The organism is Chitinophaga filiformis, from assembly GCF_900102545.1.
Taxonomy (GTDB): domain Bacteria; phylum Bacteroidota; class Bacteroidia; order Chitinophagales; family Chitinophagaceae; genus Chitinophaga; species Chitinophaga filiformis.
On the sequence record NZ_FNBN01000012.1, the window covers coordinates 76,629 to 191,971 of the forward strand.

Here is a 115,343-nt window from a genome sequence, read left to right on the forward strand (position 1 = left end):
TTTGTTCCCGGGGCTATCACCCCGCGCTACAAACACTGGGACTCCTGACGGAGTCCTATTGTGTTTTATACCTACGTTTTATTCTTCAGCCTTTTCTTTTTTCTTCTGATAATAACGTTTGGACTTATCCGTGGTGCCGCAGGTCAGCGGACTACACCAACGTTTTTTATTGTTCTTGGTTTGATCCAGGAATATCCATCCGCAGGTTTCACATTCCTTGATCCGGGCATGTTCCTCATTGGTAAGTACATCATAGGCTGATTTCATTACCGTCCATAGGGGCGCCATAAGGTCTGTATCATCCCTTTCCATGGTAGCCTGAACACCTGTTCCCGTTTGTTCGAATTGCAGATGTGTCAAGGCGCCTGCCAGTGCTTTATTGAACTTTTCCAATACAGAGGGCGAAAGGCTAATGCCGTCGTTTTCCGCAATGCCGGAAAAGAAATGATACAGCGTTTCCCGGGTACGCTTTAGTTTCTGCAGCGCTGCCACTGCTGCCGGTTCATTCGCTGTAGCATATTGCAGTAAGGCAGTCCGCTGCGCTTCATCGAGGATCCCTACTTTCCTGCACCAGTCAATCAGCTCGGCATAACTACCAAGGTATTCATGCAGATTGGGTCCCCTCCATGCATTTACCGTATTGATAAAATGAAAACAGAGTGCCCCGCCATCCAGTGGCAATGTTGCTATAGATCTCTCTTTGCTCATCCATACCAAAAGTACAGCAATGTATTATTACTATCAAAAAATATTTTGCTGGTAATAAAAGTTTGCTAATTTTATACCAGCAAATGTAGTTTAACAAGTAAAAGAATAAGGTGATGGCTGAACAGAAAGCGCCGCAATGGCTGGTAGTATTGGCATTTATGGCTGTTTACATCGTATGGGGCACTACCTATCTGGCCGTCATCTACGGACTGAGAGGGTTTCCTCCATTTATGCTTTCTGCATTACGTTACCTGATGGCAGCGCTGTTACTATTGGGATGGTGTTTTATTAAGAAAGAAAAGTGGCCGGGCTGGCAGGCTGTCCGTTCCTGTTCTATCAGCGGATTGTTCATGCTGGTAGGAGGTAGCGGCATGGTTGCCTGGGCCGAGCAATATATTACTTCAGGACAGGCGGCTATTGTCATCGCGGCAGAACCTTTTATTTTCCTGCTGGCCGACCGGAAACGGTGGAAGGAGTATTTTTCCAACTGGTTCATTGTTACAGGATTATTGATTGGTTTTACGGGTATCCTCTTATTCTTTGGTGGCAGCAACGCAGCATCAGCGTCTACAGGAGATGTTACAACACAATGGATGGGATATGGCGCGATATTGATGGGCACCATTTTCTGGGTAGGTGGGGCATTACATGCAGAAGGTCGTATGGAGAAAGGTATTTCCAATATCGTCAGTTCCTGTATCCAGTTATTTGCCGGAGGAATATGCAGCAGCCTTTTAAGCGGTATTTCCGGTGAATGGGGTAAGATCCGTTTCAATGAAGTTCCTGCTGAAGCCTGGGCAGGCTTATTTTACCTGGTTATTTTCGGCTCCCTGATAGCCTATATGGCATTTACCTGGCTCATAACAGTGCGTCCGCCGGCATTGGTCAGCACCCACACCTACGTTAATCCCGTAGTGGCGGTGCTGGTGGGCTGGGTTTTTGTGAACGAGCAGTTGGGCTGGATGCAACTGGTGGCCATGGTGGTGATTCTACTGGGAGTATTGTTAACAAATTTCCCTTCCTATAAACTATCTTTTAATCAGCAACGCGCCTGATTATTTTTTGAATACCTTTGTCCGGAAGTTTAAATCAAGGAAGTAAATCGAGTACAAAACTTTAGGTAAAATGAATTTTAATCTGGACAAAATTCCCAATCGTACACAGCAGCCACGCTCATTCGGTATTACCATGGTGACCGATAAAGGTCTGAGCCTGCAGGATACAAAGGACTTCCTCTCTGTAGCCGCTCCGCATGTCGATATGGTGAAACTGGCTTTTGGGACCGCCTATGTAACGCCTAACCTGGATGAAAAGATCAAGGTATACCAGTCATTTAACATCCCCGTTTATTTCGGTGGACTGCTACTGGAAGCTTTCATCATCCGCAACCAGTTTGATGATTATATAGAAGTCAGTAAAAAGTACGGTATCAACTACTTTGAGGTATCCGATGGTTCTCTTTCCATCCCGCACGCTGAAAAATGCGGTTACATCGAGAAACTAGCTAAACTGGGTACGGTATTGAGTGAAATTGGTTCCAAGGATAAAGATCGTGAGCATATCACCCCTCCCTATAAATGGATAGAACTGATGAAGGCAGAACTTTCTGCTGGTTCCCAATATATTATCGCAGAAGCAAGGGAAAACGGTACCGTAGGTCTGTACCGCGATTCCGGAGAAGTACGTGAGGGCCTGGTGCAGGAGATCCTGACACAGGTACCAGGTGAGAAGATCATCTGGGAAGCGCCAAGGAAAGACCAGCAATTGTACTTCCTGGATCTCATTGGTTGTAACGCGAACCTGGGTAATATCGCGGCCCACGAAGTGATCTCACTGGAGGCAATGCGTGTAGGCTTACGCGGCGACAGCTTCCATTTCTTCCTTGACGGAGGCAAATAGGTTTTTACATATAAGTAAAGCGGGGCTGATCTTTTCGAAAAGATCAGCCCCGCTTTTTATTAGCATTAAATCAGGAATAGACCAGGTATCAGCTATGCTCCTCCTATGGAGATGTATCCGGTATGGATTCAGTACCTATTCGGTACAAATTCGGTGCGACCTATAACCTATAGGCTCCGCACTATAGCGTTATAGGCACTATTCTATAGCCATCGCTATAGAACAGTAGGCCTAATGTAGGACTACAGAGCCTATAGATATAGCACCGCACTATAGTCCCACACTACTCGTACTATACATGTATCAAACGTCATTAACAAACCATAATAGGACTCCGTTAGGAGTCCCATTGTTTGTAGCCCGGGGTTTTCAACCCCGGGTCACGTGTTGTAATTTGTGGTTTAACCCCAAAATAAAATGGGCGATAACCCCGGGGTATTGAAACGGGTTTTCACCCCGGATTCATATAACGGGATCGCTCGCGGCGATAGACCCCGGTAGGGGGCTTTGTGTTTGTAGCCCCGGGGGGCAACCCCGGTGAATCATAAATTCGTCTTGGTCACATTTGAAATAAATTGTATATTTGACGCATAATAGTAAGACCAGATCCTGCAGGTCACTTGCTTTAACCCTTATAACATAACCCGTACACTTAAAAAAATCAGAAAAGACACATTCGAAACCATGAAAAAATCCCTATTCAGTGCAGTAGCACTCACTGTATTATTTGTTGCATGTAAAGACGACAACGATACAATCACCCCGCAAATGCAGATTAAAGCTACCAAACTATTTCTGAACTCGGTCTCAGAATATGACAGTACCGGTGTGACTTATAATGCAGCTAACAACGTAGCTACTTTCTCGTCTTTTGCCCAAAAAGAGAGCTATGCCTTCTATAGTGAACTAGTATATGGGAATGGAAAACTGGCCAAATTACTCGTCAGCGAAGATGCTCCTACCGCCTTGGAAGATAAGCAGGACTATGAGTATAACGCTGCCGGTGATCTGTCGAAGGTCATGATATATGGCGCCGATAAGCTGATTGATGCCTATGACAGCATTGTTTATGATAACAACGGACGTTATGCTGCCATGTATTCTTTTGGGGTTTCACAGGAACCTGGTACTGAAGGCCGGCCATTTGAAAACTACGGAAAGACGCTGTACGATTGGGATAGTAAAGGTAATCTCATCAAAGAGATCTATATTTCAATAATAGATGGTCAGGAGACGGATTCTATCACAACGGTATATACCTACGATGATAAAGTGAACTTCATAGCAATACAACCGGAACTGTATTTAATACACCCAAGAGAAGTAGCTATAGGACTGTCTGTTAATAACATTCTTACGCTGAGAACAGAATACTCCAATTATTCTGAAGCAGAAACCAACGTGTATACATACGATGGGGATGGCTATCCTGTTACCCGGGAAAATACGTCACAAAGTATACAGGATGGAGAGGTCGTGTATACCAGGGTGGAAAATACCAGCATCCGTTACGTTAAGTAGTAACTAATGCATATAAAAAAGAAGCCGGCCCACACATGGAGCCGGCCTTCTTTTTTTGAACCCTTATTATTTCAGAATACTTTCTATTTCCTGTAATTCCGCTGCATCAAACTGTACCTTATCCAATGCTCCCAGGTTATTATCCAGCTGCGCTACAGAGCTGGCGCCTATCAGCACAGAAGTGATACGTTTGTCTTTCAGCAGCCAGGCGAGCGCCATCTGTGCGAGCGACTGACCTCTCTTTTGTGCAATAGCATTCAGACGCTGGATCTTATCCAGTTTATCCTGCGTGATCTGGTCTGCTTTCAGAAAGCCGCTTGGTTTGCTGGCCCTGGAGCCTTCCGGAATACCTTTCAGGTATCGGTCTGTCAGCAGGCCCTGTGCCAGTGGGGAGAATGGAATACATCCCACACCGTTTTCGCCCAGTACGTCCAGCAGTCCGCCTTCCACCCATCTTTCGAACATGGAGTATTTAGGCTGATGGATCAGGCAGGGAGTACCCAATGATTTTAACACCGCGAGTGCAGCTTTGGTTTGCTCCGCAGAATAATTGGACAATCCCACATATAAAGCCTTGCCCTGACGTACAGCAGTATCCAGTGCGCCCATTGTTTCTTCAATAGGTGTGTCAGGATCAGGACGGTGGGAGTAGAAGATGTCAACATAATCCAGCTTCATACGGCGAAGGCTCTGATCGAGACTGGACAGCACGTATTTGCGGGAACCCCATTCTCCATATGGACCAGGCCACATCAGGTAGCCGGCCTTGGTAGAGATTACCAGCTCATCTCGCAGGTAACCAGTAAAATCTTTCTGAAGTATAGCACCGAAGTTCTCTTCAGCAGAACCGGGCAGTGGACCGTAGTTATTAGCAAGGTCAAAATGCGTGATTCCCTTGTCAAAGGCACGGCGTACAATCTGACGGCCATTCTCAAAATTATCTATGGAACCGAAGTTATGCCACAGGCCAAGTGAAACAGCAGGAAGACGGATCCCGCTTTTGCCACAGCGGTTATAGAGCATAGCATCATACCGGTCACCGGCGGGTACATAAGCACTCATATGGAATTTATTTTTTGGATACCCAAGATAGCAGTTATTAGTAAGAAATTACTAAACCAGCCGGTTTTAAGATCAATACTATTTAATTAGAGAGCAAAGCAACGAACCATCAGCAGGGAGTGCTCCTGCTAAACGCTCTGGAAATAACTGTTCATATATTCACTGGGCGACTTGTTAGTCACCGTCTTAAATACCCTGTTAAAATTGGTAATGCTGTTAAACCCACAGGTATATGCCACGGTGGCAATATTATCGTAAGTACCGTCCGTCAGCTTTTTACACGCCTCATTGATACGCACTTCATTCAGGAAAGACACAAATGTATGTAAGGTATGTTTCTTAAAGAACCGGCAGAATGCCTGTGGCGTCATATGCGCTTGTTTGGCAGCATCTTCCAGCGTGATAGGCTGATCGTAGTTATGCATGATGTAGTTGTAGATATGGCCGATACGGATACCTTCATGCTCGCTCACATGCTGTGTATTCTGACCGGAGGCCAGCGGTGTAATATCCTGGTAGCCGGACAACTGCTTCAGAAGTTCCACGAACTGCAGCAATTGTTCTGTACCTGAACTGTTTGTGACTTTCAGCATACGACTGGATATCTCCGTAGCATGTTCCTGTGGTACTTTAAATCCTGACTGGTGTTGCTGGATGAAGTTCTTCAGCAGCTTGATCTCCGGCAGATTAAAGAAACCTGCCAGTTCACCATCCGGATTAAAGAAAATAACCAGGGCGATGATCTTCTTACGGCTCTTGGGCTGAAAATAAGACGCTTCACTTTTAAAGATATGAGGTTGATTGGCGCCCAGCCAGTAGATCTCGTTCGGACGGAAAGCATGCATGTTGTTGTCAGCAACGAGCGTGCCCTCTCCCTGTTGTATCCAGGTCAGCTGGATCTCCTTGTGCCTGTGAAGATGAGGATAGAAATAGGGGAGCACGTCTCTCTGCACGATGATCGATTTGTCCAGCGGAACAGGTATGGTGAACTGTAGCACTTTCATCTGTTAGCAATTTTAAAGTAAAGCAAGTTGTTGGCCCTTGCCGGAATCTGATTACAGGTGTTTATTCTTCTATGCGGCAATTACAATTTGTATTGGTTGATCGTCCTGACACTAATGAGTGTGAATTGTACAATTATTTTACTGATGACCCAATATTACAAATTTTAACCCGGATTCAGCAAAAAAATAAAATTACCGGTGAAAAAAAGGTTAACTCTATCTGTATGATGCTGCTAAGAATATAAAACAGGTTAATATCGGCTAATAATTGATTACTATCAGGTAGCATCCCTTTCCCTGTTTCTGATACTTTTGAAAAAAAATTGTTCTTCTATGGCTATTGAATGGAAAGGAATATTTCCTGCATTTACAACCAAATTTACAGCCGCTGATGAACTGGACCTGCCGTTGTTCGGGAAGAACCTGCAAGCCCAGATTGAGGCTGGTATTGACGGGGTTATTTTAGGCGGCTCTCTGGGGGAAGCCAGTGTTATCACTACCGCTGAAAAAGAAACCCTCACTAAATATGCAGTGGAACAGGTAGCAGGGAAAATCCCGGTTGTCATGAATATCGCAGAAGGCTCTACCGCTGAAGCTATCAGACAGGCAAAGCTGGCCGCATCATGGGGCGCGAAAGGATTGATGTTATTGCCTCCTATGCGTTACAAAAGTGATGAACGCGAAACTGCGGAATATTTTAAAGCAGTTGCCGCATCCACAGAATTACCCATCATGATCTATAACAATCCGGTGGATTACAAAGTGGAAGTAACACTGGACATCTTCGATCAGCTGCAGCAATACAGCAACATACAGGCTGTAAAAGAGTCTACCAGGGATGTATCTAACGTAACACGTATGATCAGCCGTTTCGGCGACCGTTATAGTATTCTGTGCGGTGTGGATACACTGGCCATGGAAGAGATGATCCTGGGTGCGAAAGGCTGGGTCGGCGGACTGGTATGTGCTTTCCCTGCAGAAACAGTAGCTATTTATAAGCTGACTAAAGCGGGACGCATTGCAGAAGCACTGGCTATTTATCGCTGGTTCCTGCCATTGCTGGAGCTGGATCTGCATGCGAAGCTGGTACAGTATATTAAACTGGCTGAACAACAGGCAGGACTGGGTAGTGAGGCAGTGAGAGCGCCGCGTCTTCAGCTGATAGGCGCAGAAAGGGAGAGGATCCTGAAGGTGATTGACACAGCTATTGCCAGCAGACCTGTATTACCTGATTATCGTTCACTATAACAATAAGACTTAAACAGCACCATGCAGATAGATGATGTTATGCAGCGGTCAGCAGAGGCGTTTGCGCAGTACAGGGAGGTCACCCCTTCGGTACGCGCTGCGTTCCTCGAAACAATCGCTTCGGAAATAGCACAGGTAAGAGATATGCTGGTAGAGACAGCGCAGGCAGAAAGCAATCTGCCTGCTGCAAGGCTCAATGGTGAGATCACCCGCACCACCAACCAGTTGCAGTTGTTTGCCAACCTGATAAAAGAAGGCAGTTGGGTAGAAGCTGTCATTGATACGGCCAGGCCGGATAATACACCTGCAAGGCCAGACCTCCGCAGGATGCTGGTACCCGCAGGACCGGTAGTGGTATTCGGCGCCAGTAATTTCCCCTTTGCCTTCTCTACTGCCGGTGGCGATACCGCCAGTGCACTGGCTGCGGGAGCTACGGTTGTTATTAAAGGCCATCCTGCGCATCCACGTACTTCCCAGGCAGTATTTGAAGCCATGCAAAAGGCCATCAGTAAAAGCGGTATGCCGGAATTCACGGTGCAGCATGTTACCGGTGAAGGCAATGCAATAGGCAAAGCGCTGGTAACACATCCGCTGACTACCGGCGTTGGTTTTACAGGCTCTTTACAGGGAGGGAAAGCCTTGCTGGGCTACGCTGCGGAGAGAGAGGTTCCCATCCCGGTATTCGCAGAAATGAGCAGCATTAATCCTGTTGTTTTTTATCCTGACGCACTGGCTACCCAGGCAGAACAACTGGCGCAGACCTTTGCAGGTTCTGTTACACTGGGCATGGGACAATTCTGTACGAATCCCGGTCTGCTGATTGGTTTGAAGAGTGCCGCCCTGGACAATTTCGCCAGCTTACTGGGTAATGCAATTGCTGCTGTTGCTCCGCAGAAGATGCTGCACAAAGGCATCTGTGAAGCCTATGGCAAGGGGCGTACCCATATGCTTGCCCAGCAGGACGTTGTGTTGGTGAATCAATCTGTCGCTCCTGCAGACATGGAAGCATGGCCATCTCTGGCCCGTACTACGGCTAAGACATTCCTCGGTAATCCACACCTGAAAGAAGAGTTGTTCGGGCCCTTTTCCTTGCTGGTAGAGTGTGCAGATAAAGCAGAACTGCTGGCGGTATTGAAAAGCCTGCACGGACAGCTGACCACCACTATCGTAGGCACTGCCGCCGATACCTTGCAATGGAAAGACGTGATTGCTGCACAATCTACCCTGGCAGGCCGTGTTATTTTAAACAACCCGCCTACCGGTGTGGAAGTATGTGCTGCCATGGTACATGGCGGACCGTTCCCGGCTACGACTGATCAGCGTTTCACTTCAGTAGGTACAGGCGCTATCCGTCGCTGGGTAAGACCCGTATGCTTCCAGAATTTCCCGGACGAGATGTTACCCGATGCGCTGAAGGCTGCAAATCCGTTAGGCATCTGGCGGCAGATTGACAATCAGTTTACGCGATAAACCACTATACCCTACGTATGTCAGATCAACCAAAATCTTTCCAGCGGTCCTTCGGACTGCTGGATGCAACAATGATTGTGGCCGGTTCCATGATTGGTTCCGGCATTTTCCTGGTAAGTGCAGACATCACCCGTAATGTCGGCTCCGCCGGCTGGCTGGTACTGATATGGATCATCACCGGTCTCCTTACACTGACCGCCGCTATGAGCTATGGAGAGCTAAGCGCTATGTTCCCGCAGGCCGGAGGACAATACGTCTATCTCAGAGAAGCGTTCAATCGCCTCACCGGTTTCCTCTTCGGATGGAGTTTCTTCACGGTAATACAGGCTGGTTCTATTGCAGCAGTAGGCGTAGCTTTCGCCAAGTTCTCCGCTTATCTTTTTCCGGTACTGAGTGAGAAGAATATCGTATTTGATCTGTCATTTATACAAATATCAGCAGCGCAGATCACCTCCATCCTCCTCATTGTATTGCTGACGTTTATCAATACCCTGGGCGTAAAGGAAGGAAAGCTGATACAGACAGGATTTACTTTAGCCAAAATAGCGGCCTTGCTGGCACTGATCTTATTCGGATGCTTTGCAGCCGATAAAGGCGTATGGGATGCCAACTGGCAGACAGGTTTTGATCTGGGTAAAATGACAGAGCATAGCGATAGCCTGGCGCCGTATGTTGGGCTGGCGGCATTGGGCGCTATAGCCGGTAGTATGGTGGGTAGTTTGTTCAGCAGCGATTCCTGGAATAATGTAACCTTCATCGCCGGAGAAATCAAGAATCCTGAACGTAACATTGGCAGAAGTCTGTTCCTCGGTACGCTCATTGTTACTGTTATCTATGCGGCTACCAACCTGGTGTACCTGGGTGTATTGCCACTGAAGGAAATCGCCTTTGCAGAAAATGAAAGGGTAGGAGTAGCAGCAGCTGTGAAGATATTCGGAACCAGGGGTACTTACATTATCGCCGCACTGTTAATGGTTTCTACTTTCGGTTGTAACAATGGCCTTATCCTGTCTGGCGCCCGTGTATGTTATACAATGGCAAAGGATGGCGTGTTCTTCAAACAACTGGCCACACTGAACAAAAACGCTGTTCCGGGAAAGGCCCTGTGGATACAATGTATCTGGGCATCTGTATTATGTTTAAGTGGCAAATATGGCCAGCTGCTGGACTATGTGATCTTTGTGGTATTGATCTTTTATATCCTGACCATTGCGGGTATCTTCAGGTTACGTCGTACACGACCTGAGTTACCAAGGCCATATAAGGCGTTTGGATACCCTGTATTGCCTTTGTTATACATTGTATCCGCCGCTACTATTTGCTTCGCGCTATTGGTCTATAAACCGATGTATACGTGGCCCGGATTAGGCATTGTATTGCTGGGAATACCTGTCTATTATTTTGCATGGAGGAATAAGTCCTGATTTATTGTTGTCCTTCGGAATTATCATCCATTGTTGCTGCCTCCCCCTGCAGGTGCACGTCATTGGTCTCTTCGAATATATTACCATCTTCATAGCCTACCGCTACGAACACAGACAGCTTTTGTTTTGCAGGTCCTTTGAAGGTACCTTTCACAGGACTACAATCATTAAAATGCCTTCCTACAGATAACTTCACATGTTTGTTGGTGACCCAGATATTATTGGTAGGGTCAATGCCCGCCCAGCCATATCCGGGTATCCAGGCTTCTACCCAGGCATGGGTGGCGCCTTCACCACGCATACCATCCTTATTCGGACAGATATACCCGCTTACATAACGGCAGGGAATACCGCAGGAACGGAGGATGTGTAACATGATATGCGCAAAGTCCTGGCAAACGCCTGCCCGGTGTTGCAGGATCTCGTCTACCGTTGTCTCAATATTGGTGATCCCTTTCAGGTACTTGAAATTCTTGAAGATATATTCACTACAATGTTCGGTAACAGCTGCCACGCTTTTACCTGGCTGCTTTATTATCGTAATGATATTATTGATCGCACTCTGCGTTTTTATAATATCGGGTTGCGCCAGTTCCAGCAACAGCAGCTGGCCTGCCATTTCTTCTTGTAGCTGGTCGAAGGTAGAATGAAAATTGATCTGCAATTGTGAAGAGGCGGTAGTGCGCACCAGCAGTTTACTTTCAATGGTGAGTACTTTATGCGGAGGCAGCAGGTTGAAGTTACCGGATTTATTCCCCCAATAGTCTGTGAAGGTGTGTATTTCCGGCTGTCCCGTGATCAGCAGGTCATGCTGGAGTATTTCCTGCTCCGGGCATTTATACGGGAAGATCTTAATCTCATTTACGCTTTCTTTAACCGGTCTGTCGTACTCGTACCTGGTAACATGATGAATTCTGAAAATGGCCATATGCTAAGTTATGCGTAGGAGAAAAATTTTTGACTCAACAGGTTGGTGAAATGCAGGAGATCGTGGCGAAGGTTCTCCAGGAAAGGTTTTAACGTCTGGTTGTTGAGATCATCTATTTCCAGATGTTTCACTTTACTGTACAGCCTTCCAAAGTTCCTGATCAGCGCTGCATTCTCTTCAGAGATATGACCTTTGGTCACATCCTGCAGGTGCCTGTCAATTCTGCCCAGCGAATATATAACGGAATGAGGAAAATCTTCATTGAATAATACCTGATGCAGTACATCGTGTGTATATTGATACGACCGGTATGTTTTGAGATGGAGCTCATAGCCCGAAAGAGACATCAGCAGATGCCGCCACTGCATAATATCTTTGATCTCATCCACCTTGTACTGGTTGCGCGCGTATTGTTTGTCAGTCAGCACAATAGTTTCCAGGCAGCGCTCGATGTATTTCCCGAGGTTCATAAATCCCCAGCCGATGCCCCGGGCCATGGTGATATCAGTGATGCCTGTATAAAGCACAGAATGCCGGGTGAAAAGGTCAAGGATATCCGCAGCTTCATAATTGGACAAACGGCTATCCAGTGCCGGCTGATTGATCAGGTGATAGAAAGAGTTGACCTCCTCCCATACTTCCTTCGTAATATAGTCCTGGATGCCGCGGGCGTTTTCCCTGGCTTTGCCAATGATGCATTTCAGGGAATTATTGTTCGCAGTGTCTGTCAGGAGTTTCTTCAGGGCTGCGCCTGTATTCCCTTCGATAGCCTTGAGCTCTTCTTCACTTGCACTGGTAAAGGTTTCCAGAACAGGGCGCCAGGTAAGGGGCCCGTTCACATCCTTGTCGAGCGATAAAAGATTATGAGTAGCCGTAACACGTAATAGTCCTTCTGCCCGCTCCATATAACGGGCCAGCCAGAATAGTGAATCTGCGATCCTGCTTAGCATGAATAAAACTTCGTTTGGTGTGGTGAATCAATCTATAACCCAGGTATCTTTACTACCTCCTCCCTGTGAGGAATTGACGATCAGGGAATCTTTGCGTAGCGCAACCCTGGTAAGTCCGCCCGGTACGATCTGTACGCCCTGCGGACCACAGAGGGCATAAGGACGGAGATCTACGTGCCTTGCCTGGAAGGTGCCGTCTATGAAACAGGGAACGGTAGATAGTTTAATGATAGGCTGCGCAATAAAACTACGAGGTTCGGCTTCAATAGCCGCTTTCGCCTTTGCCCATTCTTCCGGCGCCACCTTATTGCCCATCACCATGCCATAGCCTCCCGACTGGTTGGTCCTTTTGATGACCATCTGTGTATAGTTGTCAAACACATATTGCCGGGCATCAGGGTCGCTCATTTCATAGGTAGGCACATTGGGCAGGATCGGCTCTTCATTGAGGTAATACCGGATCATGGCAGGCACATAGGCGTATACAGCTTTATCATCGGCAACACCATTCCCTACCGCATTTACAATGGCTACATTACCCATACGGTAAGCGCTCATCAGTCCGGGGATGCCCAGTGCACTGTCGGGACGAAACATCAGCGGATCAAGGAATTCATCGTCAATACGACGGTATATCACATGCACCTGTTCCAGGCCATTGGTAGTTTTCATATATACCTTATGGTTGTTCACCACCAGGTCTCTTCCTTCCACGAGTGGAATCCCCATCTGCCGGGCAAGAAAGGTATGTTCATAGTAGGCTGAATTATAGATACCGGGTGTCAGCAATACCACCAGGGGATTAGACAGTTGTCCGGGGCCCATCTGCAGCAGTATTTCATGCAGCAGGAGGGGGTAGTTGCTTACGCGTCTCACATGACTGGCGGCCAGCAATTCAGGAAAGATCCTTTTGGTCACTTCCCGGTTCTCCAGCATATAACTGACGCCTGATGGCGTACGCAGGTTATCCTCCAGTACATAAAAGAGACCATCTTCTCCGCGGATCAGGTCTATTCCGGAAATATGTACATATACATCATGAGGCACCTTAATACCAAATACCTCGCGGCTATAATGGGGGCAGGAAGCAATCAGGGAGGCCGGAACAATCTTGTCTTTCAGGATTTGCTGCTCATTATAAATGTCTTTGAGGAACAGATTGAGCGCTTTCAGACGCTGTTTTATACCTGCTTCTATATGATCCCATTCCTGGCCTGTAATAATGCGGGGAATAATGTCAAAAGGGAAAATGCGTTCAATGCCGGCATCTTCGCTATAGACGGTGAAGGTGATGCCCTGGTTCATAAAAAGCTCGCCGGCCAGTCTGTCTTTCTGTTGCAGATCACTGATATTAAACTGTTTAAGGGTGGCAATGACCTTGCTGTATTGCTCCCTGATCTGCTGCCGGTCGCACATCTCGTCCCAGATGCCGGTGGCATAGTCGTATTGTTCCAATAATGTTGGCAGGCTCATACCAGTGGTTTAGTGGGTTAGTAAGATTTTGGTCGATAGCTACAATTTAATGTTTTACGAGGAGAAATAGTAGCAGCCTGTTCAAAAAGAGTTCAAATTTCAGTAGAAGGCTCTGAAAAATGTGAAGTAATAAGTGGAATTATGTTATATGATATTATTTATAATATATCGGAGTGATTGGACTCAGTCCGGGAATGAGGCTTACGCTTCCCATTTATATCCAGTAGCGTAGATTGTTTTCAGGTAATTGCCTGCGCCGGCTTCGTGGAGTTTCTTTTTGAGGTTTTTGATGTGAGCGTAAATGACATTGTTATCTTCACGAAGGCCGGCAATATCGCCTGAAAGCTGCTCCGCCAGTTCATGTTTTGAGATCACCTTGTTTTTATTGCCGATGAAATATAAGAGCAGGTCAAACTCTTTCCTGGTAAGAATGACAGGGTTATTATTGATCGAAACAGTTTTAGCCAGCAGATCGATGGTCAGTTCTTCCTGACGGATAACATTGCAGTTGTCGTATTTCATCCTTCTGATAACGGAAAAGATCCTGGCTGCCAGTTCCGGTAAATGAAATGGTTTCGTCACATAATCATCCGCCCCCTTTTCCAGTGCAGAGATCTTATCCTCGTATGCAGTTTTAGCGGAAATGACGATGATACCGGCCATTTTATTATACGCCTTTATTGCTTCCAGCAGCTTGTTGCCATCCCCGTCTGGCAGTACCAGGTCCAGCAGGATGCAATCATACTCATACATCTCTATTTTAGACAGTGCCCGCTGATAAGTGTTTGCATATTCACATATATAATTCCCGTCAGATAAATAGGAGATCATAACCTGCGATAATGCCAGATCGCCATCGATGATCAATAGTTTCATGTCACAATATTATCCCCCAATTCTGAATTAATTCTGAATGCAGAAGGCGCTTCTGGTTACGATCGGATATATAATGTTTTATTTCATATCGTTTGGCGGACTCGTGAACTATGAAAATCAATAGGGTAGGGTGTTTGGGGTATTGGTGCCCTGCCCCGGAGTACCCCTTCCGGATACCTTGCTATTCCTTTTCATAGTGCCTTATTTTTTCCCGATCCGAGCCATTTACTACTCATGAGTATTCTTTCTTTGCATAAAATTTACTGTAGTTGAAACATCTATACTTTTTACTCGGTTTTGTTCTGATCAATATTGCCGCATTTGCACAAAACGGTACTATTAAAGGAACGATCAATTCTGCCGATGGCAAGCCTGCCGCATTCGTAACAGTGGGCCTGAAGGATACGAAGAAAGGAGCAGTGACTAATGAAGAAGGGCAGTTTATACTCAAAAACGTAAAGCAAGGTGACTATGTACTGGTAATTTCTTATACCGGTACCAAAACAATACATAAGTCAGTTGTCGTTACTGCTGACCAGACCACTGAGGTGACTGCGGAACTGGAAGCGACCGCCGCACAGCTGAATGAAATAGTGGTAGCAGGCACCAAAACAAGAACGATCAACAAAAGCCCAGTTAACATAGGTAAGATCCCTGTTGCAGCAATAGACCTTCCGCAGGGTGTTGCGATAATCGGACATGAAACACTGGAAGAGCAGCAGGTACAACGTATGAGCGATGTAGTGAAGAATGTGAATGGCGTATACATGGCCTCTTCCCGTGCCAGCACCCAGGAAGCATTTAATGCAAGAGGATATGCTTTTTCCAGCACTAATATGTTCAAGAATGGCGCACGTGTCAATTCCGGTGTAATGCCTGAAATGAGCTCCCTCGAGAAAGTAGAGATCCTGAAAGGAAGCGCTGCCATCCTCTATGGCAACGTAGCTCCCGGTGCAGTGATGAATATGGTGACTAAACAGCCTAAGTTTAACTTCGGTGGTGAAGTGAATGTACGCACAGGTAGTTATGGCCTCTTAAAGCCTGCATTTGATGTGTATGGACCGATTTCTTCGAAAGTAGCATACAGGATCGACGGTACATTTGAAACAACAGATAGCTACCGCGATAAAGTACATTCAAAACGTTATTACGTAAATCCTTCCCTGCTGTTTAAATTAAGCGACCGCACAGAATTACTGGTACAGGGTGATTATCTGAAGCACGACTTTACACCTGATTTCGGTATCGGTTCCCTGGATAATAATAAAATACCTGATGTACCACGTAACAGCTTCTATGGTACCCCATGGCAGTATGCACACACACAACAATCATCTGCAGGTGCATCTATCAAACATAAACTGAATGATGTATGGACTTTGAACGGTATGGTCTCCTACCAGCGTTATAGCCGCGATTATTACGCTGTAGAAAGGATCCAGGCAGATGCTACCGGTAAATGGGCTCGTCCGCTGAACAGGGCTTTCAACAGTGAAGATTATTACCTGGCACAGGTAGACCTGAATGGTAAGTTCAAAACAGGTAGCCTGGAACATAATGTGCTGGCAGGTGTGGATGCAGACCGTTACTATACCAAGGCTTATTCCTACAACCAGCCTACTACTTACGATACTGTCAATATCCTGGATCCCAGCCTGTATACACCACGTACTGATATCCCGGATGCTGTAAGGATCAAGGACGTAACAACTCCGATCAACCGTGTCGGCGTGTATGTACAGGACCTGATTAAGATCACGCCTAAGTTAAATGTGCTGGCAGGTGTAAGGTTCTCTTACCTGCAGAATGAAGCGCCGGCCACCTACGACTACAAATCAGGCCAGACTACGAAGACTGCCGCTAAATATGACGATGCCTTCTCTCCAAGAATAGGTATCGTATACAAACCGATAGAAACCATGGCAGTATTCGCAAGTTATTCCAACTCTTTCACACCAAACAGTGGTCTGGCTGTTGACAGTACAACACTGGATCCATCTGTTATTGATCAATATGAAGTAGGTGTGAAAAATGATTTCCTGAAAGGAAAACTGTCAGTGAATGTTACCGCATATCGTATCAAGAACAGCAACTACGCACAGACCGCTCCATTCCAGAAAGATGGTGTGACGCCAAACAACAATACCAACCTGAAAGCGCTGATAGGTGAAACATTAAGCCGTGGTGTGGAAGTGGATATCGCTGGTCATCCTTTACCAGGACTGGATGTAATTGGTGGATACAGCTACAATAACATTACGATAGAAAGCAGCACCGGTCTAACTGGCGGCTCTATAAAAGGTGAACGCCTGGTAGGCAATCCTAATCACACTGCCAATGCCAATGTGTTCTATACCTTGCAGAAATCTGCACTGAAAGGCGTGAAGTTTGGCGTAGGGTATTACTATATCGGTCAGCGTTTCGGTGGATGGAACAACACCATCAACCAGAGCCAGAAATACAACCGTCTCATCTCCGCACCAGGTTTCTCCACACTAGATCTGAGCGCAGGTTATTCTTTCAAACGTTTCTCTGTACTGGCGAAAGTATCTAACGTTACCAATACTTACAACTATTACGTACACGAGAACTACAGTATCAACCCGATACCACCTACCCAGTTCGTAGGTACCTTATCTTACAGGTTTTAAGTTTAAGTAACCATACAAACAATGAAAACGGGCGTCTCATACTTTTGGGGGCGCCCGTTTTTATTGTATTTCAGCTTTAAAAATTACCGATTCCGGGATACACCTTCTCAGATACTGGTAATTTCAAAATACTAAAAGAACTGAATGCCATCCCATAATGCCGCACTGTCATTAAACTCATTTCTGAGTAGTACAGGTGCAGTAGGAGAAGAAGAAGACCTTACTCTCATATAATCAACATATCCATATCCTTTAAACCCAACCTGGAAATCTTTCACAAGACCCACCCGCTGCGGATTATAGTTGGTGGAAAGTACCAGTACGTCATTGATATACGTTGAAATTGTTCCGGTACTAACGTTTAACCTGAGCTTTACAACCGTCCAGTCGTTAAATGAACGCACCAGTTGCGGCATGTTACTAACGCCTGCTGTACCTACTTTCAGCCTGGTGAAACTCTGTTTGGCGGTTTGGGAAACGAACAATACAGATGCTGTATTCTGAGCCCCTATAATATCCAGTTCTACATCATTGGCAGCAACAGCCCCAGTGCCGGTAGTAGGATTTTTCAATCGCACTTCCAGTTCAAGTGTATCGCCGGAAGTATTGGGCAGCAGATCGCAGCTAGGGGTGGCGGTGTGCACAAAGTGCACTGACGACCAGTACGGTGATGGATAAGGGCCTCCGGTGAAACGGACATAACCACCCGTAACATAAGGGTCTATGTCAGATATAATGGTGTACTGTGGCGTGGGGTCGGTGGTAGCAAAGGCGCCCTCCATGCCGTACGAGCAGGCGAGGATACCAGCTGTTGAAGCGGTAGTTTTGTCCTCGGAGGATAACAGATCGGGCTTGACTTTGTTTTCTTTTCCGCAGGAGACACTAAAAAGGAGAAGCGTGGCCATGAATAGTTGGGTAACTGAGGTCTTTTGAGTTTTCATGATATATGATTTTTGTTAAAAAAGCCAGCATGTAATGCGTTACAGGATCAAATCATGGGTAACAGGTGAAATGATTGATGCTGAACGTTGGGTCGAACAAGGGTCGTCGTGGTTATCTAGTTAAAGAATGACTGGGTATTTTTTTCAGGATCTGATTAACGAACGTTATTAAAGATACAAAATATTAGCTGATTTCCGAGAGAGATTATTTTCACCCTTGCCTAAACGATGATTTGAGATAAAACATCGACAAAAAAGTTTGAAATATTATTTTAAGAATGTAAGTTTGCTGCTACTGAGCTTGCTGGAGAGCCTATACCGTTCAGTAAGACCATAGTTATAAATACATTTGTTGCCCTTCTGAATGTCCAGGATCGAGAGGACCTTGTAAACGTTAAGACGCGCAAATGTTCGTAAGTGCAATTTTTAAGTCAGTTTAAAAGTCAGCTAAAAAGAATCGTAATCCTTATTAATCTATGAATTGGTATTCCTAAAGGACTTATTGGTACCAGTTGTTGTTTGCCCTGTGCTGTTGCTTTGCAGCACGATATTGTGCTTTGTGCAGTCTTGAGATAAGGGAGCTATAGAGGGTGTTTATTGCATTATTACTTATTCCTGCTTTGGAGGCGGGATGGGGTGCTATGCCTTTGTCAGCTATCAGCAAAAACTGTTTGTCCCGGCTTCCTGGCCGATAGTAAATCTATTGTGGTCATCCCGAAGGACTACACGATCAACTAAAATAACATTTCAAATATATCCCTGATGATACTGGAAATTAGTGAAAAGAGAAAGAGGGTAGTAGCCTACCTTTTTCTTACGCTGCTTTATTTTGAAACAATAATCCCATCCTATGCCTTAGGCAATCTAAGAACGCCCGTTTATGCAACGAGTGTGAAAAAGGCGCCTGCCGGGAATAAGGTGGCGCTATCACTTATGCCAAAAGCATCTGCTGTTTCAACAAGAGGCAGCAAAGATGTTAAGGCTAAAGCATTTATAGGTGGTCCTACCCAGCCGGAGATGCAACAATTTGCCTCAGTCAACGGCGCCAATATGGTTGACCTTTTTACAGGTGATTTCTCCTATTCTATTCCCCTGCTGGATGTAGGAGGTTATCCGATTGCTATTGGGTATAACAGTGGCGTTTCTATGGACCAGGAAGCCAGTTGGGTAGGCCTTGGCTGGAATATTAATCCGGGAACTATTACACGCAATATGCGTGGATTACCGGATGATTTTGAAGGTACGCAGGATACAGTGCAGAAAATAACCAGTATCAAGCCTAATAAGACATTTGGAGGTTCCATAGGTGCAACCGTGGAATTAGTAGGTTTCCCCCTGACTAAAAGCGCCAGCGATTCGGGTGGTCTTAGTGTTCAGGGCTCTATAGGGTTGTTCTACAACAATTATAAAGGGATAGGTATTGAAAGTAGTGCGAGTGCAGGCATCAATGCAGGATCGGCGAGTATGGGCACTTTATCAGGTAGCCTGTCTATGACCAACAACTCGCAGGAAGGCGCCTCAATCGGAACCTCAATAGATTATAACCTGCGGTATAAGTACGAACAGGATAAAGGAGGATTTGGAGGCAGTATAGCCGTCGGTTCTACCTATAGTTCGCGCTCCGGTTTAAAGGCATTACAACTTTCTGCAGGCTTGCAGCAGTATGCCTACTCCAAAAAAAATGAAAGATATACTCCAAGAGATGTTGTGGACGGATCGGCGAATCTTTCTTTTGCATATCCTACTTACACACCCGGCATTTCTCTGCCTTATACCAGTTACTCATTCAGCTTTACCGCAAAGCTAGGCTCGGCAACTAAGGTGTTGCACCCTAACTGGTTTCTGAGTGCGTACTACTCTACACAGGAAATCAAAAGTGCTGACCGTAGCCTGGCATTGCCTGCCTATGGTTATCTGAATTATCAGAAAGCTGGCTCCAATGCTGCCGTGTTACTGGACTTTAACCGGGAAAAGGAAATGCCCTACCGGGAGAAACCGGAAGTACCGAATATCGCGATGCCTGCTTACACCTATGATGTTTTCGGTATGACGGGTGAAGGTACCGGTGGAAGTTTCAGGGCTTATCGCGGTGATGTAGGATATGTGTTTGATCACCAGATGCGGACAAAAGATGCTTCTGGTGGAGCAAGTATTGATTTGGGTGGAGGAGATCTGACCCATATGGGAGCTGATCTTCATCTCAACAGGGCGTCTACAGTATCCGGTCCCTGGATAGAAGAGAATCCACTTGCTACTAACGTGGCTTTCAGGAAATCAGATAAGTTTTTCGAAGCAGCTTATTTCCGGAATCCCGGTGAGATGACAATTAATGATACCGCCTTCTTCAGGAATATCGGTGGCGATGATGTGGTGGCGGTTAACCTGTACCAACCCGGTATCAGCAGCAGTGAATTACGTACTACCAATATCCTCAATCGTTATAAGAATCAGCGTTTTGTAGGTAAACAAGTCGTAACTCCAAAGAATACGCTTAGAAATAACCGTGATAAGAGAACGCAGGTAATCTCTTATCTCACAGCCGAAGAAGCTGATCGCGGTGGTTTGTCAAAGTATATTGATAATTATAAGGAAAATAGCTATGGGATTGATTTGTGCGGAATAGCCCCTCCCGATGATACCGCACATGGCCTGAAGGGGGATTATTACTCCGGTAAAGGGTTCGAACAATTTCTGTTTAGCAGAATTGATCCTCAGATTGATTTCAAAAATAAAGATGCTTTCAATGCCAACCGGCCTGCAGGTGTGGCTCCCTTGAATGAATCATTCACTGTCCGTTGGACAGGCAGAGTAAAAGCACCGGTTACAGGTACTTACACCTTCTATGTTGGTTCCGATGATGGTGACCGGTTTTACCTGAATGACACAATGGTGATCGATGTATGGAGAGACGACCATCCCTATAGCATGGAAAAAACAACGGTCAACCTGGTAGCCGGCGAAACGTATGATCTGAAACTTGAACTCATGCAGGGAAAAAGAGCTGCAGTGATGAGGCTTTTCTGGCAATACGGAGGACTGCCGGCAATGATCATTCCACGGGAGAATTTGTATCAGCCGGCTCAGGATACTTTCACGGTAGCCGGTTTGCCTGTGTCGAAAGAAAACAGGATCAATGATTTCCGTAAAAAGAATCATATCTCAGAGATCGACGTGTTAAACAAGGATGGTAGAAGATATGTGTACGGTATACCTGTATATAATCTTCAACAGAAAGAGGCAACTTTTGCGGTAGATAAATCACGCGCTACTGTAGCACAAGGAGTAGTAGGATATACGCCGGGCGCGGATAATACTGTAGACAATCAGAATGGGATCGATCATTACTTCAGTAGTGAACGGGTGCCTGCATATGCACACTCCTTCCTGCTGACCGGTGTTCTTTCGCCTGACTACCAGGATCTCAAAGGTGATGGTATCACACCTGATGATCCCGGAGACGCTATTAAGTTTAACTACACTAAAACAGCTGGTATTAAGAATCCTTATGAATGGCGTATTCCGGCCGGTAGTGATAGCGCCAGTTATAACGAAGGACTGAAAACAGACAGTCGGGACGACAAAGGAAACTATGTATATGGTCAGAAAGAGTTGTGGTACCTGAACTCGATCGAGTCCAAGAACATGATCGCTACTTTCAAAGTAAGCAAACGTGATGACCTGGCTGCAATAGATGAAAATGGCGTCAGACTACCAGACCAGCATGCGCGTAAACTGGACGAGATCAACCTGTATACTAAGGCTGACTTTAAAGCACATGGTACAGCGGCGAGGCCAATCAAGACAGTCCACTTTGACTATAGTTATGAGCTTTGTCCGGGTGCTAACAAGCCGCTGAATAATAATGGCAAGCTGACATTAAAAAAGATATGGTTTACATATAACGGAAATGACACTACAGGGCGAAGCAATCGCAACCCTTATGTCTTTTATTATAACAGTAAGAATCCAGGTTATAGTCCTAAAGCTAACGACCGTTGGGGTAATTATAAAGACCCATTACAGAACCCCGGATCTTCCGCAGGGAATGTACTGACAAATGCAGACTATCCATATGCGCTGCAGGACAGTACGCTTGCCGCGCAGAATGTTGCTGCATGGACTTTGGATTCTATCATACTTCCGTCAGGTGGTCGTATGAAGGTCACCTATGAAAGTGATGACTATGCATATGTACAGAATAAACGTGCAGCGCAGATGTACCAGATAGCAGGTTTCTCTGCCGGACAACCATCTAAGCTAAGCGATCTGAGTGCTGATCTGTATGGGGTAGTAGATTATATGTACGTGGGAATAAATGTGCCTTATGCAGTAAGCAGCAACGAGGAGGTATATGACAGGTATCTGCAGAACATGGATAAACTGTATTTCCGCCTGTTTGTAGAGATGCCGGGGGATAAGTTCGGCAAGGGGCGCGAGTATGTACCTTGTTATGCCACGCTCGACCCGGGGCAGTTTGGGTTTATTAACGGAGGAAATACAATCTGGGTGAGAATGAAAGCCATCGACCCCGCTGCAAAGATGAACACGTCGAGAAGTGTGTATAGTCCGCTGGCGCAGTCGGCCATTCAGTTCCTGAAATTAAACCTTCCTTCCAAGGCTTATCCTGGGTCCGATGTAGGAGACGACTTAGGTCCGGTAGATGCTATAAAAGTCCTGATGTCGCAGGTGGATAATGTGAACAACATGCTATTGACATTCGAAACAGCGACAAGAATCAAGAAATGGGCGCGTAATGTTGATCTGACCCGCAGCTACGCCCGTTTGAATAATCCTTATTATAAAAAATATGGTGGCGGATTGCGTGTGAAGAAAGTAGTCATTTATGACTATTGGAATAAGATGACGAAACAGAAAGAGTCCGTCTACGGTCAGGAATATCAATACACCACTACCCGTAATGTCAATGGGAAAAAAGAAGTGATCAGTAGTGGTGTGGCATCTTATGAACCTATCATCGGTGGAGAGGAAAATCCATGGAAGGTACCGGTGGAGTATAATCTGCAGGTATCCACATTAACGCCCGTTGACAGGGGATATACTGAACTGCCGTTTGGAGAAGGCTTTTTCCCGGCACCTTCAGTAGGCTATAGCAAAGTACGTGTAAGAACGATCCATGCTGATAAAACCCGCTCTGCAAATGGATATGAAGAGACTTGCTTCTATACGGGATATGACTTCCCGACATTAACAGATGTGAGCAATCTGGGAGATAATAAGAAGCGATTCAAACCGCTGTTGTCAAACTTATTGCATATCAATGCCCGTAACTTCCTGGCTTTAAGTCAGGGCTTTAAAGTAGAGCTGAATGATATGACAGGTAAGATCAGGTCACAGGCGTCTTACCCTGAAACAGATCCTGATAAAGCGCTTACTTACGCAGAGTATTTCTATAAAGTGGATGATGAGAAAGCGCTATACAAACATCTGAATAATACGGTAAGTGTTATTTCTCCGCAAGGGAATATCGATACGGCTGCAACTATTGGTAAAGACATAGAGCTGATGATGGATATGAGAGAGCAGCGTTCTGTTACTAATAGCAACAACTTAAATATTAATGCTGACCTGTTCACTTTTTCCTTCCCGCCATTATTCCTGATTCCAATGGCCTTAAATCTGATACAGCGTGAAGAGACGAAGTTCCGGTCTGTAGCAGCAACGAAGATTGTAAGCAGGCATGGCATCCTGGATAGTATTATTGCTATTGATAAAGGCAGCAGGGTTACTACCCGCAACCTCCTATATGACGGCGAAACAGGGGATGTATTATTGACAAGTACACAGAACGAGTTCAATGACCCCATCTATAATTTCAGCTTCCCTGTTGGCTGGGCATACGATGGCATGAGTGGTGCATATAAGAACATCGGCCTGGTGATGAATAATATTAAGATGAGCAATGGACGGATTGTGGAAGGCCTGAGCAATGATACCACCCATTATTTTGCCGCCGGCGATGAACTGTTGATACATTCTTATCAAAGAGTAGTAGGAACAGCATGTGATCCTAAGCTGGCTACGTTTCCTTCATCGGCCTTTATCTATGCAGTAGATGCAAATGCAGTAAGCGGAGGAAACCCGGATATCTATTTCGTTGACAGGGATGGCGTACCATTTTCCGGAGATAGCATCTCTTTGAAGATCGTACGTTCAGGACGGCGTAACATAGCAGCTGCGGTTGGTAGTGTAACCAGCCTGACTAATCCGCTCAGAACTATAGCAGGAAAGAAAGTCCTGGTATTGGATAGTACCAGCAATGTAGTGGCTGCTTCGGCAGTAGCTTACAACCAGTTCTGGAAGGTTGTTGATAAGAAAAAACCACAACAATCTAATGTGTGTCTGACTGTACCATACAGTCAGTATGTAGGAGAAAATGGTGACGGGGGTATAAAGTATTATGGTAACCAGGCGCAGTCAAGAACAATCAGAAAGAATGATTGTGGTACTGGTATACAGGGCACGAATGTAACCTATACTGTACCTGCCAACAGGTATTCTTCCACTATCAGTGTAGCAGATGCGAATGCAATGGCATCTGCCGAGATAGATAGTGTAGGGCAGATCTATGCTAATATTAATGGAAGCTGTGGTTATTCCTATAAAAACAGGGCAGATAGTGTGACGATTCGACATACCAACTGTGATTCGGCCGCTATTCCATTGCCATACACTTACAAGGTTGCTGCGGGAACTTTTACTTCTACGATCAGCCAGGAAGATGCTGACGAGCTGGCGAAACAACGTCTGAGAGATAGTGCAGAGATAAGTGCCAGTGTTAATGGACGCTGTTACTATAGCAATGACACTACAGGCTTACTGGTCTATCCGGTTTGTGATTCCGGAAGAGTTCCTACCGGTGTATATTATGCTATACCTGCAAATGTTGATACGTCAATGATCAGCAAGGCTGCTGCTAATGATAAAGCGCGGGCAAGATTTGCATTGGCAGCACAGATGTATGCAAATGCTTATGGAAGCTGTGGCGCCCTACCGATATATGCGACTATTGAGCATGTGAGGGTGTCTACTACACAAACAGAGGTCTATGAAAAGCTGTTCATTACTTTCTATTCGGAAGAGAATCTCATTACTGAGGCAAATGCTTCAAATCTGGCAGTGACGTATAAAATAACACATGTAGACTGCAAATACAACCAGATTTTATCTGAAGAAACAATTACCGAGGTATGTAGTGGGCAACGAAAGATAATTACCCATGTTGGAGGAGATTTAATATTCCGCCAGGATGAAAATAGCTGTGACCGATGGATTTACGAGGTGCTTCCCGGACCAGGATATATTCCGGTCAACCCTCCACAGGAACCATTACCATAAGCCGATTTAAAATGAAACTCTTTATGAAAATATATAGCCGGTTATTACTAATTACGCTGATGTCATTGAGTATGACTTCTGGCTTAAAAGGCCAGGTAACTTCCGCTACGTGTGAGTCGCTGAAGCCGCTATTCGACTACCTGATCACCTCACAAAGGTTATTCACAAAAGCATCAGATGGTATGACCTTAGCTGCTATCCTGGAAGATGCAAGAGATGCAGGATACAGTGTCTCGTATACACAGAGTGCGATCCTCTCCCGCAATATAAACGGCGCCTTCTATGCTAAGACACAGGCAACCAATGCTGCTGTTTATCAGGCACAGATAGGCGATTGTATAGTATCACTAAGGGCCGTCAGCGGTAACGTAGCTTTCTATAATCTGCGGAGTGATGCATGTGGTACTGATGGAACAGTCACTTATCATCTGAATGGCGGTTCCACATTAGTTGCCCGTTTGCAGGTGGATTCCTGTGCGACTTGTACTATGGTGACCACCAGCGCTTGTTTTAGTACCATAACAGGAGGTGCTGTGAATCCATATTTATATGGATTGGCAGGAAATTGGCGACCATCCAGTTCATACGTCTACTACAGTGACCGGAGTGAAACATCCCTGACTGAAGATGTATCCTTACGCAGGGCAGGCACTATCCGTAGTTTTTCTTCCTTCTGGAAGTTTGACAGCAATACCCTTAAAATGGTGAACGATACAACGAAGTGGGTCTGGAACAGTCAGCTGACTTTGGTGAACCGTAAAGGGGCTGAATTGGAAAACAAAGATCCCCTGGGACGTTATAATGCCGGTTTGTATGGTTATGATGATGCATTGCCGGTAGCAGTAGCCCAGAACGCCAGATACAGGGAGATTGCCTATGAAGGATTTGAAGATTATGATTTTGGAGGAAATCCCTGCGATGCAGCATGCGCTGTACCAAGAAGCTTCGACTTCTCTTTTTACAGAACCAAGTTTGACACGACCGAGCAACATACGGGAAAGTTCAGTCTGCGGGTGGATACAAGTGCCGGTATCACCGCTGGAATAACAGGTACAGCAGATGGCGGATTTGGTCTTGCATTTAACAAAGGCCAGACAAGCTGCGATACTTCTATCTATGGCCTGGCTTCTATAAGTACTGATACCAGCGCACTATTACCTTCTTTTTCTCCTATAGCAGGTAAGACGATTGTAGTGAGTGCCTGGGTAAAGGAATCCCAGGACTGCCAGGGTACTGCCTATGCGGGTAACAGGTTCGCTATACTGATAAAACAACCGGGCGATAGCAGCACTATCATCGCTCAGCCTAAGGGGGCTATTATTGAAGGATGGCAGCGTTACGAAGAAGTGGTGTCTGTGCCGGAAGATGCTACCTCCATATCCATCGTTATGCAGGCGATAGCAGGGCATGCAGTATACTTTGACGATATCAGGATACATCCTTACAATGCCAATATGAAGTCGTACGTATACAACCCTTCAGATCTGCGCCTGATGGCAGAACTGGATGAGAACAACTACGCGACCTTTTATGAATATGATGATGATGGTACACTCATTCGCCTGAAGAAAGAAACGGAACGGGGTGTTAAAACCATTACCGAAACGAGGAGTGCACTTTTAAAAGAAAACACTGACAGATGAGACCATTTTTATTATCCCTGAATCATATGAAATCTTTGGTACTGGCCTGCCTGTTGCTGATGATGGCCATTGCTGGTCAGGCACAGTCTATGATCTCACTGAAGCAGACACTGAGCGGCAGCAGAGGACAGATAGCCAAAGACTCTGTTGCTACAGTAACAGATAGCCTGTATTTCAATCCGGCGATACTCAATTCGCTGGATACACCTTATAAAGTGCGGAACATCATCACGTTTAAGATCAACGAGTATGTGGCTATAAATTTACCTCCTACATTCACTGCCGATGTTGCTATCAGGATCATTTACACAAGACCTGATCTTCAACTGGATTCTGTGGACAGGACTTTATCTATCAACTATGTAGATACCAGTACTTACAGAAGCAAAAGCAGCTTTGTGTTTAATAATGCGCACCAGGTAACGGTACGCGTGCTCAGCCTGACTACGACGGGCACTACAGACTTTAAACCTGCTTTAGCGCTTGACAATGAAATGCAGGTATACCCGGTATATAAACTATCCTGCACGGATAATGCGGTGAAAAGTTTCACATCCATTCAGCTTTCCGAATTTAACGATGCCGATGAACTTATGGTTAGCTGGCCAACCGTGATTGGTGCGGATGTCTATGACCTTGAGTGGGCCTATATCGATTCAAGTGCATTAAGGGTAAACAGATACGGAAACCCTATCAATACGGCACTGATATTTAAGAATAATGCCTCCCGTGTAACAGTCCGCGGAGGTAGCTATAATATTCCATTACTGTATGATCAGGAAGGTGCGCTTTATTGCAGGGTAAGAGCGGTGCAGGAAAGAGAGCATAATGTACGTATAGAGACCGCATGGAGTTCAGCTTTCCCCGGCGGACTAGGTAGTTACTCATATGGCGGTCACCAGGTAGCGCTGAACTGGCAGGCAACTACCAGCTTTGCAGAAGAAGGTAAACGTAAATCTGTTGTGCAGTATTATGATGGTAGTCTGAGAAGCCGGCAAACAGTAACAAAGGACAATTCGACCAATACTACGATCGTAGGGGAGACTTTCTATGATTATCAGGGTAGACCTACGATACAGGTGATGCCTTCGCCTACTTTAAGTGGTATCATCAAATATTCACCAGGATTCAATACAGGGATTAATAGTCCGGAGTACGACAAGGGCCAGTATGATACATTACCTTCTCCTGCGAACTTCCTGACGGCGAGTGCCAAACCGATGTCAACCGCCAGTGGTGCTAACCAGTATTATTCTCCGAATAATCCTGATACATCAGATTTTAACAAGTTCATTCCTGATGCGGAAGGATACGCTTTCACAGAGACTGTGTATACCCAGGATAACACAGGAAGGATCAGTCGCCAGGGTGGCGTAGGACCAGTATTCAGAATCGGCAGCAATCATGAAACGGAATACTACTATGGTTCTCCGGGAGTAAACGACCTGGATGCTCTCTTCGGTACAGATGCAGGCGATAGGACGCACTATTTTAAGAACATGGTCCAGGATGCGAACGGACAGTATGCTGTAAGCTATGTCGATATGCATGGCCGTACGGTAGCTACTGCGCTCGCCGGCAGACCGGATAGCGCTAGTCTGTCTGACTTATCTTCTTATAGTGAGCAGAGTGTTACCGATACCTTGTCTACTAGGAATAGTAATATCATCAAGGACCTGACATTGGAAAACAGGCAGAGTCAGCTGGTGGCGATAGATGGTGACTACACTTTTAATTATCAGCTGAAGGCGCCTGCAATTAAACTGAACGGTTGCCAGGGACAGATATGCTTCAATGGTCTTTATGATCTTGAGATAAAGATTACTGATGATGCTTACAACCAACGTTTAGGAGGTAAGCCTTTTGATACGGTATTCCACAACTATAACCTGGATAGTATAAAGGCTGATTGCAGTATTCAACCGAGGGATTTCAATGTCAGCTTTACAGTACACCTGCTTAAAGGTAATTATGAGATCACCAAGCAGCTAACCATTAACCGTGAAGCACTGGAATACTACAGGGATAGCATTTTTCTGAAGCAGAATACCTGCATCACCCTCGATCAGTTTATCCAGCAGCAACGTTCATTACTGGCGACTGCGCAATGTGTACCTGATTGTAAATCCTGCCGGGATAGCATTGGTACCTGGGCACAGTTCTGGGCTAAATATCCGGCGTTGATAGGGCAAGCGGTGGGAGATTCCGCCCTGTACAAGGCACAGGCATTATCTGACTATAATGAAGCTGTTGAGAACTGTGATGCTTTATGTAACAGCACCAGTGACGCTACAGATATCCGCAAAGCGATGCTGCTGGATGTGACCGCACCTTCAGGACAGTATGCCAATCCGGATGATAGTACAAACATTTATTCCATATTCTATCACAAGGATCTGGGTTACCTTCCTCCATACAGGCGTGATACCGTTTACTATATGAATGAGGCAGGTTTGCCTGATATGGTATATGATGACGAAGTACAGGCATATGTCAAACCGCAGCAGTTATCACCTAAAGCATTTGCCGCTAAGTTTAAGGATTCCTGGGCAGAGGCATTGCTAAAGTTCCATCCGGAGTATTATAAATACCTGGCCTTCCTGAAGCACAAGCCTAGCTATGACTGGGACAGGAAGATGGAGGCTGTTGATGATTATGTAACAGCGAGGGACAGTGGTTATCTGAATCCTGTAGCGGACACGAATTTTATTTTCACAGCGGTGCAGGCAAACAAAGACCCGCTGGCGGCAGAAAATTCTCTATGGAATACAAGACTCAGCCAGATCCTGACCAGCTACAATAACCAGATAGCACCGGGTAGTAACCTCTCTCTCTGGAGTGTAGCAACTCTCAGTGTAAAATGTAAGGACGCAGTAAAGGATTGTTTCGACACCTATAGCACACCTGCAATGGCATTCAATGAGTCGTTATTATGTACAGGCGACCTTGATATGGCATGGAGAAGCTTCCGTCAGTCATATCTGGCGGCCAAGCATAATCTGCTGGATGCCGATATCTATAACGTCGGCGCTCCTGCAGGATATGCTATGGTGACTGCTGAGCAGCTGATTGCTATCGGGAAATATCCCCGTTTCAATACAGCAGCAGCTGCTTTATCGCAGAATGGTTTAGGCTATCTGAGTACTAACAAGACACAGAAAGAGTTAACAGACTCGCTGAATAAAGCGCTTGACACAGCATACGCGCAGAACTGTAATGCCTATGTGTCAACCTGGATGCAGCAGTTGGCTCCCTGTAAGTATGACTCTACTGCCTGGAAGCAGATCAAAATAAAACTGCTTGAGGTTTGTAAACAGGGATCGGATGTAGACCATCCGCTTGGCTCCAGCTCTGTAAAGCCATCCAGCAGTTATAAATACAAGAGTTTCCAGGATGTGTTGAATGAATACAACGCAGCTAATCATATTGATAGTCCGTGGACATGCAACGCTTATCTGATCACGGCTCCTGCTCCATATGACAAGCAGCCTGCTTATGGAGATAAGAAAACGTATACTGGGCCGACGGATTGCGAGTGTAACCAGTTACGCACTTTACAGACAGAGTACAATGTCCGTAAGAACAGCAGTGACTCCACATTAGCAAGCTATCTGAACCGGACGAGAGGTACAGCACTTTTACAGTCGGATCTCCAGGTATTACTGGATGCATGTAGTGCATCAGGCGGTAGCTGTACTTATCTGTCTCAGCCAGTGGAAATCCCTGTGTTGATGCAATGTAATGTTGCACCGGCGTGTGTTTCCTGCACTGAAGTAAAACAGGCATACGACGCCTTTAAGGCTAAGTTCCCGGGTGTTACACCGATGGAGCAGGAGACTGATTCTCTGCAGCAGTTGAAGAATCAGCTGTTCGCTGCTTATATGAATAATCGTCTTGGATTTGGTAAGCAGGCATGGGAATACCTTGTATTTATGGATACCTGTGCGCTGTATACAACTAAGGATAGTACAGTTTGTAAAACTGGTAATAAGCTTTATCATACTTATGAGGAATGGCTGGGGAGGAGCGTAGTTATCGCTGATATAGTCAGTACACCGGATAATGGTTATCTCCTGGCGGGCTCCCTGAAGGGAATGGTAGATACTACTTCGGACAGTACTATTTATACATCAAGGGTTAGTGATACTTCTAATTTATCTGTGGGACCCGTAACGCCCGTAGTGCAGCGGGATAGTCTCGCTCTCCTGCTGAAAGTGAACCAGTATGGGGACGTGCAATGGGCAAAACATTATGGCTTCGGCTCTGATAACTACTTTACTAAGGTAAGAACAACCAGGGAAGGAGGATATGTAGCCATCGGCTCGGTGCAAAGTGTAGGACGTGACAGTTCTGCGGTGCTTATCGTGAAGACTAACGGATCCGGAAGTGTGCAATGGAGCCGGAAAATTGGATTAAGTACGGCGAATGGTGAGACCGGATGGGACATTATCCAGACAAGCGATGGCGGCTATGCTTTTGCCGGAAGGACGAACACTAACTACGTAGACAGTACTGGCGACTGGTTAGTAGGTGCAATAGATGCCAACGGATATGGCAGGTGGCTGAAACAACTGGGTAATGGTAGCATTGATGAGGTGTATTCAATGTTCGAGGACCATGACACATTGGTAGTGTTAGGTAGCACATTCCTGGTACATAGCGGTGGGTGGCGTGACTATGACGTTGTGATCGCTAAATTGAATAAGAATACGGGTGTTACGAGCAAAACATTCAGGTATGACTTTGGAAGTGCGCCGGGAACAAATAATAACTATCCGAATATTGTTCAGAAGACGACTTATGGGTTCCTGTTCAATGTTACAAACGGCGTCGGGAAATCGGCGAGAAGTGGCATTGTTGGTGTTACTAATAATGGAGATATCCTTACTTCCCGTCAGTTGTCGAGCCCATTGGACACAATTATTGCCCAGGGAATGCCGATGATTGGATCTGCTAATGGTATTCTTGCGATACAGAACGTACTTACCCAGCCTAAGAACATATTTGCATTTAATAAGATCAATACTGATACTACACTTGCCTGGTCTGATCTGATAAGATTAGATAGTTCGTCTTTTCTGAATGATGTGCTGGAAAGACCTGATGGTGGGTATGTTGCAGGAGGAACCTACGGTACACGCGGATTACTTGTATATACGCCGGTTTCCGGAAGGCTGACCTGCGGTAAGTCTACGCTGAACAGTACCTTTACCACGCTTAGGGGAACGCCCAACAAGAATAGTCCGATGGGTATAGACATGGCGAGAAATATAGATAGCGCTTTATTGCCTGTTACTATTCAGCCTGTTGATCTTTCGATATATGAAGTGGGGATTGGCTGTTATGATAGTGACAGCTGTTATAAGATTCGTGGAGGCCCTTTATTATGTGGCAATTCAAATGCGATATTCCGTGGCTATACTGACAGCACAAACAATTGTTCCGATAATGAATACTTTGCAGTCAGCAAGGGAACGGAGCTCTATAATGCATACGTAGATTCGCTGAAAACAAGTTTTGGTAATACCTATGCTGACAGTTGTATGCAGGCCGGTCAGAAGGAAGCCTATACCCTGACATACAATATCAGCGAATACCATTACACCTTATATTATTATGATCAGGCAGGAAACCTTGTTAAGACTGTTCCTCCCGCTGGTGTAGTGGTGGATCGTTCGGCCTCCTGGGCCAGTCGTGTAAGAGCGGCGAGAGCAGCCGGAACTGACCTGACGCCAGCGCATACCATGGTAACCAAATACCGGTACAATACGTTGAACCAGGTAGTTGCACAGCGTACGCCTGATGCCGGCGATAGTAAGTTCTGGTACGATAGGCTAGGCAGATTAGCGGTTTCCCAAAATGCAAAACAACAACCTTTAGCAGCGTACAGCTATACCCAATATGATCCATTAGGGCGAATTACAGAAGTTGGGGAGATTTCCAGCAGTACTGCGATGGATAATGCGTTGAGCAGAAGTCCGGGCAGCCTGGCTGGATGGTTTACAAACTCGGCCAATAGCCGTACGCAGATCACTGTGACGACTTATGACATTGCTAATAGTTTCATTGCTGGCTACTTATCACCTGTAAACTTACGCAACAGGGTGGCCTGGACAGCGTTATATGATTCCGCACCTGAGCAGATTGCCGGTGGTTATGCAGCTGCTACTTTCTATAGTTATGACATTCATGGAAATGTTGATACCCTGTTACAGGATTACAAGAAGGGTAGTATGGCAGCTGCCAGCAATCGGTTCAAGAAGATTGTATACAGGTATGATCTCATCAGTGGTAAGGTAAATCATGTGGCATATCAGCCAGGAATGCCGGATGCTTTTTATCATCGTTACAGCTATGATGCAGAAAACCGCCTGACGAATGTTGAGACCAGCAGTGATAGTGTGTATTGGGAGAATGATGCGTTTTACCAGTACTATAAGCATGGGCCGTTGGCGCGTGCTGTGATTGGGCAGCAACAGGTGCAGGGGATGGATTATGCTTATACATTACAGGGCTGGTTAAAAGGTGTCAATAGTACCGCTGTAGGTACTGGGTTTGATATGGGGCATGATGGAAGTGGTACCGGCAGAGACGTCTTTGGATTTGCCTTGCATTATTATGGTGATAGGGATTATAAGCCCCTGAGTCAAGGATTGAATCCTTTTGCTCCGGTGGGTAATACAGGGTTTAAACCACTGTTTAATGGGAATATAGGCGCTATTAGTCAGTCTATTCCTTCATTGGGTACTCCACTGCAGTATGCATATAATTATGACGTTTTGAACCGTCTGAAGGGCATGCAGGTGAGTAGGGGGCTGGATTCTCTTGCTAACAAATGGACGCCGGTAAATCTGCCTGATTTTAAAGAGGATATTAGTTATGATCCAAATGGTAATATCCTGAATTATAACAGGGCGGGCAATAATACCTTCGCCGGTAAGCAGCTGCCAATGGATAGTCTTACCTATAAGTATACAGATGGAACGAATAGGCTTTCTTATGTGCAGGATGCAGTATCTTCTTCTAAATACGATGTTGATATTGATAACCAATTGAAAGATAACTATCAATATGATGGTATCGGTAATTTGATTAGGGATTCAGTTGCTGGTATAACAGCTATCGACTGGACTGTGTATGGAAAGATCAAAAGCATCAACAAGAACGGTACGCTCATTAATTACACCTACGATGTAGCTGGTAACCGCATCAGCAAAAGTGTGAATGGTGTTGAAACCTGGTATGTAAGAGATGCTACCGGGAATGTGATGGCTGTTTATGAGAACGGAAATCCTGGCGTTAACGGCGGCAAATTGTCAAGGTCTGAAACACATCTCTATGGTTCCAGCCGTTTAGGCGTTAATTCATTGGTTACCAATTTGGAGGATGCACAGCCATCTACAGCGGTAAATTTACCGGGGTTAGATTCAGGTATAAATATTAATTTCATACGAGGTAATAAGGTCTTTGAATTAAGTAACCATTTGGGGAATGTACTGGCGACTGTGAGTGATAAGAGGAGGCTGCAAAGTGGGTCGTGGTTTAAGGCGGATGTTAGGTCGGCGCAGGAGTATTATCCGTTTGGGATGATGATGGTGGGGAGGAGTTTTAATGCGGGAGGTTATCGCTATGGGTTTAATGGGAAGGAGAATGATAATGAGGTGAAGGGCGAGGGGAATCAGCAGGATTATGGGATGCGGGTGTATGATCCGAGGTTAGGGAAGTTTTTAAGTGTGGATCCGTTGACGAAACAGTACCCATGGTACACACCATATCAATTTGCAGGTAATAAACCGATATGGGCAATTGATCTCGATGGCGCTGAAGAGGATTTTCCAGGTTCGCCTGGATATATGGGTACGAAAATTGGACGTGAGACAGCTTTCGGAATAAAGAAAGGTTTTAGAAACGCCCAGTTATTTGTACGGCAGTTATTCGGCGATATTAAAGAAGGTCAGAAAATAAGGGCCGTAATAGTAAGAGATGACTATGATTTGCCCTATAAATTGGAGGACGTCGATGTTAGCGAGAGAACTACCTCTGAAAAGATATGGGCTACCGTAGATGACGTTGTTTCTATAGCGTCTGTTTATACTGGTAGATCTATAGCTCCAGGTGCTGCTCCAATGATGGCCCAAGCTAAAGGTATGGCAGGATGGGCAAAGGGTGTACTTAAGATGTCAGACGGTTTTTTTCACACTCGCACTGGTTTAAAACTAGGACAAGGTAGCGTTCATCTTAATCGGTTTACTCACTATTTAGCTCACGCGGTTGATGATCTTACAAAAATGAAACATGGAGTTTTTCAGTTAGGCAAAAATGAAACTGTAGTTGGCTTGCTAGATGATGCATGGAAAATGGTGAAAGAAGGCGCAAAAAATGTGACGTCTTCGGTTGGGACAAATGGAAATATTAGTTACGTGGTTGATATGGGACGAAAAATTGGTTATGAAGGCGGTTACCTAGGAACAAAAGCAGCCTTAAATAAAGTTCAAATTGTAATAAAAAAGGGTACAGTCGATGAGCTTGTGACTGGCTTTCCTGTAAAATAGTATATATAGAATGATTAAAATTTTTTTTAATTCTAAGTTAGATGAACGCCATAAGGATATAGCGGTTCAAATACCGGTATTAGGGATAGATGCATATGTGGATTCATATTATCTGTCAATCGATAATTTTTTCATGCCTGGCGACGAAAGCCCTACAAAGATTAGCAATTGTTTAAGGCATATGATCGATTGTTGGCTAGATAGTTGTGAATTAGCCACTGTTGGTGATGTGTTGTATTTTGCGTATGACTTTTCAGATCAATATATTGGTCTGCTAAAAGTTTATTTGGAAAATCCAGCTACCATAGTATTAAGTGGAGGGTATACTACAGCATTTTTGGGTTGCGATACAAGTCCTTATGAAATGCCTTTATTGTCATTGAAGGAAGATGAATTTGAAATTTTAACAAATGAATTTAAAATGGAAAGAGAGGCATTCATTATACAAATGAAAAATATTCTCGAAATCCAATAGGATTAAAGTGGTTAATCTGTTTTATAATATTAAATAAAGATGCCCGGTGATCACCGGGCATCTTTATTTAAGTATCGCTTGTAATTTAGATTTGGCGAGGAAAGCACCTAGTAGGGAATAAGGGGTTAGCCTATGCTGGCCCCTTGTTATTTATGATATGATCGGCATGTCTAGCTTTCGCATCTCTGAGAAACATATCCAGGAGTTTAAAAGCATCGACTCTATCTTGGTCATTGCATATAATCCGAAGAAACCTCCCGTGACACTGCAATCTGCGCAGCAATCTTAATAGATGATTCTATTTCATCTCATTCATATCTTCACAATTGCGGCGACATGTATTCCTACCTTTTTAGCTATCCCCTATTGGGATAGTTTTTTATTTTTCCTCATCTCAGTATGCCTTTTTGCAGATAGTAATTTCCTCTATATGTGTAGTGAAAAAAATACTTAAGATGTGCTGCAGAATGAAATAATCGATAGCATAAATCTAGGACATGACCAAGGCATCCACTAGCCCACCGATATTGTATCATTTTTCTTGCAGTCGAAAGAAAAAACTATATCTTGGAGATAGTTCTTTAAGTAAAAGTGTGCGGTGCTGGTGGTCTATCGGAGTTTTAGTGTCGGTGGTTATCGCTATGGGTTTAATGGACAAGAGAGGTCAGACGAGATCAGAGGCGAGGGAAATAGCTATACAGCGCAGTTTTGGGAGTATGAGCCGAAAATTGGTAGGAGGTGGAATTTAGACCCCAGGCCTAAGATTGGGGAGAGCTCATATTTTACTTTTTCCGGTAATCCAATACTTTTGGCCGATCCCCGGGGAGATACAGTAATCGTAAATAGTTTTGGAGCTATAATTTCTAATGATGATATTGGAACCGCTGTATATGTGCACCATTATACTGATAATACAAATAGATTTATCGGTAATTTAGGAGGGACCATTGATGCAAATGAGATTATGGGCAATCTGCTAGATAAAAATGTGAAAGATATGAGGAGTATGATGAAGATACCGGGATATGGTCCTTATATGTATTATCGTCGTGTTAAGAATAGAGGTGAATGGGATTATAAATCAAATAAGCGTTACATCTATGCTCTTGCAAATCGGTTCGATAGGGGTAATGAGTCGCCAACGAGATTTAAATATGATGAGTATCTTTTAACAGCAGCTGAATTCGGAAATTTCCATTTTGGAGTACTCGGATTAGCTACTCAATTTTTTTCAAAACCGACTTTATTAGAAATGGCGGGAAGGGCACAAATGCAAGCAGGAACGTCCGATCCATCCTGGCAAAAGTATAAGGTTGTAGAGCATATTGCTGGAAATGACCGTTATTATGAAAAAGTATTACAAGCTCCTTATGGTGATGACCCAGAGGATCAAAGATCGATCTATAAAGGGTTTCAGCTCTATATGAGAAAATATAGAGATAGTGAGAATTATTAATTCATTAATGCGTTTATGATGAAAGTTAATTTGCCTTCATTTTGTCTGGCATGGGGTCTAGCCTTCTATTGTAGCTGCAATACTGTCGATCGGAGAACTGTATTACATATTCCGATCAAAGAAAAAGGAGTTGTAATTAATGTAGATTATGTAGCTGTAGGAGCAACTTCTAAAGATGTAATGCAAATTATTAGATTTTCGTCAGATGGGAAATCAGAGGTATTGAAAAATCTAGAAGTTTACGATACCATCTTAAGCTATAATCTTAGAGACGATACCACTTTGAGCCTAATATTTTGTGACACGGTATTTATGTCCAGACCACAAAAATTGGATACTATCAACGTGAGAATTAATTAAAGAGTGGAAAGAGCAAGACATAAATAACGATGCCCAAGCTATGAGTCGGACATTGTTATTTACATCTTTTTTTATTGAATAGCTTTAAGTTCATATTGTTGATAATGTGAAGAAGATGTGATTTAATCTGACTGTTGGGGTAATATCTTGAGCAGCTGACGTAAATCGTTCGGCTGCTCTTTTTGATGATAGGTAAATAGCATCTGAGGACCAGTTATTTTGGTATAAGTACACTTCATTTGAATGTTTATGATGGTGTGTATGCACGCCTAATGGCATAGGGAGTTTGAATGTTTACCGTTATGGGTTTAATGGGAAGGAGAATGATAACGAGGTGAAGGGAGAGGGGAGTCAGCAGGATTATGGGATGAGAGTATATGATCCGAGAGTGGGGAAGTTTTTGAGTGTGGATCCGTTGACCAAATCCTATCCTGAATTGACGCCCTATCAGTTTGCTTCAAATACTCCCATTCAAGCTATTGATTTAGATGGCGCGGAAGCCTTTTTTGTTCATGGAACAGAGTCATCGGCTAAAAGATGGACTGAATCAAATATGGCAAAACGGGGAGTACAAACTTTACTTAGATTAACAAACAATAAGTATTATAATGTAGGGTTTAACTGGGGGTCTATCGTTTACAACGATTATGGAATAAGAGCGGAAGCTGCGAAACAGTTAGCAACTTATGTTTTGAGAAATAGGGTAAAGGGAGAAGAAATAACATTGATAGGCCATAGTCACGGAGGAAATGTTGCCATTCAAGCAGCGAAGATTATTTATGAAGGAACGGGTATTAAAGTAAATATTATAACTATTGGTACTCCTGCATATAATAAAAAAGGTGGAGTAGAGAATCCGGAGACTAACAAAAAATACATTAATGACCATATTGCTTTATGGAATACTGTTGATGGAGTTTCTGGAGGAATGGCAGGGGATGACTATTTCAAAACATCTTCAATTACTACAAACGTCGAGATTGATGTAAGTAAATATTTTGATTCCGGAGAGACGGTTGATGCTCATTCATTTGACGTGCTTGCACCTGAGTCAATTGAAAATGCCATTAAGGCAGGAAAGGTCAGAAAGCTGAAACCTGCAGCATTAAAGGCAAATGTTGAGGTTATGGCTCCCAAAGGAACTACGACCAACTTAACGGTTAAATCGGAAAAAAACAGCAAAAAAAATAAAGAAATGGTAAAATATGCTTATTGGGTATTAGTCTGTTGGACAGTAATTTTCATTTTACTATTTGTTTCTGGATTTATAACGTTCGGCCATGGAATAGGAGATATTATCTATGCGTTTTATGTAGTGGTATTTTTTATTCTTATTTCCATACTACGATATAAAGTTCTGAAAGGAAGAATGAATTTAATAATAGAGTACTTTTTTTTTGGTGTGATTGCATTGTTTATTGGGTATATCACATTGGAGTTTACATTGCTCCGAGGGCCAGAATATGCATGGAACGGTAGATTTTTTTATCATGATGCAACGAACTAGCATTTTCGTGTGTGTTATTATGTCCACAGAATGAAGGCAGTAATTAATTCTTCAGGAATTAGATTGGCGATTAGCTCGTGGGCTTCCGAGTGATCATGCTTTTCTTGGAAATTATAATTTAAGATGCTATACTGTGAATCTATTGAAATGAAGTTATAAATAGTTTAATAATAAATCCCCTGGTGTGTAAAGCCAGGGGGATTCATTATTGAATAGCTTTAAGGTGATTGCATCGAGGAAGTAAAAGATGCACCTTTTATACTAGAAAGTCTTATTGTAGGTCGTTTAACATCTTATCTAGTAAATATAGCCCCCCGGATGGCCCCTTAATAGGCATAAGCTTGTTTAGTTTTAACATCCCTGATAAAAAGCAGAAATAACGTGTAATAGCGCTGCTTTATCATCCGCAGGCAGTGTCTCAGCCTCTTTAAAGTATATAATTACTTCAGCATCATGTCTACCCACGTAGTGTTATTTTTTTTTTTCAGCTGAAAGAGCAGTGAAAGGAAAAACTATACCTTAGGGCCAGTTCTTTGAGTGTGCAGAGCAGTTATTGGGGTAAAGTTGCGTAGGAAGTTATCGTTATGGGTTTAATGGGAAGGAGAATGATAATAATGAGGTGAAGGGCGAGGGGAACCAGCAGGATTATGGGATACGGGTATATGATCCGAGGTTGGGGAAGTTTTTGAGTGTGGACCCTATCACTGCGAAATATCCAGAGTTGACACCGTATCAATTTGCAAGTAATAGAGTTATAGATGGTATTGATTTAGATGGACTAGAGCATTTGAGATATGATGAACTTAAAGAAGCCATTAAATCACATCCTCTTCGGCTGGAGAACGGGAGCAAAATTTCTAATCCGTTTCTTAGAGGTCTGTACAATACTGCAAAAGTTCTAGCGCCCTTAAGGCCATTGGATGACAAGGATCCTCAAACGGCAGGGGAGGTTGTAGAGAACCTTAAAGAGTTGCCAACTAATTTGTCGAAGATTCCCTCATCACTTAAAAAATTATATACAGAGGGCACTCTAGATCAAAAATAGAGGGAACAACTACCATAGTGTTAACAACAGCAGCCTTAATTAAGGGGAGGGGTACAGGAGTTAATATTGAAGGGTTGACATTAAAAGGGCTGAGTCTGAATTGGACATGGAAAAGCGTCAAAACGTTTGGTCATATCTTTACTCAACATGGAGCTCAGTTAAAGATCCCCCAGCTGGCAGACCGAGCAAGATCTTTTGGAGTAGCTATTGGTCAATGGACCAACAATGAAAAGGCTGCTGAATTTATAAAAGGCATTTATGATACATTGAAAGACGGTGAGAATATAGTTGATATACTTGCTGGTCTTGGCCAAGTAGTTAATGCAGATCAATCGATTATATCAACTACTAAAGCTATTATTGTAAAAAATGCAGAGGGTGCAACTAATGCCTTAAAGACAGGATACCCTATTGTAGAAAAAGTAATAAGATGAGTAATAAAGGACTAGAGATTTTAATTGAGCCTCAATGGGCGTTACAAGGTACAAAATACAGTGAAGCCGAATTTGAGTCTGATTTTGATTTAGATAGTGTTTCTGCTGTTTTTTATGTTATGTCAAATGTATTATATGGTAATGGTGTATGTTTTGAATTGAGAATTAGTGGGAGAGAATATAAAACATTATCAGCTGAATTGGTTATCTTCTTAGAAGAGTTATTGGGTCTTATTGAATTTACTAATAGGAATGAAGTATCTAAGCATAGTTTAGATTTTTATGAGCAAGGAGCAAATTATTCTTTAAAGTTTGAAAAGGCAAATGATGGGTTGTACGTATTAGAATTTATAGATAGAAGTAATCCGTCTGAGTTAGTGAAGTCGGAAGGGCTATTACTAGATTTGAACTTTTTGTTGTATACTTTTTATTGCCGATTTATTTTTTTGGCAAATAAGTTCTGTCCTGAGATGAGCCAAAATGAGCTTTATCTTGAATGGAAAATAAATGTTTCCAGAATGTTTAAAATGGAGGAATCAATTTAAGCATTGGTGACTCAATAGATACATTATCTTCACATGAAAAAAAAGACAATAAAGAAACTCTTCACCATAACAACCCTCTTCTTCACCCCGATTTTTATATCAGCCGTAAACGCCTATTCGTTTCTGGACGAAATACCCTTCTACTACGATTTTTTCGCCTTAGCCCTTATCTACTGCTCACTATTTTATCTAGCCGCCTGCCTCTTCTTCAAAAAGAAGAAATTTTCGCTGTTCATGTATTTGTTAACCATAGGCTCAATACAACTGCTTGCCGGTATCATTTTATTCATTTGTTTCTACGGATATGCCTTCCCAGGTTACGAAACGAAGTATATCCATTATGATTATTTACCCTACATACTAGACTAAAAAAGCAGCCCAATTATCCACATCACCACTCCATACCTGTGGATAATCTCCACCGTCCAACCCGCTCTCTCCCAATGAATTATATTAAATTTATAGTGTCACAAAAAAAACGCTGATGGCAAAACAAAACTCACTTTTCCCTTTTACCCGTAAACTGGGTAACGTCATAGGCTACGAGCGCAATGGCAAGTACTACCTGCGTAAGATGCCTGAAATAGTCCGGCAGAATGCTGCCACCCGTTCCGCAGCACAACGCTTCGGTATAGCCAGTAAAAAAGGTGCCCTGATCCGTCACACCTTTTACACAGACCTGGATATCCGTTGCGACGACGGTCATATCAATCGCCTGAACAAGGCATTTATCGCAGCGGGCGACAACAACGCCGCTATAACCGGCTTCCGGTTCAATCAGCACACGGGAATAGACCGCTTCTTTTCTGTAGCCCCTAAGCTTTTCAGAAATGAAACATTGCATATCCCGAAGCAAACGCTGGCCCACCACAAAGACATCACCATCCTGGAAGTAAAAGTAATCGCCGCCCGTATTGACTTCCTGACACGCGAGGTTACCGGCACAGAAACGGCCACAATGACCATCGATCCCCGACAGCCTTTCGAAGGAGCCGACATTGCCCTGAATGTCCCCGGAGAAGGAACCTTAGTGATCACCCTACAGGTAAGAGGCATGTACGGAGATCGCCCTTCCAGCAACCGGCAATACCTGGCAGCCGACATTATCGCTGTGGCAACGCCACCGATACCAGATAACAAGCCGACCTACCCACAGCCAACAGCAACTAGGCAGAACCTTACACGTGCACATACATACCAAACGCTTATTCAACGGGAATAAACACCCCGCCTTCAGCGATTCTTTTGATGAGTAAAGCATCCATTGAATGTAATAACCCAACCCCATACCTTTGAACAGTTGCAGTATAGCTCTGCAGCAGTCTTACCATTGTCTGATACGACCTTCGCACCTCTTCTTATTAAGTTTTACTGTAATTATACACCTGGGGATCAACACCAGATCATCTCCACGTCTCCTTCATGGATACTTCATGTTTACAGCATAGTTTAGACTATTGCAGGGTAGGCATCTACTATATACCTTTGTAATCATGCAGAGTATTAAAAGTATCATAAGTAAATATTTCGATGAGATCTCTATAGAAGAACTGATTGATTGACTAACCACTATACAGTTCTTATCACAACCCCGATGCCGCAATCGGATATGGTCAGAGCGGACGAATCAACACTGAAAGTAGCTTTAGTCAAGGTATTGGCTAAATACGTTGAGGTGAAGGCAAACGCCTGAAGTAATGTAAAAAAAGTAATTTATACAGCCTCGTTTCACTTAATAAGCTAGCCGCATAAACAATAGCAGGAACGCGCAAGTAGCACGCGGTTTCAGATGGGAATGTCGGGCCTTCGGCTCTCCGGTGCCACGACCGATGCCGTCTAATCCATATTCAACGCCTCTATTCGATTGACAAGGCTAAATCGACATTCAGAGAGGCGCCGACCGACATCCCATACTGAAACCGAAGCTACTTAGCGTAAATAAAAAAGGGGGCTGTCTCATAAATAACTTTTACCCAAATTTATTCGGGTACCTAATGGAGAGAATTTCCGTATAAGAAATTCTCAGAGCCATCGAGTTACTTATGAGACAACCCCTTTATATCTACCGAAGAATACACTTATCTCACTACAACTTTCCGGATCTTATTCCCACCCTGCGTATCATAATTATAAGTGCTGATATACAGATCACCATGCTTATCTATCACCAATCCCATCGGACCATTAAAAGACGCATTTAACCCCACTCCATCCACATCTTCAGCATTACCACTCCCCGCAATAACTACCTTCCTTCCCGTAGATTTCTCAATCAGGCGCAGGTTATTATTAACATGATCGGCTTCATAAAGATTGCCTCTACGATCGAGCGCAATCTCCCAGCCGCCATAAGTAGGATCCAGCGGCAGAAAGGTCATCTGGCCATCCGGTGTGATCCTGGCATGTGGATACGCACTCACCCACATAGTGCCGGATTTATCAAAAACAATGTTCTGAGGCGTAGTGAGACCGGATACAATAGTGGTGTCATGGTGGCCTGAAGTATCCATTCGCAAGATAAACCCGTAATTGGTATTGCTTACATACAGGTTATGATCCGGCCCTAATGTAATGCCGGCCATAGGCATTATGCCCTGGTATATCGGCACATTCCTGCCATCCGGTTCTATACGCATCACATGCGTATTAAAGTCTGTAAGATACAGCTGCTTTGAGTGCTGATCCAGCGTGATGTTATAGGGAGAATAAAATTCTACATCGTAAGAAATCGGAATTGTGGATACCATATTACCAGTTATCTTACGCACCAACCTGTTGTAGCAATCAGCCACATATAAAGTACCATCGGCGCTGTCCACGGTAAGGCCCCAGGGACAATTAAAGCTGGCAGCTTCGCCAGCGCCGTCATCTCTGCCTACAGTGCCGGATCCTGCTATAGTCGTAACTGTAGCCCTATAGTTATAGGTAAACGGCTTTGAATAAGAATGATTGTCTACCTGTACAGTCAACTCGCCGGAGCCTGCCATTACGGGTATTACAACCGATACGCTATCCCGGTCAGCTGCAACGATATTTGCCTTTTCGCCATTCAGGGATACAGACACTTTGAGCCCTGATTTCATGACTGGGAAATTCGTTCCGTAAATTTTAACGGTATCGCCGCCACCTGCAGCTTCGGGATAAATTGAGGTGACCGTAACGTACGGATAATTGTCATCATGACTACAGGCTGAAAATAATAAGACGCTACTAACGACATAGAGTAGCGGGGAAAGAGGAAAACAAAATCTTTTCATAGATTCGGGTTCGGGTTAAACGTTTAAAAATATCGGCTAAAGATACAAAGGTTTATGATACGCTGGAATGAGCCAGACATTTTTATCGTAATATTAATTAGCTACCATGCTTATACCTAAAAAATGGGTGTATGCTAAGCCGTGATAATGTTGAACAAATTGAAGAAATACTGATGGATAACGAATATTTCATGAAAGAATGCCTCTCTTTGGCACAAGCCGCAAAACAACGTGGCGACAGCCCTGTCGGCTCCATCCTCGTCCGCAACGGCGAAATCATCGCCCGTGGCATCGAGGGAGGTAAAACCCATAAAGACATCACCTACCACGCCGAAATAGAAGCCATCCGCGAAGCGACAGCTTTACTAAACACCCAGGATCTGTCAGATTGCACCATGTACACCACCCACGAACCCTGTATCATGTGCGCCTACGTCATCCGACATACCCGCATACCAACTATCGTCATGGGATTAACCTCCGGCGATATCGGCGGCGCCAGCTCCGCTTATCCGCTCCTGAAAGATACCGGTATCAAAAAATGGGGACCCCCGCCACAACTCATCACCGGGGTACTGGAAGAAGAATGTAGGGCTTTACGCATTGACTGACTTCCACGTCAGCCACTTCTCAAATACAGCAATCAGGTTATTCTCAACAAACGGCTTGGTAACAAAATCATCCATACCCGCCGCAATACACTTTTCCCTTTCGCCCTTCACATTCCCCGCTGTCAAGGCTATAATAGGAATGTGAATATGCGGACTGATCTCCCTGATTAACTGCGTAGCTTCATACCCATTGATAATAGGCATCTGGATGTCCATAAAGATAATATCAGGTAACTGCTGCTTAGAGCTCTCAACAGCTTCTTTGCCATTCTTCGCCTCCATAATATGGGCAGCAGGAGCAATCTTCCGGATAATGGTACTCGCCAGCAGCATATTGATAGGATTATCTTCCGCGATCAGGATATTAATATTGGCTTTGATCTTCTTATGATCACGGCTTTCCGCCCGCTTAGCCTCAGCGGTGTCTTTGATAAACAAATGGGATAGGGCATGGTACATTTCCTGTATCTTAATAGGTTTTAACAGACGTTGATTGACGTGCAGCTCCTCACAGGCCCTGATGATCTTTTCATCGTCTGCAGAACTATGCAGTAAGATGATAGCAGGCTCTTTATCCAGCTCCTCAAAGTTCGTCCTGATCTTCCTGATCGTTTCCAGTCCATCCATAAAAGGCATATGATAATCCATCAGGATCACATCATACTGCTGTTTCGTCATCAGGAACTGAAAGGCTTCAATGCCATTCGATGCCTCGTCAGAGTTGATGCCCTTCATCTGCAGCATCTTTCTCAGGATGGTCCGGTTATGTTCATTATCATCAACGATCAGCACATTTTTGACAAGGTCGATATTTTCCCATGCAATGGGAGCGCCGTCTTCTGTTTTTACCGTAATTTCAAAAAAGAACGTACTACCTTTTCCGGGAGCACTTTCCAGTTGAAGCTGACTCCCCATGAGTGCCAGCAGTTTATTGGAAATACTCAACCCCAGACCCGTACCGCCATATCTTTTAGTAGTGGAAATGTCTTCCTGTAAGAAAGCCTCAAATATCTTCTGCTGTTTACTCTTATGGATACCAATACCCGTATCCCTTACCTGGAACCTGATAGTGGTCATACCCTCCGTTGGTTGCCCTACAGGCCTGATCTCCAGCTCTATTTCCCCCTGGTCGGTGAATTTCACCGCATTGCTTAACAGGTTAAGAAGGATCTGTTTAAGCCGCACCACGTCCGCCCACATAAAACGGGGGAGCTCCGGAGATACATTCAGCAACATTTCAATACCCTTCTGCGCTGCCTGGAAACTGAGAATGTCGCTGGCCTGACTACTAAACTCCAGCAGATCACACTTGCTGATGTCCAGCTCTATCTTGCCGGCTTCTATCTTGGAGAAATCGAGAATGTCATTGATGATGCTCAACAGGGAATTACCCGACTGGTTAACAATAGACACATATTGCTGTTGCGTTTCATTAAGCACAGTTTTCATCAGCAGGTCTGTGAACCCGATCACACCGTTCAGCGGCGTGCGTATTTCATGGCTCATGTTGGCCAGGAATTCCGATTTGGCTTTACTGGCATACTCCGCCTGTAATTTGGCCTCTTTCAGCTCCATTTCCGCCTTCTTGCGCTTCGAAATATCAGTAGCAATGCCCAGGTAACCGGTGATATTCTCATGGTCACGTATAGGCGTTACTACCATAGCGATGGTGGTAGTGGTTCCGTCTTTCCGTACATATGTCCATTCCCTTCCCTCAGATCCTTCAAGCTCCGGTACCTGGGTAAACACGCGGAAACCTTCAATAGGTGTCTTATACAACTCCGACAACTCTTTGCCTCTGGCGGCTACTTCCTCCGGCGAGTGAAGTATCTCCCAGGAATATTTACCCGTAACCTCCGCAGCACTATATCCCAACAGCTTTTCCGCCCCTTTATTGAAAAGGGTAATAATACCCTCGTGATCGGTGGCAATGATACTGACCTCCGAAGCAGATTGCAATACATCCTCCAACAGTTTCCGGGACTGCTGAATAGCCACCGTAGCCTTCTTCCGCTCATTAATATCCTGGAAAGTACCAAACAGCCTTTTACAAACACCATTTTCGAACGCGGCATGACCTATCGAGCGCACCCACATCTTACGGCCTTTAGCTGTCGTGATCTGTAACTCCAGCTGCCAGGGCGTGCCCGTACGGATAGCATGATCAATGACCGCATCCAGCTGCTGCCGGTATTCACCAGTGTAAAATACCATTGTATTTTCCGGGGTGGGCTTGAAGTCAGGCGGTACCTCATGGATCTCACAGGTAACGGTCGACCAGAAAACCTCTTGCTTAACAAGGTCAAACTCCCATCCACCTATACGCGCCACCTGATTGGTGCGTTCCAGCATTTCCTTAGTACGCTTGAGGTCTATCTCCAGTTCGTGCCTCTCTGTGATATCAGCCGCATTGCCTATCACAAAGGGATTTCCCTGGGCATCATTCACCAGTATATTGTTGAACAGCCAGATGCGGATATTGCCATGCTTATGCCGGGTGTGCATCAGACCCGTCACCCTGCCTTTCATACGTATCTTGGCCAGGTATTGGTTAAGGTCGTTGTGATATTCCGGGGGGATAATGTCGTATAAACTCATCGTCATGAGTTCCTGGATACTATAACCCACACTGTCAGCACTCGCCTTGTTGACATACGTCAGGTTCCCCTGCAGATCATGCTTACACATCATCCCCAGCGAATTCTCAAAGAAAGTGCGGGCGCTGATCTCATTATCGATCAGCTCCTGCTCTTTGAGCTTTTCACTGGTAATATCCCTGCCGATAGCGAAGATATTACCGGTATGCGGCTCAGGCGTGGCAATCCATTGAATGTATTTATAATCGCCACCCTTTGTCCTGAAACGGTTATAGAAGTTAATAGTAGATAAACCCGAACGGAGGTTTTCCAGCTCCTGGCTGGTATTCTCCACATCATCGGGATGCACCAGCTCAAGTACCGAAGTGCTTGTCAGTTCTTCCTCTTCCCAACCCAGCAGGGTGGTAAATGCCTTATTGATCCTTCTTAACCTGCCTGAGTAGGAGCCAACGCAAACCAGGCCCTCCGACAGATTGAACAGCTTCGCATAATACTGGGTCTCCGCCTTCTGCCGTTCCGCCACTAAGGCGTCAATAATATTCTGTGCAATAATGGTGAGCGCTCTTTGCTCTGCATTACTAAGCATGTCGGGTTTGTCGCTCATTACACAAAGCGCCCCTAAAACAAATCCCTTGCCGTCAATCAGCGGACAACCGGCAAATGCCCGGATATGTGGGGCTGCTGTAACTGCTTTATTATTCCGGAGGATAGGGTGGACCTGGGTGTCCTTAACCGCTGTGAAGGCCCCTGCCTCCCTGATCGCCTGCATAAAGCCCCAGTCCAAAGAGGTTTCCTGTATACCCGGTATAGTAGTAGACGAAACGATGAGCTGCTTTTCATCCCCCGCAATAGCTATAACAGCGTAAGGGAAATGACAGCTGAGGGTTGCCAGTTCGGTGAACTGATCGAGGGCCGGTTGCGGAGTCAACTGCAGCAGCCCGTATTCCTTGAGCGCGCGTAGCCTTGCCTTCTCATTTTTGGGGGCAGCATTTTCATTCATATGACATGGAACTATACTGCAATTTAATTAGATAATCAATACATATTGATTTTCAGTTAAAAAGCTGAGTCAGGCAGACATATTTGTCCGGATTCCCATATTTTTTACCCATTGCTGGAATTTGTCCCTTATTTATGTTAATTTCTGCATACCATTGGTGAAAACCTGCAATATCCCATTCGCCCTCAACCGGTATTTTTGAAAGAGTAGATCAACCAATGTCTTTTTAAACTGTAATAAGGAAACGTGAAGAAAACATTCTTTTGCATAGACGCTCACACCTGCGGTAACCCTGTCAGGTTGGTAGCTGGCGGCGGACCAGTACTGCAAGGTAACAACATGAGCGAAAAACGGAACCATTTCCTGAAGGAATACGACTGGATCAGAACAGGACTGATGTTTGAACCCAGGGGCCATGACATGATGAGCGGAAGTATACTGTATCCGCCTCACGATCCCGCCAACGACGTAGCCGTATTATTCATCGAAACCAGTGGCTGCCTGCCCATGTGCGGTCACGGCACTATCGGTACCATCACTATCGCAATTGAAGAGGGACTGATCACACCTAAAACACCCGGCATCGTACGGATGGAAGCCCCCGCAGGACTGGTCCTCATCGAATATAAACAGGAAGGTCGTAAGGTAAAAAGCGTGAAGCTCACCAATGTAGCGTCTTACCTCGCCGCAACTGACCTGGTGGTGGAATGCCCCGACCTGGGCCCATTGAAAGTAGATGTTTCTTACGGCGGAAATTATTATGCTATTGTAGATGTCCAGGAGAACTTTCCGGGGCTCGAACACTATACCGCCTCACAACTGATAGGCTGGGCAAGGGAATTACGCAAACGGATCAATGAGAAACATACCTTCGTACACCCGGATAATCCGCATATCAACGGATGCTCCCATGTATTGTGGACAGGAGCTGTGATGGATCAATCCTCCACAGCGCGTAATGCCGTGTTTTACGGCGATAAAGCCATCGACCGCTCTCCCTGCGGTACCGGCACTTCCGCCAGGATGGCTCAATGGTATGCCAAAGGCAAACTGAAAAAAGGAGACTCCTTCATTCACGAAAGTATCATCGGATCCCGTTTCATTGGTACGATAGAAGAAGAAACCACCGTAGCAGGCGTACCTGCTATACGTCCCGGTATCGAAGGTTGGGCAAGAATATACGGTTATAACACGATCACAATAGACCCTGAGGACGATCCGTATGCATATGGACTACAGGTGATTTAAACAACAATATGGAAGTAATCATTATAGGCGGAGGAATTATAGGCCTGAGCAGTGCTTTTTATCTGCAACAGGCAGGATATACCGTAACAGTAATAGACAGGACAGATATGCAGCAGGGCTGCTCTTATGGTAACGCAGGTTATATCTGCCCCAGCCACTTTGTACCCCTGGCTACACCCGGTATCGTCAGGCAGGGATTGAAGTGGATGATGGACCCTAAGAGCCCGTTTTACATCAAACCCAGTCTGAGCAGCAGCATGATCCAGTGGGGCTGGCAGTTCATGAAAAGCGCTACCAAATCGCATGTGGAGCGCTCGGCTGTTCCCCTCAGGGATATCGCCCTGCTGAGTAAACAGCTGTATGAAGAGTGGAACCGTATTCCCGGACTGGATTTCTCCTATGATCCAAAAGGAATGCTGGAACTGTTCAACACAGAAGAAAACGCACATCACGCAGAACATACTGTAAAGGATGCCCTTGCCCTGGGGATAGAAGCCCGGCTGATAGACCAGCAGACCTTAAAACAAATGGAGCCGGATACTCCTATAAATGCACTGGGGGCAATATATTTCCCCGGAGATGCCCAATTGTATCCCAATCAGCTCATGCAAAGCCTGATGACTTACCTGCGACAACGCGGTGTGCGCTTCGAAAGCAACCAGGAAGTAACAGCCTTTATCACTGAAGGAAATAAAGTACAGGGTGTGAAGACCACAAGCGGTTTTCATACTGCGGATCATATAGTAGTCGCTGCGGGCGTCTGGAGCCGGGAACTGGCCCAGCAACTCAGGCTAAACATTCCCATGGTAGGTGGCAGGGGCTATTCTGTTACATTTGAAGACGCGCCCTATAAAGTGAGGCACTCCGTGATCCTGAGTGAAGCAAGAGTAGCTATTTCGCCTATGAATGGCAATAAGATCCGCTTTGGTGGCACCATGGAGATCACAGGACTGAACGCTCCGCCACGTATGCAGCGGGTAGAAGGTATACTGGCTTCCGTTAAAAGATATTTTCCGGCATATGATATTCCCTTACCTGCTCCTGATAAGGTATGGTACGGTTATCGTCCCTGCAGTGCAGACGGACTGCCGCATATAGGTACCATGGAACGTTACCCGAATGTGACCGTAGCAACAGGACATTCCATGCTGGGTATCAGCCTGGGTGCCGCGACCGGTAAACTGGTCAGCGAACTGGTGGCACGTGTGCCGGCTTCGATGGATATCACTCCTTTTAAAGTAGAAAGATTCAGTTAAACTTACTTATGAAAAGATTGATTTACTGCCTGGTAACAGGATGGTGCATGAACGCTGGTATCGCTGTTGCACAGGAGAAAGACATCTCAGTATTGCTGTCACATTACGAAGCCGACAAAGGAAGCCTGATGCGGTTCTACCAGATCGATAATTCTCCGGAAAGAACAGAAAGACTGAAAACGTTCAACACAGATTACCTGCAACAGCTGAACGCCTTCGATTTCGATAAGCTGGGTGTAGAAGAGCGGGTAGACTATGTACTCTTCCGGATGAAATTACAGGAGGAAGTACGTGCACTGGATGAACAGGCAGGGCAATACAAACAGTTGTCATCCTGGTTCCCACTGGCCGATAAAATATACGCCGCCGAGAAGCTAAGAAGAAGAGGTACCAAACAAGACGCACAGGCATTGGCAGGAACCTTCCGGGATATGTCGCTGGCCTTACAGGATAAAGCAAAACAACTCAACACGGCTACCGATATCAACATGTATCTGCTACGCAGAGGCGTTGGTATTACCAGGGGACTACAGGAGGCCATTCACAGCGTATATGAATTCTATAACGGGTACGACCCGCAGTTCACCTGGTGGGCGCCGGCCCCTTATAAACAGCTGGACAGTACATTGAAAGCATACAGCAACGTATGGCAGCAGAAGCTCAAAACATTGCCCGGCGGCAAAGACGATGGCAGCGGCATTGTAGGCTCTCCGATCGGAAAGGAAGAACTGGTACGGCAGCTGCAGAATGAGCTGATCCCTTACTCACCCGAAGAATTAATAGCGATCGCCAATAAGGAATTCGCCTTCTGTGATGCCGAAATGCTGAAGGCCAGCGAAGAAATGGGCTTTGGAAAGGACTGGCATAAAGCCCTGGAAAAGGTGAAGAACACCTACGTACCCGCAGGAGAGCAGCCAGACGCGATCATGAAGATATACAATGAGTCCATGTCCTTCCTGAAGGACAAACACCTCATCACTATTCCGCCCCTGGCAGAAGAGACCTGGCGGATGATCATGATGACGCCCGAACGGCAGCTTGTCAATCCTTTCTTCACGGGAGGAGAGGAGCTCAGTATTTCCTATCCCACCAATGATATGGAAGAAGGAGATAAGCTGATGAGCATGCGGGGGAATAACCCTCATTTCTCAAGAGCTACAGTACACCACGAACTCTTTGCCGGTCACGCACTGGAAGAGTTTATGAACAACCGTTACCGCACCTACCGCACCTTCTGGACACCTTTCTGGATAGAAGGCTGGTCACTATACTGGGAAATGCTGTTGTGGGACCTGAAGTTTCCGCAATCACCCGAAGACCGCATCGGTATGCTGTTCTGGCGTATGCACCGATGTGCACGTATCATATTCTCGCTGAATTATCACCTGGGTAAATGGACCCCTCAGCAATGTATCGACTTCCTGGTAGACAGGGTAGGGCATGAAAGAGCAAATGCGGCAGGTGAAGTACGCCGCTCATTTAAAGGCGATTACAGCCCCTTATACCAGGTAGCCTACATGATTGGCGGCCTGCAGTTCATGGCGCTGAAAAAAGAGCTCGTAGACAGCGGAAAAATGACTTATCAGCAATACCACGATGCCATCATGAAGGAAAACGCACTGCCAGTAGAAATGGTAAGAGTGATCCTGACCAATAAACTCATCGGAAAAGACTTCAAATCCAGCTGGCATTTCTACAACCTGTAGAATAGATATCACGACGGATTACAACGAAAGGGCCTGTATCAAAAGTTGAAGTTCCCCAAAAAAGTTAAACACTTTTGAGGGAACTCCAAAGCATGATGCAGGCTCTTTTTATTTGTATACCTGACGTGCCTGATGTACCTAATGTATCTATATAACTGACGTAACTGACCTACCTAATGTACCTAATATAACTAATGTAACTGACCTACCTAATGCACCTAATATAACTAATGTAACTGACGTACCTAATGTACCTAATATAACTGATGTAACTGACCTACTTAATGTATCTAATATAACTGATGTAACTGACCTACCTAATGTACTTAATATAACTAATGTAACTGACGTACCGGTCGTACCTGATGTACTGATGGTAACAGGTAGTCATTTAAGCAATTCTAAAGACACTAATTTATTTTTGACATTTCTCCATTTCGCCTGACAAGCTAGCCACTTAGATTATGATAGGGACAGCGGAAGTAGCAGGCGGTTTCAGATGGGAATGTCGGGCCTTCGGCTCTCCGCGACACGACCGGTGCTGCCCAATCTAATTCCAGTCCCTATTCGCTTGACAACGCCCCATAGCATTCCAGAGCGGAGAGGCGCCGACCGACATCCCATACTGAAACCGAAGCTACTTAGCGTGAAAAGCACCAGCTGGCTTCCATACTGAAACCGAAACTACTTAGCGTGAAAAGCATCAATAGTCGCCATTAAGCGTGAAAAGCTACCCCAGAAACTATTAAGCAAAAAAAAGAGGTTATATCAATTGATACAACCTCTAATATCGTCTGATCAGAATGTACTCTATTTGAAAGCTACACCCATTCCGATTGATACCTGATGAGAATTCCATTCATACTTAGGCGCCGGAATATTATTGATATTCGACAGCCCCAGTGCATAACGGGCAAAGAACCGCACGTTCGCTACATTCACCTGTGCACCGGCAACAGCCGCTACATCGCTTTTCTTGAACGCATCCCTGTTGGCTTTCAGCAGGTTCTCGTCAATGAAGTACATGTAAGTATACTGCGCACCCAGGTTCAGCGTAATAGCCGGGATCGGTGTGTAACGCACCAGTAATGGAATCGTTGCCGCACTAATGGAAATTTTGTCCTTTCCGTCAGTATTGTGGTAGGTCACATACTTGTTGGCGAAATCCGGTCCCTTTTTAGCCGAAGTCTGTGTAAAAAGCAATTCCGGCTGGATACCCCATTTCTTGTCTTTAGACAGGTCAAACTCAAAGAAAGCACCCCCCTGGAATCCTGGTGCGAGGTTTTCTTTTAAACCTTCCCCGGTGATCTTGGAGAGCAATAAAGATGCCTTCAACCCGTAATGCAGACGCTGTGCATTGGCTGCAGTACCTGTCATAACTGCTAATATCCCTGCCAGTAATAATCCTTTTTTCATAGATACTATTTGACGATTACAGATAACCAAAAATGAATTACGTATGTTGCCACGCAATTCAGGCTAAAAAATTTGCGGGCAAACATACGGAATTCATGCAAGATCATAGTTAATATGGCCTTAAAAGTTTATAGCTCTTAGATATAGTTTCCTTGTCAGGGTTTAACTACCTGCTGTTCAAACAGGATAGAACCTTTATAATTATCGACGAAAAGCAGAAAAGTATCTTTTATTGCCGCCGGCAGAATTCACTTCTTTTTTTTATTTATTATTATTGTTTGGAGTAACATTGTGGTCAAATATGGACCATCTTATCGTTATCATCTTCGCACTGATCGCCTGTGCCGCCCTGGCAGCGGTTATAAAGGTTGTCAGCAGGAGTCACCAGTTAAAGACCCGCATCGCCATCCTGGAAACACAGTTGTCTTCGGGCAACCAGACTGCCGGAACCCTACGGCAGGAGCTACAGGATAAACAATCCCTTATTGATGAACTCAATGCCCGCCTGCAGATATTGCAGGAAGAAAGCATCCGCATAGAAAGCAATGGAGAAGCCCGTCTCCGGGAAATGGAAAACCGCCTGCGCGAACAGCAGGAATTTATTGATCAGTCCAACGAGAAACTGAAAGACGCGTTTAATGCACTGTCGGCAGAAGCATTGAAACATAACAATTCCTCTTTTGTAGCCCTGGCAAAATCAGCCCTGGAAACACAGCTCACAGATGCTAAAGGAGACTTGGAAAAGCGTCAGCAGGCCATTGATGCCATGGTAAAACCATTATCCGAAAGCCTGCACCGCTTCGATGAAAATATGCGGCAACTGGAAAGTAACCGGCAGCAGCAATATGGCCAGATCAACCAGTTCATCCTGGGTGTACAGCAAAGCACAGAAAAGCTGCAGAAAGAAACCCATAGTCTTGTCAGCGCCCTCAAGACCTCCCACATACGGGGCCGTTATGGAGAGATCGCCTTACGCCGTGTGGTGGAGTTTGCCGGTATGACCGAACATTGTGATTTCAGCGAACAGGTATCTGTAAATGGAGACGAAGGCGTCCTGCGTCCCGACATGATCATCCGCCTGCCGGAAGGGAAGACCATAGTGGTAGACTCTAAAGTGCCATTAAGCGCCTACATGCGGGCATTTGAAACAGAAGATGAAGAAGAACGTAAATTGCTGCTGAACCAGCATGCCGCAGCTGTCAAAGACCACCTGAAGAAACTCAGCGCAAAAGCCTACTGGAGCCAGTGGCAGCAGTCGCCCGACTATGTCATTCTCTACATGCAGATAGAATCCTCCTTCGGTGCTGCACTGCAGGCCGAGCCTTCACTGATTGAAGAAGGTATCCGTAACCGGGTAGTATTTGCCACCCCCACAACGCTTATCACATTATTGCGTACCGTAGGTTTTGTATGGCAGCAACTGCACGTAGCTGCCAATATCGAAGAGATCAGGAATGCCGGTATCGAGCTGTATAACCGTACCAACGTGCTGGTAAGACACTTCACAAACGTAGGCAGCAGCCTCAAAATGGCAGTCAGCCATTACAACGATGCCGTGGCATCCCTCGAAAGCCGCTTCATGCCACAGGCACGGAAATTGTACAACCTTGGCCCTGCATTGAAGCAGACTTTGCCGGAGACAAAACCAGTGGAAACGGGTATACGCAGCTTAGGCGTTCAAACAGAAGAATTGCCGCTCAACGAAGAAGAGGAAAACTAAGCCGCAATATTCACTATTTTGGACCTGATTTATATTGTTTTAACAAGAACCACGTAAATTAATGGTCTACTCAATGCAAGGTCTGAAAAGAGCTATGAGCATATTATGCCTGTGTGTTTGCACACTACCTGTCCTGACACATGCGCAGGAACAACAGCAAACGATTGCCCGTGATGGTTATACGCTCGAATACACGAATAAGTCGCCCGATTTCGATACGGCAGTAGGAAGACGGCTGATCGAGGCTTTTTTCCAGGTTTATCCGAAGGAAGTTGCCCGGTTCAACAAAAAAGCAGCTAAGAAAGTAAGCTTCGTGATTGACCCGGCTTATGAAGGGGTAGCCGCTACCAGCGGAGATGTGATCGTATTTAATCCTGGCTGGTTCCATGCACATCCGGGCGACATTGACGTAGTGACACATGAAGCCATGCACGTCGTACAGGCTTATCCCAATGATGCCGGCCCGGGATGGATCACAGAGGGCATTGCAGATTATGTGCGTTATGTTTTTGGTGTGGACAATGCAGGCGCCAAATGGGCATTGCCGGCCTTTAAGCCCAAACATCACTACACCCAGAGCTACCGGGTCACCGCCCGTTTCTTCGTGTGGGTAGTGAAGAAAAAGAATAAGGACTTTGTGAAGAAACTGGATGCCGCAATGCGTGGCAAAAAATACACAGATAATACCTGGAAAAAACTGACCGGCAGTACGCTGGACGAATTGTGGAATGAATATGCCGCTAACCCGGCTATCTGATACTAACAAGATAACTATCAAGACTATTAAGGATGAAAGCTACTTTTAAAAGAAATCTGCTGATTGGATTTGGAGTATCACTGTTATTACTCATCGTGAGTTCCGTCGCTTCTTTTTTTAGTATCCGTAATCTCCTGCAAAGCGCCTATTGGGTAGATCATACCAATGTGGTCATCTTCAGGTTGGAAAGCACCCTGTCCTTCATGAAGGACGCAGAAACCGGCCAGCGGGGATACCTGCTCACCGGAGATGAAGATTTCCTGGAACCTTACAGGTATGCTTACGACAGTGTGCAGGTCAACCTGAAAGTCATCCGTGAACTGATGAAGGACAATCCCCAGCAACAGGCTGAAATAGAAAAGCTGCAATATCTGATGGCGCGCCGTCAGTCCTTGCTGGAAAGCTCTATCAATGCACGTAAAACCGGTCAGAGCGTCAGCTTCGATTCCCTGCAAAGTGGCCGGGTCATCATGAAGGATGCCCGTGCACTTGTAGGCATGATGGAAGACCGCGAAAAGAGATTGCTGGAAACACGTACACAGAAGCTGGACCGTGTCGCCGCCTATACGCCTGTCGTAATTGTGATCGCCGCTTTGTTAGCCTTGCTGATCACTTCTGTTTTCTACATGCGGGTGAAAAAGGACTATGATGAACGTACCCTGTTGCAGGATGCCCTGGAGAAAAAGGACAGGGAAATAAACCGCCGTATAAACATCATCAGGGGCATTGCGGAAAATATCTCTGCAGGCGACTATAGCATACGTGTCAATGACGAAGAGAAGGACGCACTGGGCGGGGTATCCCTCTCCCTGAACCGGATGGCGGCCTCCCTGGAGAAATCCTTTAACCAGCTGGCTGAGAAGGAATGGCATCAGACAGGCATGGCAGGACTGAACAACCGCATGGTGGGCGAGAAAGATGTAAATGCCCTGGCGGGAGATATTATTGAATTCCTCGCAGAATATACCAATAGTCAGGTGGGCGTATTTTATCTGGCTGGCAATGACAATACCCTGGAACTGACAGGTAGTTTTGCCTTTGTACCTGCGGAAAACCGCCGGACAATTCCCGTAGGACAGGGCCTCGCCGGACAATGTGCCGCCAGTGGCAAAACGATGTTACTGAAAGACGTCACTCCCGATAATATCACCATCAGCTACGCTGCCGGAGAGATCCGGCCAGCGAATATTGTAGCTGTACCTGTTCTGTACGAAGGATATCTGAAGGGAGTAGTGGAACTGGCTTCCCTGCAGCCATACACTCCTAACGAACTGGCCTTCCTGGAAGCGGCCACCCACAATGTAGGCATTGCCATTACCACCGCAGAAAACCGCCGCCGCGTACAGGAACTGCTGGAAGAAACACAGGCACAATCAGAAGAGCTGCAGGTACAGCACGGAGAACTGGAGAATATCAATTCTGAACTGGAAGCACAGGCACAGAAACTCCAGGCCTCAGAAGAGGAACTGCGCGTACAGCAGGAAGAACTGCAACAAGCCAACCAGGAGCTGGAAGAACGTTCCCGCTTGCTGGAAGACCGCAACCAGATAATCGTTGAACGCAACCTGGAAATACAAAAGAAGGCGGAAGAACTGGAGATCAGCACTAAATACAAGTCGGAGTTCCTGGCGAATATGTCGCACGAACTGCGTACGCCACTGAATTCCATCCTCCTGCTCAGCAGGTTGATGGCGGAAAATAATGATAAGAACCTGACGCCGGATCAGATAGAATCTTCCCAGGTAATCCAGAGCTCCGGTAAAGGCTTGCTCAACCTCATAGATGAGATACTCGACCTCTCCAAGATCGAAGCCGGTAAAATGGACCTGGAATTTGCCCATGTGCCCGTGCATGAGATCTGTACCGACATGGAGGCATTGTTTACGCCCATTGCCCGGGAGAAGAACCTGGCCTTACAGGTAGATATACAACCAGATGCTCCTGCACTGATAGAAACGGATAAGATGCGCCTGGAACAGATCCTCAAAAACCTCCTGTCCAACGCACTGAAATTTACCGCCAGGGGAGTGGTAACGCTAAAGGTGGCAGCCGTTCCGGAAAATGCAGCATTCATCCGCTTCAGCGTAAAAGATACAGGTATCGGTATACCCGAAGATAAACAGCAGATTGTCTTTGAGGCCTTCCAGCAGGCAGATGGTTCTACCCGCCGCAAGTATGGTGGAACAGGACTGGGACTCTCCATCAGCCGGGAACTGGCAAAACTGCTGGGTGGCGAGATCCGCCTGGAAAGTGAACCGGGACAAGGCAGTGAGTTTATCGTCACCATCCCCGTTCATCCGCAGGAAGAAAAAGAACAAACCGCGCCGCCTACACAGCAACAGGCAGAAGACGTATGGAAAGATGCGGTAAAAGCGAAAGAGAAAAGAGACGATTATGTCGCAACAGAAATACCGGAAGAGATACCAGACGATCGGCATAGCCTGAAGGCGAATGATAAAGTGATCCTCATCGTAGAGGATGATACAAAGTATGCAGGCATACTGCTTGATTTTACCCGTAAACGTGGTTACAAAGGCATTGTAGCCGTACGTGGCGATCATGGTATTGAAATGGCCCAGCGTTATAAGCCGGTGGCTATTCTGCTGGATATCGTGCTGCCTGTACAGAGTGGCTGGCAGGTGATGGAAGCCCTGAAATCCAACCCGGCTACCAGACCTATTCCCGTGCATATCGTTTCTTCTCTCGAGGCGAAAAGGGAAAGCCTGCAGAAAGGGGCGGTGGATTTTATTGATAAACCATTGGCCCTGGATCAGATGCCTCGTATCTTTCAGCAACTGGAAAACGCCCTGACCCGCAACCCGAAGAAAGTCCTGATCGTAGAGGAGAACCCTAAACATGCAGAGGCGCTGGCCTACTTCCTGGAAAACTTTAACGTCAGTACAGAAATTACCGGCAATATCGGCAGCAGCGTAACAGCCCTGCAGAAAAAGGATGTCAACTGTGTTATCCTGGATATGGGAGTGCCCGACCAGCATGCCTATGAGACGCTGGAAACAGTGAAAGGCAACCCCGGACTGGAAAACCTGCCTATCATCATCTTTACAGGAAAGAACCTGTCCCGCGCAGAAGAGAACCGGATCCGCCAGTATGCTGATTCTATCGTGATAAAAACTGCGCATTCCTATCAGCGCATGCTGGATGAAGTAGCCCTGTTCCTGCACCTGGTAGAGGAAAGAGCTGATAATAAGCCAGGAAAGAAACAACAGGGGCCGCTGAAACAAGTGCTGGAAGGTAAGACCGTGCTGATAGCAGATGATGATGTGCGTAACATCTTCTCACTCACCAAAGCATTGGAACAGCATAAGATGCATATTATCTCAGCCCTGGATGGTAACGAAGCCTTGCAGCAGCTTAAGAATAATCCGCAGGTAGACATCGTACTGATGGATATGATGATGCCGCAAATGGATGGTTATGAAACCACCCGGATGATCAGGGAAACGCCTGAATATAAGCACCTGCCTATACTGGCGGTGACTGCCAAGACAATGCTGGGCGACCGGGAGAAATGTATCAGGGCAGGGGCTTCCGACTATATCTCCAAACCAGTGGATATAGACCAGCTGGTGTCCTTGCTGCGCGTGTGGCTGTATGACAATAACAGAAGTTAATCACAAAGAATCTGAGAGCGTATGGAATCTTCGGCTAAAAAAGTACTGATCATTGACGACGATAACAGGAATATCTATGCCTTGCGCATGGTACTGAAAACGAAGGGCTTCGACTGCATTACGGCAACGGATGCACAGACCGGCTTGCAGTTGCTGGAGCAGCAGGGAGATATCGGCGTAGTACTGATGGATATGATGATGCCGGATATGGATGGTTATGAGGCCATTGCACGGCTCAGGGAAAATCATGCGATGGACCATATTCCTGTGATTGCGGTAACAGCGCAGGCAATGGTGGGGGATAGGGAAAAGTGCCTGGCCGCAGGGGCGGCAGCTTATGTGCCCAAACCCATAGACCAGGACGTTTTACTGGATCTGCTAAAAAATGAATTCCATATGTGATGAACCAAATATTAAGTATCTTTCATCTGTGAATTAAAGCGTAATATATACGTGTTAACATGTAATTAACGCTTTTGCGCTGCTGGAAAACGGATATTTACGTTAACAACTGTTAACGTATCCCAAAACAACTCTTATGCAGCACATGGATGATTCGGCAATGCTGATTGCGCTTAAAGAGGGCGAGATCAAAGCTTATCAGTACTTCTTCATGAAATATTATAAGCCGCTCTGCTTAAAGGCACGTATGATGCTGAATAACATGGATGAGGCAGAGTTACTGGTGCGGCATGTTTTTGTGCAGGTTTGGGAAGAAAAACTATATTTAGAAATAGAACATTCGGTTGGAGGATATTTCTACAGAATGGTACATAACAGTTGTGTCAACATTCTTAAAAGAGGACAATCCGACAACCGGTTATCTAACGATCCGGGGTTCTTACTGATGCAGCAGGTTGTACTACCTTTACCCGGGTACCTGATGCAATATAAGAGACAGGTGGCGTTGGTGCATAGTGGAGGTGTCAGTTTATCATTGTTATCAGACAAAAGATATCCGCTGGACTTATCATCTATACTGAAAAAAGGCATTAAGGCGTTTAAAAACAAATGTAAAGCAGCCCTGAAAGCCCTGATGTTTCAGATCAGACTATGAAATGCCAACGAAACCTATAGCCCGAACGAGTAAGAACTATGTATATCCCACATGAGTTACAATGAGGAACATATCTTTCAGTTAATACTGGAAAAGCTAAGCGGCGATATCAGCGACGAGGACAACCAGTATCTCGAACGGGTGGCCCGTGAGGATCCCAACGTACGTCGTTGCCTCGAAGAGCTGGAAGGAGCCCGCGATGTGGCCGGACCCGATTTTATGAACGACGTTCATAACGAAAGGGCCTGGAGCAGTGTATTGTCCCTCTTGCACGCCGACCAGGAAAAGAAGCCTGCCCTGACCCTGGTTACCGCAGATGAAACCCCTGTGGTGAATACGCCTGAAACTTCCCCCGTAAAATCACGCGCCCGCAATACATGGTGGCTGGCTGCCGCAGTAACCCTGCTGATAGCCGCCAGCGGATACTGGCTGCTCCAGGGCAGATCTGCCGCCTCCAGGGATAATACCTTCGCCATGAATACCGGCGGAATGCCCCTGTGGGGAGATATGAAGTTATTACTGGATAATGGAGATACCATCAGGCTGTCCGGTAAGGCAGATGCCGATATCAACACCCAGGCAGCCCTCTTACATCCCGGAACAGGCCAGCTTTCCTTTACAGCAGGTGAACAGCGGAAAGGCTGGAATACGCTTTTTGTACCCACCGGAAAAGACTATAAAGTAGTGTTGTCCGACGGGTCTATAGTCCATCTGAACGCATTTTCCCGTTTGCGCTTCCCTTTTTCATTCGATGGCAAAACCAGGGAGGTATACCTGGAAGGGGAAGCCTACTTTGATATTGCTACTAATGCCAGCCAGCCTTTTATCGTACATACAGCCGGAACATCCGTCAGGGTATTGGGTACTTCCTTCAATGTGAATGCTTACTCAGATTCACTGGTGGTCACCTCTCTCGTAGAAGGTAGCGTAATGACAAAAGTGGAAGAGAGCGAAGGCCTCATCCTGAAGCCCGGTATGGAATCCATCTACCGGAAAGGCTATAGCCAGCAGGTCGCTTCTTTCGACGAAGCAATTACCCTGGCATGGCGTAAAGGAGAATATGCCTATTACAACAAACCATTGGGAACCCTGGATGCCGTAATTTTCCATTGGTATGGCAAGCAGCTATTGTTTGAAGACCCGCTACTGGCCAATAAAATGCTCACCGGTGTAATTGAACGGAACCAACCTGTGACCGACTTCCTGGAAAGCCTTGATAAAACATCCGGTATAACCTATCGTATTACGGATGATAAGATATATCTTAGATCAAAATAACCAAAATCGTGTAGAAAAGCCAACTGTGATCTGTATACCATAAATCAAAAGAATGGTAAAGCTTGTTTGTAAAGCGATCAGTATGCTGTTGTTGTTGTGCTGCCTGTTGTCCCCGGTTACCCACGTTGTAGCCCAGGCGACTGCCGACAGCCCAAGGGTTACTATTACCGGAAAGAATATCCCCCTTAACACCGTTTTCAAAACTATTGCCCGGCAAACAGGCTATTATTTTGTATTTGATAACGCCATTATCGATGGTAAGGAGAAGATAACCCTTTATTATAAAAACGCCCATTGGGAAGATGTACTGGCCCAGGTAGTGAAAAACAGGAATATCAGCTGGCTGAAACAGGGAAAGAGAATATATCTGCAAATAACTGATACGGGCAAGTTGCCACAGATCAAAGAAGATACTTTACGTGTAACGATACGTGGACGCATCACCGATAATAACAACCAGCCTGTGCCCGGTGCTACCATCGTAATAAGAGGTACTTCCCGGGGCATGACCACGGGCAATAACGGTGAGTTCGAACTGTTTGGGGTAGCCCAGCCGGCATTACTACGCATTTCATCCCTGGGATATACCGCTGTTGATACTACCCTCTATGGCACACGTTTACACGAGATACGCCTGAAAGAGGCCGTCAATACCCTCGATGCCACCGTCGTGATCGGCTATGGCTCCAGCAGCCGCCGCCTGCTTACAGGCTCCGTCAGCAGGATCACAGGGGAACAACTGGCAGCACAACCTGTCGCCAATGCGTTGTCTGCCCTCCAGGGACAGATACCCGGCGTACAGGTCACCAGTACCAACGGACTGCCAGGCGCTCAGATCAAACTGTATATCAGGGGACGGAATTCCATCGCTGCCGGCAATGATCCCTTATTCATCGTAGATGGTGTCCCCTTTGACATCACCCCCCTGAACAATTCGGAAGACCTCTTTGGCGCTGCGGGGCGTATCAGCCCTTTTAACAGCATCAACCCGGCAGATATAGAAAGTATCGACATCCTGAAGGATGCGGATGCTACCGCCATCTATGGCTCCAGGGGCGCTAATGGCGTTGTATTGATCACTACGAAGAAAGGTAAACCCGGAAAGGGAAAACTGGATATGAACGTGCGTACAGGTGTCGGGACCACCGCAGGTCATATGTCCATGCTCGGTATTCACGATTACCTGGCGCTCCGCAGAGAGGCTTTTGCCAATGATGGTGTGCAGCCTACAGCAACGCAGGCGCCCGATCTCCTGCTGTGGGATACTACACAGAACATGAACTGGTTTAAGAAACTGACCGGAGGAACGGCGGGCATTACTAACGCACAGGCAAGCTTCTCCGGGGGGACTAACTATAATACTTTTCTTATTGGCGGGAATTTCTACCGGGAAGGTACCGTAATGCCTGCTGATCTCGGGTACAACAGGGGAGGCGTACATGTCAGCCTGCAGCACCATCATCCTGAGCAAAGGCTGGAAGCCAACCTGACAGCCAGTTTTGTGGCAGACCGGAATAAGAGTATCGCCAATGATATCTTTCCCTTTTATAACCTGCCACCTAATTACCCGCTGTATGATTCAGCAGGACGTTTATTCTGGGGATCATCTTTCGATAATCCCATTGCTTATTTCAAGCAGCAGTCCAACAGTAATACACGGAACCTGCTCAGCAATGTTGTGCTGCGATATCGATTATTACCAGGACTACAACTGAAAACAAGCCTGGGCCTGGCAGATATTCGCATGAAACAGTTCTTCTCATTCCCCCAATCATCCCAACATCCCAATAACGCACCCACCAGTTTTATACGCACAGCCGAAAACAAGCGGCAGTCCTTTATCGTAGAGCCACAGGCAGACTATGTGCTGCGTATCGCCAAAGGAAGTCTGCATGCATTGGTGGGCGGCACCTGGCAACAGACTTCCAGGAATGGTACTTTAGCTACCGGACAAGGGTACGCTAATGAAGCGTTCATGAATGGTCTTAACGGCGCCGATACCATTATTCACAAACCAGATAACTATACCCTGTACAGATACGTTTCCTTCTTCACACGTGTTACCTACGACTGGCAAAGCAAATACCTGGTCAACGTCAGTTACAGGAGGGACGGTTCCTCCCGTTTCGGACCAGGACGGCAGTTCGGCGATTTCGGCTCTATAGGGCTCGGCTGGATCTTTACAGAGGAACCCTTCATGAAGAAACTCTCCTGGCTGAGTCATGGAAAGCTGAGGGCCAGCGGTGGTATCACCGGCAATGACCAGATAACGGATTATCAGTACATGAAAAATTATGGCAGTAACGGCAACTATGAGGGCAATAATACCCTGAGACCCTTACGCATTGTCAACAACAACTATAGCTGGGAAGAGAACAAGAAAATGGAGGCAGCTATCGAATTAGGGTTCCTGCATGACCGCCTGTTCTTCTCCGCTGCAAAGTATTGTAACCGTAGCAGCAATCAGCTGGTAGGATATCAGTTGCCCGCTATGACAGGTTTTACCAGTTATCAGGCTAATCTTCCTGCGCTGGTAGAGAATACCGGCTGGGAATTTGAACTGCATAGCAGGAACGTTGATAAAAATGATTTCACCTGGACCACCAGCGCCAATATATCCTTCTTTACCAACAAGCTGAAGAAATTCCAGGACCTGTCCGTATCATCCTATGCGAATGCTTATGTGCTCGGACAATCACTGAACATTGTAAGAGGATATCATTTTACAGGAGTAGATCCGCAAACAGGACTGGCGCAGTTCCAGGACATCAACCATGATAATCGCCTGTCAAGTATCAATGACTTTGTGACCATCGCCAATATGGACCCTAAGTATTATGGAGGTATCCAGAATGATCTGCAATATAAAAATCTCAGCCTGGGATTCTTCTGGCAGTTCATCAAACAACAGGGAGTAACGGTACCGGTTAAACCCGGCGACTTCGCCAATCAGCTTACAGAAAGTCTGCAACGCTGGCGCAAGCCCGGTGATGTAACTGAAGTGCCCAGGGCAACTGCCACAGCCGGTAGCCAGGCCTATGATCTCAATGCCAACCTGCTACTTTCCAACGCGGTGTATGATGATGCCTCTTATGTACGGCTGAAGAATATGATGCTGGCTTATGCAATGCCGGCAGCAGTATTGAAAAAGCTACACCTGCAATTATGTAAGGTCTATCTGCAGGGACAAAATTTACTGACAATAACAGGATATAAAGGTGCGGATCCGGAAACACAGATTGTTGTACCAACATTAAGAGTAATTACTGGCGGAATTCAGTTAACGCTTTAAGCTGACAGACAATGCCACAACATTATCGTAGATACTATCTTATTTTCACCCTTTTGCTGATCGCTTCATGTAAAAAGCTGATCACTGTAGATGCGCCATCTGATGAGATACCGGCAGAATCGGTCTTCTCCAGTGATGCGCTGGCAGATGCCGCGGTAGCAGATCTGTATTATTCACTCTCAGGATATTTTGACAGCAATCTCTTACCTGTGATCAACGGCATGACCGCCGATGAGCTGAATACATTAAACGGCACTCATCTCCGTTATGTCAATAATGCTATCCTGCCTACCGATGCGCCTTTATTATCTTCCTGGAGGGAGCTCTATAAAGTGATCTATGGCGCCAATGCTGTATTGGAAGGACTGGCCACCTCCAATGGATTATCCCAGGGAAAGGTCATGCAATTGAAAGGCGAGGCAGAATTCCTGCGAGCATTCTGTTATTACTACCTGGTCAACTGTTGGGGAGATGTACCACTGATCATTACTACAGATGTTAATCAGACTGCACTGGCACCACGTACAGGCGTAGATTCTGTCTACAATCAGATCATTTCTGATCTGAACCATGCCAGCCAGTTATTATCTGTTTCTTATTATACCGGAGAAAAAGTGAGAGCCAGCAGATGGGCAGCTATTGCGCTATTGGCAAGAGTACAACTGCAGAGAGGCAACTGGGAAGATGCTATAGTATTGTCTTCACAGGTGATCAATTCAGGAACTTATACGCCGCTTATCTCACCCGACAGTGTATTCCTGCGCAATAGCCGTCCCGCAATTCTACAGATCTGGAGAAGTGAAGGATATACATTACTCGGGCAGACTTTTCTACCCTCTGAAGGGAGTTTCTCCTTTTATCCTTTTACAGAAGATTTCATGCAGTCGTTCGAAACAGGAGATAAGCGAAGAGACAGCTGGACAAAGCCTTTCACCTATGGCGGCGCTACTTATTACAACTGCTATAAATACAGGAACAGAACGGCCGCATTACCGGGAAAAGAGGAATACCTGATGGTATTGCGGATAGAAGAACAATACCTCATCCGTGCGGAAGCATTCGCACACCTGAACAATAACCGTGATGCCCTTGCTGATCTGAATATATTACGTGCAAGGGCGGGGCTTCCCGCAATATCCGATACAACAAATAGAGACTCCTGCCTGCCGCTGGTAGAGCAGGAGAGGAGAATGGAACTGTTTACGGAATGGGGAGACCGCTGGTTCAGCCTGCATCGTACCGGCCGTCTCGATGAAGTGATGAAAACAATGAAGCCGGGCTGGAAATCAACCGCGGCCTTATATCCCATCCCGCAGGAAGAGCGGAACAGAAATCCTCACCTGAGTCAGAATAACGGTTATCAGTAAGGGATCTTTACAGCATATACACTGTCCATACAATGAACCAGTAACTTGTCACCGTAAACGAATAACTGATTGATCCTTGCTCTTGCAGGAATATCAAGATAGATACTGCCCTTATACTTGTTGGTTTGCAGATTGTATTGGTCTATCACACAATGTTCATGAAATAGCCTGTCATCATCATTATCTGCTTTTAATTTCGCCTGCACAAACATAACGCCGTTATGCACGCAACTGAAACCATTGACCATCTGATCCGGCCCCTGGTTCATGTAAACATGTTTACTGGCCATCGTGGTAGATACATTGAACCGGGATACAGTAAAAGTATCGATAGTAGATCCCCCACTGATCAGGCGCATGGTACTGTCGAACGTAAAGTATTTATTACTGTAATAATAGAGATAAGTGAACAGGCCTGTTGCTTTATCATAATTCAATGATCCGTCTGTACTCATTCCACCATCGCGGTGTGTTGCCGATAGTCCGTTTCCGGTGAGCATGCTGTCGCCGTCAAGTGTTACGCGCACAAAGAACTGATCTTTTTCTTTAAGGTCCAGCTTACGCAGCATGATATGTTTACCATCGCGTAGCACATGTGCCTGTGAAAAGCCACCCGCAGGAAATATAGCGTATATGCCTGAATCAGTCTGGCCTGTTTTACTGATAGCGGGAATGTTGTATGCGTATACAAAGAATGCGCCCTTATTCACCTCAGTAAAAAAGTAAGTGCCCATAGAATCTTTTAATGATTGCCGGAGAGCAATCTGAAAGGTATCTATGTGTGAACCCGCTTCCATGGAGGTAGAAAACATAACGGCAGGATCAGTGGTAGAGAAATAAAATGTACTGTCATCATTCCCTGCAATGTCCAATATCCGGTCATGCGTAGGAATAGCCATATATGGTTTAACAGGAGTAGTCTGCAGATATAACCGGCTAAAACCATTAGCTTGTTTGTTCGGTGAAGGTGCAGTATAGACGAGTATAACAATGATTAAAAAAGCCGCCAGTAACAGCGACGCGAGAGAATAAATACGTTTTTTCATAGGATCGGATGGCATAACAGGAAGCCTCGTGCACAAGGCTTCCTGCTGTTAACAGGTAATCAGGTTTTTCTGACGATGGTAACATTACCATCCAGGCTTACTGCACATTGAACATTGTTTGGCCCCGGGCAGTAGAGAACTTTGATCTGGGTAGATGTACCGGTTACAATGGTGTCATCATTGAGCATCCATTGCGGATCCGCGTTCAGCTTACCAGCAAAAGCACTCCCTGCTGCGCACAGGGCAGCGAAGAACGCTAAAGATAGTGTCTTTTTCATGGTGTGTTTTATTAAATGTAATACATGCCTACTCTGTTCTGAAGGTTTTCGGCTCCCCCTGTTTAATGCCGGTTGGTTCAGATCTCAGAGAGTTGATTGTGCAGGTGCTTGTTTCTGTGTGTCCTGCAGCAGTACCCCAATAGTTGCAAATATGACAAAGATGATATTAAAGACAATGTGTGCGTTCCATGAAAGATGCTGTAATACACCTCCGCAGGAACAAGGAATAAAATAACTAAGCCTCAGCATAGCCATCAGGTAAAAAGTGAAAAGACAAAGCAGGAAGAATGAAAGATAGAATCCTGCCAGCCGTGTGCGCGGGTATAAAAGAAAGCATGCAATAACTATTTCGCCCAAAGGCAATGCCCATGCAATTACAGGAGCGTATAGGGAGATAAATGGCGATTGTCCCAATTGCCTGCTGAAAGTATCATAATCCAGCAACTTGCTTATACTGGTATAAATAAAAAGGAACACCAGCAAAGCAGAAAGGATGTCCAACAATAGTTTTCTTGACATAGGATATAACGCGCATCCAATATAAGATAAATTTCTAAATCATTTAAAGTATTTTATCAGAGCGCTTAAGACATGAAAAATAATGTGGTAACTTATATTATTGATCTGGCAACAGTTGGGAAGTGTTCCTGCAGATAATCACTGAAGAGGTATTTCAGTTTCTGTACATCAGCATCCATCGTATTCAACTTGCCCCAGATGTGCAGTTGATGTGCGCGGATATTGTCGTAGTTGATGTTATTCATATCGGGATCAGATAGCCAGGCCTGGTGCAGGGCCAGCTCTCGCTTTAAGCCATCAAAGCGGGTATCCAGCTGGAGGAATGTAGTATGAAAATATTCCAGCCTGTCCAGCTGTGAACGATCGAAATGATATTGCAATATATGTGCGAGCTGTATCTTCAGCGCGATATTTTGATTTTCAAGTGCCGCCAGTTGTTTCCTGAATGCAGTGAGTTCATTTAGCAGAGCGTCCATTACAAAACTATCTTGTCTTACATAAAGGTAGATAGTTGCCTGCCTGCTACACAGGACCTGCATCAGCGCAAAAACTGATTTTTATCATTAATTCACCAGGTTAGCCAGTTTCTGTTCATTGAGGATGGTGATCACGCCCTGTTTTATTTCCAGTAATTTCTCATCACGGAAATCGCCCAGTGTACGTATCATGGATTCTGTAGCCGTACCAGCGATAGTAGCAAGGTTCTCTCTCGATATATCAATTGAGAAAGGCTGGTCAGTAACGTGATGATATTTTTTCTTGAGGAAAAGCAGTGCTTCCGCTACTTTTTTGCGCAGGGAACTATATGCGAGATGTAATAACTGCTGTTCTTTCTCGGTGATATTTTTAGCGAGTAGTCTGATAAATTGTTGTGCTACATCGCGGTTATTATTGATCAGGGTTTCAAAGTCTTCCCTGGGAATGGCGGTCAGTTCACATGCTTCCAGCGCTTCCGCATTCTCATGGTAATTGCTGCCTTCGAGCAGCGCCACATAACCCAGGAACTCACCAGCGCTGTAAAGGTTCACTGCCAATTCTTTGCCATCATTATTGACCTTGTATGTTTTAACACGGCCTTTCTCAATAAAATAAAGGCTGGTAGGTCGGTTCCCTTCCTGGTAGATCAGTTGTTTCTTCTTGTACTTGTCTGTATTACCCTCTTCCATTAGTTTTTTCAGAGGATTAGCGCCTGTAGCTGTCAGCAGCAGTTGTTGTATTCCTTCCATATCTGCAGGTAACACCTGTTTTTTAAGTTCTGATTTTTTTAAACGGCTTTCTACCGCGTTCAGCAGATCAGTACCGCTGAAAGGTTTAGTAATATAATCATCCGCGCCCATTTCCATACCTTTCCGGAAATCGCCGCGTTCACTTTTAGCGGTAAGGAAAATGAAGGGAGTATCTTCTACCTTCGGATTTTTCTGTAATAAATGTAACACACCATATCCGTCCAGTACCGGCATCATAATATCGCATACGATCAGGTCTGGTAAGTGCTCCAATGCCATTTCCACTCCCGTTTTCCCGTTCTCGGCCGTGAGTACCTTGTAATTGGCCAGTTCGAGTATCTCGGCAGTGTTTTCACGGATATCGTCATTGTCTTCTATCAGCAGGATCGTTTTCATTATTATTCTTTTAGTTATGCTTGCCGGAAAGTGACAGTAAAGGTGGTTCCTTCATTGAGTACACTTTCGCAGGTAATGTTTCCATTCATTAATTCAGCGTATCTGCTTACAATATGTAAGCCAAGACCCGTTCCCTGGATGTTGCTTACATTGTTGCCTCTGAAGAAACGCTCAAAAAGGTGTTGCTGGTCCTCCTGAGATATACCAATACCGGCATCTTTCACCTTCAATATTACGCTATTTCCCGTATGTTCAGTATGCACGGCTATAACGGTATGTTTCCCTGAGAATTTGATCGCATTTCCCAGCAGATTTAACAGGATATGTTTCAGCAGGGAAGGGTCAAGATTTACTGAAGTGGCCCCCTGATGCTCATAGGTGATCTGCTGTCCTTCCTGCACAATATCCTGTAGCTCCTGTATGGTGCCATTGATATGCTGAACAATATCAAACGTAATACTGCGCACCTGTACACCACCTTCTTCTATTTTTCCGACAGAAAGGAAATCATTGAGTACTTCCGTGAGTAAAGTAACAGAAGAAATGATACGCTGTATATGCTTGCTGCGTTTTGGTTGGTCAGCCTCTGTGGTATACTGGTTCACCAGGAAGGCGGAAGACAAAATGGTGCTGAGGGGAGTACGGAACTCGTGCGACGCCATAGATACAAACCTGGATTTCAGTTCGCTCAGCTCTTTCTCCTTATCGAGGGCCGCCATCACTTCCTGTTTGGAATGTTCCAGTTGTTCCAGTGCAGTGGTCAGTTGCTGCGTACGTTCACTGATCTTATGTTCCAACTCATTGTTCAGCTTCTCGATCTTCTCTTCTGCCTTCTTCCTCTCCGTGATATTATTGATATAGGCGATTACGAAGGATCCTTCCTCATGCTTATATTGACTCAGGCTGATCTCTACAGGAAATTCCGTACCGTCCTTCCTGACGGCGAAAAGATCCAGTCCTATTCCCATCGGGCGACTCTGTGGATGATGGTTATAATGGTTGCGGTGCCCCACGTGCCTGTCACGGAAACGTTTGGGCAGCAGCCGCTCAATGTATTCTCCCACCAGGTCATCCCGATCATACCCGAATTGTGTCAGGGCGAAATCATTGATCAGCACGATCTGGCCCTGCTGATTCGTAACAAGTATACCGATACTGGCATAATTGAACAGCGCCTCGAAGCGCTGCAATTCTTTATTGTATTCCTTCTTGTATACATTGTTACCAGGGAGCATTGCCATCAGCTTATTGAACCACTTTTTCATATTATATACTTACCGTGAAAAGAATACGCGGTAAATATACTTTATAGACTGTAAAATTCCATTTCAGGAACATACGGTCATATGATGGTGGTCAGCCGCCGGAATGATAATGCTCATTTTTCCCTTATATTCCTCTCCAGCCATCTGGCTGCCAGTGTAGTCCAGGCCAGTCCGGCTTTATTGCCTGGTCTGAGCCCGTAACCATGCCCTCCTTTGGCGTACATGTGCAATTCTACCGGTACTTTGGCGTCTCTCAGTGCGCCTGTCACCACTAAAGCGCTGTTACCATAAGGATCATCTGCTGTGGCAAATACAAAGGTAGGAGGGGTATTGGCATCTATCTGAAGCTCAGGTGTAATACTGTGATTAGGACCCAGGTCAAGATAGGCAGGGTAGATCAACAGCGCGAAATCAGGACGGGCAGAACTGCTGTCGCTGGCATCAACAGGCGTATAAGTTTGCTTATTGTACAGGGTGCTGGCTCTTGCACTCAGGCTACCGCCGGCAGAGAACCCCAGTACACCGATCTTTTGCGTCTTCAGTTGCCATTCAGCTGCCCTGCTGCGTACAATGCGGATAGCACGCTGTACATCCTGTAAGGCGCCTTCCTGCTTCTGAGGTACCCGGTACTGCAGTACAAAGACCGTAAAGCCCTGTTCATTCAACCATTTGGCTATTTCATAGCCTTCCAGGTTGATGGCAAGGATCTGATAACCACCACCCGGACACACAATCACACCGGCTCCATTTGCCTTGCCTTTTGCCGGTAGGAAAACCTGCATCAGCGGATCGGTTACATCGGTAAGACGGATTACGCCTTTACTGGTATCCTTTGTGGGAACTGCCGGGTTTTTAGGACCAGTTTCCCCGGGCACAGCCCCCGGCCATAAATGGATAATATCCTTTTCCTGCGTTTGCGCCAAAACCTGCATAGATATTATTGATAATAGGAGTGTGTAGAATAGATTTTTCATATCGCGGATCATTTGCGAAAACAAAATAGTAAAAGAATCAGGAATTCTTATATTTGACGCGACTCAAAATAATCATCGTACCGCCAGGTACCAAATCCTCTATCTATGAAAAGAGCACGTTTCATTGTAACCTTCCTGTTGCTATGCTGCATGTCTGCAGCCAATGCCCAGACGATTAGTGATGTAATTACCAGTGCGGATTGGGATGTAATATTCCCGCATCGTTACAACCCGGATGACCGGTCAGGTAGCGGTATACCTCCCAGTACCCCTGCTAAGGACTTTTACTCTTACGCCAACTTTACGGAAGCAGTAAGACGAATGTCCAACATCAAAATTTTGTCAGAAAGACGTTGTGCCACCAACGCGTATAAGCTGACCCGTGTGGACAAAACCACCGGCGCTTCAGTGGTGATCCGTAAGGATGCCGATTTTGACATTTCTTCCAATGCGATTATCCAGGAGACAATCGACTACGCTACCTTTGCGGGCGAAGGAGATCTGAACGCCCGCAAAAGAGAGCTGATGGCATTCCTGGCTAATATCTCCCAGGAGACTACCGGTGGCTGGCCTACCGCTCCCGGCGGACAATACGCCTGGGGCCTTTATTTCCGCGAAGAAGTGGGCTATGAAGGAACTAACAACATCGGCTACCGCATCGACGATCCTAATTACCCGCCTGCTCCCGGTAAATCCTATCACGGCCGTGGCCCTATACAGCTGAGTTATAATTATAACTACGGACAGGCAAGTGAATTCATCTTCGGCGATAAGAACGTATTGCTGGCAAACCCTGAGAAAGTGATCCAGGATGGTGTAATCGCTCTTGAAACAGGCATCTGGTTCTGGATGGCACAACAATACCCGAAACCTTCCTGTCATGATGTGATGATCCCCGGTAAATGGACGCCAACAGCATCTCAGGAAGCCGCTGGTCTTAAACCTGGTTTTGGCGCTACCGTAAACATCATCAACGGTGGTATCGAATGCGGCAGCGGTACGGAGAATACCAAAGTACTCGGCCGTATCGGTCACTATCAGCGTTATACCGGTATCAAACAGGTGAGTATGGAACTGAACGGTGGTAACAACGCAGCCAATTGCGGTTGCGCTACAATGCCCCGTTTTGCTATCGACAATACAGAGTGTGCACAGATCACAGCACTGAAATTTACATCACCGTCCAACGGCATCATGGGTGTCACCTCTTTAGCGCCTGTTACACTGACCGTATCTAAAAGCGATCCAAGGAATGAGATCACACAGGTATTTATCAAGATAGGCGGATTAAGGTTATCAGGTACCAGCGTACAATGGACGCCTACAGCTTACGGTGCACAGACGGCTACCGCAGTTGGTCTCAGGAATGGTAAGGATTCCATTGTAACTACCATCTCATTTACAATATGGAACACCCAGACCTTTGAAGGTTGCGCTTCCCTGCCGGCATGGGAGTCTGCAAAGATCTATGAAACTGCCGGCAACATCGTAAAATACAATAACGTCATCTATCGTAACCAGTGGTGGGCAGGTAGCGGCGATATTCCGGGTACCAACACCACCTGGGCTGTAGTAGGTGCCTGCAATGGCAATGGCGGCGATGGCGGTGGTACCGGGCAGCCTTGCGATGGTGTAGCCGGCTGGACACAGGGCGGTATCTATACAGCAGGCAGCAAAGTTGCATACGGCAACAAGATCTACCAGGCTAAATGGTGGACACAGGGAGATCAGCCTGACCTGAATACCGGAGATGGTAAACCCTGGACATTCGTAAGTAACTGTACTACCTCTCTTACAAATGTAACAACAGCTGTTGTGGCAGATCAGATCACTATCACCAACGGATCATTGAAAGTATATCCGAACCCTGTTACAGGCAATACCCTGAATGTAGCAGTAGACGCCGGCACAGAAAAAGTACTGTTGTCACTCGTGAATACAAAAACGGGCCAGATTGTACTGCAACAGGTGGTTACACCAGCTGCTAAAGGCACTCAACAGGTACAGCTGGATATCAGCAAAGTACCCGCCGGTGTATGGATCTTAAAAGCTGATAAAGGCAGAACCGGTGTGATTGGAAGCAGAAAGATCGTGAGGTTGAAATAAAGTTAATTTTTAAGGGAGCTGTAACCAAAGGCATATCTCATGCGTTAAGGTTACAGTTCCCTTTCCATAAACAGGGAAGGGACTTAAATTAATTTTCATGAGAAGATCATTAACCTTTATTTCCCTGGCTGTAGTTGTCATGGCCGGATGTAGCAAGAAGAATGCACCTGCGCAGGATTGCGTAAAATATGAGAAAGTCCATGTTACCAGGATCGATAAAGCATCGGCCGGTACAGATGGCGCTACTACCGTTTATTTTAACGTAAACAATGGCTGCGGACAGTTTCACAAGTTCAATGAAAAGAAAAGCGGCAACACACGTACCATCACTGTAGAAGCAGTGTATAAGGGTTGTATGTGTACCATGGATATTCCTGAAAGGAAAGCATCCTATAAACTGACAGAAAAGACTCCTGGTACTTATTACCTGAAATTTGTCTCCGGGGAGAATGATTACCAGATAGATACAGTAGTTGTTAAATAAAAGAAAGGCGTCTCGTTTAAGAGGCGCCTTTCTTTTTATAGTTGTTTTAGTATGATTTTTTTATGCTATAGTTGAGGGCCGGAAGTAAGCCCTAACTTTTCTGGTAACTCCTTGGCACAGGATACTTTGTTAATGTTTCCTCTGCTTCCTCATGCTTTTTCCTTGCAAAAGGGCGTATCTCCAAAATTTCTTCAAGAGTCATATCTGGCCCGTATAGGAACCATAATATTATTTTTTCTTTCGGGAGTACCTGTCTTTTGTTTTTTTGAGATTACGTTTTCCATGAATGATGATTTAATGAATGAATTATTTTTTAAGCAATAGTTCCTTAGGAAATGGACATCTTTCCAATGTAGCTTTCGCCTGCTCATACTTCATTCTTGTAAATGGACATATCTCCAAAATTTCTTCAAGAGTCATATCAGGCTCTGTCGGAACCATGATATTATTCTTTATTAAATATTCGGCTATCCTTGTTTCTCGTCCTTTTGAAATTACATTTTCCATGGATGATAGATTTAGTATCTGGAGTTATTCATTTGTAGTTTCTTTCTAAGTAGTATTTCTTCAGGAATAGGATACTTGGTTAGCATAGCTACCGCTTCGTTGTGTTTTTTCATTGTAAAAGGACAATTTGAGGCCTCCTCAAGCGTGATTGATCGTAGTAAACGATCAGCCTTGAAGGTTCCCTTTTTTTGCCCGTTCGAGATTACATTTTCCATGAATGATGATTTTAAATTTGTTTATTATTTTAAATGATTTCTTGTGCCGAGAAATGCACTGTACTTTTGATTTTGGATAAAATCTTGCCATTCGCCATTTTGAAATCCGAAGATGTCAAATTGATCGGTAACATCTTTCCAATACTTAGTAATACAGAGTCTATATAATCTTGTTCTTGAGAGTGTACTGCCTCTTGCATATATGAACGCTTCAGGATGTTCTGTTGTGAAGTTTTCAACCACTGCAGCCACAGTTGCTAATATCATCTCTGGGTCATTGTTCCCTGAATTGACATTGTCATTTATAATACCCGTTTGCGCATTTATTTCGCCAAATGCAAGATTATAACAGTTATGTCCCATCAGTGTAAACCGTATGGTCTTTTTAATAAATCCTTTTGGTCCAATACTAGTAAATTCATAATCCGTCTTTGTTTTGGTTTTTGAAGTTAATCTAAACAAATAATGATCTAAGTGCATTCCACAGGTTTTAATTTAAACAATGGTATTTCATCCTGAACATATCACTATAAAAAAACGCCACCCCTGACGTGTGATCATCAGGGGTGGCGTTTTTCTCTATCACTAAGTTACATCTTTCTTCCACATCTCAAAATTTCTTCTCAACTTTTTTCAAAAAAAAAGAAGGGATGAAGTGCGAAACCTCATCCCTTTTCTCTTCCATCTTAAATCCCGTAAACTAATAATTAAATCCCTTCCTTTTGTACATCCAGATGTTTCTCCAGCCATCACCCTGCTGTGCCAGGGTGAGTTCGTCGGCAGTCAATTTTACAATCACATATGTAACCTTGTTGCCCAGGCTGATGTCACTACCTGTTATCTTCAAAGTCTTATTTAAAGTATCCAATTCGAACAGTGCTTTCTGCGAGGTACCCCCATGCGTAAACGTATAGTTTTTCGCACCCTTCAGATCGAAGGTCATTTCATCCGCAGCTACGCCCTGTGATGTCAGATAGGCGATACCGTTCTGCCACCATTCAGGTGCTGTTGCTCCGCCGGAACCATTACCATAACAGATACCTCCGGGAATATCAGATGCCCATACCCATGTCTTGCCTTCCTGCGCATTGGCAAGCAGGTTCCACATAGGACTGGAAAAATATTCAGGATCATTTTCTGACACCGTGATCTTGGTAGAATCAGCTAATGGGCCACCCTGTGTATAGATAGTATAACGAATGGTATAGTCTCCCGCAAAAGGCAGATTGATCGTATCCAGTTTCTTTTTGGAGAAACCACCGGTAAATTCCCAGTAGGGGATATAACCACCTTGTGTAAGGCTGTTTAACATTACTATATTGTCATGTCCCTGTTCCTGTGTAACGGAGAACTTCACGTCGCTCTTGGCGATAGATGGTCCGCCAAGGCTTTCTTCATCTTCCTTTGTACAGGATACCAGCATAGCTGATAATGCAAGCAGGGATAAGGTGATAAACTTTTTCATAATGCAGTTTTTTGAATGATTCGACATTAGTTAGCCCAGCCGGCATTTTGTTTGTAGACGCCGCTTGACAGATTGATCTCCTGTTCAGGGATTTTAAACAGTCCCTGTGTTTCCGTACGGAAATTCACATCGAACTGATTATCGGAGTTGCTATTGTCAATGGCAGCTTTGGCAACGCTTATACCCTGACGCAGTAAGTCCCAGTAGCGTAATCCTTCCAGTGCAAATTCCAGGCGACGTTCTTCCATGATCAGCTTCTTACCATTGGCATCGCCGGTCAGTGTTTTACGACTGGTAGTGTTCAGGAAAGCCCTGTCACGTACCTGGTTGTAATAGTTCTGCGCTTTGGATAGATCAACATCGAGATTCAATTCTGCAGCCATTAACAGAACATCTGAATAACGGATAATAATATCATCAAAATAGTTGTCGATCTGGAAGTTACCTCCCTTGCTATCTGCATTGCCATCATTCAACGGCATATATTTTTTCCAGAAATAACCGGTATACTGTGCCTGATCACCGACAGAATATGCGGTCAGGTTTTCATCTGCGATAGAGATGATGCTGGCGCCTCTTCTGGTGTCGGTAGCATCGTAGGCATTCCATAATTTAGGTGTAACAGTGCCGGCGCCCCATCCTTTGTAGTAAGGGCCAATCACCTGGCTACGGATACCGATATCCACCTGCATACGGTTGCCATTATGCTGGTCCCAGTTACCCAGTCCTTTGTAAGTAAATTTGATAGACCACACCGTTTCCTTATTGTCTTCTCCCACAAAAGATTTACCGGATGCCTGCCATAAGCGTGGGAAGCTGTCTACCAGTCCGTAGCCGCTTGCATTGATGACATTCTCCAGGTAGCTGATCATTTGTGTTTTTGTAACAACACCTGCCAGGTCCGGCTGATTATAATAACCGGTGTAGTACAGGTATACGCGGCCTAACAGCGACTGTGCCGCCCATTTGGTTACTCTGCCATAATTGTTGGGAGAGATACCCTGGTATGCAGTAGCAGGCAGGTTATTGGCTGCATATTGCAGGTCTTCAGCGATCTGTTTGTATACATCAGCCGGAGTCGCCTGCGGCATATTATATTCAGAAACGGTAAGCGGTTTAGTAGTCAGCGGAATATTGCCGAATACACGTACCAGGTCGAAGTAGAAGTACGCTCGCAGGAAGCGGGCTTCTGCGGTATAGGTGGCTTTGAGAGTGCTGTCAGTACCCCAGTTCACACCATCTATTTTGGAAAGCAATACATTGGCTCTGTAGATACCAGTGTAACCTCTCTGCCACAGACCCAGGTTCATATTGGATGCCTCCTGGAAACGGTCCCACTGTTTCCATACCAGGTCAGAAGTACCGCCGGCACCAAAACAGTCATCACTGGCTATTTCTGATACCAGGTGAATGTTGTCATAGTCACCGATATTGAGCTGGCTGTATACAGACACCAGTGCCTGTAAGGCCTGTGCCGGTGTCTGATAGAAGGATGTTTCCGTCTGTTCATCTACAGGCGAAAGCTCCAGGAAGTCTTTGCTGCAGGCAGCAAAGAGTGCTATTGCTATAATGGAAGCGAAGATCTTTTTCATGTGGATTGATTTACCGGATTAGAATTTAACGTTCAGACCAACCAGTACTGTCTTAGGTTGCGGATAAGTACCCAGGTCTATACCGGAAGCCCATCCGGTAGGACCATAACCTACTTCAGGATCTACACCTTTGTAAGGTGTAAAGGTGAACAGGTTGGTAGCAGAAACGTATAATCTCAGCTGCTGTAAAGGCAATGTGTGTAATACCTTTTTGAAATCATATCCCAGGTTCAGGCTTTTTACACGCAGGAAAGACGCATTGTGTACATACAGATCAGAAGAACGGATCCAGTTCTGGTTCAGTTCAGCGCCATCTGTTACACGCGGAATGCGGTTAGAGGTGCCTTCACCAGTCCAGCGACCCAGTATTTCTGTACTATAGTTGCTGAGCGGACTGGAGAAATCATGCGTTCCATCCCAGATCTGGTTGCCATAGTTACCATACAGTGAAGCCGAGAAATCGAATCCTTTATATCCCAGGTTGAAGTTCAGACCATAAGTGAACTTAGGATAAGGATTACCGATCTGCGTTTCATCCTTGCTGTCTATCACGCCATCTCCATTGAGGTCCTGGAAGCGAACATCACCAGGAAGGGCATTAGGCTGTATTTTCTTACCGTCTTTACTTACATAGGCAGCTACTTCATTTTCATTCTGGAAGATGCCTGCTGTCTTATATCCGTAGAAATAACCCATCGGGAAGCCCACCTGTGCGCGGTAAAATTCCGGCATACTTGCGTAGGTGATGCCCCCAGATCCGTTGATGATCTTTTCCCGGTTGGGGATATCGGTGATCTCGTTACGGTTCACACCGATATTACCATTTACACCTACTGTCAGATCATGGAAAGTATGACTATAACCCAGGGAAACCTCCACACCCTGGTTACGCACATTACCTCCGTTGATCAATACTGTTGATGCACCGGAAACAGCAGGTACATTCACTGGTACCAGCCAGTCTTTTGTTGTCTTACGATATACATCTACTGTCAGGTTGAAGTCTCTGAACAGTGTCGCATCAATACCCACGTTGGCCTGTTCTGAAGTTTCCCATTTCAGATCAGGGTTAGATATCTTGACAGGCGCTGCACCTATAAAAGGAAGGTCGCCGCTGCCAAAATAATAACCCAGGTATTGTGTAGAGATGGTAGACAGGTACTGATAATATCCTGTAGGAAGGTTACCATTCTGTCCCCAACCAGCACGTACTTTCAGGAAGTCCAGCCAGGAGAGTTTGAAGAAATCTTCATTGGTAGGTACCCAGCCAATAGAGAAGGATGGGAAAGTACCTCTGCGGTTGTTCGGTCCGAAACGGGAAGATGCATCTGATCTTACCACAGCGGTGAACATATACTTGTCAGCATAAGAATAGCTGATACGTCCGAAATAAGAATAGAGTGTAGCAGAACTGTCTGCACCGAAAATACGTTGTGTACTGTCTGTAGTACCGTTGTCTATAACGGCATTATCCAGTCCTTCTTTGGTCAGGTCCTGTTTGTAACCGTACAGGTAAGAAGTTTTTGTTTCGTTGGAGTTCATACCTACCAGTACGCCTATATTATGCTTACCGAAATCACGCTGGTAGTTGATAGTGTTATCCCAGTTCCAGGTATGTGTGCGGTAGATGCCCTGTGTAGCGCGGGAATGCTCATTCACCACGTTGGTAGACAGGTCGTATATCGGCGTATAACTTCTTGCATCGTTATTGCTCACATCAATACCGAAGTCGGTACGTAATGTCAGTCCTTTAACTGGAGATACCTGCAGGTAGGTATTACCCATGATACGGTCAGTCTTGGATTTGTTCTGGTTCTGATAATCCATTACGGCTACCGGGTTCGCTTCCTGTACGTTGAAAGTAGATTTAGCGTAGCTGCCATCAGGATTGTATACAGGGAACAGCGGACTTACTGTGAACGCCGACCGGAGAGCATTGGCGTAGATATTGCCCACTCCAACACCTCTTTTACGGGATTGTGTGTAGGTCACGTTTTCGCCGAATATCACGATGTCCTTATACATTTTGTGCTCGCTGTTCATACGGAAAGAGAGCCTGTCGTATTGGGACTGATCTTTTAAGCCGACCACACCATCCTGTTTTGTATAGGCAACGGAAGAAGAGAACACAGAAGTCTCATTGCCACCAGCGAATCCAAGGGAATGGTTCTGCATCGGAGCTTTCTTGTTATAGATCGCTTCCTGCCAGTCAGTACCCTTGCCCAGTTTGCTGAGCTGGTCCATAGTGAAATAAGGAACGGAGCCGGAGTTGATGGCCATTTCGTTCATGATCACACCATAGTCGTGTGCATTGAGCACAGATACTTTATGTGAAGGATTCTGTATGCCGTAGTAAGAGTCATAAGACATTTTCATGTTTCCTGCACGGCCTTTGCGGGTGGTAACCAGTACAACACCATTAGCGGCTCTTGCACCATAGATAGCAGAAGATGCTGCATCTTTCAGCACATCCATAGCAGCAATGTCTGAAGCGTTCAGGTAGCTGATATCGGAAGTAGGTACACCATCCACGATATATAAAGGATCAGCGTTACCTACAGTGCTCGTACCGCGGATGCGCACTTTCATGCCTTCTCCCGGCTGAGCCGAAGTAGCGGTGATCTGTACGCCCGGTGTTTGTCCCTGTAAGGCCTGATCTACACGTAGCGCGTGGTTCTGTTCCAGCTGCTGGGTGTTCACATGGTCAATAGCGCCGGTCACCAGTTTTTTCTTTTCGGTACCATAACCTACCACCACGATCTCATCCAGACCGGTAGCGCCTTCGGAAAGATTGACGGTGAGTGATGTTTTACCTCTTGCAGAGATTACCTGTTTGGTAAAACCTACAAGTGTTACTTCCAGGGAATCGCTATCGCTTACCTGGAGATTAAAGCTTCCGTTGGCATCGGTAATAGCGCCATTGTTGGTGCCTTTAATACGTACGCTGGCGCCGGGTAGCGGGCTATTGTCTTTTCCGGTAGTTACCTTGCCGGAAAGCGCTCTTTTAGCTGTTTGCGCCATTGCTACGTTGACGGGCAACAGCATCGCCATCAGCAGCACGCTGCTTAATCCGCATGAAACGGGAATCATGCAGGCAGTCACAAAATCTCTGATTTTGTAAGCAGTTTTCATAATGTTAGAATGTTAGTAGTTACGGGATGTTTTTATAGATGGTCAAACGTGAATAAAATTCACAACGTGTTAATTGTTAAAAATTCTTTTTTTTCATGTAGTGGTTAATTTTTTAATGATATCTTTTTCTCTGTACCATCATATGTTACAACGGTTGCATTCCTGTTGTCGAAGTCCATGTTCACTGGTTTATCTTTTCCTGCTCTCACAATACGGAAGGTCCTGCGTTGCAACATGCCTGGGAAATTGCCTTCCCGCTTGCCTATTGTCAGCGTCTGGCCAGCTTCATCGTATGTGAGATTGATGGTACTGTATTGTCCTTTCTCGTAATTATAATTGACACCCTCATCTTCGTAGAGTGCGAATTTTCCATTAGCTCCTGTATATACATAAAGAGTGATCGTATCGGCCGGACGCTGTGCAGTGTACTGTATAGCGGGACCGAAAGGAACAATGCTGCCTGCTTTAATATATACGGGGATTCTATCCAGCGGAGCATCCGCGGTTATGTATTGTCCACCTTCATTATAAGTGCCGTTGTAAAGATCGTACCAGCCGGTATTGGCAGGGAGATATAGTTTACGACTGCGAGCTTTATAAGTATATACCGGATTTACCAGCAGCGCAGGACCAAACATAAACTGATCACCGATGTTCCTGACAGCTGTATCCTTGTCAAAATCCATGATCAATCCACGCATCAGGGTGTATCCACGATGATAGGTTTGTCCTGCAAGGGAATAAATATACGGCATCAAACGATAACGTAGCTTATCATAATAGACCATTGAGTTCAACTCGGTACTATTTTCCGGCGCAATGTTGAATGGTTCACGATAAGGATACTGTCCATGCGAGCGGAACAGTGGACAGAATGAACCGTACTGGAACCAGCGGGTGTTCAGTTCTCTCCATTCCTGGAGGTCTGCCCCCTGTGGATCAGGCTGGTCGTATTTATCTTCTACATAAAATCCTCCGATATCTGTTGTCCAGTAAGGCATACCCGATAAACCGAAATTCAGTCCCGCAGGTATCTGTCTCGCCAGTTCATCAAAGCGTGCGGCAATATCTCCGCTCCAGGTAGCAGCTCCATAGCGCTGCATACCTGCATAAGCGGAACGTGTCAGGATAAACACGCGTTGATCAGGTTTCTCATGGCGTTGACCTTCATAAATACCTTTTGCATTCATGAGGGCATAGGAATTAAAATATTGTGTGGATGGTCCCAGCGCAGTAGGATTCATTAACTGTTTGCGGTAGTCGATAGTAGCGTTGGACAGCACATCTGGTTCTGTAGCATCCAGCCACCAGGCGTCCACACCCTTGCTGAACAGGTGCTTGCTGAGCAGTTGCCAGAACAGCTTACGGGCGCCGGGATTGAAAGCATCATAGAAAGTAGATACATATCCCTGGCCAATCCAGTCCCTGATACCATCATTAATGCTTTGTTTATAGAGCCAGCCTTTATCGTTAAAGAGCTTATAGTTTGGAATATCCTTATAGAACTTTGGCCAGGCTGATATCATGAAGTGGGTATGATAGATATTGTGCAGGGAATCTATCATGCCTTTTGCATCCGGGAACCGCTGAGGATCGAATTCCTGGCTACCCCAGGCGTCTTCTTTCCAGTAAGACCAGTCCATTACGATATTGTCCAGAGGGATCTGCCTTTTGCGGAATTCCTGGACAGTGCTGATCACATCACGTTGTGTCTTATAACGTTCCCGGCTTTGCCAGTAACCTAATGCCCACTTTGGAACAATGGCGGCTTTACCGGTGATAGCACGATAGCCATTGATGACATCATCTGTCTGTTGGCCATACACAAAATAATAGTCTATTTTTTCGCCGGCCTCTGAGGTCAGCGCTGCTTTGTTTTGCAGCCTGGCAGGAGTAGGAGAGAGGTGTTTTACAGAAACAAATGCCTGGTCGGATTCAGGGATCCATTCCACTTTTAGGCGGTGTTTTGTTCCTTTATCCAGCTGGTGACGGAAAACGGAAGGACCAGGATTCCATCCCTCCCTCCATTTGTCGAGTTTTAACTCTCCGTCTATCCATACTTTGATGTAACCTGAGCCAGTCATAAAAAATTTCTCCTGTCCGCCGGTCGGTGAGCTAATGTCTCCTTCCCAGGTGATCACGCCTTTGGCCATCGGATAACCCGCAGGTATTTTCTTCAGGTCAGGCAGAAAGGTAAAGTCGATCAGCGACTCCTGTCTTTGCAGGAAGATGCTGTCGGGTTTATTACGCATTGCATAGGTAGCGGTCAGGCCACCCGGTTTGCCATTTTTATCAGATAGCTGTAAACTGCCCAGTTCTTCATAGGGCCTGTCATCGCCAAAGCGGGTAATGGAGTAGTTATCCCAGAGTATACCATAATGCCTGCTGGATACCAGGAAGGGAATTACGGCAACAGAATTGTACTGGGTGAGGTCCACATCCTGGTCCTTATAGTTCATTAATCCTGTCTGGTGTTGCCCCAGTCCATAGAAAGCCTCTCCGGCAGGTGATTCAAATACCTGCTGTAATTTATACAGCGGCTTCCCATCAATCACGGCTGGAGTGAAGGTCTTTCCGCCACCTTGTTTTTCCTGCAGGATCACCTGTCCTTTGGGATCTCTGAATACTACTTCTCCGGTAGTCAGATCAATACTGGCTGTTAATGTGCCTGTTTTTAATGTAACCTGGTTGTTTTTCTCCTCACTGGTCCATTTTACTTCCCGGGTACCGCTTACCACGGCCATCAGGCTGGGGGTTCCGGAAATGGAATCTGCCGGGCTGGCAGTTACCCTGATAATGTTGTCAGTAATTACCTGTAATCTTACCTGTTTAACTCCTCCGGTGGTCGTTTTTTCTAACCGTACGAGCAAACCATCCTTAAATCTTTCAATCTTTCCCGCATAGCAGAACTGCATGCAAAAGGTAAATGCCAGGACCGGGAGTAGTCTCTTTTTCTTCATATCCATGGAATTGATCTGATAATTATTGTTGGCAGCTGATAGAATATATTATCAATAGTTTCTATTGCTAACGTGTTGAGACAAATTTAACAGTCCGGTTTAAGACCCAGGGGACGGGATTGTTTTTGATTAGGGGTATAAATGTTAACCATATGGGGAGGGGAAAGGTGAAGTTTGATAAGAGAAAGGGTATAATTTGTTAAGGCAGGGGTTCAAAAAGGGGAGTCGGGAATCATTGACTTTGTCATATTTTATTTTTTATTCCCTGTTAATGGATTGAAGCGTATTGTCTTGTAACTTGTGGGAAGGCATGACAAAGCAGTAAGCACCTGATGACAATTTCTTTTGATCTTGACGACACCCTGATCCCGGGCATGAAACGATTTCCGACAGAACCACAACGTTTCTGGCATCGGCTGGTTAGCCGTGAAAAGCTCAGGGCAGGTACCCTGACATTAATGAGGGCATTAAGAGAGCAGGATTGTAAAATTTACATTTACACCACTTCCCTGCGGTCGCGGGCTTATATCAGACGACTTTTCCTGTCTTATGGTATACAGCTAGATAAGGTCATTAACAAAACAGTACATGATAAAGCATTATTGGGGCAGGCAGGTTCTGTATCCAAACTGCCATCTGCATTCGATATTGATTTGCATATTGACGATTCGCCTGGGGTGGAACAGGAGGGTGTTCGTTTTAATTTCAGGACGTTTATAGTGGAGGAGCAGGATGAAGATTGGGTAGGGAATGTATTGATGAAAATAAAAAGCCTCCCCGGGTTAGCAGGGAGGATGTAGGGGGAAAAATTATTCTGACTTCAGGCTTTTTACCGGATTAGCGACTGCTGCTTTAATGGCCTGGGCACTTACAGTCAGCAAGGCTATTATAACGGCAAGCATCCCTACCGCGATAAATAGCCACCAGCCTATATTAATACGGTAGTCATATTTTTGCAGCCAGTTATTCATTAATAAAAAAGCAATAGGGGAGGCAATCAGGCAGGCGAGCCCTACCAGATAGATAAACTCTTTAGACAGTAATATCCAGATACCCGGAACTGATGCTCCCAATACCTTGCGGATGCCTATTTCTTTGGTTCTGCTTTCAGCCATAAACATCGCAAGACCAAATAAGCCAAGGCAGGAAATGAAGATCGCTAATCCTGCAAGTATGGCGGCCAGTTTACCAATCTGTTTTTCCCTGGCGAATTTCCCGCCGAATTCCTTGTCCACAAAACTGTATTCAAAAGGAAACGAAGGATTATATCTGCTAAAAACTGTATGAATAGCAGACAATGCTTTTTTCAGATCGACGCCTGGTTTTAAACGCAGGAAAATATTATTGATGACATTGCCATCGAAAAGGATGGCCTGAGGATACACGGGTTTAAAGGGATCATCCATTATGACGTTTTCTACTATTCCGACAATAGTTACTACCCGGTTTCCCGACTTCATTGTCTTTCCAATCGGGTCTTTGTAACCAATTACTTTTAACGCCTCCTCATTTAAAATCACGGCATTTGAGTCGGTTTTGTAATCTATTGAAAATGGACGGCCCTCCCTAAATTGTAAACCGACAGTTTTTTCAAAATCCCAATCAGTCATCAGCGCATCCAGGGAGATGTCAGTATTAGGTTCCTTTCCGGTCCAGGAGAAGTCACTCCACCGGTTGGCATTTTTTGTAATTGGTTGTGAGGCCTTTGATACCGATTCAATATAGCCACTATTCAGAAGATCCTGTTTTAATGCCACATAATTTCTGGCAAGGTTATCGGTACCATGAATGGAAATCAGGTTGTCCGGCTTATAACCCAATGACCGGTTCCTGGCATGATTGATCTGCTGGAAAACAACTACGGTACTGATGATTAAGCTGATGGAAACCGCGAACTGGAAAACAACCAATACCTTCCGAAAGGTAGTGGCGCTTTGGTGTTGTTTAAAAGTTCCCTTTAGGGTTCTGGCCGGTAAAAATGAAGAGAGGTATAATGCCGGGTAACTGCCAGATAGAAGTCCTGTCACTATACAAACAAGTAGTAAAAAAGTCAACAGGGAAATGTTGCTGAAATCAAGTTTGATATTTTCAAAACCCAGGTCTTGTAAAAAAGGTAACGACAAGTATATTATTCCAATAGAGAATAAAAAGGCGAGAAAGGCTGTCAGCATAGACTCACTTAAAAACTGGGTCACGAGTTGCTTACGCTGAGAGCCAACAGCCTTGCGGATACCAACTTCTTTTGCCCGTTTTTCAGAACGTGCAGTTGAAAGATTCATGAAGTTGATGCCTGCAATAAGCAGAACGAAAATACCAACGATGCCAAATAACCTTACATATTCTATTTTACCTCCTATATTTACCCAGTTTCTGTAGTCACTGTACAAATGCCATTTGCTTAAAGGATGAAGGAACAAAGTTTGATTTTTCAGATGAGGATCTTTTTGTACATTCAACGGACCAATTTTTTTTGAGAAGTTATCCATGGATGCGCCTTCTCTCAATTCCACCACATTCATAAGAAAATTATTGCTCCAATTGGCGGTATTGCTTCTTACCCACTCAGACTGCTCCATAACAAACTGGTATGGCACCAGAAAATCAAAGTCCAGTGTAGAGTTTTTAGGTACGTCGTCCATCAACGCAGTAACCTGCATATTAAACTCACCATCCATTTTTATTGCCTTACCGATCGGATCCGCTGTGCCAAACAGGGCGGTTGCCAGTGACCGCGTAAGTATGATGGAATTAGGATCTGTTAATGCAGTTTTAACATTACCTCTCACCAGTGGAAATGAGAACATTTCCAGGAAATCAGGATCCACATATCTTCCTTTTTTGTTGAATTTGTTGTCGCCCGTTGCGAGGGTATAGTTTCCGTTTGTGGTTAACCGCGTAACCCTTTTTACCTCAGGATAATTGTTTTTCAGTTCATAATATAAAGGTAGGGGAGTCGCTTCCTGAGTGCTTCTGTTATTGTTAAACAGCGTATGCTTTTGCACAAGAGCTATGCGATCTCCATTTTTATGAAATGAGTCAAAACTTGTTTCATACTGAATCCATAAACCTATAAGCGTAATAAAAGCCATCCCCATTGCCAGGCCGAGAATATTGATAAACGACAAGCTTTTGTTTTTCCAAAGATTACGCCACGCTATTTTTAGATAATTTTTTAACATAGTAATGTTTTGAAAATCAGATCATATCCGCATAGCGTTCAAGGAAGATGCCGGAATTCTATTGGTTACTAATCAGCTGGTTATGAAATGGGGATAGGTCAGACTGTACGGTTTTGACACAATAAATGTTCATTTATGAACTTACAGCGTTTTTAGAAAAGAGATTGAATTTTTTTAACGGGAAAATCCGAAAATTAAAGAAAGAACTATAAGATATAGACCTTGTTTCGAATCAATGAAAACCCAACTTGTAAAGCATTACATGGATACACTGGGGCAGAAATTATTTACGGGAGAAGATTGGGGATATTTACTCCAGCTGCCAGAAAATTGTAAATTCGTACTTTAAGACTATTTCAATGGGAAATAATAACTATTATAGACTTGATGAAATTGGTTTTATTGGTGTACAGGAGGAAAGATTCCCGGCCAGTAAAAAATATCATGATAATAGAACCGCTAGGATATTTAAAGCCGCCAAAGCTGTAAAATCCGCAAAGTCAAAAAAGACTTTGAAAAAAGTATAAACAAATGTTTGCTTTCAATAAAAAGCCTGCCGCTTTAACCGGCAGGCTTTTCTATTTTATCTCATAAGCAATACCTCATCCCATCGCTGCTTCTTCCAGCACCCCAATATCCAGCTTCTTCATCTTCATCATCGCTGTCATGGCTCTCTGTGCCCTACCTGGATCCTTATCCTGCAATAACTCCTGTAACCCATTCGGCACTACCTGCCAGGACAAACCAAACTTATCCCGCAGCCATCCACATTGTTCTATGGTACCGCCTTCAGAAAGGGCATTCCACAATTTATCCACTTCCTCCTGTGTTTCACATTTGATAAACATAGACACTGCAGGTGTAAAAGAATAATGCGGCCCGCCGTTGAGTGCTATAAAGTCCTGTCCATCCAGCTTGAACTCTACCGTCATTACTTTTCCTTCCTGGCCGGGAAGGCCGGGAGGATAACGGCTGATCTTTCCAATAGATGAATTTTTAAAAAGGGAAGTATACAGCTTTGCAGCCTCTTCCGCCTGGGTATCGAACCATAAGAAAGGAGTGATCTTTTGCATAACAGTAGTTTTTAGGTGCGTTGATACAGCAAACTTACCCTTAGAATTTCGTACAAAGGAGGTGTGATGCAGACATCTGTAAGGGTAGATCAGGACAGTATTAATTTTAATCGCGATGTACCATACTGAGCTTTAAAATTTCGAATATTACCATTAACTTACATCACCAGCAGTTATGGGAAAGATATTTACACAAATAACACTCAATATCCATCAACGGTTAGCCTTGGAAGCCAACCCCATCTGTATCACAGAATTGGCGGACGGCGGCTATCTGCTTAATTTCAACAAAGACCCGCATGTCATCAGACTTGACAGCTCATTCAATGTAGTCTGGAAGAAAGACCTGCAGGCGCAGACGATCAACTACGTCAACTGTATGATCACTGCAAGTCCGGATGGAAAGATGATGGCGCTTTCCGGCAATGAGACCATACGCATATTAGACCTCGATGCCAATCTACTGTGGGCATTTCCGCACGAGCCATGGGGGAAGTTCCTCGGATCGCCTTGCGCTTTTTCATCCGACGGACAACTGATCTGGTTCATTATACCAGGTAGTTCTGCATTGGAGAATGATATACTATATACTGTCAGAGCATGCGACTTTAAAGTAATAGACACCTGGATGATGGATGGAAACCAGGACTATAACTACATGTTCTATTCGACACCGGATAATCATGCTATGATCATCGAGGCCGCCGCCGGACAAGATGCCAGCCTGTTTTATCGCGTGCGATTGGAAGATGGAAGGATCAGCTGCGAAGAACTATCTGAGTGCCATGACAAGATCATGGGCAGTTTTTCTCCTGATGGGAAGGAATTTGTCACAGCGCCTCATCATGAAGATGGAATTGAATTGTTCTCATTCCCGGAAGTAAAAAAGACCGCTGTCCTGGAAAGTGATAAATTGTTTGCAGAAAGAAACGAATACCCTACTATAGACGATGGTGACAGTGTTGAGTATGTAGCCTTATATCTGAATGATAAGACACTGCTGACATTTACACGCTTTGGCAGATTATTACTGATAGACAGGGAGAGCCTGAACTGTACCGGAGAGCTCGTGCCCGAAGGTTGTGAGATCAGAGCTTACGACATGGCCGGCCGGCCTACCACTAATCCCCGCGACGTCATTGACTATGCAGGAGAGATTGTCACAGTGGCGCTGAATAAACAACATCAGTTGTTAGTGACGCACAACTCCGGCGAAGTAAGGACATACAATCTCCCTGAAACGCTTTACTGATCATTAAGCTTCTCCTGCATAATTGCCTTTGGGATATCCCTCAGGTGCCTTCACCTCGAAGTATTCATCGAAATCTTCAGCAGCAGTAGTGTCATATAGATGATTAAGGGAAGTAATAAAACTGGTAAGATCAGGAGCAATAGTGTTCCTGTCATTGTCCGCATGCCAGAACTCAATGATCTGTCCGCGGATACCGGTAAATACCCCGGCAGTGTCATAACAGACACAATCGCCGCCACCATTATCGAAGATGGGAATCCATGCAGGATGCCACCAGTTCTCCAACTCAAAGTCAGTGCCTATCATGGAAGTGTGTTCCCTGGCTGTGGCTAAGGCATGCTCTAATGAAAGGAACATGGAATTATTCACAAATGCCTCATAAGAATCATCACGTTGCCCATTCTTCCATTGGTATAATGCACGAAGGTCTGTAGGAATCGTTACATTATACTCCTTTTCAAGTGCTGTTATTGCTTCTGTTGAAAGTCCCGGTTGTAAGGTAGCATAATAAGCAGCTCTTTTACTTGCCAGATGACCGTCCAGTTTGTTGAGAAATGCTTGCATAGCAATCAGTTTTAAGTGTTCTTATAAGCTGAAGGTAACACGCCGTATTCCAGTTTGAAATATTTTGCAAAATACTTAGGATTATTGAATCCTACCTCATACGCTACTTCTGCTATCGTCAGCTGACTTTTGCCCAGTAGTTGAGCCGCTCTTTTCAGACGAATGGAACGTATGAATTCAAGCGGTGTTTTCCCTGTAAGGGATAACAGTTTCTTATACGCAGATACCCGGCTCATATGCAGTTCGCGGCTCAATTCTTCTACAGAGAAATCCGGGTTGGATATATTCTTCTCAACAATCTGTAAGGCCTGCTGGATAAACAACTCATCCTGTGAAGAGATGGCTATTTCCTCCGGGTGTGCGTCAATATGCTGCTGGAAAGTTTTCTTCAGTGATGCCTGTTGTGTGATGATATTGCGGATACGCGACAATAACACCTCATAGTTGAATGGTTTGGTGATATAATCCGTAGCTCCGTTATCCAGTGCTTCCAGCTGATCTTCTTCTGAAGCGCGTGCCGTGAGCAGGATGACAGGCAAATGCGCCAGGCGTTGCTGCTGCCGTATCCTGCGACAAAGCTCCAGGCCGTCCATCTCAGGCATGTTCACATCGCTGACTACCAGGTTGGGAACTGTTTGCTGGAGAATGTTCCATCCTACCTGTCCATTAGGCGCATCAATGATATGAAAGTGCACACTCAGGTTATCCTTGAGATAGAACCTGAAATCTTCACTATCTTCTATCAGCAGCAAAACCGGTTTCTTGCCGGCGTATGTTACAGGGGCTGCCACTGTAACAGGAGCGGCAGACATGATCGCTGTTTTCTCCGGTGCTGTAGTGACAGGTTTACCGGAGATGCCCTGTACAGGCAACAGGATAGTAAAGCAACTACCCATACCTGGGGCACTATCAACAGAGATGGTACCACCATGCAGCTTTACAAATTCACGTGTGATACTCAGACCTATGCCGCTGCCCTGGTTGACCATAGAGCCCGGAATATCATGCTGGAAGAACCTTTCAAAGATCCGTTCCTGCTGTTCTAAAGGAATGCCGATACCATTATCCTTGACCATAATAGCCAATACCGAACCCTGTTGCAGTTGAACATCCACAGAAATATTCCCCTGTTCCGGTGTGAACTTAAACGCATTGCTTAACAGGTTAAAGATGATCTTTTCTATTTTGTCCGGATCATATAACATGTTCAGCTCTTTGATGCTGCTATGAAAGTCCAGGTGTATCTGTTTCTTTTCCGACAGGTCAGAGAAAGAGGTGGTCAGCTCTTTTATAAATGCGACAATATCTCCTTCACTGGTGTATAGCTTGATCTCCTGTACTTCCATCTTACGGAAGTCCAGCAGCTGATTAACGAGATTCAGTAAGCGGCGTGCATTGCGTTGCACCAGCACCAGTTGTTGCTGAAGGTTATTCTCCAGTCCCTTACCCAGTATCTTTTCCAGCGGAGTGATGATCAGGCTCAATGGCGTCCGGAATTCATGACTGACGTTGGTGAAGAAGCGGATCTTTAATGCATCCAGTTCATGTATGCGTTGGGCTTCCTGTTTCTCCTGCTCAATACGGGCACGTAACCTTTCCCTTTCCAATACTATCCTTCTCGCCAGTATCAGTGCACCTATAATGAACAAGGCATACAACATGAATGCCAGTGGTGTTCTCCAGAAAGGAGGCAGGATGGTGATATGTAATTCAAGCGGGGCCGGCGTCCATACACCATCATTGTTGGACGCTTTTACACGGAAGGTATATTCCCCGGGATCCAGGTTGGTATAAGTTGCTTTGCGTAGATTCCCATCTGCCGTGAGCCATTCATTGTTGAATCCTTCCAGCATGTAAGCGTATTGATTCTTCTCCGGATGGAAATAATTCAATGCGGCAAAGGAAATGGAGAACACATTCTCCCTGTATTTTAATGTGATCTTTTGTGTTTGTGTGATGGATTGTTGCAACAGGATACGCCCGTTGATGGTTTCTCCGGGCGACATACTTTTATTGAAGATCTGGAAGTCGGTAAGGACAATGGGTGGTATGCTCTGATTAATAGCAATGGAATGCGGATAAAAGAGATTGAAACCATTACCTCCACCGAAGATCAGTTCGCCTTTGCTGGTTTTTAAAGCAGCGTTTTCATTGAACTCTCTCCCCTGTAAGCCGTCTGATTCATCATAATTCTTAAAGTGGAAAGTGTACTTCGCAGATTGTCCCTGAATACTGAGATTGGATATACCATTGGCAGTACTCATCCATAGCGTTTTATTCTTGTCTTCCAGGATATTCAATACAGTATTGTCGGGCAAACCATCTTCTTTTCGGAGGATACGTATCTTTTTTGTAGCAGGGTCATACAGGTTCAATCCTTCGCGGGTACCTATCCATATTAGTCCGCGGCTATCTTCGAACATGCAGAGAACATTCTTGTTGCTCAGGCCATCGGGCTGTTTATCTGCGGTATCATAGTGAGTGAACTTACCTGCTTTATTCATGACATCCATACCATCTGCAGTACCTATCCAGATATTACCGGTCCTGTCTTCCAGTATGGATGCTATATAAAGAGAGCGCATGGTGTTAGAAACCCTGTTGTTAAACCGCTGGAATTTGCCGGTGGCCCTGTCAAGGATGTTCAGGCCTCCGCCTAATGTACCGACCCACAGGCGTTGCTGACTATCTTCAAAGATCTCCCAGACGCTGTTGTCACTAAGACTATTGGAATCGGCAGGATCGTTTTTATAATGGATAAAACGACTGCCGTCAAAACAATCCAGTCCGCCGAAATAGGAACCAATCCATAATTTCTGTGCACGATCTATCCAGAGGCTCACAATCACATTCCCGCTGGGTGTATTGGGGTTGCCCGCTTCGTGCAGGTACTGCTTAAAGGTATTATGCTGGCGGTCAAAGTAGATCAATCCACCGCCATTGGTGCCGATCCAGAGATTTCCCTTAGCGTCTTCCGCAAAACGGTTGACGTCATCGTAAGGGAGACTGTTGGCCGCAAATACCTGGTGCTGGTATAAAGGGAACTTGACAATATTCTCGTGGTAGTAACAGATCCCCTTCTTATAAGTACCGATCCAGATGATGCCTGAGTTATCCCGATATAAAGCGTTGATACTATTTTGACTCAGACTCTTAGGATTTTCACTATTATTGAGGATGTACTGTATGGATTGCTTTTGTTTGTCGATGATATTTAATCCGCCGTGATCTGTTCCTATCCAGATAAGGCCCTGGTTATCCTGTACCACACCTCGTACAATATTCGTATTAAGCCTTATCGCACCAGTATTCTGGTTATAATGTGTGAAGGTGGCGTTGCGTTGATTGTAGTAATAAATACCCTGTATATCGGTATTGCTGAAGATCCAGAGATCGCCGTCCCTGTCGGCCATCATCTGGTAGTCCTGCTGTTTGCTGCGGCCGTCCTGTTCAGGCATCTGTACCTGGTAAACTATCGCGTGACTGCGGCCATCCATTTTTTGCAGCAGCCCATCTGCATGCAGTATCCAGATATTGCCGGCAGAGTCTTCTGCAATGGAACTAAGGGGAGTGTTCTCTGTTGCCTTAAAGTTGATCTTCGTAGCTTTATGTGCAGCAGGAGTGTATCCAAACAGACCATTCTTTGGCATGACAAACCAGTACATGCCGGCTTTGTCCTTCATGATCTGGCCAACAGAATCGCCGGGAATACCGTATTGTCTGAGTACAGGCCGGATGTCCTGCTGAAAGTTCCCTTTGTCAGGATGATAGATGTTCTGGCCATTACGGTTGGTGATCCATAGCAGGCCATCAGGGCCTTCCATGAGGCCGGAAATAAAGTTATCAGAAAGGGTAGTGGAATCACTGAGCGCCTGGTGAAACACTTTGAAACTATAACCGTCGTAACGGTTCAGGCCCGACATGGTACCGAACCACATGAACCCGCGACTATCCTTCAGGATGCAATTGACCTGGTTAGATGAAAGTCCCTGAGTAATATCTATCCTGGTCAGCTGGTATTGTGACGAGCTTGTTTGTCCCCTGAGTAAAGCGGGTAAGAATACCAGCAGGAATAGAATAAATAGCTTTTTCTCCACTTGTGTAATTAACGCGGATATATAATTTTAAATGTCTGTTCTACAATATAGAACCTCTCAGGTAAATAAAAAAAGAAAGGTCGAAAGAATTCGACCTTTGTGCTAAAATTCCACGTTATGGTACTCAGGTCCATAAAGAGTTAAATATCTTCGGAGGTAGCCCGTCATGGCTGTTTACAAGAATTTTCCTTGTTTTTTATACGCCGTTGTTAGGTCAGATTTTGAAAGAAAATATATCGACTTAGACATAAAATCAGACATACTTCGACCCACACTTAGCTCTAACAGCTCCACAATAAAAGCTAACCTATAATACTTTTTTATTGTTATCTGATGAAATCTTCGCAGAGTGATATGAGCTCATACTCGTTGATCAGCTATCAGCCAGGATTTCATTCATTCACTTGTGCTGGAGGTAACTTACATCTTATCCCGGCAATATATGATTTACACAACAAATGTAATACCCCTGTAAGTGATAACCAAAGGTTTGTTCTCTTTTTTTCGCAATCGTTTGCATTTCCTTTTAAAAAAGCTGAACTTGTTTATTCGACAATTATTTTATTTTTTCACGTCTATGAACAGAACAGGTCTTATTTTGCTATTGTTGCTCTCTGCAGGAGCAGGTCATTTACGGGCGCAGCAAGCCGGTAACAAGCTGAAACTCTGGTACAAGGAACCAGCCGTTGAATGGTCTCAGGCTTTACCACTGGGTAATGGCCGGTTGGGTGCCATGGTGTTTGGTGGTACCAGTGAAGAATTGATTCAGCTTAATGAAGCTACTTTATGGTCCGGCGGACCAGTTAACAACAACATCAATCCGGGCGCAGCTAAATATCTGCCTGCTGTAAGAGAAGCTTTGTTCAGCGAAAAGTACCATGAAGCAGATAGTATTTTACGGAAGATGCAGGGCGCCTATTCCCAGTCTTTCCTGCCATTAGGAGATGTGCGTATCCGGCAACAACTGAAAGATACCGTAGTAAGCCAGTATTACCGCGATCTGGATATTGCGGATGCGAAGGCTGTTACCCGTTTCAGCAGTAGCGGTGTTACCTATACCCGTGAAATGTTCATCTCTGCACCTGACCAGGTGATCGTGATACGACTTAAAGCGAATAAAAAGGGGCAGTTAAACTTTACAGCATCCGCTTCGAGCCAGCTGAGATACAGTACTGTGGTAACAGGTAAGAAAGAGATAGCAATGAGAGGTAAAGCACCTTCTCAGGCTGATCCCAACTATGTAAACTACAACAAAGAGCCCATTAAATATGAAACACCCGGTAGCTGCAACGGTATGCGCTATGAACTGCGTATGCGTGCTATAAGCCCTGATGGTAGTGTTACAACAGATACCGCAGGTATCACAGTCAGGAACGCAACGGAAGTTACATTGCTGCTGACGGCTGCAACAAGTTTTAATGGTTATGATAAATGTCCGGATAGCGAAGGTGTGGATGAAAAAGCGTTGGTAGACGGATATCTCAAAAAAGCGGCTGCATTGTCTTACGACAATCTGCTGAAACGTCATGAGCAGGATTATCATACTTTCTTCAACCGTGTATCTCTGCAACTGGATGGCGCTGATCAGAGTGCATTACCTACAGATGAAAGGCTGCGGCGTTATACAGCAGGAGGGAAGGATGCAACACTGGAAAGCCTTTACTTCCAGTTTGGCCGTTATCTGCTGATCTCCAGTTCACGTACAAAAGCGGCTCCTGCTAACTTACAAGGTATCTGGAACAAAGAATTACGCGCACCCTGGAGCTCGAACTATACCATCAACATCAATACAGAGATGAACTACTGGCCCGCAGAAGTGTGTAACCTGATGGAAATGCAGCGGCCACTGTACCAGTTACTAAAAGAATTGTCTGTAACTGGTCAGCATACAGCACACAATTTCTATAATACCCGCGGATGGGTAGCGCATCACAATACAGATATCTGGGCTATTTCTAATCCGGTAGGAGATAATGGCAAAGGAGATCCGCAGTGGGCTAACTGGATGATGGGTGGTAACTGGTTGTGCCAGTTCCTGTGGCAGCACTACCGTTATACAGGTGATGTGCAGTTCCTTAGAGATACGGCATATCCTATTATGAAATCAGCGGCGCTTTTCAGCCTGGACTGGCTGGTAAAAGATCCTGCTACGGGATTACTTGTTACTGCTCCTGCTACTTCTCCGGAGAATGTGTTCGTATTGGAAAACGGAACGCGCGAAGCCGTATCTATAGCCAGTACGATGGATATGACTGTCATTCGTGAACTGTTCAATAATGTGATCAAAGCAGGTGAAGTATTGAAGGTAGATAATACGTTGCGTGATTCTTTACAGATTGCTGCCGACCGTCTCTATCCATTTAAGATCGGGAAAGATGGCAGTCTGCAGGAATGGTATAAAGACTGGCCTTCTTCCGAGGTAGAGCACCGTCATATTTCACACTTATATGGCCTGTTCCCCGGCGATCAGATCTCTCCTTCAACAACACCTGAACTGGCCAATGCTGCCAAACGTACACTTGAGATCAGAGGTGACGGCGGCACTGGTTGGAGCAAGGCATGGAAGATCAATACCTGGGCCAGACTGGAAGACGGCAATCATGCGTATAAATTATTGCGCGAGCTGCTGACCCTTACTGGTAAAGGTTCTATCGATATGCATGATGCAGGCGGTACTTATGCTAACCTGTTTTGTGCACATCCGCCGTTTCAGATAGATGGTAATTTCGGAGGCACTTCCGGTATTGCACAAATGTTGCTCAACGGACAATCAAATGCCATACATTTGCTGCCTGCTCTTCCTGATAGCTGGTCTGATGGCAAGGTAAAGGGCCTGCTGGCATTTGATGGTCATACGATCGATATGAGCTGGAAAGCGGGAAAGATCACCAGTGTAACAGTGCATGCGACAAGAGCGGGTACCTGTTACCTCGTATCAAAACATCGACTGAAAGCAACGGGTAACGCACAGCTGGCGCCTATGAAACCGAAAGATCCATCTGCCGGTTATCCATATGCCCTGCAAACAAGCGCCGGTGGTGTCTATACCTTACAGGGAGCAGAATAACGTAATGCAGAAATAAACTATTATGCCAGATAACAAGAGAATAGCGCTGATATGTGAAGACCCTGCCAACCTGTTTGAGATGGCAAGGAATGAAGACAAAAAACTACTGGAAAGCCTTAATACGCGCGGCTGGACAGCAGAAGTAAAGGACTGGAAAGATCCGCAGGCTGACTGGTCTTCTTATGGCCTTGTCATTCTGAAGTCGCCTTTTGACTATCATAACAGGCTGAATGAATTCAGGACCTGGCTGCACAAACTGTCGGCATTGGGTGTACGCTTATTAAACCCGGTGGAGATGGTGCTGTGGAATGCCGACAAACATTATCTGAAAGAGATCAAAGAAGCAGGATTTTATATCATTCCTTCCATCTTCCTTGAAAAAGATACTACGACTGATCTTTCGACTTTGTTCACCCGCCTGGGTACTGATAAGATCATTGTGAAGCCTTGTGTAAGCGGTGGTTCAAAGAATACCTTCACATTGGTGAAAGGAGACCCGGAATTACCGAAGCATCCCCTGAATGAATTGCTGCGGCAGGAAGCCTTTATTGCGCAGCCATTTTTGAAAGAGATCCATGCAGGAGAGTGGTCGCTCGTCTTCTTTGGTGGCCGTTTTAGTCATGCGATAGTGAAAAAGCCGAAAGAAGGCGATTTCCGTGTACAACCGCAATACGGTGCTACTATTAGTGGTGTACAGCCTGATGCTGCCGTAATCAAAGAAGCAACAGCCCTGGTGCGCCGCTTTGCTGCCGATGCACTGTATACCCGTGTAGATGGCTTGCTGGTAGATGGTAAACTGGCACTGATGGAATTGGAACTGATAGAGCCTTTGCTCTATACTGCGTTTGAAGAAAGGAGCTTTGAGAATTATCTGGGAGCACTGGAGGAAAAGACGATGGTCGTCAACTGATCATACATATAACTCATTTCAAGGGGTAGGTTGCGCTTAGGCAGCCTGCCCCTTGTTTTTTTAACAGACGGGCAAAAAAACACTAAAAATCGCTTTAATCCCCTTCTTTTAAGCATCTGTTCCCGCTTCTTCCATATCACAATACCGTCATTTCCATATCATTTCACCGACATTTCTATATCGAATCGATATACATATGAGCCTAAAGTGATATCCAGATGACGTTATAGCGATATGGAGATATAGGAACCAGAACGGTAAAAGAACCTGCTACAAAGAATATTTGCCGAAGTCAACCATGTTTATTATATTGCTATAGCAACTATCTTATTTCTTGTTAACGCCTGAAAACCAATTATATGGCAAGAGCTAAAAACAATCTCCTGTTAGCCCAGGTATCCGGTACTATCGGAAAACAGCTTACAGTGACACAAAGAGCAGGACAGGTCATCCTGGGTAAAGCGAAGACTAAAAAGGGGAAACGCTATAAATTCTCCCCCAAACAGCTGAATGTACAAACCAGGTTTACTATTGCAACCGAATATGCTGCCTCAGTGAAGGCTGACCCAGACATGGTGGCTGCCTACATGGCTGTCGCAAAACCCGGCCAGAATGCCAATAACCTGGCGATAAGAGACTTTTACAATGCCCCGGAAATCCATGAGCTGAAGGCAGACGAATACACGGGAAAGGCAGGCCAGCATATCAGGGTTCGTGCTACCGATGATTTCCGCGTATACCAGGTCGTTATAAGCATTTATACGGCTTCAGGAGTCCTGGTTGAGGAGGGGAATGCATTACAGAGTAGAAATGGCATAGAATGGGTTTATACGGCCCGGAATGATAATCCTGAGTATACGGGAGGGAAGGTAAGGGCAATGGCGGAAGACCTGCCGGGAAACCAGACATTCGAAGAAAGGGTATTGTAAACTGACATAGGGATACCAATAATCTACGGGAGGAGACTATACAGACACCACGTTTTATCCGTAGTCTTCGTTGTAGTGCTACGGTTAGCCTAAGGTTTTTATAAAATTATCCAGGCTGTCTTCTTTTCCGAGGCCTAATTTCTGTTTGATCCTGTATCTGGCCATCCTGATACTTTTGGGTTCAATATTAATTCGCGTTGATATTTCCTTATTGGATAGGCCCATCAGTATATAGGAGCAGTACTTCATGTCCAGTCTTGTAAGGGAATTGCCGGCGCGTTGCTGCAGCTGTTCGAAGAAACTTGCATGCACCTCTACAAAATCAGTTTTGTGGTCTTCGTACTCCTCATCGAGTTGTTGCTGACGTTTGATAAGCTTTTTGATCTCTTCATTGCCGGCTGTATTCTTATCAGCCAGTATTTCCATGATCTGGTTTTTCTCCTCCTTCTGCAATTGTCCGGCCAGCAGTTCTTTTTCTAAACGTAGCTGCCTTTCCCGTAAGAGTGCCTGTTCTGCAATGAGCTGATTAGTTTCTGCTTCCTGCAGTTTCACTTTCAGAATGGCTTCCTCTTTCTCTTTATCTATCAACTCCTGTTTACGCATGGAGGCTTTCAGCTTATAGTTGTAAGAGATCAGCAGAAATGAGAGCGCGGCAATTCCAGCTATTCCGAGGCCGATATACAGGAGGTTACGTTTTTCCCGGAAAGATGCTTCCTGCTCCAGCAGGGCTATTTTCTGCGCCTGTTGTGCAGATCGGTATCGTGCATCAATTTTCTGGGCATTGTTGATTTTCTCCTGGTTAAACGCCTCTTCGTTACTGGCTACATAGCTTTTCATGTAGGATAAGGCAAGTCTGGCATCATCTTTCTGTTCTGCCACTCTTACCAGAGCGCGATATATACGGGACTGTGTGAGCGGCATTTTAATCGCCGAGCCATCCGCTTCGCTGAGTGCAGTCAGCAGCAGCTCTTCTGCTTCGTTTACGTTATTGTTCCGGAGGGCATATTCACTGCGTATGCCATAACAATTGATGAGTATTTCTGTGAGCCGTGTTTCTGTGGCAATCTGCTCTGCCAGCTCCAGATAATGGTATACACTGTCCCGGAAGGACGACGGATAATGCTGGAAATAGATATTGGCAGTATTCAGCGCAACCGCTGCAGTATTGCTTCTGATGATGATCCTGCCTTTTTCACGGTTGCTGAGCGCGATTGATTTGTTATAGTAAGATAATGCTGAATCGAGCAGGTTCTGTCTGGTATTTAATTTATAGCAGTCATGGAAATACTGTCCCATGGTATAGTAAGCCGTATTCAATACATCCGCCTCTCCATTGTCTAGCGCCCGGGCATAGCATTCTTTTGCATAAGCCGCCTGCCTGGTGGTATCTGTGCCATAACTATAAATGCTGGCAAGATAGTGATAGGCGAGCGCTGCATAGGGTGCTCCGGCAGGAGTCTTAAAGAAATCAACCGCTTTCAGGAGTTTGGAGGCAGCAAGGTCATTTTCGTTATCAATAATATCCAGCCATCCATTCCTGAGCCACACCATACCTTTTGCCAGCGGATCTTTCGCCTCGTTTACATAAAGAAGCGCACTATCCAGGGCGGCATATGCTGCCGGTTTGTTCTTCTTTTGTACAAGCAGGTGTGTCCTTGTTGCATAGAGCCAGGCCTTTGCATCTGGTCCCGGAGCATTGGCGGCATCGTTTGTGAACGCGAGGGCCTTGTCAAGGTCCGTTTCAAAATATGCTCTGGCGAGCTTACAACGAACCATCACTTTCTCATAAGCTGACAAACTGACTTGTGTAAGCTTCTGTTCAAGAGAGTCCCTATACCGTTGTTGCGCAAACGTAAAAGTGGATAGGCAGGTTAAAATTGATATGGCTATGATCTTTCGTAACATCCCTCCAAAAATAGGAAAAAGAATCATGTTGGAAAAGGTGGTGAAATATTAATCATCTGAAAATCATATAAGTTATGTTTTTTGGTAGACGCTTTGTAGACGTTCTTGCCTGTTTATGTAGCCCCATTGTAGCTGCTGTTTTTATGGTTTTCCTGGCAGCACTGTCTAGGTTTGCACTGTATCAAAAAAACATCATATCATGACAAACCGCACGATGGCCATAGTTGCCTATATCACTATTATCGGATGGGTAGTTGCCTATCTGTCATATCGTAAGTCCGACGATAAAAGTCCGCTGGTAAAATATCATCTTACCCAATCAATAGGCATTATTCTTTTTTCTATAGTGTTAAGTATTGTTAGTGGGGTATTGGTAGGAATACTGCCATCACTGGCCACCTTATTCTATATTATTTCGCTGTGCCCGTTCATATTGATGCTGATGGGAATAATAACAGCGTCCAACGAGGCACAGCGCCCTATACCTTTGATAGGTAAGTTAGTGGAGGGGAAGTTTAATCTATAACCTACAACTGAGGCGCTGGTCTGGCACTCATTGTAGTTAACCCCTCTAATTGTCGTGTACATAAATAGCTGAAAGAGCCGGTCGGTTTTCCGACCGGCTCTTGCTACATCAATTGGTCTTTCCAGGAGAGATAACGTTTCTTTGGCACTATTTTCTTATTTAATGGCATGTAACCGTTGCAGTTGATGACGATGAGTATTAGATTTTACAGATTATATATGTAGCTTCGGGCATTTAACCAATAATACCTGATGAAAATCTATCTGTACATTGCCCTCGCTATCGTACTCCTGTCTCAGGCAGCAGTGTTTTTTATTGACTTTACAATAGTACAGGCGTTGCTTGTAGCCAGCCTGATCACCTGCTGCTCTATTATCAATATCATCCTGACTTATAAGACAGATTTCAGCAGGCGTTTCCGTTTCCCGAAAAAGACGATCCGCATCTCGGACAAAAATGTTGAACTCACTAATGTTAGAGTAGCCAGCATGGGACTGATACTTGCACTGTTTGGTATATACTGCGTTTGGGTGCTGAAAGCAAAAGTTATTGGGCTGGTATTTATAGCCGCTGGTCTTAATTACATTTCTTTTTTCCGTGTAGAGGTACGTAAACCGGTAGGGAGCGCTCGTGCTACAAACTCCTGAAAGTGTGTAGGGGGATGTAATGGCCTGAACGCCCGCTACAAATAGCGTGGTTGGCAGAGTGCTTATACTTACAATACAAGTTTATAAGAATCCAGCTTATTGCCGCAGGTGCATTTTTGCTGGGCAAATAAAATGCAAACCCCGCTCTATGAGCAGGTTTTGCATTTATAGAACTCTCATTCTCAATTCAACTTGCTATTATTCAAATTATTTAGCGAAGAATGACGTACCGATAAGACGTTTTCCGTTGCGATGAATACTCTTCATTATTTTACGCTTATTATGACCAAATTATCCCTACTACTTATAACGATATTAGTATTAAACAGTTGCCGAAATTGCGAATTAAATAAGTCTGTTTCCAACGATCCACGGATTCATATCGGCTATGACCCTCAAATAACTATTGACAGCAGCGACATTTTAATTTTCACTACTTCAAGAAGAAAAGAATATAATACAGGATTATCTGACAGCACAAATAGCCTCGTCCAAATATCCGGAGATACTTTAGGATTGTTTTTGAATGATGGCCGGTTTGAGGGTTGCTATCTATCCAGTTTTATAATATTACCCGATACAGCATATTCTACGTTTGAACTATTTGATGCCCATACAAAATATAACTACCTACCTTCCTCGTGTTCGATATCATTGAATAAAAACACATACCGACCAGGAGATTATCTTACAGTACAAATCAACTACAAAACTATAGGAAAGCACACCAGACATGAAGACGTTTATGATACAGTAACAATTATTGGAAAGATAAAATTAAAAATAAGGGACAGAAATTTTACTCAGGAAGATTTTTCCATCGAAAGGAATAGGAATGAATTTCTTTCGTTGCTCAAGCAAAAACCTGATACTATAACGGAGCTAAATTTGTTCGGATGCGCATTCACCAGACTCCCACAAGAGATTACGCAATTCGTAAATCTTCAAAAGCTTAATCTAGATGGTAATGATCTTAGCGGAACTGATCTATCAGAACTAAAACAACTCAGGCATCTTAAGTCTCTCGAACTACATGAATGTAATTTATCTCACTTGCCGGAAGCGATCCTAAGCCTGTCCGAATTAGAATCATTGGATATTTTCCAGAATAACATCAGTGCAATTCCAGAAGAATTGTACAATCTTACTTCAATAAAACACCTTTGCATTGGAGGCAATAACATATCTTATTTGTCACCAAGAATTGCTAATCTCATAAATCTGGAAACGTTTGAGACGTCTTCAAGCAAAATCAAGGTTTATCCTAAAGAAATGACGAAACTGAAAAAGTTAAAAGATTTATATCCCAATGATACCATGGATTACATTCCAGGTTCATTGCTAAAATACGTATGGCACGTGGATACGGTTTATCACCATTAGAGAATTATTATCGGGATTCTGAATTCCCTCATACGGATGAAACTTCGCGAATCTGACCAACTAATAGACATCAACATGCCCATTACATGTCAGTTCTTTTATGTCGCTGATTGTTGCCGGCCTGCCTTCATCTGGAAGCCGATGGTAAGTCTGTGCTGATTACTGCTGTAACTCAAACAGGCGGCCTGTAGTTGTTTTTAATATATTCGGCAACTCACCATACCTTCCACCAGGGCTTTTTATCTGCAGGAGCAGTACTGTCATTTAAAGGGGAAAAATTAATCGCAAACGATTTGTCGTCTTGTTGAACGTCGCCTTTATATGACCTTCCTTCCCGTCCATAGGTTTTATTCTCACCAAAGTTAGCCATGCTCCATTTCCGGGAACTTGTCATCATCTGATTGATATACCATTCAAAATGCTGATGGATTTCAGCTTCAGTTTTAGGTTGTGTAATAATCGTTTCCTGAGGAAGCGTAGAACTTAACACATTGTACCTCGCATTAAGTACCACATCAAAGTACCACTCGTTTGTTAACTCAGTGGCATCCATTGTTAAGCTGTCTGCTAAACTCAGCATCGGATGTCTGAATTGCGTCCGCCGGTCAAGTCTTAATCTTATGCCGGTTGACTTAGTCCACTCAGCTCTTTCTCCGGTATCCCCATTTTTTGAAACGCCATAAAACGCAATAACATATTCCAGGGAGCCATTGGGAGTCTCTTCTTCATACATTGAAGGCGACTCGAGCACCTCATCTGGCACTTTCGCAATTATGGCGTCAAAGAACTTTGAACTGTTAAAAAAGCTCATGCCTGAAATGCCCAATTGAGGAAGTCCCCCGACCCCGTATCTGCATGTCGTTCCATTTTTGTAGATCTTCATATGGATAGCATCCTGTCCCTCTGCACTAACTTTGAATATGATCAATTCTACTTCTTGTTTTGTCATGTCGATATTTGCCCTTCCTTTATTAAGGTTGTCGCAATATAATTAAATAATATAATACATCGGATGGCGAAGGGGGTGAAATAATTACGGATTTCTTTATAGGCCCCGGTAAGCAAGGCATACCACCACTACTCGCGCTGCAAACTCCTCACCGGATTCGCTAACGCCGCTTTAACCGCCTGAAAACTCACCGTGAAAAGCGTAATCACCAATGCACTCACACCCGCTATTATAAAGATCCACCAGGCGATAGTAGTATGATAATCGTACTGCTGCAGCCATTTGTCCAGGAAATAATACGCAGCGGGTGTAGCAATCAGGAATGCCACAAATACCAGCGTTACAAACTCTCTCGATAACAGTCCCCACAAACTGGCAATGGAAGCGCCCAGTATTTTCCTGATGCCGATTTCCTTCATGCGTTGCTCTGCGATGAATGATGCCAGTCCAAAGATGCCCAGGCATGAAATGAAAATAGCAAGACAGGTAAAGAGCGTGGACAAAGCACCAATACGTTGCTCAGCCGCAAATTTGCGCCCATATTCATCATCTACAAATTTGTATTCAAAAGGACTGGAAGGATCCAGTTTCCTGAAAATAGGCTCAATCTTGCTGATCGCTTCACCAGCACTTAACCGGGGATTAAGACGTATGGTGATAACAGGCCCTATCCCAGGTATCATGAAATAGACACTTTGCTGAACAGGCTTGTAAGGCGATTCCGTCACCATGTTTTCTATCACACCAACAACCGTATATGGATTGCCATTCCAGCGGATTATCTTTCCTACAGGATCTTTCAGCTGCATGTATTTAACAGCCGCTTCATTTAAAATGATGGCTGCATTATCAGTAGGAAAACTGCGGGAGAAATCACGGCCTGACTTGAATTTCCAGCCAACTGTTTTACCAAAATCATAGGTCACTGCCGTTAGTGAAAAAGCCATTTTAGGCAGCTGCGGATCTTTATTTTCCCATTCGAAGCGATCGTCGAAGTAAGTAGACTGTGTAGTAGGAGAGGAAGATTGCGCGAAATTTATAGCACCTCCTGAAGCAAGCAATTCGTGCTGAAGTACATCATACTTGCCGTTGAGACCAGGGGTTTTCATAGTTATCTTTATCAGCCCGTTCCTGTCATAACCTATCGGACGATTCTGCGCGAATTGTACCTGGCGATATACGACAATTGTTCCGATGATCAGGATGATGGATACGGTAAACTGCAATGTCACCATCACTCTGCGGGGAGTGATAGATCCGCCGGCGCGGAAAGCTCCTTTTAATACTTTCAGTGGCTGGAAGGAAGAGAGATAAAAGGCCGGATAACTACCGGCAACAACAGCCGTGATAATGATAAATACGACTGCTATCAGCCAGAAGATAGGGTTGGAAAAAGGGAAGACCATCTTCTTATCCGCTATCTCATTAAACCAGTTTAAACTTAATATCACCATCCCAATGCTGAGTATAAAAGCAACACATACGATCAGTAAGGATTCACTCATGAACTGTTTTATCAGCTGACTGCGCAGAGAGCCGAAGGTCTTGCGTATACCTACTTCCCTGGCTCTTTTCTCTGATCGTGCTGTGCTCAGGTTCATGAAGTTGATACAGGCTAAAAACAGTACAAACATCCCAATAAGGCCAAATAGCCATACCAGTTGAATTTTTCCACCGGAATGTATGCCGTTCTTCCATTCTGCCCGCAGATGCCAGTCTTTCATCGGATGGAGGAACAGGGTAGTTTTGCTATCAAAGGTTGGTTTGTCAAGCTTCGATTGATAAACATCTTTGATTTTACCGGAAATCTCTTCCATCGGAATACCAGGCACTGTACTGGCGAAGATATTGAACGAACTGTTGCCCCAGTTGTTAAGATTGTCTTTTACATATTGCTCTGTACTCACCAGTAAATTCCATGGACAGAAGAAACTCACATCTCTGAATGTTGTATTGTATGGAAGATCTTCGAATACACCGATCACCTTCAGGGATTGTTTGTTGTCCAGCTGTAAGACTTGTCCCACAGGATTCTTGTCTCCGTAGAGAGAAGTGGCCAGTGATCTCTTTAGCAGGATAGTATTGGTTTCTGCAAAATCCTTAACAGATCCTGCCAGCATTTTCAGCGTAAGAATATCTGTAAAATCTTTCTCCACATACATGCCCTGCCGTGAGAATTGCTTGTCGCCCGATTTTATGATACGTTCAATATTTTCTGATGCCAGCGCTACATGCGTAAAGTAGTTGTTGTAATTGCGTCGGAGCTCCTCTGCCAGTGGAATAGGGAAGTGGTTACTATTGTCTGAAATGTATACTTCTCCGTTCGGCATATTTTCACTCCTCGCGATCTTTGCGATAGAAGGGTAGTTCGTGTTGTAAGTATCGAAAGACAACTCATCCCATATCCATAATCCAATCAGCATGGCTACTGCCATTCCAACGGTGAGTCCGCCGATATTAATGAACGTGGTCACTTTGTTCTTGATAAGGTTACGCCAGGCGATCACAAAGTAATTCTTGAGCATAAGGGCAGTTTGATTTTGGTCGGGTTGAAAACTATTGCGGAAGACCCCAAAAGAATGCCAGATCATCACAGGATTGTAAATCAGTTGCTTATGTATTTGGGCAGCAGTAGGTGTGTCCGGTTTTAATACATCGTTGTCCGATATATAACACTATCCTGTATGCTTGTCCTCAACTATTCTCAGGAATATCAACCGGTCATCCCATTTCTGCCACTGCCTGTTACTATTTTACTTAATTTCTTTGAAAGTTCCACGACATGATAAACTTAAACCTACATGCGAAAGATGCGAACACCTATGATGCTATTGTAATCGGCTCCGGGATCAGCGGAGGATGGGCTGCCAAAGAACTATGTGAAAAAGGGCTGAAAGTATTGATGCTGGAAAGAGGACGGCAGTTTGAACACATAAAGGACTATACCAATGCCACTAAAGCGCCCTGGGAAGTACAGCACCGCGGCATGTTGACGACCAAGCAGGATAAAGAACACCCGTATCTGATCCGCGACCGTCCATTCGATGAGTTTAATGAGAGTTACTGGCTAAAGGATGTAGAGAGTCCCTATGTGGAGAAGAAACGCTTCGACTGGGTAAGGCCGGATATTGTAGGCGGCAAGTCTATCATGTGGGGAAGAGGTTCCCTGCGACTGAGTGAAATGGATTTTGAAGCCAATGCAAAAGAGGGGATAGGTATAGACTGGCCTATTCGTTATAAAGATATTGCCCCCTGGTATGATCATGTGGAGGCTTTTGCAGGTATCAGCGGACAGGCAGAAGGATTGCCACACCTGCCTGATGGGATCTTTCAGCCTCCTATGGAGATGAATTGCCTGGAGAAGGCGGTAAAGGCCCGTATAGAAGCCGCTTATCCCGCCAGGAGAGTGACGATGTACAGGATGGCAAATCTGACAAAAGCTATCGGCGACAGAAGCGCCTGTAACTATCGCAATCGTTGCGCCCGCGGATGCCCCTTCGGTGCTTACTTCAGCACACAATCATCTACATTGCCGGCAGCTGTAAAGACAGGCAATCTTACCCTGCGTCCCGACAGCATTGTCAATTCACTCATTTACGATGAAAGCAAAGGAAAGGTGACCGGCGTTCGCGTAATAGACAAGCACACCAAAGAGATGACGGAGTATTATGCGCGGATCTTCTTCGTGAATGCTTCTGCCATGGGCAGTACTTTCATCCTGCTCAATTCCACCTCCAACAGGTTCCCGCAGGGATTAGGCAATGATAACGGCATACTGGGGCATTACCTGATGGATCATCATTTTCATGCAGGCGCCAGCGGTACTTCAGATGAGTTTGAGGACAAGTACTATTTCGGACAGCGACCCGCGGGTTTATATATACCACGCTTCAGGAATATAGGAAAGGATAAACGCAGCTATCTCCGTGGTTTTGGATATAGCTGTTACAGTGGTCGTGGCGACTGGGCAAGAGGTATAGCAGAATTGGGGATAGGAGCCGCCTATAAGGAGTATCTGTCTGAGCCGGGACCCTGGCAACTGGGACTAATGGGCTTCGGGGAATGCCTGCCTTATTATGATAACATGGTCTCACTCGATCATAGTATGAAAGATGCCTGGGGACAGCCTGTATTGCAGTTCAATTGTGATTTCCGGGAGAACGAGATGCAGATGCGGAAGGATATGGACCAGGATGCCGTTGAAATGCTGGAGGCTGCAGGCTTAAAGAACGTAAGACCTTTTAGACGGAATTCCTATCCGGGGATGGCCATACATGAAATGGGAACAGCGCGTATGGGGAATGATCCTGCCACTTCCATCCTCAATAAATGGAACCAGGTGCATAGTGCAAAGAATGTATTTGTAACTGATGGGGCATGTATGACTTCCTCTGCCTGTCAGAATCCTTCTCTGACCTATATGGCGTTGACGGCACGTGCGGCTGATTATGCAGTGAAAGCACTGAAGCGGATGGAATTGTAGGTACACAGTAGTGTACTGTCTATATCAGGTAGCTAAATAAAAACAGGCTGTTCGCTTATAGTGGACAGCCTGTTTTGTTATCATCCTAACGGATCCTTGCATATGTTTCTACGATCTCATGATTGATATTCAGGCTATCAATCTTTTCAATACCACTCTGGATGATGGTGTCTTTTGAGATCTGCATAACGAAGGAGAAGTCCTTATCTTCCCAGCCCCGGTAACTGCAATATTCCAGGTGCTCGCTGTACACATCTTTCACCAGTGTATAAGTACCGCTGCCGGAACCATATACCGCTGATGAATCAGTGCCATGGTTCAGGTCATGTGTAAAGAAAGCAAAGTAGCTGTCATTGAATATTTTGATGGTTTCCTGTCCGGCAACAGGTGCAGTGATCGTTGTGTCCTTACCCTGGATAGACCTGGCACTGATCAGTTTCCAGGTACCTACCAATGGTGAAGTGGAAGTAGCTGCTGAAGATTCCTCTTTTTGGTGGCTGCAGGATAGCAATGAGATCGCGATGGCAATAAATGGAAGATATTTCATGGATTGAATTAAGGATTTGTCTCAAATATAATGAATGGGGCAAAATCTTCACAGCAATCGGCAATTATTCACAGGAATTGTTGCCTGACCGGCTTGATAAGTCTGGCCAATAGTATGGTTCCTGTCTGATAAGGCTGGTCAAAACCTGCAACGGCACAGTTTTTAGTCTATATAGAAGGTATGATGATGACTGATGAACAAATGCGGGAAGCACATTCTTTCTATCGTGAAGCACTATCTATCCTCGTAGAGAGCGGGGAGGATTTTCTGCTGGGAGGAGGATTTGCTTTATTCCATTACACAGGTCTTTTCCGCGACACCAAAGACCTGGATATATTCTGTACTCCTACACAATATGCCGGCCTAATGAAGCTGTTTGCGTCCCATGGATACGAAATTGTATTGACAGATGCACGCTGGCTGGCCAAAGTTTTCAAAGGAGAGTATTACATAGACATTATTTTCAACAGCACGAATAATATCTGCCTGGTTGATGAAAGCTGGTATGAGCACGCGGTGGAAGTGGTCTTTATGGGATTGCCCATAAGGTTGATCGCACCGGAAGAGCTAATTTGGAGCAAGGTCTTTATACAGAACCGAGAGCGGTTTGACGGGGCAGATGTCAATCATGTTATGTTGCGGTATGGCAAACAGCTCAACTGGGAAAGACTGCTGCGCCGTTGTGATCCTCACTGGCATTTGTTGCTGGCACAATTGCTGGTATTTCAGTTTGTATACCCGGCCGACTATACGGAGATCATTCCCCGCTGGCTGTTTGACGAACTGATGCAAAGAGCACGGGATCAGTATGAACTGCCTCCCTCACAGGAAAAGGTGTGTAGGGGGCCATTGATAGATCAGACACAATATGCAGTCGATATTACGGACTGGCATTATAAAGGAATGACTATAAAAACGGTTTGATAATGGATGCTGAAAACACAGAAAACAAGAAGATGCGCATTGCCGCTGTTGCCGACATTCATATCACTGACACTGATAAGAATAAGTGGACGGAATACTTCAAAGAAGTATCACGTAAGGCAGATGTGCTGCTTATCTGTGGCGATCTGACAAATACCGGTGATGAGAGTGAAGCGAAGATCTTATGCGATGAATTGAAGTCCTGCACTATTCCGGTAGTGGCAGTACTGGGCAATCATGACCATGAAAAAGGCCGGCAGAAACTGATCAGGCAGACAGTGCAGAGCGAGAATGTACACGTTCTGGATGGAGAAGCGGTAGTAATAGGCAATGTGGGCTTCGCTGGTGTAAAAGGTTTCGGTGGCGGCTTTGATAATTTCATGCTGTCTATGTTCGGGGAAGATGCTATGAAAGCATTTGTACAGGAGGCAGTAGATGAAGCACTGCACCTCGACAGGGCCCTGGCCAGGATAGATCAGCAGCATGAAAATCTGAAAAAGGTAGCCATCCTGCATTATTCCCCGATGTTGGATACCGTGAAAGGAGAGCCGGAGCCTATCTACCCATTTCTCGGTTCTTCAAGACTGGCAGAGCCATTGGTCCGCCGGCAGGTAGCAGCTGTTTTCCACGGGCATGCGCATATGGGTACACTGGAGGGAACACTGACCGGAGGTGTGAAGGTGTTTAACGTAGCTAAACCGGTGTTGATGAAGGCAGGGTATGAGCTGCCGTTCCATATAATAGAGATATGAGGTTTGCATTTATTCGAAGTAACGCCATTGCAGGAAGGCGCAAAGTCCTTCCAGTTCGGGGAAGATAGAAAATGCATTCACGCCCAGGGTCTGTAAGTCGTTGCGCATATTAGACAGACTGGCGGTAGGGATCTTCACTTTGATGAGCTTCAGGTCATAGTGGTCGCTTTCATTCATATAACGGGTCTCCCGCAATTCCTGCGTAGAGGGTACTGTGAAAACTCCCGACTGGTTATTAATGCGCTGCTTGATCAGCCTGGGACGAAAGATCCTGGTGGCCGGCAGGTCAAAAGGATGGACTTCATCCGGGTTAAAATCGAAATCTTCATCTGTGGGCATCAGGATCCAGACAACAGCATAAGCGCCTGCAGGCAAACATTCTGTATTATGACCGGATACAGCAAACCATAAGGCTGTAAGCGCACTGTTGGACCAGTCAAGTAATCGCGTAGGCAGCCCGAAATGCTGACCCAGTGTCAGGTAGTCCCAGTCATTCAAAGGAGTCTGTTGCTGTACCAGCAATGGATTGGTGCGTTTAAACTCTGTCAGTAAGGCCTTTTCTACTTCGAAGAGGTCTCCTTTGGGTTTGAGCCTGCAGATCTTCGGGATCAGCGGATAATCGGCTCCCTGTCCACGGAAAACAAAATCACCCACATTGCCATTACGTATATTCTCCTCCTTGTTGATCCTGATCAGATCGAGGTAATCACGCATAGTATCCAGTTCAACCTCTTGCATACAATTGGGGTTTTAATTCACATCAATCAATTTCCAGTATTGTTTTTGCAAGCACGATAGCCTGTTCATCGCCGGTGTACTTGCCATGTTCATCCGATAGCTTCACAACAGGCGTCCATCCTTCTCCTTCAGGGCAGGCCGCCGTCATTTTGATCACAATATTCAAGGCAGCAGGACCGGCATCGTTGGTTAGGCTGGTACCTATGCCAAAAGACATGCCTATCCGGTTCCGGCAATGCGCTGCAATACGCGCTACCTTATCATAATTCAATGCATCAGAAAAAATGATGCTCTTGGTAATAGGTGCAATGCCCATCTGTTGGTAGTGGGCGATTACCTTGTCGGCGAATAACAGGGGATCACCACTATCATGCCTGACGCCATCAAAGAGTTTGGAAAACATTTTGTCAAACTGTTTGAAGAAGACTTCTGTTGTATAGGTATCAGACAGCGCAATACCGAGGTCTCCGCGGTATACCTGTGTCCAGTGTTCCAATCCCAGTGCATTGGCCAATTTAACCCCATAACGGGCGGCATGGAACATGAACCATTCATGCGCATGCGTGCCGATAGGTTTGGTTTGATAAGACATCGCCATGTGGACGTTGCTGGAGCCGATAAAAGAACCGTCGCCATATTCCTTCAAAGCCTTCATCACCAGGTGATGTACGGCAGAGGAGTGTCTGCGGCGGGTGCCAAATTCGGCGACAGTCACTCCCAGGTGCAGATAATTCTCAATCTTATTGCGTGTACGTTCCATTACGGCTTCGTCGCTGATACGGTCAGCATTGGTTGACAGATAATACAATTCGCAGATCAGTGACATTAAGGGTACTTCCCAGAGAATAGTACGATACCAGGCGCCTTCTACACTGACATGTAACTGATCTCTTTCCTGTGTAATCTTCACCTCTGAAGGATCGTAACGGTAACCTTCCAGGAAGTCGAGGTAAACAGGAGAGAGGTAAGGACAGGTGATCCTCAGGAAATCTTTTTCCTGCTTGCTTAGTTGTAGTAATGCCATGTCGTCAACCGCTTTACGCAGTATATTGGCAAAGCCGGCAGGGAAGGAATGTTTGCCTCTATTGATAAAAGCATAACGGGCCTTTGCATAGGGGAATAGTGTAATTACTCCCTGCTGCATGGTGAACTTGTAGAAATCGTTGTCGAGGATCGAAGTAAGTATATTTGTCCGCATAATGCATATTCCGCAATTCTGTTGCCAATCTGTTTTGGGGAGAATTTACATGGCAAAATCACCGCCCCGATGCCACAGTGTTAGATAATAAGTGCCTGCATACAATCATATAATAATAAATTCAATATTACTTTTTTTCTCTTTTCTCGCTCAAAAATTGTGAAATCTAACAAAAGGGTTTTATATTTATCATGATAAGAATGACAACCAGAATCTAAATCATTTAACGACCAGACTTCATCTTGGTGATGACTCACTAGCTTGGAAAACCCAGGTACTATGCCTGATTTTAGTATTGAACTTTGTGGTGAACAGATGCTTTAAGAGTGGCTG

Annotated in this window: 76 protein-coding genes and 1 pseudogene; 43 read left to right on the top strand and 34 right to left on the bottom strand. The window is 45.1% G+C overall.

Features of this window, described 5'->3' with window-relative positions:
* Positions 1 to 78 precede the first annotated feature (78 nt).
* Positions 79 to 708 carry a CGNR zinc finger domain-containing protein gene (locus BLR32_RS31055; protein ID WP_089838074.1) on the bottom strand — a complete coding sequence of 210 codons (630 nt, stop codon included), beginning with the start codon at positions 706 to 708 and terminating at the stop codon, positions 79 to 81.
* Between the two features lie 113 nt (positions 709 to 821).
* On the opposite strand from BLR32_RS31055, the gene BLR32_RS31060 reads away from it, so the two are divergent.
* The 3 genes from BLR32_RS31060 (at position 822) to BLR32_RS31070 (ending at position 4,128) form a co-directional block, all read left to right on the top strand.
* A complete protein-coding gene (locus BLR32_RS31060) occupies positions 822 to 1,763 on the top strand; it encodes an EamA family transporter (RefSeq protein ID WP_089838076.1) in 942 nt (313 codons plus the stop codon).
* 70 nt (positions 1,764 to 1,833) lie between these two features.
* Positions 1,834 to 2,607: a phosphosulfolactate synthase gene (locus BLR32_RS31065; RefSeq protein ID WP_089838078.1), complete on the top strand. Its 774-nt coding sequence runs from the start codon at positions 1,834 to 1,836 to the stop codon at positions 2,605 to 2,607.
* Positions 2,608 to 3,291: 684 nt separating this feature from the next.
* Positions 3,292 to 4,128 carry a hypothetical protein gene (locus BLR32_RS31070; protein WP_089838080.1) on the top strand — a complete coding sequence of 279 codons (837 nt, stop codon included), beginning with the start codon at positions 3,292 to 3,294 and terminating at the stop codon, positions 4,126 to 4,128.
* Between the two features lie 66 nt (positions 4,129 to 4,194).
* Here the strand turns inward: BLR32_RS31070 and mgrA are convergent, their stop codons facing one another.
* Positions 4,195 to 5,190: an L-glyceraldehyde 3-phosphate reductase gene (mgrA, locus tag BLR32_RS31075; RefSeq protein ID WP_089838081.1), complete on the bottom strand. Its 996-nt coding sequence runs from the start codon at positions 5,188 to 5,190 to the stop codon at positions 4,195 to 4,197.
* A 128-nt stretch (positions 5,191 to 5,318) separates the two neighbouring features.
* Positions 5,319 to 6,194: an AraC family transcriptional regulator gene (locus BLR32_RS31080; RefSeq protein WP_089838083.1), complete on the bottom strand. Its 876-nt coding sequence runs from the start codon at positions 6,192 to 6,194 to the stop codon at positions 5,319 to 5,321.
* A 333-nt stretch (positions 6,195 to 6,527) separates the two neighbouring features.
* On the opposite strand from BLR32_RS31080, the gene BLR32_RS31085 reads away from it, so the two are divergent.
* From BLR32_RS31085 to BLR32_RS31095, 3 genes are read left to right on the top strand one after another with little or no spacing between them, the layout of a single operon-like run.
* Positions 6,528 to 7,442 carry a dihydrodipicolinate synthase family protein gene (locus tag BLR32_RS31085; RefSeq protein WP_089838085.1) on the top strand — a complete coding sequence of 305 codons (915 nt, stop codon included), beginning with the start codon at positions 6,528 to 6,530 and terminating at the stop codon, positions 7,440 to 7,442.
* A gap of 21 nt (positions 7,443 to 7,463) precedes the next feature.
* Entirely contained in the window at positions 7,464 to 8,912 is a 1,449-nt protein-coding gene (locus BLR32_RS31090; protein WP_089838088.1) for an aldehyde dehydrogenase (NADP(+)), read from the top strand.
* A gap of 17 nt (positions 8,913 to 8,929) precedes the next feature.
* A complete protein-coding gene (locus BLR32_RS31095; protein WP_089838089.1) occupies positions 8,930 to 10,336 on the top strand; it encodes an APC family permease in 1,407 nt (468 codons plus the stop codon).
* 1 nt (position 10,337) lies between these two features.
* Here the strand turns inward: BLR32_RS31095 and BLR32_RS31100 are convergent, their stop codons facing one another.
* The 4 genes from BLR32_RS31100 to BLR32_RS31115 all read right to left on the bottom strand — a co-directional run bounded on the left by BLR32_RS31100 (position 10,338) and on the right by BLR32_RS31115 (position 14,563).
* On the bottom strand, positions 10,338 to 11,264 hold the full coding sequence (locus BLR32_RS31100; RefSeq protein ID WP_089838091.1) for a transglutaminase family protein: 927 nt from the start codon (positions 11,262 to 11,264) through the stop codon (positions 10,338 to 10,340).
* Positions 11,265 to 11,272: 8 nt separating this feature from the next.
* The gene (locus tag BLR32_RS31105) at positions 11,273 to 12,214 is read right to left on the bottom strand and encodes an alpha-E domain-containing protein (protein ID WP_089838093.1); all 942 of its coding nucleotides are present in this window, start codon (positions 12,212 to 12,214) and stop codon (positions 11,273 to 11,275) included.
* Between the two features lie 27 nt (positions 12,215 to 12,241).
* Entirely contained in the window at positions 12,242 to 13,687 is a 1,446-nt protein-coding gene (locus tag BLR32_RS31110) for a circularly permuted type 2 ATP-grasp protein (protein WP_089838094.1), read from the bottom strand.
* A 201-nt stretch (positions 13,688 to 13,888) separates the two neighbouring features.
* On the bottom strand, positions 13,889 to 14,563 hold the full coding sequence (locus tag BLR32_RS31115) for a response regulator transcription factor (protein ID WP_089838096.1): 675 nt from the start codon (positions 14,561 to 14,563) through the stop codon (positions 13,889 to 13,891).
* A gap of 269 nt (positions 14,564 to 14,832) precedes the next feature.
* Here BLR32_RS31115 and BLR32_RS31120 point away from each other — a divergent pair, with 269 nt between their 5' ends.
* On the top strand, positions 14,833 to 17,214 hold the full coding sequence (locus BLR32_RS31120; RefSeq protein ID WP_245705566.1) for a TonB-dependent receptor: 2,382 nt from the start codon (positions 14,833 to 14,835) through the stop codon (positions 17,212 to 17,214).
* Between the two features lie 131 nt (positions 17,215 to 17,345).
* Here the strand turns inward: BLR32_RS31120 and BLR32_RS31125 are convergent, their stop codons facing one another.
* On the bottom strand, positions 17,346 to 18,155 hold the full coding sequence (locus tag BLR32_RS31125) for a hypothetical protein (RefSeq protein ID WP_089838098.1): 810 nt from the start codon (positions 18,153 to 18,155) through the stop codon (positions 17,346 to 17,348).
* A gap of 762 nt (positions 18,156 to 18,917) precedes the next feature.
* Here BLR32_RS31125 and BLR32_RS31130 point away from each other — a divergent pair.
* The 10 genes and pseudogenes from BLR32_RS31130 to BLR32_RS31190 all read left to right on the top strand — a co-directional run bounded on the left by BLR32_RS31130 (position 18,918) and on the right by BLR32_RS31190 (position 42,750).
* Entirely contained in the window at positions 18,918 to 25,511 is a 6,594-nt protein-coding gene (locus BLR32_RS31130) for a DUF5977 domain-containing protein (RefSeq protein ID WP_089838099.1), read from the top strand.
* Between the two features lie 23 nt (positions 25,512 to 25,534).
* Positions 25,535 to 27,154 (top strand): hypothetical protein, encoded by a 1,620-nt coding sequence (locus BLR32_RS31135; RefSeq protein WP_143011654.1) that lies wholly within the window; start codon positions 25,535 to 25,537, stop codon positions 27,152 to 27,154.
* A 26-nt stretch (positions 27,155 to 27,180) separates the two neighbouring features.
* Positions 27,181 to 35,706, top strand: a complete 8,526-nt coding sequence (locus tag BLR32_RS31140) for an RHS repeat-associated core domain-containing protein (protein WP_143011655.1) — start codon at positions 27,181 to 27,183, stop codon at positions 35,704 to 35,706.
* 10 nt (positions 35,707 to 35,716) lie between these two features.
* Positions 35,717 to 36,181, top strand: a complete 465-nt coding sequence (locus tag BLR32_RS31145; RefSeq protein WP_089838105.1) for a hypothetical protein — start codon at positions 35,717 to 35,719, stop codon at positions 36,179 to 36,181.
* Positions 36,182 to 36,779: 598 nt separating this feature from the next.
* On the top strand, positions 36,780 to 37,637 hold the full coding sequence (locus BLR32_RS34285; protein WP_218124283.1) for a polymorphic toxin type 44 domain-containing protein: 858 nt from the start codon (positions 36,780 to 36,782) through the stop codon (positions 37,635 to 37,637).
* 646 nt (positions 37,638 to 38,283) lie between these two features.
* Complete coding sequence (locus BLR32_RS31165; protein WP_176842494.1) at positions 38,284 to 39,504, top strand: esterase/lipase family protein; 1,221 nt, start codon at positions 38,284 to 38,286, stop codon at positions 39,502 to 39,504.
* A gap of 592 nt (positions 39,505 to 40,096) precedes the next feature.
* Positions 40,097 to 40,549: pseudogene (locus BLR32_RS34695) on the top strand (RHS repeat-associated core domain-containing protein); the annotation flags it as partial.
* A 17-nt stretch (positions 40,550 to 40,566) separates the two neighbouring features.
* Positions 40,567 to 40,983 carry a hypothetical protein gene (locus BLR32_RS31175; RefSeq protein ID WP_089838113.1) on the top strand — a complete coding sequence of 139 codons (417 nt, stop codon included), beginning with the start codon at positions 40,567 to 40,569 and terminating at the stop codon, positions 40,981 to 40,983.
* Positions 40,980 to 41,528, top strand: coding sequence for a hypothetical protein (locus BLR32_RS31180; protein ID WP_089838115.1), 549 nt, complete (start codon positions 40,980 to 40,982; stop codon positions 41,526 to 41,528). Before BLR32_RS31175 ends, BLR32_RS31180 begins: the two co-directional genes overlap by 4 nt.
* 484 nt (positions 41,529 to 42,012) lie before the next feature.
* Positions 42,013 to 42,750: a hypothetical protein gene (locus tag BLR32_RS31190; RefSeq protein ID WP_089838118.1), complete on the top strand. Its 738-nt coding sequence runs from the start codon at positions 42,013 to 42,015 to the stop codon at positions 42,748 to 42,750.
* Between the two features lie 856 nt (positions 42,751 to 43,606).
* Here BLR32_RS31190 and BLR32_RS31195 read toward each other — a convergent pair.
* Entirely contained in the window at positions 43,607 to 44,785 is a 1,179-nt protein-coding gene (locus tag BLR32_RS31195; RefSeq protein WP_089838120.1) for an IPT/TIG domain-containing protein, read from the bottom strand.
* Positions 44,786 to 44,916: 131 nt separating this feature from the next.
* On the opposite strand from BLR32_RS31195, the gene BLR32_RS31200 reads away from it, so the two are divergent.
* Complete coding sequence (locus tag BLR32_RS31200) at positions 44,917 to 45,396, top strand: nucleoside deaminase (RefSeq protein WP_218124284.1); 480 nt, start codon at positions 44,917 to 44,919, stop codon at positions 45,394 to 45,396.
* Here the strand turns inward: BLR32_RS31200 and BLR32_RS31205 are convergent.
* Positions 45,382 to 48,993, bottom strand: coding sequence for a PAS domain S-box protein (locus BLR32_RS31205; protein ID WP_089838122.1), 3,612 nt, complete (start codon positions 48,991 to 48,993; stop codon positions 45,382 to 45,384). The genes BLR32_RS31200 and BLR32_RS31205 overlap by 15 nt on opposite strands.
* A 246-nt stretch (positions 48,994 to 49,239) precedes the next feature.
* On the opposite strand from BLR32_RS31205, the gene BLR32_RS31210 reads away from it, so the two are divergent.
* Genes BLR32_RS31210 through BLR32_RS31220 form a run of 3 tightly spaced genes read left to right on the top strand, consistent with a single transcriptional unit; the run spans position 49,240 to position 53,203 of the window.
* Positions 49,240 to 50,241: a 4-hydroxyproline epimerase gene (locus BLR32_RS31210; RefSeq protein WP_089838124.1), complete on the top strand. Its 1,002-nt coding sequence runs from the start codon at positions 49,240 to 49,242 to the stop codon at positions 50,239 to 50,241.
* Between the two features lie 8 nt (positions 50,242 to 50,249).
* Complete coding sequence (locus BLR32_RS31215; protein WP_089838126.1) at positions 50,250 to 51,497, top strand: NAD(P)/FAD-dependent oxidoreductase; 1,248 nt, start codon at positions 50,250 to 50,252, stop codon at positions 51,495 to 51,497.
* Between the two features lie 8 nt (positions 51,498 to 51,505).
* Positions 51,506 to 53,203 (top strand): DUF885 family protein, encoded by a 1,698-nt coding sequence (locus BLR32_RS31220; RefSeq protein ID WP_089838128.1) that lies wholly within the window; start codon positions 51,506 to 51,508, stop codon positions 53,201 to 53,203.
* Positions 53,204 to 54,013: 810 nt separating this feature from the next.
* Here BLR32_RS31220 and BLR32_RS31225 read toward each other — a convergent pair.
* On the bottom strand, positions 54,014 to 54,619 hold the full coding sequence (locus BLR32_RS31225) for a porin family protein (protein WP_089838131.1): 606 nt from the start codon (positions 54,617 to 54,619) through the stop codon (positions 54,014 to 54,016).
* Between the two features lie 301 nt (positions 54,620 to 54,920).
* On the opposite strand from BLR32_RS31225, the gene BLR32_RS31230 reads away from it, so the two are divergent.
* The 8 genes from BLR32_RS31230 (at position 54,921) to BLR32_RS31265 (ending at position 67,722) form a co-directional block, all read left to right on the top strand.
* Positions 54,921 to 56,339, top strand: a complete 1,419-nt coding sequence (locus tag BLR32_RS31230) for a DNA recombination protein RmuC (protein WP_089838132.1) — start codon at positions 54,921 to 54,923, stop codon at positions 56,337 to 56,339.
* Positions 56,340 to 56,412: 73 nt separating this feature from the next.
* Complete coding sequence (locus BLR32_RS31235; protein WP_245705567.1) at positions 56,413 to 57,096, top strand: basic secretory family protein; 684 nt, start codon at positions 56,413 to 56,415, stop codon at positions 57,094 to 57,096.
* Positions 57,097 to 57,128: 32 nt separating this feature from the next.
* A complete protein-coding gene (locus BLR32_RS31240; RefSeq protein ID WP_089838136.1) occupies positions 57,129 to 60,728 on the top strand; it encodes a response regulator in 3,600 nt (1,199 codons plus the stop codon).
* 21 nt (positions 60,729 to 60,749) lie between these two features.
* On the top strand, positions 60,750 to 61,130 hold the full coding sequence (locus BLR32_RS31245) for a response regulator (RefSeq protein WP_089838138.1): 381 nt from the start codon (positions 60,750 to 60,752) through the stop codon (positions 61,128 to 61,130).
* A gap of 136 nt (positions 61,131 to 61,266) precedes the next feature.
* Positions 61,267 to 61,785 (top strand): sigma-70 family RNA polymerase sigma factor, encoded by a 519-nt coding sequence (locus BLR32_RS31250; RefSeq protein ID WP_143011656.1) that lies wholly within the window; start codon positions 61,267 to 61,269, stop codon positions 61,783 to 61,785.
* 51 nt (positions 61,786 to 61,836) lie between these two features.
* On the top strand, positions 61,837 to 63,063 hold the full coding sequence (locus BLR32_RS31255; RefSeq protein WP_089838144.1) for a FecR family protein: 1,227 nt from the start codon (positions 61,837 to 61,839) through the stop codon (positions 63,061 to 63,063).
* Between the two features lie 52 nt (positions 63,064 to 63,115).
* Positions 63,116 to 66,355 (top strand): SusC/RagA family TonB-linked outer membrane protein, encoded by a 3,240-nt coding sequence (locus BLR32_RS31260; protein WP_089838146.1) that lies wholly within the window; start codon positions 63,116 to 63,118, stop codon positions 66,353 to 66,355.
* An 11-nt stretch (positions 66,356 to 66,366) separates the two neighbouring features.
* Positions 66,367 to 67,722, top strand: a complete 1,356-nt coding sequence (locus tag BLR32_RS31265; RefSeq protein ID WP_089838148.1) for a RagB/SusD family nutrient uptake outer membrane protein — start codon at positions 66,367 to 66,369, stop codon at positions 67,720 to 67,722.
* Here BLR32_RS31265 and BLR32_RS31270 read toward each other — a convergent pair.
* The 7 genes from BLR32_RS31270 to BLR32_RS31300 all read right to left on the bottom strand — a co-directional run bounded on the left by BLR32_RS31270 (position 67,716) and on the right by BLR32_RS31300 (position 73,426).
* The gene (locus tag BLR32_RS31270; RefSeq protein WP_143011657.1) at positions 67,716 to 68,768 is read right to left on the bottom strand and encodes a hypothetical protein; all 1,053 of its coding nucleotides are present in this window, start codon (positions 68,766 to 68,768) and stop codon (positions 67,716 to 67,718) included. The genes BLR32_RS31265 and BLR32_RS31270 overlap by 7 nt on opposite strands.
* 59 nt (positions 68,769 to 68,827) lie before the next feature.
* Positions 68,828 to 69,046, bottom strand: coding sequence for a hypothetical protein (locus BLR32_RS31275; RefSeq protein ID WP_089838152.1), 219 nt, complete (start codon positions 69,044 to 69,046; stop codon positions 68,828 to 68,830).
* Between the two features lie 84 nt (positions 69,047 to 69,130).
* Positions 69,131 to 69,565, bottom strand: a complete 435-nt coding sequence (locus BLR32_RS31280) for a MauE/DoxX family redox-associated membrane protein (protein ID WP_089838154.1) — start codon at positions 69,563 to 69,565, stop codon at positions 69,131 to 69,133.
* 92 nt (positions 69,566 to 69,657) lie between these two features.
* The gene (locus tag BLR32_RS31285; protein ID WP_143011658.1) at positions 69,658 to 70,041 is read right to left on the bottom strand and encodes a hypothetical protein; all 384 of its coding nucleotides are present in this window, start codon (positions 70,039 to 70,041) and stop codon (positions 69,658 to 69,660) included.
* A gap of 87 nt (positions 70,042 to 70,128) precedes the next feature.
* Positions 70,129 to 71,187, bottom strand: a complete 1,059-nt coding sequence (locus BLR32_RS31290) for a response regulator (protein WP_089838158.1) — start codon at positions 71,185 to 71,187, stop codon at positions 70,129 to 70,131.
* A gap of 14 nt (positions 71,188 to 71,201) precedes the next feature.
* The gene (locus tag BLR32_RS31295; protein ID WP_089838160.1) at positions 71,202 to 72,452 is read right to left on the bottom strand and encodes a PAS domain-containing sensor histidine kinase; all 1,251 of its coding nucleotides are present in this window, start codon (positions 72,450 to 72,452) and stop codon (positions 71,202 to 71,204) included.
* 113 nt (positions 72,453 to 72,565) lie between these two features.
* Positions 72,566 to 73,426, bottom strand: a complete 861-nt coding sequence (locus tag BLR32_RS31300; protein WP_089838245.1) for an alpha/beta hydrolase — start codon at positions 73,424 to 73,426, stop codon at positions 72,566 to 72,568.
* Positions 73,427 to 73,531: 105 nt separating this feature from the next.
* Here BLR32_RS31300 and BLR32_RS31305 point away from each other — a divergent pair, with 105 nt between their 5' ends.
* Positions 73,532 to 75,532, top strand: coding sequence for a glycoside hydrolase family 19 protein (locus BLR32_RS31305; protein WP_143011659.1), 2,001 nt, complete (start codon positions 73,532 to 73,534; stop codon positions 75,530 to 75,532).
* A 97-nt stretch (positions 75,533 to 75,629) separates the two neighbouring features.
* A complete protein-coding gene (locus BLR32_RS31310; RefSeq protein WP_143011660.1) occupies positions 75,630 to 76,016 on the top strand; it encodes a hypothetical protein in 387 nt (128 codons plus the stop codon).
* A 306-nt stretch (positions 76,017 to 76,322) separates the two neighbouring features.
* Here BLR32_RS31310 and BLR32_RS31320 read toward each other — a convergent pair whose 3' ends face one another.
* From BLR32_RS31320 to BLR32_RS31350, 6 genes are all read right to left on the bottom strand, one after another.
* On the bottom strand, positions 76,323 to 76,523 hold the full coding sequence (locus BLR32_RS31320) for a hypothetical protein (protein ID WP_089838167.1): 201 nt from the start codon (positions 76,521 to 76,523) through the stop codon (positions 76,323 to 76,325).
* Between the two features lie 239 nt (positions 76,524 to 76,762).
* Positions 76,763 to 77,218: a DUF6934 family protein gene (locus BLR32_RS31330; RefSeq protein ID WP_089838171.1), complete on the bottom strand. Its 456-nt coding sequence runs from the start codon at positions 77,216 to 77,218 to the stop codon at positions 76,763 to 76,765.
* 220 nt (positions 77,219 to 77,438) lie between these two features.
* Positions 77,439 to 78,203 carry a hypothetical protein gene (locus BLR32_RS31335; RefSeq protein WP_089838173.1) on the bottom strand — a complete coding sequence of 255 codons (765 nt, stop codon included), beginning with the start codon at positions 78,201 to 78,203 and terminating at the stop codon, positions 77,439 to 77,441.
* A gap of 26 nt (positions 78,204 to 78,229) precedes the next feature.
* Positions 78,230 to 79,795 (bottom strand): RagB/SusD family nutrient uptake outer membrane protein, encoded by a 1,566-nt coding sequence (locus tag BLR32_RS31340; RefSeq protein ID WP_089838175.1) that lies wholly within the window; start codon positions 79,793 to 79,795, stop codon positions 78,230 to 78,232.
* Between the two features lie 18 nt (positions 79,796 to 79,813).
* Positions 79,814 to 82,927, bottom strand: coding sequence for a SusC/RagA family TonB-linked outer membrane protein (locus BLR32_RS31345; protein WP_089838178.1), 3,114 nt, complete (start codon positions 82,925 to 82,927; stop codon positions 79,814 to 79,816).
* Positions 82,928 to 83,031: 104 nt separating this feature from the next.
* Positions 83,032 to 85,887, bottom strand: coding sequence for a TIM-barrel domain-containing protein (locus tag BLR32_RS31350; protein WP_089838246.1), 2,856 nt, complete (start codon positions 85,885 to 85,887; stop codon positions 83,032 to 83,034).
* Positions 85,888 to 86,219: 332 nt separating this feature from the next.
* Here BLR32_RS31350 and BLR32_RS31355 point away from each other — a divergent pair, with 332 nt between their 5' ends.
* Positions 86,220 to 86,687: a hypothetical protein gene (locus tag BLR32_RS31355; protein ID WP_089838180.1), complete on the top strand. Its 468-nt coding sequence runs from the start codon at positions 86,220 to 86,222 to the stop codon at positions 86,685 to 86,687.
* A 9-nt stretch (positions 86,688 to 86,696) separates the two neighbouring features.
* On the opposite strand, the gene BLR32_RS31360 is transcribed toward BLR32_RS31355, so the two are convergent.
* Positions 86,697 to 89,066 (bottom strand): ABC transporter permease, encoded by a 2,370-nt coding sequence (locus BLR32_RS31360; protein WP_089838182.1) that lies wholly within the window; start codon positions 89,064 to 89,066, stop codon positions 86,697 to 86,699.
* A gap of 359 nt (positions 89,067 to 89,425) precedes the next feature.
* Here BLR32_RS31360 and BLR32_RS34190 point away from each other — a divergent pair, with 359 nt between their 5' ends.
* Entirely contained in the window at positions 89,426 to 89,593 is a 168-nt protein-coding gene (locus BLR32_RS34190) for a hypothetical protein (RefSeq protein ID WP_176842495.1), read from the top strand.
* A gap of 75 nt (positions 89,594 to 89,668) precedes the next feature.
* Here BLR32_RS34190 and BLR32_RS31365 read toward each other — a convergent pair whose 3' ends face one another.
* Positions 89,669 to 90,139: a VOC family protein gene (locus BLR32_RS31365; protein WP_089838184.1), complete on the bottom strand. Its 471-nt coding sequence runs from the start codon at positions 90,137 to 90,139 to the stop codon at positions 89,669 to 89,671.
* Positions 90,140 to 90,314: 175 nt separating this feature from the next.
* On the opposite strand from BLR32_RS31365, the gene BLR32_RS31370 reads away from it, so the two are divergent.
* Positions 90,315 to 91,391, top strand: a complete 1,077-nt coding sequence (locus BLR32_RS31370) for a WD40 repeat domain-containing protein (protein ID WP_089838185.1) — start codon at positions 90,315 to 90,317, stop codon at positions 91,389 to 91,391.
* A gap of 3 nt (positions 91,392 to 91,394) precedes the next feature.
* On the opposite strand, the gene BLR32_RS31375 is transcribed toward BLR32_RS31370, so the two are convergent.
* Positions 91,395 to 91,955 carry an SMI1/KNR4 family protein gene (locus BLR32_RS31375; protein WP_089838187.1) on the bottom strand — a complete coding sequence of 187 codons (561 nt, stop codon included), beginning with the start codon at positions 91,953 to 91,955 and terminating at the stop codon, positions 91,395 to 91,397.
* An 11-nt stretch (positions 91,956 to 91,966) separates the two neighbouring features.
* Entirely contained in the window at positions 91,967 to 96,052 is a 4,086-nt protein-coding gene (locus BLR32_RS31380; RefSeq protein WP_089838189.1) for a hybrid sensor histidine kinase/response regulator transcription factor, read from the bottom strand.
* A 577-nt stretch (positions 96,053 to 96,629) separates the two neighbouring features.
* Here BLR32_RS31380 and BLR32_RS31385 point away from each other — a divergent pair.
* The 3 genes from BLR32_RS31385 to BLR32_RS31395 all read left to right on the top strand — a co-directional run bounded on the left by BLR32_RS31385 (position 96,630) and on the right by BLR32_RS31395 (position 100,958).
* A complete protein-coding gene (locus BLR32_RS31385) occupies positions 96,630 to 99,119 on the top strand; it encodes a glycoside hydrolase family 95 protein (protein ID WP_089838191.1) in 2,490 nt (829 codons plus the stop codon).
* 22 nt (positions 99,120 to 99,141) lie between these two features.
* Entirely contained in the window at positions 99,142 to 100,029 is an 888-nt protein-coding gene (locus BLR32_RS31390) for an ATP-grasp domain-containing protein (RefSeq protein WP_089838193.1), read from the top strand.
* A 359-nt stretch (positions 100,030 to 100,388) separates the two neighbouring features.
* Positions 100,389 to 100,958, top strand: a complete 570-nt coding sequence (locus BLR32_RS31395; RefSeq protein WP_089838194.1) for a hypothetical protein — start codon at positions 100,389 to 100,391, stop codon at positions 100,956 to 100,958.
* Positions 100,959 to 101,042: 84 nt separating this feature from the next.
* Here BLR32_RS31395 and BLR32_RS31400 read toward each other — a convergent pair whose 3' ends face one another.
* Positions 101,043 to 102,755 (bottom strand): LuxR C-terminal-related transcriptional regulator, encoded by a 1,713-nt coding sequence (locus BLR32_RS31400; protein ID WP_176842496.1) that lies wholly within the window; start codon positions 102,753 to 102,755, stop codon positions 101,043 to 101,045.
* A 307-nt stretch (positions 102,756 to 103,062) separates the two neighbouring features.
* Here BLR32_RS31400 and BLR32_RS31405 point away from each other — a divergent pair, with 307 nt between their 5' ends.
* The 3 genes from BLR32_RS31405 to BLR32_RS31415 all read left to right on the top strand — a co-directional run bounded on the left by BLR32_RS31405 (position 103,063) and on the right by BLR32_RS31415 (position 105,419).
* Positions 103,063 to 103,389 carry a magnetosome magnetite crystal formation protein family gene (locus BLR32_RS31405; RefSeq protein ID WP_089838198.1) on the top strand — a complete coding sequence of 109 codons (327 nt, stop codon included), beginning with the start codon at positions 103,063 to 103,065 and terminating at the stop codon, positions 103,387 to 103,389.
* Positions 103,390 to 103,640: 251 nt separating this feature from the next.
* Entirely contained in the window at positions 103,641 to 104,036 is a 396-nt protein-coding gene (locus BLR32_RS31410) for a hypothetical protein (protein WP_089838200.1), read from the top strand.
* A 282-nt stretch (positions 104,037 to 104,318) separates the two neighbouring features.
* Positions 104,319 to 105,419: a leucine-rich repeat domain-containing protein gene (locus BLR32_RS31415; RefSeq protein ID WP_176842497.1), complete on the top strand. Its 1,101-nt coding sequence runs from the start codon at positions 104,319 to 104,321 to the stop codon at positions 105,417 to 105,419.
* A 214-nt stretch (positions 105,420 to 105,633) separates the two neighbouring features.
* Here BLR32_RS31415 and BLR32_RS31420 read toward each other — a convergent pair whose 3' ends face one another.
* Entirely contained in the window at positions 105,634 to 106,368 is a 735-nt protein-coding gene (locus tag BLR32_RS31420; RefSeq protein ID WP_089838203.1) for a hypothetical protein, read from the bottom strand.
* A 128-nt stretch (positions 106,369 to 106,496) separates the two neighbouring features.
* Entirely contained in the window at positions 106,497 to 108,893 is a 2,397-nt protein-coding gene (locus BLR32_RS31425; protein WP_089838205.1) for an ABC transporter permease, read from the bottom strand.
* Between the two features lie 257 nt (positions 108,894 to 109,150).
* Here BLR32_RS31425 and BLR32_RS31430 point away from each other — a divergent pair, with 257 nt between their 5' ends.
* On the top strand, positions 109,151 to 110,851 hold the full coding sequence (locus tag BLR32_RS31430; protein ID WP_089838207.1) for a GMC oxidoreductase: 1,701 nt from the start codon (positions 109,151 to 109,153) through the stop codon (positions 110,849 to 110,851).
* An 85-nt stretch (positions 110,852 to 110,936) separates the two neighbouring features.
* Here BLR32_RS31430 and BLR32_RS31435 read toward each other — a convergent pair whose 3' ends face one another.
* The gene (locus BLR32_RS31435) at positions 110,937 to 111,398 is read right to left on the bottom strand and encodes a lipocalin family protein (protein WP_089838209.1); all 462 of its coding nucleotides are present in this window, start codon (positions 111,396 to 111,398) and stop codon (positions 110,937 to 110,939) included.
* A gap of 180 nt (positions 111,399 to 111,578) precedes the next feature.
* On the opposite strand from BLR32_RS31435, the gene BLR32_RS31440 reads away from it, so the two are divergent.
* Together BLR32_RS31440 and BLR32_RS31445 are read left to right on the top strand one after the other, a co-directional pair.
* Positions 111,579 to 112,322: a nucleotidyltransferase gene (locus tag BLR32_RS31440; protein ID WP_089838210.1), complete on the top strand. Its 744-nt coding sequence runs from the start codon at positions 111,579 to 111,581 to the stop codon at positions 112,320 to 112,322.
* Between the two features lie 2 nt (positions 112,323 to 112,324).
* On the top strand, positions 112,325 to 113,074 hold the full coding sequence (locus tag BLR32_RS31445; protein ID WP_089838212.1) for a metallophosphoesterase family protein: 750 nt from the start codon (positions 112,325 to 112,327) through the stop codon (positions 113,072 to 113,074).
* Positions 113,075 to 113,083: 9 nt separating this feature from the next.
* Here the strand turns inward: BLR32_RS31445 and BLR32_RS31450 are convergent, their stop codons facing one another.
* Together BLR32_RS31450 and pncB are read right to left on the bottom strand one after the other, a co-directional pair.
* Entirely contained in the window at positions 113,084 to 113,812 is a 729-nt protein-coding gene (locus BLR32_RS31450) for an FRG domain-containing protein (RefSeq protein ID WP_089838213.1), read from the bottom strand.
* A 22-nt stretch (positions 113,813 to 113,834) separates the two neighbouring features.
* A complete protein-coding gene (pncB, locus tag BLR32_RS31455) occupies positions 113,835 to 115,010 on the bottom strand; it encodes a nicotinate phosphoribosyltransferase (protein ID WP_089838215.1) in 1,176 nt (391 codons plus the stop codon).
* Positions 115,011 to 115,343 lie beyond the last annotated feature (333 nt).

Excerpts from the sequence above, each read along its gene's own strand:
- BLR32_RS31070 (WP_089838080.1), top strand. The coding sequence starts at position 3,292 with ATGAAAAAATCCCTATTCAGTGCAGTAGCACTCACTGTATTATTTGTT.
- BLR32_RS31405 (WP_089838198.1), top strand. The coding sequence starts at position 103,063 with ATGACAAACCGCACGATGGCCATAGTTGCCTATATCACTATTATCGGA.
- BLR32_RS31310 (WP_143011660.1), top strand. The coding sequence starts at position 75,630 with ATGAGAAGATCATTAACCTTTATTTCCCTGGCTGTAGTTGTCATGGCC.
- pncB (WP_089838215.1), bottom strand. The coding sequence starts at position 115,010 with ATGCGGACAAATATACTTACTTCGATCCTCGACAACGATTTCTACAAG.
- BLR32_RS34190 (WP_176842495.1), top strand. The coding sequence starts at position 89,426 with ATGGGAAATAATAACTATTATAGACTTGATGAAATTGGTTTTATTGGT.
- BLR32_RS31190 (WP_089838118.1), top strand. The coding sequence starts at position 42,013 with ATGGCAAAACAAAACTCACTTTTCCCTTTTACCCGTAAACTGGGTAAC.
- BLR32_RS31445 (WP_089838212.1), top strand. The coding sequence starts at position 112,325 with ATGGATGCTGAAAACACAGAAAACAAGAAGATGCGCATTGCCGCTGTT.
- BLR32_RS31215 (WP_089838126.1), top strand. The coding sequence starts at position 50,250 with ATGGAAGTAATCATTATAGGCGGAGGAATTATAGGCCTGAGCAGTGCT.
- BLR32_RS31280 (WP_089838154.1), bottom strand. The coding sequence starts at position 69,565 with ATGTCAAGAAAACTATTGTTGGACATCCTTTCTGCTTTGCTGGTGTTC.
- BLR32_RS31100 (WP_089838091.1), bottom strand. The coding sequence starts at position 11,264 with ATGGCCATTTTCAGAATTCATCATGTTACCAGGTACGAGTACGACAGA.
- BLR32_RS31275 (WP_089838152.1), bottom strand. The coding sequence starts at position 69,046 with ATGAAAAAGACACTATCTTTAGCGTTCTTCGCTGCCCTGTGCGCAGCA.
- BLR32_RS31305 (WP_143011659.1), top strand. The coding sequence starts at position 73,532 with ATGAAAAGAGCACGTTTCATTGTAACCTTCCTGTTGCTATGCTGCATG.
- BLR32_RS31265 (WP_089838148.1), top strand. The coding sequence starts at position 66,367 with ATGCCACAACATTATCGTAGATACTATCTTATTTTCACCCTTTTGCTG.
- BLR32_RS31115 (WP_089838096.1), bottom strand. The coding sequence starts at position 14,563 with ATGAAACTATTGATCATCGATGGCGATCTGGCATTATCGCAGGTTATG.
- BLR32_RS31260 (WP_089838146.1), top strand. The coding sequence starts at position 63,116 with ATGGTAAAGCTTGTTTGTAAAGCGATCAGTATGCTGTTGTTGTTGTGC.
- BLR32_RS31355 (WP_089838180.1), top strand. The coding sequence starts at position 86,220 with ATGACAATTTCTTTTGATCTTGACGACACCCTGATCCCGGGCATGAAA.
- BLR32_RS31335 (WP_089838173.1), bottom strand. The coding sequence starts at position 78,203 with ATGAAAAAGTTTATCACCTTATCCCTGCTTGCATTATCAGCTATGCTG.
- BLR32_RS31105 (WP_089838093.1), bottom strand. The coding sequence starts at position 12,214 with ATGCTAAGCAGGATCGCAGATTCACTATTCTGGCTGGCCCGTTATATG.
- BLR32_RS31090 (WP_089838088.1), top strand. The coding sequence starts at position 7,464 with ATGCAGATAGATGATGTTATGCAGCGGTCAGCAGAGGCGTTTGCGCAG.
- BLR32_RS31435 (WP_089838209.1), bottom strand. The coding sequence starts at position 111,398 with ATGAAATATCTTCCATTTATTGCCATCGCGATCTCATTGCTATCCTGC.
- BLR32_RS31180 (WP_089838115.1), top strand. The coding sequence starts at position 40,980 with ATGAGTAATAAAGGACTAGAGATTTTAATTGAGCCTCAATGGGCGTTA.
- BLR32_RS31300 (WP_089838245.1), bottom strand. The coding sequence starts at position 73,426 with ATGAAAAATCTATTCTACACACTCCTATTATCAATAATATCTATGCAG.
- BLR32_RS31095 (WP_089838089.1), top strand. The coding sequence starts at position 8,930 with ATGTCAGATCAACCAAAATCTTTCCAGCGGTCCTTCGGACTGCTGGAT.
- BLR32_RS31055 (WP_089838074.1), bottom strand. The coding sequence starts at position 708 with ATGAGCAAAGAGAGATCTATAGCAACATTGCCACTGGATGGCGGGGCA.
- BLR32_RS31365 (WP_089838184.1), bottom strand. The coding sequence starts at position 90,139 with ATGCAAAAGATCACTCCTTTCTTATGGTTCGATACCCAGGCGGAAGAG.
- BLR32_RS31450 (WP_089838213.1), bottom strand. The coding sequence starts at position 113,812 with ATGCAAGAGGTTGAACTGGATACTATGCGTGATTACCTCGATCTGATC.
- BLR32_RS31225 (WP_089838131.1), bottom strand. The coding sequence starts at position 54,619 with ATGAAAAAAGGATTATTACTGGCAGGGATATTAGCAGTTATGACAGGT.
- BLR32_RS31250 (WP_143011656.1), top strand. The coding sequence starts at position 61,267 with ATGCAGCACATGGATGATTCGGCAATGCTGATTGCGCTTAAAGAGGGC.
- BLR32_RS31255 (WP_089838144.1), top strand. The coding sequence starts at position 61,837 with ATGAGTTACAATGAGGAACATATCTTTCAGTTAATACTGGAAAAGCTA.
- BLR32_RS31360 (WP_089838182.1), bottom strand. The coding sequence starts at position 89,066 with ATGTTAAAAAATTATCTAAAAATAGCGTGGCGTAATCTTTGGAAAAAC.
- BLR32_RS31130 (WP_089838099.1), top strand. The coding sequence starts at position 18,918 with ATGATACTGGAAATTAGTGAAAAGAGAAAGAGGGTAGTAGCCTACCTT.
- BLR32_RS31240 (WP_089838136.1), top strand. The coding sequence starts at position 57,129 with ATGAAAGCTACTTTTAAAAGAAATCTGCTGATTGGATTTGGAGTATCA.
- BLR32_RS31390 (WP_089838193.1), top strand. The coding sequence starts at position 99,142 with ATGCCAGATAACAAGAGAATAGCGCTGATATGTGAAGACCCTGCCAAC.
- BLR32_RS31195 (WP_089838120.1), bottom strand. The coding sequence starts at position 44,785 with ATGAAAAGATTTTGTTTTCCTCTTTCCCCGCTACTCTATGTCGTTAGT.
- BLR32_RS31345 (WP_089838178.1), bottom strand. The coding sequence starts at position 82,927 with ATGAAAACTGCTTACAAAATCAGAGATTTTGTGACTGCCTGCATGATT.
- BLR32_RS31200 (WP_218124284.1), top strand. The coding sequence starts at position 44,917 with ATGCTAAGCCGTGATAATGTTGAACAAATTGAAGAAATACTGATGGAT.
- BLR32_RS31110 (WP_089838094.1), bottom strand. The coding sequence starts at position 13,687 with ATGAGCCTGCCAACATTATTGGAACAATACGACTATGCCACCGGCATC.
- BLR32_RS31430 (WP_089838207.1), top strand. The coding sequence starts at position 109,151 with ATGATAAACTTAAACCTACATGCGAAAGATGCGAACACCTATGATGCT.
- BLR32_RS31375 (WP_089838187.1), bottom strand. The coding sequence starts at position 91,955 with ATGCAAGCATTTCTCAACAAACTGGACGGTCATCTGGCAAGTAAAAGA.
- BLR32_RS31235 (WP_245705567.1), top strand. The coding sequence starts at position 56,413 with ATGCAAGGTCTGAAAAGAGCTATGAGCATATTATGCCTGTGTGTTTGC.
- BLR32_RS31425 (WP_089838205.1), bottom strand. The coding sequence starts at position 108,893 with ATGCTCAAGAATTACTTTGTGATCGCCTGGCGTAACCTTATCAAGAAC.
- BLR32_RS31415 (WP_176842497.1), top strand. The coding sequence starts at position 104,319 with ATGACCAAATTATCCCTACTACTTATAACGATATTAGTATTAAACAGT.
- BLR32_RS31085 (WP_089838085.1), top strand. The coding sequence starts at position 6,528 with ATGGCTATTGAATGGAAAGGAATATTTCCTGCATTTACAACCAAATTT.
- BLR32_RS31340 (WP_089838175.1), bottom strand. The coding sequence starts at position 79,795 with ATGAAAAAGATCTTCGCTTCCATTATAGCAATAGCACTCTTTGCTGCC.
- BLR32_RS31440 (WP_089838210.1), top strand. The coding sequence starts at position 111,579 with ATGATGATGACTGATGAACAAATGCGGGAAGCACATTCTTTCTATCGT.
- BLR32_RS31370 (WP_089838185.1), top strand. The coding sequence starts at position 90,315 with ATGGGAAAGATATTTACACAAATAACACTCAATATCCATCAACGGTTA.
- BLR32_RS31270 (WP_143011657.1), bottom strand. The coding sequence starts at position 68,768 with ATGAAAAAACGTATTTATTCTCTCGCGTCGCTGTTACTGGCGGCTTTT.
- BLR32_RS31290 (WP_089838158.1), bottom strand. The coding sequence starts at position 71,187 with ATGAAAACGATCCTGCTGATAGAAGACAATGACGATATCCGTGAAAAC.
- BLR32_RS31245 (WP_089838138.1), top strand. The coding sequence starts at position 60,750 with ATGGAATCTTCGGCTAAAAAAGTACTGATCATTGACGACGATAACAGG.
- BLR32_RS31125 (WP_089838098.1), bottom strand. The coding sequence starts at position 18,155 with ATGAAAACTCAAAAGACCTCAGTTACCCAACTATTCATGGCCACGCTT.
- BLR32_RS31080 (WP_089838083.1), bottom strand. The coding sequence starts at position 6,194 with ATGAAAGTGCTACAGTTCACCATACCTGTTCCGCTGGACAAATCGATC.
- BLR32_RS31410 (WP_089838200.1), top strand. The coding sequence starts at position 103,641 with ATGAAAATCTATCTGTACATTGCCCTCGCTATCGTACTCCTGTCTCAG.
- BLR32_RS31420 (WP_089838203.1), bottom strand. The coding sequence starts at position 106,368 with ATGACAAAACAAGAAGTAGAATTGATCATATTCAAAGTTAGTGCAGAG.
- BLR32_RS31385 (WP_089838191.1), top strand. The coding sequence starts at position 96,630 with ATGAACAGAACAGGTCTTATTTTGCTATTGTTGCTCTCTGCAGGAGCA.
- BLR32_RS31145 (WP_089838105.1), top strand. The coding sequence starts at position 35,717 with ATGATTAAAATTTTTTTTAATTCTAAGTTAGATGAACGCCATAAGGAT.
- BLR32_RS31135 (WP_143011654.1), top strand. The coding sequence starts at position 25,535 with ATGAAAATATATAGCCGGTTATTACTAATTACGCTGATGTCATTGAGT.
- BLR32_RS31320 (WP_089838167.1), bottom strand. The coding sequence starts at position 76,523 with ATGGAAAATGTAATTTCAAAAGGACGAGAAACAAGGATAGCCGAATAT.
- BLR32_RS31230 (WP_089838132.1), top strand. The coding sequence starts at position 54,921 with ATGGACCATCTTATCGTTATCATCTTCGCACTGATCGCCTGTGCCGCC.
- BLR32_RS31205 (WP_089838122.1), bottom strand. The coding sequence starts at position 48,993 with ATGAATGAAAATGCTGCCCCCAAAAATGAGAAGGCAAGGCTACGCGCG.
- mgrA (WP_089838081.1), bottom strand. The coding sequence starts at position 5,190 with ATGAGTGCTTATGTACCCGCCGGTGACCGGTATGATGCTATGCTCTAT.
- BLR32_RS31285 (WP_143011658.1), bottom strand. The coding sequence starts at position 70,041 with ATGGACGCTCTGCTAAATGAACTCACTGCATTCAGGAAACAACTGGCG.
- BLR32_RS31330 (WP_089838171.1), bottom strand. The coding sequence starts at position 77,218 with ATGCACTTAGATCATTATTTGTTTAGATTAACTTCAAAAACCAAAACA.
- BLR32_RS31140 (WP_143011655.1), top strand. The coding sequence starts at position 27,181 with ATGAAATCTTTGGTACTGGCCTGCCTGTTGCTGATGATGGCCATTGCT.
- BLR32_RS31060 (WP_089838076.1), top strand. The coding sequence starts at position 822 with ATGGCTGAACAGAAAGCGCCGCAATGGCTGGTAGTATTGGCATTTATG.
- BLR32_RS31350 (WP_089838246.1), bottom strand. The coding sequence starts at position 85,887 with ATGAAGAAAAAGAGACTACTCCCGGTCCTGGCATTTACCTTTTGCATG.
- BLR32_RS31065 (WP_089838078.1), top strand. The coding sequence starts at position 1,834 with ATGAATTTTAATCTGGACAAAATTCCCAATCGTACACAGCAGCCACGC.
- BLR32_RS31295 (WP_089838160.1), bottom strand. The coding sequence starts at position 72,452 with ATGAAAAAGTGGTTCAATAAGCTGATGGCAATGCTCCCTGGTAACAAT.
- BLR32_RS31220 (WP_089838128.1), top strand. The coding sequence starts at position 51,506 with ATGAAAAGATTGATTTACTGCCTGGTAACAGGATGGTGCATGAACGCT.
- BLR32_RS31395 (WP_089838194.1), top strand. The coding sequence starts at position 100,389 with ATGGCAAGAGCTAAAAACAATCTCCTGTTAGCCCAGGTATCCGGTACT.